This is a genomic window from Halogranum amylolyticum, from assembly GCF_900110465.1.
Classification (GTDB): Archaea; Halobacteriota; Halobacteria; order Halobacteriales; family Haloferacaceae; genus Halogranum; species Halogranum amylolyticum.
The window spans coordinates 115,344-227,249 of the sequence record NZ_FODV01000001.1 but is presented as its reverse complement, the minus strand read 5'-3'; the positions used below and the strand labels follow the sequence as shown (position 1 = coordinate 227,249).

111 protein-coding genes and 1 pseudogene (2 of these 112 running past the window's edge) are annotated in these 111,906 nt (G+C 66.2%); 49 read left to right on the top strand and 63 right to left on the bottom strand.

What is annotated here, in order from left to right:
* The 10 genes from BSG17_RS01035 to BSG17_RS01000 form a co-directional block, all read right to left on the bottom strand.
* Positions 1-1,184 carry the 5' portion of a TrkH family potassium uptake protein gene (locus BSG17_RS01035; RefSeq protein ID WP_089820610.1) on the bottom strand. It extends 313 nt beyond the left edge of the window, so 1,184 of the gene's 1,497 nt are visible here — the first part of the coding sequence; its start codon is at positions 1,182-1,184; its stop codon lies off the left edge, out of view.
* Positions 1,181-1,312: a hypothetical protein gene (locus tag BSG17_RS28170; protein WP_280141146.1), complete on the bottom strand. Its 132-nt coding sequence runs from the start codon at positions 1,310-1,312 to the stop codon at positions 1,181-1,183. The genes BSG17_RS01035 and BSG17_RS28170 overlap by 4 nt, the downstream gene beginning before the upstream one ends.
* A gap of 97 nt (positions 1,313-1,409) precedes the next feature.
* Entirely contained in the window at positions 1,410-2,564 is a 1,155-nt protein-coding gene (locus tag BSG17_RS01030; protein ID WP_089820609.1) for a Gfo/Idh/MocA family protein, read from the bottom strand.
* A gap of 92 nt (positions 2,565-2,656) precedes the next feature.
* Complete coding sequence (locus BSG17_RS01025) at positions 2,657-3,418, bottom strand: glycosyltransferase family 2 protein (protein ID WP_089820608.1); 762 nt, start codon at positions 3,416-3,418, stop codon at positions 2,657-2,659.
* Positions 3,419-3,544: 126 nt separating this feature from the next.
* Complete coding sequence (locus BSG17_RS01020) at positions 3,545-5,044, bottom strand: lipopolysaccharide biosynthesis protein (protein WP_089820607.1); 1,500 nt, start codon at positions 5,042-5,044, stop codon at positions 3,545-3,547.
* A gap of 124 nt (positions 5,045-5,168) precedes the next feature.
* Positions 5,169-6,221: a glycosyltransferase family 4 protein gene (locus tag BSG17_RS01015; RefSeq protein ID WP_089820606.1), complete on the bottom strand. Its 1,053-nt coding sequence runs from the start codon at positions 6,219-6,221 to the stop codon at positions 5,169-5,171.
* A gap of 114 nt (positions 6,222-6,335) precedes the next feature.
* Positions 6,336-8,228, bottom strand: coding sequence for a hypothetical protein (locus tag BSG17_RS01010; RefSeq protein ID WP_089820605.1), 1,893 nt, complete (start codon positions 8,226-8,228; stop codon positions 6,336-6,338).
* The gene (locus tag BSG17_RS25840) at positions 8,225-8,449 is read right to left on the bottom strand and encodes a hypothetical protein (RefSeq protein ID WP_139246537.1); all 225 of its coding nucleotides are present in this window, start codon (positions 8,447-8,449) and stop codon (positions 8,225-8,227) included. Before BSG17_RS25840 ends, BSG17_RS01010 begins: the two co-directional genes overlap by 4 nt.
* Position 8,450: 1 nt before the next feature.
* Positions 8,451-9,554, bottom strand: a complete 1,104-nt coding sequence (locus tag BSG17_RS01005) for a DUF354 domain-containing protein (RefSeq protein WP_089820604.1) — start codon at positions 9,552-9,554, stop codon at positions 8,451-8,453.
* The gene (locus BSG17_RS01000) at positions 9,547-10,557 is read right to left on the bottom strand and encodes a DUF1616 domain-containing protein (protein WP_089820603.1); all 1,011 of its coding nucleotides are present in this window, start codon (positions 10,555-10,557) and stop codon (positions 9,547-9,549) included. Before BSG17_RS01000 ends, BSG17_RS01005 begins: the two co-directional genes overlap by 8 nt.
* A gap of 272 nt (positions 10,558-10,829) precedes the next feature.
* Between BSG17_RS01000 and BSG17_RS00995 the strand changes: the two genes are divergently transcribed.
* Positions 10,830-11,795, top strand: a complete 966-nt coding sequence (locus BSG17_RS00995; RefSeq protein ID WP_089820602.1) for a glycosyltransferase family 2 protein — start codon at positions 10,830-10,832, stop codon at positions 11,793-11,795.
* A 99-nt stretch (positions 11,796-11,894) separates the two neighbouring features.
* On the opposite strand, the gene BSG17_RS00990 is transcribed toward BSG17_RS00995, so the two are convergent.
* On the bottom strand, positions 11,895-13,649 hold the full coding sequence (locus tag BSG17_RS00990; RefSeq protein WP_089820601.1) for an asparagine synthase-related protein: 1,755 nt from the start codon (positions 13,647-13,649) through the stop codon (positions 11,895-11,897).
* A 260-nt stretch (positions 13,650-13,909) separates the two neighbouring features.
* On the opposite strand from BSG17_RS00990, the gene BSG17_RS00985 reads away from it, so the two are divergent.
* Entirely contained in the window at positions 13,910-14,890 is a 981-nt protein-coding gene (locus BSG17_RS00985; protein ID WP_089820600.1) for a hypothetical protein, read from the top strand.
* A 15-nt stretch (positions 14,891-14,905) separates the two neighbouring features.
* Here BSG17_RS00985 and BSG17_RS00980 read toward each other — a convergent pair whose 3' ends face one another.
* The 3 genes from BSG17_RS00980 to BSG17_RS00970 form a co-directional block, all read right to left on the bottom strand.
* Positions 14,906-16,453 carry a right-handed parallel beta-helix repeat-containing protein gene (locus BSG17_RS00980; RefSeq protein WP_139246536.1) on the bottom strand — a complete coding sequence of 516 codons (1,548 nt, stop codon included), beginning with the start codon at positions 16,451-16,453 and terminating at the stop codon, positions 14,906-14,908.
* Positions 16,454-16,568: 115 nt separating this feature from the next.
* A complete protein-coding gene (locus BSG17_RS00975) occupies positions 16,569-17,543 on the bottom strand; it encodes a hypothetical protein (protein ID WP_089820598.1) in 975 nt (324 codons plus the stop codon).
* A gap of 1 nt (position 17,544) precedes the next feature.
* On the bottom strand, positions 17,545-18,789 hold the full coding sequence (locus tag BSG17_RS00970) for a glycoside hydrolase family protein (RefSeq protein ID WP_170864677.1): 1,245 nt from the start codon (positions 18,787-18,789) through the stop codon (positions 17,545-17,547).
* A gap of 451 nt (positions 18,790-19,240) precedes the next feature.
* On the opposite strand from BSG17_RS00970, the gene BSG17_RS00965 reads away from it, so the two are divergent.
* The 3 genes from BSG17_RS00965 (at position 19,241) to BSG17_RS00955 (ending at position 22,282) form a co-directional block, all read left to right on the top strand.
* Positions 19,241-19,981, top strand: a complete 741-nt coding sequence (locus BSG17_RS00965; protein WP_089820597.1) for a hypothetical protein — start codon at positions 19,241-19,243, stop codon at positions 19,979-19,981.
* The gene (locus tag BSG17_RS00960) at positions 19,978-21,270 is read left to right on the top strand and encodes a DCC1-like thiol-disulfide oxidoreductase family protein (protein ID WP_089820596.1); all 1,293 of its coding nucleotides are present in this window, start codon (positions 19,978-19,980) and stop codon (positions 21,268-21,270) included. The genes BSG17_RS00965 and BSG17_RS00960 overlap by 4 nt, the downstream gene beginning before the upstream one ends.
* A gap of 94 nt (positions 21,271-21,364) precedes the next feature.
* Complete coding sequence (locus tag BSG17_RS00955) at positions 21,365-22,282, top strand: hypothetical protein (RefSeq protein WP_089820595.1); 918 nt, start codon at positions 21,365-21,367, stop codon at positions 22,280-22,282.
* 156 nt (positions 22,283-22,438) lie between these two features.
* Here BSG17_RS00955 and BSG17_RS00950 read toward each other — a convergent pair whose 3' ends face one another.
* The 3 genes from BSG17_RS00950 to BSG17_RS00940 form a co-directional block, all read right to left on the bottom strand.
* A complete protein-coding gene (locus BSG17_RS00950) occupies positions 22,439-23,122 on the bottom strand; it encodes a haloacid dehalogenase type II (RefSeq protein ID WP_089821001.1) in 684 nt (227 codons plus the stop codon).
* Positions 23,123-23,200: 78 nt separating this feature from the next.
* The gene (locus BSG17_RS00945) at positions 23,201-24,061 is read right to left on the bottom strand and encodes an extracellular solute-binding protein (protein ID WP_089820594.1); all 861 of its coding nucleotides are present in this window, start codon (positions 24,059-24,061) and stop codon (positions 23,201-23,203) included.
* A gap of 77 nt (positions 24,062-24,138) precedes the next feature.
* Positions 24,139-25,272: a site-2 protease family protein gene (locus tag BSG17_RS00940; RefSeq protein WP_089820593.1), complete on the bottom strand. Its 1,134-nt coding sequence runs from the start codon at positions 25,270-25,272 to the stop codon at positions 24,139-24,141.
* Positions 25,273-25,545: 273 nt separating this feature from the next.
* On the opposite strand from BSG17_RS00940, the gene aglF reads away from it, so the two are divergent.
* Positions 25,546-26,295 (top strand): UTP--glucose-1-phosphate uridylyltransferase AglF, encoded by a 750-nt coding sequence (aglF, locus tag BSG17_RS00935; protein ID WP_089820592.1) that lies wholly within the window; start codon positions 25,546-25,548, stop codon positions 26,293-26,295.
* Between the two features lie 308 nt (positions 26,296-26,603).
* On the opposite strand, the gene BSG17_RS00930 is transcribed toward aglF, so the two are convergent.
* From BSG17_RS00930 to BSG17_RS00920, 3 genes are all read right to left on the bottom strand, one after another.
* Complete coding sequence (locus tag BSG17_RS00930; protein WP_089820591.1) at positions 26,604-27,587, bottom strand: hypothetical protein; 984 nt, start codon at positions 27,585-27,587, stop codon at positions 26,604-26,606.
* Positions 27,588-28,251: 664 nt separating this feature from the next.
* The gene (locus BSG17_RS00925) at positions 28,252-29,289 is read right to left on the bottom strand and encodes a glycosyltransferase family 2 protein (RefSeq protein ID WP_089820590.1); all 1,038 of its coding nucleotides are present in this window, start codon (positions 29,287-29,289) and stop codon (positions 28,252-28,254) included.
* 434 nt (positions 29,290-29,723) lie between these two features.
* On the bottom strand, positions 29,724-29,999 hold the full coding sequence (locus tag BSG17_RS00920; RefSeq protein WP_089821000.1) for a PadR family transcriptional regulator: 276 nt from the start codon (positions 29,997-29,999) through the stop codon (positions 29,724-29,726).
* A gap of 296 nt (positions 30,000-30,295) precedes the next feature.
* Between BSG17_RS00920 and BSG17_RS00915 the strand changes: the two genes are divergently transcribed.
* The 7 genes and pseudogenes from BSG17_RS00915 (at position 30,296) to BSG17_RS00885 (ending at position 37,635) form a co-directional block, all read left to right on the top strand.
* The gene (locus BSG17_RS00915; RefSeq protein WP_089820589.1) at positions 30,296-30,826 is read left to right on the top strand and encodes a DUF7344 domain-containing protein; all 531 of its coding nucleotides are present in this window, start codon (positions 30,296-30,298) and stop codon (positions 30,824-30,826) included.
* A gap of 461 nt (positions 30,827-31,287) precedes the next feature.
* The gene (locus BSG17_RS00910; RefSeq protein ID WP_089820588.1) at positions 31,288-31,839 is read left to right on the top strand and encodes a DUF7344 domain-containing protein; all 552 of its coding nucleotides are present in this window, start codon (positions 31,288-31,290) and stop codon (positions 31,837-31,839) included.
* Positions 31,840-32,053: 214 nt separating this feature from the next.
* Positions 32,054-33,374: pseudogene (locus BSG17_RS00905) on the top strand (RNA-guided endonuclease InsQ/TnpB family protein).
* A 441-nt stretch (positions 33,375-33,815) separates the two neighbouring features.
* The gene (gene glmS, locus BSG17_RS00900; protein ID WP_089820587.1) at positions 33,816-35,633 is read left to right on the top strand and encodes a glutamine--fructose-6-phosphate transaminase (isomerizing); all 1,818 of its coding nucleotides are present in this window, start codon (positions 33,816-33,818) and stop codon (positions 35,631-35,633) included.
* A 191-nt stretch (positions 35,634-35,824) separates the two neighbouring features.
* Positions 35,825-36,295 carry an ArsR/SmtB family transcription factor gene (locus BSG17_RS00895; protein ID WP_244531460.1) on the top strand — a complete coding sequence of 157 codons (471 nt, stop codon included), beginning with the start codon at positions 35,825-35,827 and terminating at the stop codon, positions 36,293-36,295.
* A 50-nt stretch (positions 36,296-36,345) separates the two neighbouring features.
* Entirely contained in the window at positions 36,346-36,573 is a 228-nt protein-coding gene (locus BSG17_RS00890) for a hypothetical protein (protein WP_244531459.1), read from the top strand.
* A 132-nt stretch (positions 36,574-36,705) separates the two neighbouring features.
* Positions 36,706-37,635: a calcium/sodium antiporter gene (locus BSG17_RS00885; protein ID WP_089820585.1), complete on the top strand. Its 930-nt coding sequence runs from the start codon at positions 36,706-36,708 to the stop codon at positions 37,633-37,635.
* Positions 37,636-37,638: 3 nt separating this feature from the next.
* Here BSG17_RS00885 and BSG17_RS00880 read toward each other — a convergent pair whose 3' ends face one another.
* From BSG17_RS00880 to glmU, 5 genes are all read right to left on the bottom strand, one after another.
* Complete coding sequence (locus BSG17_RS00880; protein ID WP_089820584.1) at positions 37,639-38,097, bottom strand: CopD family protein; 459 nt, start codon at positions 38,095-38,097, stop codon at positions 37,639-37,641.
* 68 nt (positions 38,098-38,165) lie between these two features.
* The gene (locus BSG17_RS00875) at positions 38,166-38,849 is read right to left on the bottom strand and encodes a helix-turn-helix domain-containing protein (protein ID WP_089820583.1); all 684 of its coding nucleotides are present in this window, start codon (positions 38,847-38,849) and stop codon (positions 38,166-38,168) included.
* On the bottom strand, positions 38,849-39,067 hold the full coding sequence (locus BSG17_RS00870; RefSeq protein WP_089820582.1) for a hypothetical protein: 219 nt from the start codon (positions 39,065-39,067) through the stop codon (positions 38,849-38,851). Before BSG17_RS00870 ends, BSG17_RS00875 begins: the two co-directional genes overlap by 1 nt.
* 71 nt (positions 39,068-39,138) lie before the next feature.
* A complete protein-coding gene (locus BSG17_RS00865; RefSeq protein WP_089820581.1) occupies positions 39,139-39,585 on the bottom strand; it encodes an EamA family transporter in 447 nt (148 codons plus the stop codon).
* 66 nt (positions 39,586-39,651) lie between these two features.
* The gene (glmU, locus tag BSG17_RS00860; RefSeq protein ID WP_089820580.1) at positions 39,652-40,836 is read right to left on the bottom strand and encodes a bifunctional sugar-1-phosphate nucleotidylyltransferase/acetyltransferase; all 1,185 of its coding nucleotides are present in this window, start codon (positions 40,834-40,836) and stop codon (positions 39,652-39,654) included.
* A gap of 439 nt (positions 40,837-41,275) precedes the next feature.
* Between glmU and BSG17_RS00855 the strand changes: the two genes are divergently transcribed.
* Positions 41,276-41,896 (top strand): DUF7344 domain-containing protein, encoded by a 621-nt coding sequence (locus tag BSG17_RS00855; RefSeq protein ID WP_244531458.1) that lies wholly within the window; start codon positions 41,276-41,278, stop codon positions 41,894-41,896.
* An 18-nt stretch (positions 41,897-41,914) separates the two neighbouring features.
* On the opposite strand, the gene BSG17_RS00850 is transcribed toward BSG17_RS00855, so the two are convergent.
* On the bottom strand, positions 41,915-44,089 hold the full coding sequence (locus tag BSG17_RS00850) for a glycoside hydrolase family 15 protein (RefSeq protein WP_089820579.1): 2,175 nt from the start codon (positions 44,087-44,089) through the stop codon (positions 41,915-41,917).
* 256 nt (positions 44,090-44,345) lie between these two features.
* On the opposite strand from BSG17_RS00850, the gene lonB reads away from it, so the two are divergent.
* The 4 genes from lonB (at position 44,346) to BSG17_RS00830 (ending at position 47,926) form a co-directional block, all read left to right on the top strand.
* Positions 44,346-46,355, top strand: coding sequence for an ATP-dependent protease LonB (lonB, locus tag BSG17_RS00845; protein WP_089820578.1), 2,010 nt, complete (start codon positions 44,346-44,348; stop codon positions 46,353-46,355).
* 69 nt (positions 46,356-46,424) lie between these two features.
* Positions 46,425-46,979 (top strand): zinc ribbon domain-containing protein, encoded by a 555-nt coding sequence (locus BSG17_RS00840; protein WP_089820577.1) that lies wholly within the window; start codon positions 46,425-46,427, stop codon positions 46,977-46,979.
* Positions 46,980-47,153: 174 nt separating this feature from the next.
* Positions 47,154-47,528, top strand: coding sequence for a DUF7563 family protein (locus BSG17_RS00835; RefSeq protein ID WP_449271709.1), 375 nt, complete (start codon positions 47,154-47,156; stop codon positions 47,526-47,528).
* A 143-nt stretch (positions 47,529-47,671) separates the two neighbouring features.
* Complete coding sequence (locus BSG17_RS00830; RefSeq protein WP_089820575.1) at positions 47,672-47,926, top strand: DUF7123 family protein; 255 nt, start codon at positions 47,672-47,674, stop codon at positions 47,924-47,926.
* Between the two features lie 42 nt (positions 47,927-47,968).
* On the opposite strand, the gene BSG17_RS00825 is transcribed toward BSG17_RS00830, so the two are convergent.
* Together BSG17_RS00825 and ftsZ are read right to left on the bottom strand one after the other, a co-directional pair.
* Positions 47,969-48,814 (bottom strand): phosphatase PAP2 family protein, encoded by an 846-nt coding sequence (locus BSG17_RS00825; RefSeq protein WP_170864676.1) that lies wholly within the window; start codon positions 48,812-48,814, stop codon positions 47,969-47,971.
* A 66-nt stretch (positions 48,815-48,880) separates the two neighbouring features.
* Entirely contained in the window at positions 48,881-50,065 is a 1,185-nt protein-coding gene (gene ftsZ, locus BSG17_RS00820) for a cell division protein FtsZ (RefSeq protein WP_244531457.1), read from the bottom strand.
* A gap of 191 nt (positions 50,066-50,256) precedes the next feature.
* On the opposite strand from ftsZ, the gene BSG17_RS00815 reads away from it, so the two are divergent.
* Genes BSG17_RS00815 through BSG17_RS00805 form a run of 3 tightly spaced genes read left to right on the top strand, consistent with a single transcriptional unit; the run spans position 50,257 to position 52,569 of the window.
* Positions 50,257-51,510 (top strand): outer membrane protein assembly factor BamB family protein, encoded by a 1,254-nt coding sequence (locus BSG17_RS00815; RefSeq protein ID WP_089820574.1) that lies wholly within the window; start codon positions 50,257-50,259, stop codon positions 51,508-51,510.
* A complete protein-coding gene (locus BSG17_RS00810; RefSeq protein WP_089820573.1) occupies positions 51,503-52,150 on the top strand; it encodes a hypothetical protein in 648 nt (215 codons plus the stop codon). The genes BSG17_RS00815 and BSG17_RS00810 overlap by 8 nt, the downstream gene beginning before the upstream one ends.
* A 41-nt stretch (positions 52,151-52,191) precedes the next feature.
* A complete protein-coding gene (locus BSG17_RS00805) occupies positions 52,192-52,569 on the top strand; it encodes a toprim domain-containing protein (protein WP_244531456.1) in 378 nt (125 codons plus the stop codon).
* Positions 52,570-52,785: 216 nt separating this feature from the next.
* Here BSG17_RS00805 and BSG17_RS28165 read toward each other — a convergent pair whose 3' ends face one another.
* Both BSG17_RS28165 and BSG17_RS26685 read right to left on the bottom strand, forming a co-directional pair.
* Positions 52,786-52,914 carry a hypothetical protein gene (locus BSG17_RS28165; protein WP_280141144.1) on the bottom strand — a complete coding sequence of 43 codons (129 nt, stop codon included), beginning with the start codon at positions 52,912-52,914 and terminating at the stop codon, positions 52,786-52,788.
* 129 nt (positions 52,915-53,043) lie between these two features.
* Positions 53,044-53,217, bottom strand: coding sequence for a hypothetical protein (locus BSG17_RS26685; protein ID WP_170864675.1), 174 nt, complete (start codon positions 53,215-53,217; stop codon positions 53,044-53,046).
* Positions 53,218-53,320: 103 nt separating this feature from the next.
* Between BSG17_RS26685 and BSG17_RS00800 the strand changes: the two genes are divergently transcribed.
* From BSG17_RS00800 to BSG17_RS00795, 3 genes are all read left to right on the top strand, one after another.
* Positions 53,321-53,650: a hypothetical protein gene (locus BSG17_RS00800; protein WP_139246534.1), complete on the top strand. Its 330-nt coding sequence runs from the start codon at positions 53,321-53,323 to the stop codon at positions 53,648-53,650.
* Between the two features lie 121 nt (positions 53,651-53,771).
* Positions 53,772-53,897, top strand: coding sequence for a hypothetical protein (locus BSG17_RS28160; protein ID WP_280141143.1), 126 nt, complete (start codon positions 53,772-53,774; stop codon positions 53,895-53,897).
* 178 nt (positions 53,898-54,075) lie between these two features.
* Positions 54,076-55,326 (top strand): S8 family peptidase, encoded by a 1,251-nt coding sequence (locus BSG17_RS00795; RefSeq protein WP_089820571.1) that lies wholly within the window; start codon positions 54,076-54,078, stop codon positions 55,324-55,326.
* A 28-nt stretch (positions 55,327-55,354) separates the two neighbouring features.
* On the opposite strand, the gene BSG17_RS00790 is transcribed toward BSG17_RS00795, so the two are convergent.
* Both BSG17_RS00790 and BSG17_RS26680 read right to left on the bottom strand, forming a co-directional pair.
* Positions 55,355-55,528, bottom strand: a complete 174-nt coding sequence (locus BSG17_RS00790) for a XapX domain-containing protein (RefSeq protein WP_089820570.1) — start codon at positions 55,526-55,528, stop codon at positions 55,355-55,357.
* A gap of 105 nt (positions 55,529-55,633) precedes the next feature.
* Complete coding sequence (locus BSG17_RS26680) at positions 55,634-55,795, bottom strand: hypothetical protein (protein WP_170864674.1); 162 nt, start codon at positions 55,793-55,795, stop codon at positions 55,634-55,636.
* A 480-nt stretch (positions 55,796-56,275) separates the two neighbouring features.
* Between BSG17_RS26680 and BSG17_RS00785 the strand changes: the two genes are divergently transcribed.
* Together BSG17_RS00785 and BSG17_RS00780 are read left to right on the top strand one after the other, a co-directional pair.
* Complete coding sequence (locus tag BSG17_RS00785) at positions 56,276-57,619, top strand: aminotransferase class III-fold pyridoxal phosphate-dependent enzyme (RefSeq protein ID WP_089820569.1); 1,344 nt, start codon at positions 56,276-56,278, stop codon at positions 57,617-57,619.
* A 123-nt stretch (positions 57,620-57,742) separates the two neighbouring features.
* The gene (locus BSG17_RS00780) at positions 57,743-58,321 is read left to right on the top strand and encodes an NUDIX domain-containing protein (RefSeq protein ID WP_089820568.1); all 579 of its coding nucleotides are present in this window, start codon (positions 57,743-57,745) and stop codon (positions 58,319-58,321) included.
* Between the two features lie 58 nt (positions 58,322-58,379).
* Here BSG17_RS00780 and BSG17_RS00775 read toward each other — a convergent pair whose 3' ends face one another.
* Genes BSG17_RS00775 through BSG17_RS00765 form a run of 3 tightly spaced genes read right to left on the bottom strand, consistent with a single transcriptional unit; the run spans position 58,380 to position 61,811 of the window.
* A complete protein-coding gene (locus BSG17_RS00775) occupies positions 58,380-59,288 on the bottom strand; it encodes an EamA family transporter (protein ID WP_089820567.1) in 909 nt (302 codons plus the stop codon).
* Positions 59,289-59,292: 4 nt separating this feature from the next.
* On the bottom strand, positions 59,293-60,537 hold the full coding sequence (gene ilvA / locus BSG17_RS00770; protein ID WP_089820566.1) for a threonine ammonia-lyase: 1,245 nt from the start codon (positions 60,535-60,537) through the stop codon (positions 59,293-59,295).
* Positions 60,534-61,811, bottom strand: coding sequence for an amidohydrolase (locus tag BSG17_RS00765; protein ID WP_089820565.1), 1,278 nt, complete (start codon positions 61,809-61,811; stop codon positions 60,534-60,536). Before BSG17_RS00765 ends, ilvA begins: the two co-directional genes overlap by 4 nt.
* Before the next feature lie 136 nt (positions 61,812-61,947).
* Here BSG17_RS00765 and BSG17_RS00760 point away from each other — a divergent pair, with 136 nt between their 5' ends.
* On the top strand, positions 61,948-62,919 hold the full coding sequence (locus BSG17_RS00760) for a D-2-hydroxyacid dehydrogenase (RefSeq protein WP_089820564.1): 972 nt from the start codon (positions 61,948-61,950) through the stop codon (positions 62,917-62,919).
* A 5-nt stretch (positions 62,920-62,924) separates the two neighbouring features.
* Entirely contained in the window at positions 62,925-66,041 is a 3,117-nt protein-coding gene (locus BSG17_RS00755) for an FAD-binding and (Fe-S)-binding domain-containing protein (protein ID WP_089820563.1), read from the top strand.
* 136 nt (positions 66,042-66,177) lie between these two features.
* On the opposite strand, the gene gdhB is transcribed toward BSG17_RS00755, so the two are convergent.
* The 3 genes from gdhB to BSG17_RS00740 all read right to left on the bottom strand — a co-directional run bounded on the left by gdhB (position 66,178) and on the right by BSG17_RS00740 (position 70,414).
* Complete coding sequence (gene gdhB / locus BSG17_RS00750) at positions 66,178-67,476, bottom strand: glutamate dehydrogenase GdhB (protein ID WP_089820562.1); 1,299 nt, start codon at positions 67,474-67,476, stop codon at positions 66,178-66,180.
* Positions 67,477-67,478: 2 nt separating this feature from the next.
* Positions 67,479-68,657, bottom strand: a complete 1,179-nt coding sequence (locus BSG17_RS00745; protein ID WP_089820561.1) for a M24 family metallopeptidase — start codon at positions 68,655-68,657, stop codon at positions 67,479-67,481.
* Positions 68,658-68,755: 98 nt separating this feature from the next.
* Entirely contained in the window at positions 68,756-70,414 is a 1,659-nt protein-coding gene (locus BSG17_RS00740) for an aldehyde ferredoxin oxidoreductase family protein (RefSeq protein ID WP_089820560.1), read from the bottom strand.
* A gap of 160 nt (positions 70,415-70,574) precedes the next feature.
* On the opposite strand from BSG17_RS00740, the gene BSG17_RS00735 reads away from it, so the two are divergent.
* Positions 70,575-71,954, top strand: coding sequence for an aspartate aminotransferase family protein (locus tag BSG17_RS00735; RefSeq protein ID WP_089820559.1), 1,380 nt, complete (start codon positions 70,575-70,577; stop codon positions 71,952-71,954).
* Positions 71,955-71,966: 12 nt separating this feature from the next.
* Positions 71,967-72,350, top strand: a complete 384-nt coding sequence (locus BSG17_RS00730) for a RidA family protein (RefSeq protein WP_089820558.1) — start codon at positions 71,967-71,969, stop codon at positions 72,348-72,350.
* A gap of 106 nt (positions 72,351-72,456) precedes the next feature.
* Here BSG17_RS00730 and BSG17_RS00725 read toward each other — a convergent pair whose 3' ends face one another.
* Positions 72,457-73,110, bottom strand: coding sequence for a DUF8102 family protein (locus BSG17_RS00725; protein ID WP_089820557.1), 654 nt, complete (start codon positions 73,108-73,110; stop codon positions 72,457-72,459).
* Positions 73,111-73,538: 428 nt separating this feature from the next.
* On the opposite strand from BSG17_RS00725, the gene BSG17_RS00720 reads away from it, so the two are divergent.
* The 4 genes from BSG17_RS00720 (at position 73,539) to BSG17_RS00705 (ending at position 78,411) form a co-directional block, all read left to right on the top strand.
* A complete protein-coding gene (locus tag BSG17_RS00720; RefSeq protein WP_089820556.1) occupies positions 73,539-75,176 on the top strand; it encodes a BCCT family transporter in 1,638 nt (545 codons plus the stop codon).
* Positions 75,177-75,743: 567 nt separating this feature from the next.
* Positions 75,744-76,523, top strand: coding sequence for an IclR family transcriptional regulator (locus BSG17_RS00715; RefSeq protein ID WP_089820555.1), 780 nt, complete (start codon positions 75,744-75,746; stop codon positions 76,521-76,523).
* Between the two features lie 193 nt (positions 76,524-76,716).
* Positions 76,717-77,625, top strand: a complete 909-nt coding sequence (locus tag BSG17_RS00710; protein ID WP_089820554.1) for a hypothetical protein — start codon at positions 76,717-76,719, stop codon at positions 77,623-77,625.
* Positions 77,626-77,871: 246 nt separating this feature from the next.
* Positions 77,872-78,411 carry a hypothetical protein gene (locus tag BSG17_RS00705; protein ID WP_089820553.1) on the top strand — a complete coding sequence of 180 codons (540 nt, stop codon included), beginning with the start codon at positions 77,872-77,874 and terminating at the stop codon, positions 78,409-78,411.
* An 18-nt stretch (positions 78,412-78,429) separates the two neighbouring features.
* On the opposite strand, the gene BSG17_RS00700 is transcribed toward BSG17_RS00705, so the two are convergent.
* Together BSG17_RS00700 and BSG17_RS00695 are read right to left on the bottom strand one after the other, a co-directional pair.
* Positions 78,430-78,846 carry a DUF5518 domain-containing protein gene (locus BSG17_RS00700; RefSeq protein WP_089820552.1) on the bottom strand — a complete coding sequence of 139 codons (417 nt, stop codon included), beginning with the start codon at positions 78,844-78,846 and terminating at the stop codon, positions 78,430-78,432.
* 146 nt (positions 78,847-78,992) lie between these two features.
* Positions 78,993-79,220 carry a hypothetical protein gene (locus BSG17_RS00695; RefSeq protein WP_139246533.1) on the bottom strand — a complete coding sequence of 76 codons (228 nt, stop codon included), beginning with the start codon at positions 79,218-79,220 and terminating at the stop codon, positions 78,993-78,995.
* A 438-nt stretch (positions 79,221-79,658) separates the two neighbouring features.
* On the opposite strand from BSG17_RS00695, the gene BSG17_RS00690 reads away from it, so the two are divergent.
* The 3 genes from BSG17_RS00690 (at position 79,659) to BSG17_RS00680 (ending at position 81,542) form a co-directional block, all read left to right on the top strand.
* A complete protein-coding gene (locus tag BSG17_RS00690) occupies positions 79,659-79,847 on the top strand; it encodes a hypothetical protein (RefSeq protein ID WP_089820550.1) in 189 nt (62 codons plus the stop codon).
* A gap of 225 nt (positions 79,848-80,072) precedes the next feature.
* Positions 80,073-80,510: an Hsp20/alpha crystallin family protein gene (locus BSG17_RS00685; protein ID WP_089820549.1), complete on the top strand. Its 438-nt coding sequence runs from the start codon at positions 80,073-80,075 to the stop codon at positions 80,508-80,510.
* A 291-nt stretch (positions 80,511-80,801) separates the two neighbouring features.
* Positions 80,802-81,542: a proteasome assembly chaperone family protein gene (locus BSG17_RS00680; RefSeq protein ID WP_089820548.1), complete on the top strand. Its 741-nt coding sequence runs from the start codon at positions 80,802-80,804 to the stop codon at positions 81,540-81,542.
* Between the two features lie 113 nt (positions 81,543-81,655).
* Here BSG17_RS00680 and BSG17_RS00675 read toward each other — a convergent pair whose 3' ends face one another.
* Positions 81,656-82,384, bottom strand: coding sequence for an ATP-grasp domain-containing protein (locus BSG17_RS00675; protein ID WP_089820547.1), 729 nt, complete (start codon positions 82,382-82,384; stop codon positions 81,656-81,658).
* Positions 82,381-82,695 carry a hypothetical protein gene (locus BSG17_RS00670; RefSeq protein ID WP_089820546.1) on the bottom strand — a complete coding sequence of 105 codons (315 nt, stop codon included), beginning with the start codon at positions 82,693-82,695 and terminating at the stop codon, positions 82,381-82,383. The genes BSG17_RS00675 and BSG17_RS00670 overlap by 4 nt, the downstream gene beginning before the upstream one ends.
* 153 nt (positions 82,696-82,848) lie before the next feature.
* On the opposite strand from BSG17_RS00670, the gene BSG17_RS26675 reads away from it, so the two are divergent.
* Positions 82,849-82,983: a C2H2-type zinc finger protein gene (locus tag BSG17_RS26675; protein ID WP_170864673.1), complete on the top strand. Its 135-nt coding sequence runs from the start codon at positions 82,849-82,851 to the stop codon at positions 82,981-82,983.
* Positions 82,984-83,201: 218 nt separating this feature from the next.
* Here BSG17_RS26675 and BSG17_RS00665 read toward each other — a convergent pair whose 3' ends face one another.
* The gene (locus BSG17_RS00665) at positions 83,202-83,516 is read right to left on the bottom strand and encodes a hypothetical protein (RefSeq protein WP_089820545.1); all 315 of its coding nucleotides are present in this window, start codon (positions 83,514-83,516) and stop codon (positions 83,202-83,204) included.
* A gap of 127 nt (positions 83,517-83,643) precedes the next feature.
* Positions 83,644-84,651 carry a pyridoxal phosphate-dependent aminotransferase gene (locus BSG17_RS00660; RefSeq protein ID WP_089820544.1) on the bottom strand — a complete coding sequence of 336 codons (1,008 nt, stop codon included), beginning with the start codon at positions 84,649-84,651 and terminating at the stop codon, positions 83,644-83,646.
* Positions 84,652-84,745: 94 nt separating this feature from the next.
* Between BSG17_RS00660 and BSG17_RS00655 the strand changes: the two genes are divergently transcribed.
* Complete coding sequence (locus BSG17_RS00655; RefSeq protein WP_089820543.1) at positions 84,746-85,375, top strand: class I SAM-dependent methyltransferase; 630 nt, start codon at positions 84,746-84,748, stop codon at positions 85,373-85,375.
* Positions 85,376-85,539: 164 nt separating this feature from the next.
* Here BSG17_RS00655 and BSG17_RS00650 read toward each other — a convergent pair whose 3' ends face one another.
* The 3 genes from BSG17_RS00650 to BSG17_RS00640 form a co-directional block, all read right to left on the bottom strand.
* Positions 85,540-86,709: a methionine adenosyltransferase gene (locus tag BSG17_RS00650; protein ID WP_089820542.1), complete on the bottom strand. Its 1,170-nt coding sequence runs from the start codon at positions 86,707-86,709 to the stop codon at positions 85,540-85,542.
* Positions 86,706-87,197 carry a DUF6789 family protein gene (locus BSG17_RS00645; protein ID WP_089820541.1) on the bottom strand — a complete coding sequence of 164 codons (492 nt, stop codon included), beginning with the start codon at positions 87,195-87,197 and terminating at the stop codon, positions 86,706-86,708. Before BSG17_RS00645 ends, BSG17_RS00650 begins: the two co-directional genes overlap by 4 nt.
* Positions 87,198-87,263: 66 nt before the next feature.
* Positions 87,264-88,787 carry an SLC13 family permease gene (locus BSG17_RS00640; RefSeq protein WP_089820540.1) on the bottom strand — a complete coding sequence of 508 codons (1,524 nt, stop codon included), beginning with the start codon at positions 88,785-88,787 and terminating at the stop codon, positions 87,264-87,266.
* Between the two features lie 181 nt (positions 88,788-88,968).
* Between BSG17_RS00640 and BSG17_RS00635 the strand changes: the two genes are divergently transcribed.
* Positions 88,969-90,360, top strand: coding sequence for an acyl-CoA thioesterase/bile acid-CoA:amino acid N-acyltransferase family protein (locus BSG17_RS00635; RefSeq protein ID WP_089820539.1), 1,392 nt, complete (start codon positions 88,969-88,971; stop codon positions 90,358-90,360).
* A gap of 8 nt (positions 90,361-90,368) precedes the next feature.
* Here the strand turns inward: BSG17_RS00635 and BSG17_RS00630 are convergent, their stop codons facing one another.
* Positions 90,369-91,712, bottom strand: coding sequence for an FAD-dependent oxidoreductase (locus BSG17_RS00630; RefSeq protein ID WP_089820538.1), 1,344 nt, complete (start codon positions 91,710-91,712; stop codon positions 90,369-90,371).
* A 284-nt stretch (positions 91,713-91,996) separates the two neighbouring features.
* Between BSG17_RS00630 and BSG17_RS28545 the strand changes: the two genes are divergently transcribed.
* The 3 genes from BSG17_RS28545 to BSG17_RS00615 all read left to right on the top strand — a co-directional run bounded on the left by BSG17_RS28545 (position 91,997) and on the right by BSG17_RS00615 (position 93,400).
* Positions 91,997-92,506, top strand: a complete 510-nt coding sequence (locus BSG17_RS28545; RefSeq protein WP_394327939.1) for a hypothetical protein — start codon at positions 91,997-91,999, stop codon at positions 92,504-92,506.
* The gene (locus BSG17_RS00620; RefSeq protein WP_089820537.1) at positions 92,503-92,826 is read left to right on the top strand and encodes a cupin domain-containing protein; all 324 of its coding nucleotides are present in this window, start codon (positions 92,503-92,505) and stop codon (positions 92,824-92,826) included. Before BSG17_RS28545 ends, BSG17_RS00620 begins: the two co-directional genes overlap by 4 nt.
* A 94-nt stretch (positions 92,827-92,920) precedes the next feature.
* A complete protein-coding gene (locus BSG17_RS00615) occupies positions 92,921-93,400 on the top strand; it encodes a pyridoxamine 5'-phosphate oxidase family protein (RefSeq protein WP_089820994.1) in 480 nt (159 codons plus the stop codon).
* A 6-nt stretch (positions 93,401-93,406) separates the two neighbouring features.
* Here BSG17_RS00615 and BSG17_RS00610 read toward each other — a convergent pair whose 3' ends face one another.
* The 4 genes from BSG17_RS00610 to BSG17_RS00595 form a co-directional block, all read right to left on the bottom strand.
* On the bottom strand, positions 93,407-94,135 hold the full coding sequence (locus BSG17_RS00610; protein WP_089820536.1) for a meso-2,3-butanediol dehydrogenase: 729 nt from the start codon (positions 94,133-94,135) through the stop codon (positions 93,407-93,409).
* Positions 94,136-94,195: 60 nt separating this feature from the next.
* The gene (locus BSG17_RS00605; RefSeq protein ID WP_089820993.1) at positions 94,196-95,287 is read right to left on the bottom strand and encodes an SDR family oxidoreductase; all 1,092 of its coding nucleotides are present in this window, start codon (positions 95,285-95,287) and stop codon (positions 94,196-94,198) included.
* Positions 95,284-96,873 carry a succinic semialdehyde dehydrogenase gene (locus tag BSG17_RS00600; RefSeq protein ID WP_089820535.1) on the bottom strand — a complete coding sequence of 530 codons (1,590 nt, stop codon included), beginning with the start codon at positions 96,871-96,873 and terminating at the stop codon, positions 95,284-95,286. Before BSG17_RS00600 ends, BSG17_RS00605 begins: the two co-directional genes overlap by 4 nt.
* A gap of 145 nt (positions 96,874-97,018) precedes the next feature.
* Positions 97,019-97,474, bottom strand: coding sequence for a universal stress protein (locus BSG17_RS00595; RefSeq protein ID WP_089820534.1), 456 nt, complete (start codon positions 97,472-97,474; stop codon positions 97,019-97,021).
* A 97-nt stretch (positions 97,475-97,571) separates the two neighbouring features.
* Between BSG17_RS00595 and BSG17_RS00590 the strand changes: the two genes are divergently transcribed.
* The 3 genes from BSG17_RS00590 to BSG17_RS00580 all read left to right on the top strand — a co-directional run bounded on the left by BSG17_RS00590 (position 97,572) and on the right by BSG17_RS00580 (position 99,600).
* Positions 97,572-97,976, top strand: a complete 405-nt coding sequence (locus BSG17_RS00590) for a DUF7994 family protein (RefSeq protein WP_089820533.1) — start codon at positions 97,572-97,574, stop codon at positions 97,974-97,976.
* A 46-nt stretch (positions 97,977-98,022) separates the two neighbouring features.
* Positions 98,023-98,547 carry a phosphopantetheine adenylyltransferase gene (locus BSG17_RS00585; protein WP_089820532.1) on the top strand — a complete coding sequence of 175 codons (525 nt, stop codon included), beginning with the start codon at positions 98,023-98,025 and terminating at the stop codon, positions 98,545-98,547.
* A gap of 84 nt (positions 98,548-98,631) precedes the next feature.
* Positions 98,632-99,600 carry an ArsA family ATPase gene (locus BSG17_RS00580; protein WP_089820531.1) on the top strand — a complete coding sequence of 323 codons (969 nt, stop codon included), beginning with the start codon at positions 98,632-98,634 and terminating at the stop codon, positions 99,598-99,600.
* Positions 99,601-99,633: 33 nt separating this feature from the next.
* Here BSG17_RS00580 and BSG17_RS00575 read toward each other — a convergent pair whose 3' ends face one another.
* The 5 genes from BSG17_RS00575 to BSG17_RS00555 form a co-directional block, all read right to left on the bottom strand.
* Entirely contained in the window at positions 99,634-100,461 is an 828-nt protein-coding gene (locus tag BSG17_RS00575) for an amino acid ABC transporter ATP-binding protein (protein WP_089820530.1), read from the bottom strand.
* Complete coding sequence (locus BSG17_RS00570; protein WP_089820529.1) at positions 100,458-101,162, bottom strand: ABC transporter permease; 705 nt, start codon at positions 101,160-101,162, stop codon at positions 100,458-100,460. Before BSG17_RS00570 ends, BSG17_RS00575 begins: the two co-directional genes overlap by 4 nt.
* Before the next feature lie 11 nt (positions 101,163-101,173).
* Positions 101,174-102,214 (bottom strand): ABC transporter substrate-binding protein, encoded by a 1,041-nt coding sequence (locus BSG17_RS00565; protein WP_089820528.1) that lies wholly within the window; start codon positions 102,212-102,214, stop codon positions 101,174-101,176.
* Positions 102,215-102,376: 162 nt separating this feature from the next.
* Positions 102,377-103,477 carry a glycerol dehydrogenase gene (locus BSG17_RS00560; RefSeq protein WP_089820527.1) on the bottom strand — a complete coding sequence of 367 codons (1,101 nt, stop codon included), beginning with the start codon at positions 103,475-103,477 and terminating at the stop codon, positions 102,377-102,379.
* Between the two features lie 80 nt (positions 103,478-103,557).
* Entirely contained in the window at positions 103,558-104,595 is a 1,038-nt protein-coding gene (locus BSG17_RS00555) for a sodium:calcium antiporter (RefSeq protein WP_089820526.1), read from the bottom strand.
* A 205-nt stretch (positions 104,596-104,800) separates the two neighbouring features.
* Between BSG17_RS00555 and BSG17_RS00550 the strand changes: the two genes are divergently transcribed.
* A complete protein-coding gene (locus BSG17_RS00550; RefSeq protein ID WP_089820525.1) occupies positions 104,801-104,995 on the top strand; it encodes a DUF8144 family membrane protein in 195 nt (64 codons plus the stop codon).
* A gap of 99 nt (positions 104,996-105,094) precedes the next feature.
* On the opposite strand, the gene BSG17_RS00545 is transcribed toward BSG17_RS00550, so the two are convergent.
* A complete protein-coding gene (locus BSG17_RS00545) occupies positions 105,095-105,490 on the bottom strand; it encodes a type II toxin-antitoxin system VapC family toxin (protein ID WP_089820524.1) in 396 nt (131 codons plus the stop codon).
* On the bottom strand, positions 105,487-105,687 hold the full coding sequence (locus BSG17_RS00540) for a DUF7557 family protein (protein ID WP_089820523.1): 201 nt from the start codon (positions 105,685-105,687) through the stop codon (positions 105,487-105,489). The genes BSG17_RS00545 and BSG17_RS00540 overlap by 4 nt, the downstream gene beginning before the upstream one ends.
* A 446-nt stretch (positions 105,688-106,133) precedes the next feature.
* On the opposite strand from BSG17_RS00540, the gene BSG17_RS00530 reads away from it, so the two are divergent.
* A complete protein-coding gene (locus BSG17_RS00530) occupies positions 106,134-107,618 on the top strand; it encodes a histidine kinase N-terminal 7TM domain-containing protein (protein WP_244531455.1) in 1,485 nt (494 codons plus the stop codon).
* Positions 107,619-107,922: 304 nt separating this feature from the next.
* Here BSG17_RS00530 and BSG17_RS00525 read toward each other — a convergent pair whose 3' ends face one another.
* Entirely contained in the window at positions 107,923-109,140 is a 1,218-nt protein-coding gene (locus BSG17_RS00525) for a polysaccharide deacetylase family protein (RefSeq protein WP_089820521.1), read from the bottom strand.
* Between the two features lie 235 nt (positions 109,141-109,375).
* Between BSG17_RS00525 and BSG17_RS00520 the strand changes: the two genes are divergently transcribed.
* Entirely contained in the window at positions 109,376-110,911 is a 1,536-nt protein-coding gene (locus tag BSG17_RS00520; RefSeq protein WP_089820520.1) for a SagB family peptide dehydrogenase, read from the top strand.
* Positions 110,912-110,914: 3 nt separating this feature from the next.
* Here BSG17_RS00520 and BSG17_RS00515 read toward each other — a convergent pair whose 3' ends face one another.
* A complete protein-coding gene (locus BSG17_RS00515) occupies positions 110,915-111,589 on the bottom strand; it encodes an ABC transporter permease (protein ID WP_089820519.1) in 675 nt (224 codons plus the stop codon).
* A gap of 4 nt (positions 111,590-111,593) precedes the next feature.
* Positions 111,594-111,906 carry the end of an ABC transporter ATP-binding protein gene (locus BSG17_RS00510; RefSeq protein ID WP_089820991.1) on the bottom strand. Its footprint extends 719 nt past the window's final position, so only the last 313 of its 1,032 coding nucleotides appear in the window; its start codon lies off the right edge, out of view — the gene reads right to left on this strand; the stop codon is at positions 111,594-111,596.

Below are 111,906 nucleotides of genomic sequence, written 5' to 3'. Positions count from 1 at the left end.
ACGCTGCCGCTGAGGCGGACCGGACGGATCACGTTCGGGTTCGAGGCGGTGAACAGGTCGCGACGGAACGCCTTGACGACGACCAGCCACCGGAGCGTCTTGATCGAACACGTCGTGCTCCCGGCCATCCCGCCGATGAACATACAGACGAACAGCAGATGCTTCGCGCCCGACGACCAGAGGTTGAAGTCGGTGCTCGCGTACCCCGTCGTGGTCGTGATCGAGACGACCTGGAACAGCGCGTGGCGGATGATCTCTTCGAGGCCCGTGTGCGGGCCGCCGTCGACGATCAACACGCCGCTCACGCCGAGCGTGAAGACGCCGAGGATCGTGACGTAGAACCGGAACTCGTCGCTGTTGCGGAGGCGGTCGACGTTCCCCTGCAGGACGAAGTAGAGCAGCATGAAACTCGTCGCCCCGGTCGCCATGAACGGGACGATCGCCCACTGGACGGCCGGAGAGAAGGCGGCGATGCTGTCGCCCCGGGGCGAGAACCCGCTGGTGGAGACGGTCGTGAACGCGTGGGCGACGGCGTCGTACAGCGTCATGTTCGGCGCGAGGCCGACCAGGTGGAGCCCGTAGAGGACGGCCACCTGCAGCCCGGTCAGCCCGAGGTAGATCTTCCAGAGCAGCGCCGCCGTCTCCGAGATGCGCGGTGTAAGCTTGTTGACGTCTCTGGTCTGCGTCTCCGTCTCCATCAGTTGGGCCCCCCCGACCGAGAGCTGCGAGAGCACCGCCGTCGCCAGGACGAGGATGCCGAGCCCACCCATCCACTGGAGCACCGCCCGCCACATCAGGATCGCCCGGGAGTGGCGATCGAACTCCGTGATGATCGTCGCACCCGTCGTCGTGACGCCGCTCATGCTCTCGAACAGCGCGTTGATCGGTTCGGCGAGCACTCCCTCGCCGGCGAGGACGAACGGGACGGCCCCGACGAGCGCGATGCTCAGCCACGTCAGCGACACCATCAGAAACGCCTCCCGCGTCCGCAGGTCGGGTTCGTCGGTCAGTTGTTCGAGTCCGAAGCCGACGATCGTCGTGCCGAGTATCGGGAGGACGAACGGGAGGAGCGCGGTGCCGTCGTACAGCGCGAGCGCCAGCGGGACGAGCAGCGGCACCCACAGCCACTTGAGGATCGTCCCGACCAGCCGACAGCTCACCCGCCAGTCGACCCGGAGTCTCATGCGTCGCCTACGACGAGAGAGGGGACCGAGCGGCCGACGCGAGCGTCGCGTTCGACGGGCGAACGACGCGCGGTCCGTTCCCACCGCTCGTGTCGCCAGCGGCCGTTCGACGTTCGACGATCCTCCATACGGGAGTCGGGTTCGCCGAGAGAGCTGAAAAAACCTCGTCTCGCCGACCCGAGCGTCGACGTCGGCTCTCGCGCCAATTCCCCTCCACTTGAACAGTCACTCTGCGATGCGAGACGCGGCGAGCATCTCACCCGCCTCGACCATCTCCTCCAACGGGTTCGAGTCGACCTCCAGCGGGAGGTCGACCCGCCCGCGGCGTCGCGCGGACTCCCAGCACGCGAAGATCAGTTCGGTCGCCTGCAGTGCGTTCTCGGCGGCGAGTTCCGGCCGTCGCCCCTCGTCGAGTGCGCTCACGACGTCCGCGACGGCCCGGTCGATGAACGTGGGGGCGTCGGGGGTGAGTCGGTCCACCGGGAGGAACGGAACGCGGCTCTTCACCTGTTTGGCGGCGCGCCCGACGAGCCCCGGCGTAGGCCCGTGAATGCCGTCGCCGTCCGTGTCGACCGTCTTCCACCCGCCGGACGTGCGCATCCGGAGCGCGGGGCCGCCGTCGACGCCGATCTCGAGGGTCCCCTCGCTGCCGACGAGGCGCAGCTCACAGTTCAGCGTGCTGTCGGCCCCGGTCGAAGCGGTGCCGTACGTGCCGTCCTCGTAGCGCCACTGGGCGATGGCTCTGTTCTCGTTGTGGACGCCGAACTGGAGGTTCTCCTCGGAGTAGTCGATCTGTGCCATCACCCACTCCGCCGGCGTCTGGTCGGTGAAGTAGCCACAGAGGTCGAACAGGTGCGACCCGTAGTCGTAGAGGTTCGGCCCGCCGACGTCGACTCGCGCCAACTCGCCGATCTCGCCCGCGTCGAGCAGTCGCTTCGCCGTCCGGAACGGGCCGCCGAACCGCCGCTGGTGGTTGAACGTCAGTTGGACGCCGTGGTCGTCGCAGACGCGCACCATCTCGCGGCACTCCCCCCACGTCTTCGCCATCGGCTTCTCGCAGTGGATCCCTTGAACGACGCCGCTCTCGGCGCAGCCGACGACGATCTCCGCGTGGACTGCCGGGGGAACACAGACGCTCACGACGTCCGGCTCCACCTCCGCGAGCAGTCGTTCGTAGTTCTCGTAGACGCGCTCCGGCGGGATCGCGAACGTCTCGGCGAACGCTCGCGCGTTCTCAACGACGACGTCCGCGCAGGCGACGAGGCGGCAGTTCTCGAGCCGTTCGTACGCCCGCGCGTGTCGGTACGCCATCGCGTAGCCGTTCGAGTCGGGGCTGTCCGGGTCCGCGCCGGTGCCGACGACTGCGACTGTGTAGGTCATCTCGCTCCCTCGTACGGACTCCGGTGAGATGAGTAGTCGTTCGATAACGTCGCATCGGCGGGCGGGAACGAGTGCTTACTCCCCGACACTGCTCAGGAGTGGGTCGACCGCTCGGACGGTCGCTTGCCGAGCATCCCGCGGACGCGACCGGCCGTCCGGGCGAGGTTCCCGCCCGAACGGACGAGAGCGTGTTTCGCCGACCAGCCGAGGTAGTGCATCGGGTGAAGCACGTCGTGGGCGATCCTGAGCCACTGCCAGCGGGTGGTCTTCCCTTGGGTGTCCCAGAAGTACGGCGTCTGCCGTTCGAGTCGGTACTGCTTCTTCCAGTAGTCGAGGATCGAGTCGGTGTAGTAGTGGTGGACGAGCAGTTCCGGGTCGTAGTAGATGTCGTAAGCCTCGATGACCCGCTCAGCGAGTTCCTTCTCCTCGTGGCCCCACGTGATGTTCTCGTCCCAGTAGCCGACCGTCTCGAACACCTCCTTGCGGACGCCCATGTTACAGCCCCAGAAACGGGTGACGTACCGCGGCGACTCGCCGAAACTGTAGTGCGGGGTGAAATGTTTGGCGAAGATGTCGTCGCGTGGGTGGACGACCTTCCCCGCGTAGGCGGCCTCGCGGTCGAGCACCGCCGACGCTCGCTCGAGGTAGTCCGGACACGGCTGGGAGTCGTCGTCGAGGAAGACGAGTTTCTCGGCCGACGCCTGCCGTATCCCCTCGTTTCGGGCAGCTGTCACACGATCGTCGTTTCGGACGATCACCTCGTAGTCGTCGAACGTCCCCTGTTCGAGATACGGGAGACACTCGATCTCGGCTCGCGGCTTCAGCGTCGCGATGATTACGCTCAGGTCGGGCATTGAATAGCTGTACTCACAGGCTGGCGGTCGATTAGTATAGACAACCTAACGGCGCGCCGTCGAATCGGCGGTACGTTCGGCGGAGCATCGGCGCACCACCCCTCGTGGCAACGTCGACGAGGCAGTTCAGCGGAGGACCGCCGAGACGATGCTCTCGAGGTTGCGGCCGATCCCCCACTCGAACTGCCGTTCGAACAGGAACACGAAGAGGAGATACGAGACGACGCCGACGCCGACGGAGACGGCGAGTTCGGCGACCGCCGGTAGGTCGACGCTCCCGTCGACGAACCAGACGACCCCGGCCATGAGGAGACTCGCCACGGTCGGGAGAGCGATCTCGCGGTAGACCTCGATCGTCCGCAGTTCGAGCATCCGGACGGTGACGTAGACGTCGAGCGGCACCATCGGAAACAGCGAGATGATCGTCACCGTCGCGGCCGTCCCGGCGATACCGTACGCCTCGGTCAACGGCCAGATGAGAATCGCCATCAGCACCACACGGATCGCCGAGAGCTTCGTGATGAGGTCGGGACGGTCCAGCGCCTTCCACACCGGGCCGAACGTCTGTCCGAGCGCGCGGAGGAACCCGTACACCGCGAGGATCTGCATCGGGAGCACCATCGACATCCACTCGGAACCGAAGAACGTCATCACGAAGTCCGGTGCGACGACGGCGATGCCGGCGGCGACGGGCGCCGAGACGAACGCGTTCAGCCGGAGCGTCTTGCGGAACGTCTCCCGGAGCATCGAGGCGTCGGTCTGTATCTTCGAGAAGGCGGGGAACATCACCGAGGAGACGACGCTGGTCAACTCGGTCGCCGGCGCGTTCGAGAAGCGGTAGCCGTACTGGTAGAACGCCAGCGCCGCGGGGTTGATGAACCAGCCGACGAACGCGTCGTCGCCCTCGCTGTAGAGGAAGTAGAGGATCGAGGAGCCGGTGATCCACTTGCCGTAGCCGACGAGTTGCCCGGCGGAGTCGCGGTCGAACTCCGGTCTCGGTCGGTAGCTGTGCATCGCGTACGACGCAGCCAGTCGGACGACGTCGGCGGCGACGTAGCCCGCCACGAACGCCCACGCGGTCGGTTCGACCAGCGCGACGGCCACTGCGACGACGAACTGCGCGACCTCGCCGCCGATCCTGAGGACGAACTGCTTGTGGAACTCGAGTTTCTTCTGGAAGTACATCACGCCCGGATTCGTCAGCCCGAACAGCAGCGGCGAGAGACCGATGACGCGGACGAGATCCGTCGCGCGCGGTTCGCCGAACAGCTGGGCGACGAGCGGCGCGCCCAGGAACAGCACGGTGAAGATGAGCGTCCCGCGCAGCATCTCCAGCACCCACATCGTGTTCAGATGCTCGTCGACGTTCTCCTCCTCTCGCTGGACGAGCGCGGCGTTGAGGCCGAAGTTCGTGAACTTCTGGACCGCGCTCACCGAGAGCAGCGCGATGCCGACCAGCCCCAACTCCGACGGGCCGATGAGCCGGGCGAGAATGACGAGCATCGCCAACTGGAGGATCCGACCGAAGGCGTTCTGGCTCATCGCCCAGAACGCCCCCTTGACGACGCGCTCTGCGGTGCCCCCGCTCGGGATGATCCGGTCTAGAAGCGACCGGTCCCCGCTCATCCTCGCACCTCTCCACCGACACCTGCGCTCATACACGAGTGAGTGTGCTCGGAGGGTATCGTTATGAATTCAGTAATGGACGGTACGCCGCGATTGCGGTGTGACGGCGCCGTCTCGTCACCGGTCAGTGAGCGAGTTCGGCGTAGAGCCCCTCCAGCGAGTCGACGGCGGTGCGCCAGGAGTACTCGCGCTCTGCACGTGCGCGACTCGTCCGTGCCATCGACTCGATGCGCGTCGGGTCCGCCAGCAGCGACGAGAGCGCCCCCCGGAGCGCCACCTCGTCGCCGGGAGCGACGAGGACCCCGTTGTCGTCGTCGACGAGACTCGGGATCGCGCCGACGGTCGTCGAGACGAGCGCGTTGCCGCCGGCCATCGCCTCGAGCAGTGCGATCGGCAGGTTCTCCGCGTGCGTCGGCAACACGAACACGGACCCTTCGTTCAGAAGCTCGCGTTTCCGCGTCTCGCTGACGTACCCCTCGTACGTCACCGCGGCTCTGCGGGCGGCCAACTCCTCGGCGAGATGCGACAGCGGTCCGGAGCCGGCGATCGTCACCTGCATCCGCGCTCCCGCCTCGAGCAGGTCGTCGACGGCGGCGACGAACTCAGCGACGCCCTTGCGCTCGATGTGGTTCGAGACGAAGACGACGTGCGGGGGGGAGGCGCCGTACCGGGGGTCGTAGTCGGTCGGGTCGACCGCGTTCGGAAGGACGAACAGTTTGGCGGGGTCGACGCGGTCGGCGACCACGTCCGACCAGTAGTCCGAGAGGACGACCACGGTCGTACAGCGGGCGAAGACGAACGACTGGAACGCCCCGAGGAGCCGCGACTCCGTGTCGACGAACGTGTCGAACGACGAGCCGTGGACGTGGAGGACGACCGGAACGCGCCAGACGGACGCGGCGTAGAGGATGTACGCGCTCGACTGGAAGAAGGAGTACCAGTGGCTGGTGTGGACGTGGACGACGTCCGGCGGTCGTCGGAACGGGAACTGGACGAGTTGCGCGAGCGCGAGGAGGGCCGCCCGGAGGAACTGCAACGGCGTCTCACTGTCGGGGACGGCGACGTCGTAGACACGGGCGCCGTCGCCGAGTCGACGCCGTTGCTCGTGGATATATCGTGCGATACCGCCAGTCTGCTTCCCCGCCGGGCCGATCAATAGGATCTCTGTCGCCCGCATGAGAGAGATGCTCGTCGCTCGGCGGATAGTAATGCAGACGCTTACCCGAGCGAGAGCGAGTGTCCGCCGACCCGGGCGCTCCGCGAGACGGACGAGACGCCCGTTAGCCGAGCGCTAACCCCCTGCGGCCGGGGCGGTCGGTTCGAGCGAGAGTCCCCGCTGGTCGACGTAGTACAGCCGGTAGTCGCCGTTCGTCTGGACGCGGGAGATCCGGGGATCGACCGCCTCGTCGACGCGCCGGAAGTCGGCGGACTGGTATCGTAGGCCGTGGAAGCCGACGACCTCGCGGCCGACGTCGCGATCGGAGACGACGAGATAGTACGCCGGGAACTCGGTGCCGTCGCCGCCGCGGAACCGCGTCACGTTCTCGACGCTGTCCAGCTGCGGGCCGGGCACGCCCCAGAGCAGGCGGTCGGGGCGGTCCGCGTTCAGCGCGTCGGAGAACCGACTCGGCCCGGTTCGGACCTTCGCCAGCGGTGCCTCCGCGGGGAGATCGTCGAACGTCGCGTCGTAGCCGACGAACTGCGTCTCCGGGGTGTGCGACGACGGGACGTAGATGTACGGCGAGGGGAAGTAGGCGACGAGCGACAGACAGACGACGAGCACGCCGACGACGGCGAACAGGGCGCGTCCCCGGTCGCCGACGTAGCTACCGAGAGACGTCGACGCGTAGTACAGTCCGACCGCTCCGAGGATCCCGACGAGCACCATCGCGAACCCGAGGTGACGGAAGAAGTACGTGGAGACGTTGCCGAGGAACTGGACGGCGAAGAACGGGCCGAGCGTCAGCCCGGAGAAACCGATGTAGGTGATCGCCATCCCGCTGTCGCTCTCACGGTTGTTCGCCCGTCCGAACAGTTTCGCGGCGACGAGCGCGGTGGCGACGGCGACGTACCCCACTTTGACGAGGAACAGTTTGGCGAACAGTTCCCAGATGCTGATCCCCAACTGGGCCGTCGAGTTCGCGCGATCCTGTGCGATACTGCCCGCCCCTTCCCCAGTGTCGAGGAATGAAAGAAGCGAGTTCACCGTGTTCTCTGCGAACGAGTAGGTCTTCTCGTACTGGAGCGCCCAGTAGAGGAAGATGAGACCGACGACGAACACCTGTCCGAGGAGCAGTCGCTGTTCGAACCGAGCCGCGTCAACGTCGTGTGTGGCCCGGCGGCGGTAGACGACGCCGACGACGAGCATCGTCCCGAGGAGGATGATGACGTCGATGGCGACCTGCGGGTGGTAGAACACCATCGCGGCCAGCGGTACCGGCGAGAGGAGACTCACCGCCGAGAGCCACGACGGGAGCGCGTCGTCGTCCGCCGCGCGGGTGACGTGTTTGAACGTCAGGTAGAGGACGAACGGGAAGTACAGCGTTCCGAGCGTGTAGCTGTGGAACCCCGGATGCGTGCTGACGTTGTTCATCGGCAGCATCAACATCGCGGTGGCGACCGCGACCGGGAGCGCCCGCGGGTCGCGGAGGACGACCCACACCGACAGCGGGACGAACACGAGCGTCACCACCGAGACGGTGAGCATCGCGTACATCAGTCCGTACCGGACGGGGACGCCCATCAGCTGTGCCAGCGAGATCGCGAGCGCGTGTCCGCCGGGGTAGATGAGGTCGTAGAAGCCGAACTCCGGGCCGAGCATCGCCTGCGCCCATCCCAGATGCGTCAGCGCGTCGCCGGAGCCGTAGAAGTAGTAGCTCCGCAGGAACGGCAGCGCGAGGAACGCGACCGTCGCGAGGCCGGCGAGCCCGAGACCGGCGTAGCGACCGAGTCGTCCACCGACCACACTCGCCGTCAGACCGACGGTGGCGGCGACGACTACGCCGACCCAGAAGAGGAGGGGCGTCGCCGTGTACAGCGACGGCTCGTACCCCGTCGCGGGGGCCGCTCGCGCCGCCAACACGCCGACCGCGAGCGAGAGATAGCCGACGGTGAGTCCGAGACGGACGGCACGACTGGAAGTCGTCGACTCCGCGTCGGACAGCGCCGCACCCACGGCGTTCACCGCCCCACCTCCGACCGGACGCCGCGTCGAACGCTCTCGGCGGCCCGCAGCGTGCGCACGTTCCGAGGGGGGTTCACGGCCGAAGAGACGGTCGAACGGGGTCTCGGTACCGCCGAGACACCGGTCGGTCCGCGCTCGCTACCGCGACGGCGTCCCGTCTCGACGGCCTCTAATCCGGCAGTCGCATCCGAGCAGCCATCCGTCGGCGTCTTTCGAGACATCTCACTCACTCACTTCCGTGATGAGGTCCGCGGTGAGGTCGACGACCTCGCGGTGGACGCGCTTCGCCGTCGAGAGATCCGACCGTGCGTCCCGGTTCGACAGCGACTCGACGTAGTCGACGATGGCCTCGGGGTCCCGCGAGTGGTAGACGTCGCCGGCCTCGATCAGCGCCTGATCGACGGAGATGCGGGTGCTCGGGAAGAACGACACCGCCGGCGTCTGCATCCGCGCGGCCTCGCGAGCCATCGTCCCCGACCCGGTGAGGACACAGCGAGCGTGCCACGCCAGGTCGAGTCCGGACAGCGCCTCCGGCGGGACGTAGAGCCGCGACTCGTCTACTCCCTCGGCGAACGCGCGGTCGCCGCTGTCGCGCGGGAGGTAGACGACGTTGATGCCGCGGGCCGTCGCGTCGGCGAGCAGCTCGGGGACGATGCTCCGTTCGGCGTCGACGTACGTCGCCGACAGCGCCTCGGGGCGGACGACGACGAACGCCTCGCCGTCGAACGGGAGTCGCTCCGGGAACGTCGGGTCCGGCTCGAACGTTGCGACGTACACGTCCTCCTTGTAGCCGTCGTAGCTGTGAACCCGGTCGGGGTCTGCACCGCGGTCGGTGAGCACCTCCGTCCGGAACGCCGCCGGAACGACGTTGTGGGTCGCTTGCGCCTCCAGCCGATGGTACAGCTCCTCGGACCGGAGCCCGTCGACGTACGCGCAGATGTCGTTGTCCGTGTAGTGGATGGAGGGGACGCCGCGGGCCTTCGCCGCGAGGACGCACATCGCATTCCGCGAGGAGAGCGCCACGTCCGCCGTCGGCATCCGGAGCGCGAGCTGTGCGGTCCGCAGCGGGATGCCGAGCTTCCGGAGCGTCGGGTTCTCGTAGTCTCTTCCGACGGTGCGGAAGTCGAACCCCAACTCGCGGGCGAGCGGCACCGTCTCGGTCTTCTCGCGGACCGTCACCGCCGTCCGGACGTCCGGCAGCGAGTCGGTCAACGCCGCGAAGAAGAACGGGTGACACGGGCTCGCGAGATCGACCCACACGTCGACCGGGCGGTCGTCCGCCGCGGCGTTCGTCGACGCTCGAATGGACCCGACCGCGTCACTCATCGCCGCCCCCCTCGCCGTCCGACGGCGTGACGTCGACCCACAGCGTCACCGAACGGTACGCCGAGTCGAGCGTGGGCTGTTCCGGAACCTCACCCCGGTAGACGAGGTAGGCGACGCGGAGGTTCTCCCCCTCGAACGTCGGCGACACCTCGTGGGGTCTCTGCCAGGTCTGGCCGTCTCGCAGCGTCCGCGAGAACTGGGTGAGCTCCGCCTGCTCGCGGACGCGACCGGCGTCGTCCACCCGCTGGAGTTGGACGACGACGGTGTACGCGACCCGCCGCTGCTCGTAGTTCTCCACCTCGAGCACCAACTCGGAGGAGTCGCCCGGCGCGATCCGGTCGGGGTAGTCGCCCGTGACGAGCGAGCCGTCGTCGGCCTCGGTCAGGATCGACACCTGCGTGAACGTCTCGCCGTCGTTCGGGGCGACGATACCGGCGGTCACGATCACCGCGGCGACGACGATAGAGAGCGTGAGCGCGACGTTCAACGCCCGGTCGACGTTCGGAACGTCCCACAGCGCTCGGAGCCGTCGGACGTCGCCGAACGGCAGGACGTACCGGTCGCTCGGCGGGAGGCGAGCACGGCGGACGGCGCCGAACAGCGTCCCGAGGACGGCCGTCGCGGCCGAGATGACGAGGACCGACGTCGTCTCGAACGCCGCCGCCGCGTTCGCGGTGCCGAGTAGCCACGCGAACACGGGGACGAGCGCGACGCTCAGTCCGAACCCGACCGCGAGGCGTTCGAGGAGTGGGAGCCCCGCCCGCCCAGAACTGGCGACCCCGGCCATCGGCGAGCGGACGTCCCGGTCGGGAGAGACGCCTCTCTCGGCCGGGAACAACAGTGTCGTGAGCGCGTACCCCGGCAGGAAGAGGAGGAGCACTCCGCCGAGCACCGCCCGGATCGGCCCGCCGACACCCGCGGCGACGACGGCGACCGGGACGGCGACGGCGACGAGCGTCGCGACGACGTCGCCGACGAGCGCGACGAACGCCCGGTTACGCATCCTCACCTCTCCGGGCAGACGGTCTGATCCGGCGGTCTACGCCGGGGGGACAGTCGAGTATCACTGCCACCCCATGGGGGACGAATCCGCTTTGTTATAGCTTCTGTAACGACAGACAGCGTTGCTTACCATACGGCGTCACGTCGGCTCTTCGACTTCGAGGGTCGACGTCGTCGGCTGCGTGAGCGTCGTTGGAGAGACCACTCGCGACGAGTCGTAGCGCCCCTGGAACGGTCCGTATAACAAAGCCTCCGAGACCCGACCTCTCTGCAATGGAGCGTACCACCACGCCGCTCGTCAGCGTCGTCATCCCGACGTACGGGCGGCCCGAGTTCCTCCCCGACGCCGTCGAGAGCGTCGCCGCACAGACGTATCCGAACGTCGAACTCGTCGTCGTCGACGACCACTCGCCGGAGCCGGTCGAACCCGTCCTCTCGGCGCTGTCGCTCGGGACGCTGGAGTGGCGCTGTCTCAGACACGAGGAGAACGAGGGAGCGAACGCGGCTCGACGGACCGGTATCGAGTCGACCGACGGCGAGATCGTCGCCTTCCTCGACGACGACGACTACTGGGAACCGACGGCCGTCGAGCGGATAGTCGAGGCGTTCCTCGCGGGCGGCCCCGAGGTGGGTGCCGTCGCCGCCGGCGTCCGCATCGTCGACGCCGACGGCGAGCAGATCGGGCGAACGATACCGGAGTACGACGGCGACATCACGGAGCGCATCCTCCGCGGCGAACTGCAGGCGGCGACGTTCTCGCGGTTCGCCGTCCGCCGATCGGCCGTCGAGGCCGCCGGCTACCCCGACGAACGGTTTCCGAGTTGGCAGGACAAAGAGTGGCACATCCGTCTCTCGCAGCACTGTCGGTACGCCTCCGTCGCCGAACCGCTCGTCGTCCGCCGCGTGACCGGCCACGGGCAGATCACCGACGACTTCGAGCGGAAACGCGACGTCTCCTACCCGCTTCTCGTCGAGAAACACGGGTCGTTGGCGGCGACGTACGGGTCCGACTGCGCCCGTCAGTTCGTCGGCCACCTGAACGCCACGCTGGGGTTCTCGGCGCTTCGGAACGGCTACTACCGCGACGCCGTCGTCCACCTGCTCCGTTCGCTCCGCTACGACCCGACGCGACGGTCGACCTACGGCTACCTCGCGTTGGCCCTCACCGGCCCCGTCAGCTACCCGCCCGCCCGCCGCCTCAAACAGTGGCTCTCCGGACGGGGGTCGGTTCCGGGGTGACCGCTCGGTGATTCGTAACTCTCCTTCTCCGATTTCGCATCGCGGTTAACACTATACCTCTCGAGCGCTCCGAAGACGAGCGAGTTCGTCGACCGTCGTTCAGTCGTAGTGCGACTGCAGCCACTGTTCGACCGTCGTGATGCCCGACACCGCGCCGATGTGGTCGACGTCGCCGCTGAAGTGTTCCTCGGAGAGTTGGCGAATCCGGTCGCCGTCGAAGAACTCGCGGTCGGCCGCATCGTCCATGAGTCCCGCCAGTAACGAGGAGAGTCGCTCGTCGCCGATCGACCACTGACTCTGCAGCCGTCGGCCGCCGTAGGCTGTCTTCCCGCGGACGCGCTGGAGCGACGTTCCGACGACGAAGCCGGCGGCGTGAAGCCAGAGCGGTCGCTCGGGGGCGACTCTGGTCCGCTCGTAGGGGATCGTCTCCAACCCGTACCCGAGTCGACGGGTGAGTTCAAGTTTCGCCTCGGCGGTGCCGAACGGGATCTTCCCCTTCGTCGCCGGCACCCAGCCGACCCGCTGGTCGAGCGGCATCTTCGTCACCGCCCGGAGAAACTCGCCGTGGGCGAACGGGACGCGCGTCCCCGCGCGACTCCGGACGAGTTTGTTGCTGGCGAAGTCACCCCGCGGGAAGTAGTTGCGGTAGTAGCAGTCCAGCACGGTCTCGACGTACCCCGACTGCTGGCTCTTTGCGACCTCCTCGCGGTACGTCCGATCGAGGTCGACGTCGCCCGAAAGGATGCGATTCACGAGCTCCTTCGACGTCTGGTGTTTCGCACGGTAGAGCGCGTCCTCCGGGGAGTCGCTCAGTTCGACCGCGGCACGGCTGAGACCGTCGCCCATCATCCCGCCCTGTCCACAGGCCTCCAGCAGGATGTCGGTCGGATCGGAGATGTTGAAGACGGCGGTGAGGTTCAAGAACGTCTGCCAGCCGAGCATCCCGTCGGTCAGCGTCACGGCGTCCGCGAAGTTGTCGACGAACGGACCCGGGGTGAGTTCGACCTCCTCGTGCTCGAGACCGAGGCGGGCGGCCACCTCGCGGGCCAGTTCGACGTTGCCGCCGCCGGCGGGGTTGGCGTCGTATGTGTAGGTCAGGAGGTCGACGTGCTGGCTCAGTTCGCCGGCCATCGCGCGACTGTCGAGGCCGCCGGAGAGCCACAGGCCGACCGAGCCGTCCATCGTCGCCGCGGAGTCGCGGATGCAGGTCCGGTAGGCGTCGACGAGGGTCGGCACGAACGACGACCGCGCCCGCGTGTCGAACTCGAACGTCCAGTAGCGCGTCTTTTCGACCGCACCGTCGGCGTACTCCAGTACCGTCCCCGAATCGAGATACGACACCTCCTCGAGGAGCGTCTTGTCGCCCCAGACGTGACCGATCATCACCAGGTCGCCGACCGCCCGCTCGTTCACCGTCGGGTCGTCGACCGCCGACGCGACCGCGTCGAGGTTCGACCCGAAGACGAACCCGTCGGCGAGCGAGTAGTAACACGAGCGCGTCCCGAGTTTGTCGGTGGCGACGACGACGCGGTCGCCGTCGGTGCAGGCGACGACGAACGGGCCGTCGACGTTCGGGAGGATGTCGACCGGGTTCTCGAAGACGCTACGGAACAGTCCTCCGAGAGAGAAGCCGAGGTCGTCGAGGTTGGAGACGGCGCCGTAGAGCACGCCGGTCACCCCGTCGCCGTCCCAGTGGGCCCAGCCGCGGGGGTCTCTCGTCCCGAGATGTGAGAGACCGAGCGCGATGTCGCCGCGAGAGAGCGTGAGCGTCTCGAGGTCGCCTCTCGTCGGCGTCTTCGCGAGAAGTGCTGTCAACGTCGATTCCGAGAGTGTACCACCGATGAGTCCTGTCATTGCTAGAGCGGTCACGAACACGAGGCTCGTGTGTGCTGGAGAGACGCTTCGTCCGGAGCGGTATTGGTTATACGTCCGCTACGTGGTCGAACACCGGGCGTCGCTCCGCTGTCGGGGGCCGGCCGTGCGACGTCGACGGGGGCCGACCGTGGCCGCCCGCTGGCGGCGTCGACCCCGTGACGCCCCGGTTCGCGGCCGTTACCGTCGCGTTAACCGTGTTATAACAATGCGGTCGTCCGGCCAAGTCGACGCAACGACATATGTACACGCTCTCACAGCTGAAGCGGGCGATCGAGACGCCGAGCCTCCTCTTTCGCGAGATGAACCGGCTGTACCACACCCGCGGGAACAGCCGGTTCAACCCGGCCGGAGTCGACGTCTTCGCCGAGGAGTGGGACAACCTGCTCCTCCTCGACGCGTGTCGCTACGACATGTTCCGCGACCAGCACGCGCTCCCGGGCCGACTCGAGTCGCGCGTCTCACGAGGGTCGCACACGAGCGAGTTCCTGAAGGCGAACGTCGCCGACCGCGATCTGCGCGATACGGTGTACGTGACCGCCAGCCCGATGTACTACCGGAACGAGGACGCGCTGAACGCGCGGTTCCACGAGGTCGTGGAGGTCTGGAAGGAGGGCGGGTGGCACGACACCTACCGGACCGTCATGCCCGAGACGATGGTCCGTTTCGCGCTCGACGCGGCCGAGCGCCACCCCGACAAGCGGCTGCTCGTCCACTTCCTCCAGCCGCACTACCCGTTCGTCGGCGAGACCGGCGTGGCGAATTTCGATCTCGACAACCTCGCCTTCGAGTGGGACGCGGCCTTCGACGACGGGTTCGGGTTCTCCGACGAGCTGCTCCGACGAGCGTTCTGCGAGAACCTCGACGTCGTCCTCCCGCACGTCGAGGAGCTGATGCGTGCACTCCCCGGCAGGACCGTCGTCTCGGCGGATCACGGCCAGATGATCGGCGAGCGCTCCCGGCCGATCCCGAGCGTCGAGTACGGCCACCCGCCGGGGGTGTACACCGAACAGCTGACGAAGGTGCCGTGGCTGGTGTTCGAGAACGGCCCGCGGAAGGAGATCCGACACGGCGCGTCGACCGCTACTTCGTCGGACCCTGTGCCCGGAACCGCAGAGCCGGTCGCGCCGACGACCGCCGACCCGTCTGCGACGCCGCGCGACGACTCGGAGACCGACGACGAGCTGGTGAGAGACCGCCTCGAGAGCCTCGGCTATCTCTGAGGGGAGCGACTCTCGTCAGGGCCGTACCGGCGCGTTCGGCGGCGGCCGCTGGATCGCGTTCGCTCGACAGATCTGCTCGTAGGAGACGTCGTCGACGACGAACTCTCCCTCTTGAGCGATCAACCACTCTCGCCGTCGGATCGTCAGCCACTCGCCCGTCTCGGAGACGTTGACGTTCTGGATCGAACTCCCCGGCGAGCTGACGAGTTTGACGACGTGCGTCGCGTCCGACACCGAGAGACAACAGCCGTCGAGCGTGGAGTTGGGTCGACCGCTGATCTCGATCATCGGGACGAATCCCGTAGTCCGCCCCTCGACGACGATGTTCGTCAGCGTCACTCCCCACGGTCTCGCCGCCGTCTTCCCGAGACGGGGACGTCGCGGGTCGTCGACGCGGATCGCTCTCACGCCGGGGACGTCGATGCTGAAACGGCAGTCTCGCACCGTGAACGCCCCGGCAGAGCCGTCGGCCCAGATCGCCGCGTTGGTCCTGACCGGCGCAGAGTCGTAGACGAACGAACAGCTCTCGATGACGCCGCCGCGCTGCCCTCTGTTGCCCGTCTCCCAGAGAATCGCGTTGGGGTTGATGTGCTCGCCGAGGTTCTCCCGATGTGCGTCGTCGGTGTCGAAGCGGAACGTACAGCCGCGGACGAGCGTCCCCTTGCCGCCGATACGCAACGACGCCTGGTTGTTGTTCTCGAACCGACAGTCGACGACCTCGACGCGTCCCGGGGCACGCGAGCAGTAGATGGCGTTCGTCCCGGTGTTCGCGAAGTGGCAGTTGCGGATGCGGAGCGTCCCGACGTGGTCCTCGCCGAGCCAGATACAGCCCGCGTTGGCAGTCCCGTCGAGACTCCCGTGTGAGACGATGTGCGTCGGGCCCGTCCGCACGTAGCTGTCGACGACGGCGAGACCCCCCTCCGTGAGGATCTGCGGGCTGAGATTGTCCAGCGCCCCGTTCTGGACGATGGGGTTGAAGCCGACGTGTTCGACGTTCTGCACGCGGAGTCTGTCGTCGAGGCGGAGCACGTTGCCGATCGACCCGTCTCCCGGACCGTGGTCGAAGGTGACGTTCTCGAGGAGGAACCCGACGCCGCCGGCTCTGACGTTGACGAACTGCCGACCCTCCCGCGAGGGCGTTCTGAACACCACGTCGCTCCGAGTGCGACCACGGCCCAGTATCCCGAGGTTGTCGACCGACTCGACCGCGTGGTTCTCGTCGAATCGGTAGACGCCCGGCGGGAACTCGAGCAGCGTCCGTCGGCGCGCGAGAAACGACTCGAAGGCGTCGTCGATCGGTCTCTCCCCCGTGGGGTCCATCCCGAGGTCGGCGACGGCGTCGAGGATGCGGTCGAACTCGACGCCGTACCGGACGGCGCGCTCCGACCGGTCGGGGGCCGGTCCCGGTCTCGTCGTGACGGGGCCGGGTTCAGGTCCGGGTCCGGGGCCGCGCGTGGGAGTCTTGGGTCTCTCACGGGCGATCTCCGAACAGCCAGCGAGAGCTCCGGCCGTCGCTACGGCGGCGACGAGTCCGAGATACTGGCGACGGTCCACTTTACTCACAGTCGCAGATTCTCTGCGTGCGAGTTTCGTTATACAGCCTGTAACGGTCGAGCAGCGTGTCGTTGCCGGAGAGAAGGAGTGTCGGCGACGACGAACTACGCCGTTTCAGCTCCCGTTAATCGAGATAGCCGAGATCGCGGAGTCGTTCGGTCGCCTCGTCGTCGGAGTCGTCGTCTCCTCGCGTCGGATTCGCCTCTGCGACCACGGTCCGGCGCCTCTCGCCGTCGACGACGAGCCACGGAACCTTCACGAGACTCTCGGCGTACACCCCCGGCGGGTGGCCGTACATCTTCAGCGGGACGGGACACGGCGAGGGGTACTCGCCGACGAGGTTTCCGTGGTCGGAGGTGACGACGGTCCGTCCGGACAGTTCGTCGACGAGACGCTGGACGTGCGGGAGGACGATCCGGAGGTTCTCGCAGTAGGCGTCCCACACGTCCCGTTCGCTGACTTTCCCGCGCTGGAGCAGATCCCACACGTTGAGGTGGTCGCTCGCCGCGGTGTCGCCGGTCGCCAGCCGACGCGAGAGCTCGATGCCGGCCTGGTCCTCGAACAGCGTCCGTCCGAACTCGCCCACGAACGGGTAGTGCGGCTGGACGAAGTGGCTGACGATGCGCTTGTCCGGGTAGCGTTCGGCGGCGTCCAGCGTCGCGTCGACCATCGCCTCCGGGAGGACGGTGTTGAGGTCGTCGTCCCAGGCGTCCTTCCAGACGGAGACGACGGCGTGGAAGGGGGCGTCGAGGCGGACGTTCACCTGCGGGTTCGCCGTGACGTAGACGACGTCGTCGAACCGCCCCTCTCCGAAGTTCCGCCGGAGGAACTCCTCGGTGTTCGACCCGCGGGAGACGCGAGCGCTCAACTCGCCCTCGACGGTGTTGTGCTCGCGGAACATGTCGTAGCGACACGCGTCGAGGAGGAGCAGGTTGTCCCAGTCTTCGTCGACGACGGCGACACCTTCCTCGCGGCCGAGATACCGGAAGTACGGCTGGACGACGGCCGTCCGGACGGCGTACGGGACGCCGATCTCGCGCCACCACGAACGGTCGTTCCAGTGGCGCTTCAGGTTCGTGAGCAGTGTCGAACGGTCCATCTCAGTCGCCCTCCGTCGTCGCGGCTAGATACTCCGCGACGGCGTACGCCATCCACGCCTGACACCACCGCATCAGGGTGAACCGCTTCGTGTAGAACCGGCGTCGCTGGTAGTAGAACTGTCCCTCGCCGGCGTAGAGGTTCGCGAGCGCCCAGTCGAGAATGCGCCGCGCGAAGTCGATGTCACCGGCTTTCGTGAAGACGAGGACGCCCTGCGCCACGGCGTGGACGTCACGCGGGTACGAGTGCGACTCGTCCCAGTTCGGCGCACCGTTAGGGTCGAACAGCACCTCCCGGTAGAACGAGAGCGCCTTCGACAGCGTCTCCTCGTACCGCTGCTCGCCGGTCACCTCGTGGTAGTGGAGATACGACTCGACGATGAACCCGTTGTGGTGGTTGTCCATCGAGAGATGCGATGCCGACGCCGGGTCGCGGTACGGCCACCCGCCGTGGTCGGTCTGTTTCGTCGCGAGGTAGTCGAGCAGCGCGGCGGCCCGCTCGCGGTACGATTCGTCGCCGAAGTAGTCGTAGAGGTCGAGCAGCATCCGTGCGCCGATAGCCCCGCCGTTCAGCGTGTAGAACTCCCCCGTGTAGTGCGGCTGGTAGACGATTCGCGCGCCGCCGTCCAGTTCCGTGTACTTGAGGTCCTCGAGGAGGAAGTCGACCGCCGTCCGTGCGACCGCGGCGTATCGGTCGTCGTGGGCGGCCAGTCGGAGCAACGCTCTCACGGCGTAGGAGGTGGGGATGACGTTCGGCGTCTCGGCCGGTCGCAGTTCGTCCAACTGCTGCATGGCGTGGCGGTGTCCCCCACAGAACCCGCTGTATCCCGTACTCCGGTTGTCGAGGAGCCAGTCGGCGAGGTACGTCGCCTCCGCGAGGTAGAGTTCGTCGTCGGTGTGTTCGTAGGCGGTCAAGTTCGCCATCGCGAACAGCGCGGTCCCTTTGAAGCTCTGCCGCCGCTCGACGAGGAACAGCGGTCTGACGTTGATCGGCGCGCGTTTGATCCCCTCTTGGACCGCGAGGTTGAGCCACTGGTTCTCCACCGGGAGCGCTCGGAGGAGCCGACTGCTCATCCCGTCGAAGTAGTCGTACCCCGTGTAGTCACGTTGCCGGGCGTACGCGAGCACGTCGGCCAGGAGACCGACCGACAGCTCGTCGGTTCGGTGTGGCGATTCGGACGTCGTACCGTCTCTCGTCCGGACTGCTCGCGAGCGCGTCCGGACGTCGATCGAAGGGAGTCGTATCATGGCCTGTGGTTCCGCACCGCCGAACGACCGCTCGGCAGCACGTCCGTGGTGTCAGAACTGCGGAGAGACCCTTTGTTATGCAGTGTGTGCCGGACCCTCGATCACTGTCCGTCGGTGTCGTCTGCGGCGGCAACTCCGACTGTCGCGTCCGAGGCCGGGGGCAGACGGAGCAGTCGACGTGATTCGCTTCGGCGTGGTGTTCACAGCCACGGCGTTCCGACAGACGGTTGGAACGCCACGGGTATGTCGCGACTAACTGCGCCCGCCGAACCGGAAACGGTGTGATAACTATGTCGTCGACGGTCGACGACCAGTCGTATGACACTCAGCCGAACGTACCGTCTCACGAGTAGTACCGGACCGGACCCCTCGCGCGACCGGTCACTCGACGCCGCTACGGGACCCTCCAGACGCCGCTACGGGACCCTCCAGCGATGGAGGGAGTGACGTGATGGTCTCCGCGTCGCTCTCTTGGCTCGTCACCCAGCTGCGACCCTTCTTCGACCTCATCGTCCCCGCGTTCGTCGTCGGCTTCTTCCTCGTCGCACTGGTCGCCATCGCGCTGAGCGACGACCGGACGGTCCGTAACAGCTATCTCGCCGGCTTCTTCGCGCTGCTCGTCGTCGTCAACCTGTTCGCCCCCGTCACACCTGCGCCGGTCATCAAGTGGCACAAGTTCTCGGAGGTTCGCGGGACCGAGAAGACGGAGTACGTCTTCCGCGTCGTCGACGCCGACGGCGCAGAGCTCACGTACGACGACGAAGCGACGCTCAACACGGGGAGCGTCGCCCCCTCCTACGTCCGGCTGAAGATGCAAAACGAGTTCACGCCCGCCCAGAACGCCGAGACGGCCCAGTGGCTGTTGGACCGGGCGGCCGTCCACCGCGAACGGGTGACGAACCCCTCGCCGACGCGGTTCCTCTACTTCCCGCGGCACGCGATGGCCGACACGTGGACCCGCGAGACGGTCGCGGACTACTCGGAGTTCACCGGACTACGGCTGTACCGAGTCGACATGACGTTCGCCGAGGACGGCACCGAAGTGACCTCCTACACCGAGACGCTCGTCTACGAGTACTACGAGGACCGCGGGACGACCGTCGAGATCGCCAGCGTCGACGACGCTGTGGACCCGGTGGAAACGGCCGCCGTCCGGTCGCCTGCCATCGTCCCCGGAGGTGCGTTCTCGTGAACCGCGACCGCCTGCGCTCGCTCGGGTTGGTGTACGTCAACTACGTCGCGAGTCCGGTCCGCGACTCGCCGGTCAACCTCGCGATGGCACGCGTCGTCGTCGCCTTCTACGCGATTTGGAAGACGATCTGGATCGACTGGGGGGTGTTCCTGCAGGTGCCCTTCGTCGCACTCGAGGAGTACGAGTTTCTGGTCCCGTACGCGTTTCCGCAGTTGCTCGTCGTCGAGAAGTATCTGCTCGTCGTCAGCGTCTGCCTCTTCGCGGTCGGCTACCGCATCAGAGCGACGGCCGCCCTCTCCGCGTTGCTCCTCGGCCACCTCGGCCTGCTCCGGTTCGCGATGAACGGGTTCGGCGGTGGCTCGGCCGTCTTCATCCCGGTGTACTTCCTCGTGTTCTTCGCGCTGTTCGCCCCGCAGGACGAACTCTCCGTCGACGGCGTCCGCCGGACGGGACGGCAGTCCGTCGAGTCGGTCGTCTCCCGACTCAAGGAGTCGCGCCCGCGGCGCTTCCGTGCGGACCCGCTGAAGTACAGCCTCCTCGTGCTCGGGGTTATCTACTTCGGGTCTGCCTTCGACAAGCTGTTCCCGAACCTCCAGAAGTTCCAACCCGAGTGGCTCATGCCGTACAACCTCTCGCGCATCGTCACCATCTTCCACACCACCCGCGACCAGCTGTTCCCCTTCACACACGAGGTCGTGAACTACCCGTTTCTGATCTTCTTCTTCGCGGTGAGCACACTCGCTCTCGAAGGAGGGCTGCTCGTCGCCATCCTCTCGAAGCGCTCGGTGACGCCGTTCTTCGTCGGTCTCACCGGGTTCAAACTCTCCTCGATCGTCCTGCTCGGCATCTTCTTCGGCGACGCAGTCATCTTCTTCATGCTGTTTCTCGCGTGGGACGCGGCGTACCGCTACCTCGCGAGCGACCGGGCAGTCGACGTCGTGTTCGACGAACGCTGTTACTTCTGCGCCCGGAGTCTGTACCCGTTCGAACTTCTCGACGTGAACGACACGATGACGTTCTACTCGCAGTCCGACCTCCCCGCGCGGTACCGGGACCGACCGGACGTCGACTACAGCAGCGCCATGTACGTCTTCGACGCCGACGGAACGCCGTATCGCGGCTACTGGGCGTTCCGCGAACTGCTCCGGCAGCTCGCCGTCTTCGCTCCCGTCGTCTGGCTGATGGGTACCCGGCCGGTCGCCGCCGTCGGCGAACGCGTCTACGAGTACGTCGCCGCCAACCGGAGCAGACACTTCGTCTGTAGCGTCGACCTCGACACCGAACTGTGAGGTCGGGCCGGTCCGAGCGAGACTTGACAACGGCGACGACTGACGGGTCTGTCGGCCCGGTCGTTGATGACCGTCGACCGCGTACTCGCGACTGATGCGCTACTTCGGCTACGACGCCATCATCGACGAGGGCGACTCCATCCAGGCGACGTACGACGGCGGTGCCACCCACATCGGCGTGCTCAACGGTTACGAACCGGACGTCGACTCCTACCCCCTAGTCTTCGACGAGGACCGTCCGTTCGCCATCGAGGGCTGTGGTCCCGGGGTCAGCCAGATCGGCCACGAGGACGTCGAGAAGGGGCCGATCGTCGACGTTACGGGTCACGGTGCGCGAACCTATAAACGGGCACCCACGATACAGAATCTCTCCGTAGTGGGGGGGTCCCCCGGTATCCGCATCCGGTGTGCGCCGTACACCTCCCTCTCGAACGTCTACGTGACCGCCGCGGGCGACGGCGTCGCCGTCGCCGCCGCCGACCACAACTGCTACGGAACGAGTCTGTTCAACGTCCAGGCGTGGAACTGCAGCGGCGACGGCTTCCGCTTGGAGACCGACGCCGGCCCGCACGCGACGCAGTTCTTCGGCTGTCAGGCCATCGCCAACAAGGGAGTCGGCTTCCGACTCGACGGGTACAAGACGTCGATGCTCGGAGGCTCCGCTCAACTGAACCACGGTCACGGTATCGACGTCCGGTCACCGGCTATCTCGATCAAAGACGCCTACATCGAGGGGAACGGTCGGCGCGAGGACTACCCTGTCGAACTCTACGGGCGGGGTGCCCACGGGTTGACCGTCGCCGACTGCTACTTCCACGGCGCGACGCCCCGGAAGGTGTGGCACGACCACGACGACGTCCAGCGGGGGGTCAACCTCCACGAGTCGAAGTCGGCGTCCGTCCGCGACAACGTGTTCCGGAGCTACGGCGACGCCTTCTTCGCCGGGTTCGACACGAAGGCACGACTGGAGGGGAACTTCGCCGTCGACCGGACGCCGCTCCGTTCCGGATAGCGACCGAGCGCGTCGCGAGACGCCGCTCGGGGTGACGTGGACGACTCCGACTCCCGCGGAGCCGTCGGCATCGTCGAGGCGTGAGGTCGAAGTCGATCGCGACGGCGACGTTTCGGAGGAGAGACCGCGGGATCGAGCGAGCGGCGACCGACGCGGCTACACGCCGAGTTCGTCGGCCAGCTCGTAGAACGTCTCGATGGTCAGGTCGGGTTCGCCGTCGAACGGTTCGTACGGCGTCCCCTTCCGGTCGGCCCAGACGCCCTGCATCCCGGCGTGCTGGGCACCCATCACGTCGAACCACCCCGCCGTGACGTGGGCGATCTCGTCGATCGGCGTGCCGGTCCGCGCGGCGGCGTGACGGTACAGTTCGGCGTCGGGTTTGAACGTCTCCACCTCGTCGGCGCTGATCGTGTCCTCGAGCAGGTCGCCGATGTCGGCGTGGTCGACCATCGACTCGAGCATCTCGGGGTTGCCGTTCGAGACGACGTAGCAGTCGTACCCGCCGTCGCGGAGGCGTTCGATGCCGTCGCGGACGTCGTCGAAGACGTCGAGCTCGTGGTAGACCGCCAGGATCTCGTCGCGTTCGTCCTCACCGATGTCGACCCCGTGGACGTCGAGCGCGTACTGGAGCGCGTCGCGGTTCACCTCGTAGAACGGCTCGTAGACGTCGATGTGGTTGCCGACGAACGTGTACTCCAGCGAGCGTGCTCGCCACAGCTTCGAGACGGGCTCGGGGTCGTCGACGCGTTCGGCCAGCGCCTGCTCTGCGGCGTCCACGTCGACGAGCGTGCTGTAAGAGTCGAACGTGACCGTCGTTACGTCTTCGGGAGTGAACGACATCTCTCGCGTGGACATCGAAGCGGCGACGGATTAATCGTGTGGCGGCCGTGACTTCCGATTGTCATCAGTCTCCTTGGGTCACTCGATCGACTGGACGAGAGGGTAGTCGTCGGGGACGGTGAACCCGTGGTCGCGGAGACGGTCGCGGTCGGTGGCCAGCGAGTCGGCCCACGCCGCCCCGGCGTCGGTCAGCGCGGTCACGCCGTAGCGGATCGGCGCGCCGCGGACCGTCCGGTCGGGGAGGTCGAGGCTGACCGTCGCGTACGTGTCGACCCGTGCGGGGTCGGAGAAGTCGATGGCGGGGGGGAGGTCGACGAACGGGAGGTCGTGTTCGACGGCCATGTTCTCGTAGACGAACGCGGCGTCGATCTTCCCCGCCTCGAGCGTCCGCATGAGCGCAGTCTCGGGGAAGACCAGCGAGTCGTCGAGGAGCTCCGCGGCGGCGAGTCCCCGGTCGTCGGCGAGACGCATCGCGAGCACCGTCCGGTAGCCCAGTGGGTCAGCTTTCGGGTCGGTCTGTCCCACCCGGACGCCCTCGCGGGCGAGTCCGGTCGCCCAGTCGTCTGCGATCGCGTCGGCGTACCTCGACTCGGGGTCGTAGGCGAGGACGAGCGCGTTGGTCGCGAAGAGCGTCGTCTCAGCCGTGATCCCCGAAAAGAGGTCGGGGTCGGCCAGCGCGAGCACGTCCGGGTCGCGTGCGCCGTCGACGACGAGGTTCCGCGCGGTCAGACTGCCGTGGGCCTCGACGTCGGCGCCGGCGACGTCGTCGGCGAGGACGAGCAGACTTCCGGCGACGAGCGCCCGTGCGGGCGTCGTCTGCGACTCACGCGGGCCGCCGGTGACGTACTCGACGCCCTGCAGACCGACCGTTCCGAGCGTACCGACGGTGAGTCCGCCGGCGGCGACGCGGCGCAGGAACCGTCGCCGGTTCGACATCATGCTACGCAACTCTCTCAGGTTTCGACATAGCTGTTTCGTAACTAGTACTGGTTAAGCCGAAGTCGGTACCGAGACGGCTACGTCGTCCTCGACAGCCGTCGCTGGATCTCGATCGCCGCGAGGAACGACTCCTGTGAGACGGTGCCGACGATCCGGTCGCCGTCTTCGACCAGCGCGTAGTCGGTCTCTCGTTGGCCGAGTTCGGCGAGCGTGTCGAAGGCGTCCGCGCTCGCGTCGACGCGGAGCGGCGGCGGTCCCATCACGTCGGCGACGGCGACGCTCTCGTACTGATCTCGCGAGAGGTCGCGGAGATCCGAGAGCCGGACGAGTCCGACTACCGACTCGCCGTCGACGACCGGGAACGCCGTCCGACGGCGGTGCAGCATCAGCGCGACGAACGCCGAGACGGGGTCGTCGGCCGAGAGCGTCTCCGTCGAGGAGTCCATCACGTCGGCGACGGTCAACCCCGCCAGCAGGTCGTCGAGGAGACTCACTCTCGCTTCGCTCTTGGCCGCGCCGTAGACGAACAGCGCGACGAGGATGAGGATGGGGTTGAAGCCGACGACGCCGACGACGGCGAACAGGAGCGCGAAGACGACGCCGATGCGGGCGGCGATCCGGGTCGCGACGCCGTAGGGACGCGAGCGGGCGAGGAGCGCACGGAGGACGCGACCGCCGTCCATCGGGAACGCCGGAAGGAGGTTGAACGCCGCGAGCGTCACGTTGACGACCGCGAGCCACCCGAAGACGAAGACGATAACGGGGAACCGACTCGGGACGAGCTGGACGACGGCGGCGCAGCCGAGTCCGACGAGCACGCTCGTCACCGGTCCGGCAACGGCGATCCAGAACTCGCGGTCCCACTCGCGGGGGATGGCGGAGAACCGCGCGAGGCCGCCGAACACCCAGAGCGTGATGGACTCGATCTCGAGGCCGTACCGCCGGGCGACCCACGAGTGGCCGAGTTCGTGCAGGAGGACGCCGACGAACAGGCCGACCGCGGCGGTGACGCCGACGACCCACGGCGTGTTGCCGGCGCGGAGCACGGCGACGTCCAGCGGCGTGGGCGCGAACTGGTTGACGACGCCGACGTAGAGGGCGATCTGCTGGCCGCTGCCGATGAGCCACGCCAGTATCGGGAGGAAGACGAGGAGCGAGATGTTGATCCGGATCGGGATCCCCCAGATCCGAGCGACCGTGTAACTCCGCATACCGACTCTACGGCGGCACCGGCATTGACACGTTCGCCGGTCGACAGTCGAACGAGTGTAAGACGCCGACCGACGAGGGCGAGCGCCGAGAGCACGTTTCCGCTCAAAACCCGTCTCCGTGGTCGGCGCCGTCTCCGTCTTCTCGTCGAGTGCGGCGTCGGTGCGCGAGCCGGGTAGTCGGCGACTACCTGTCGACGACTGCAGAGCGCGGATGGTTCTAAACACGTTACGAGCCGTGTAACAATACCGTTCTCGCCCGTTGTGTGGGCTGTCATGCAAGCAGTCGTCCTCGCCGCCGGGAAGGGAACGCGCCTCCGTCCGCTCACGGAGGACAGACCGAAGGCGCTGGTCGCCGTCGACGGCGAACCGCTCCTCACCCACTGCTTCGAGGAGCTCCGGTCGCTGGGTGCCGAGGAGTTGATCGTCGTCGTCGGCTACCGGGCCGAGCAGATCATCGAACGCTACGGTGACGAGTACCGGGGCATCCCCATCACCTACACGTACCAGCGCGAGCAGTTGGGGCTCGCCCACGCGCTCCTGACCGCCGAAACGCACGTCGAGGGCGACTTCATGCTGATGCTCGGCGACAACGTCTTCCGGTCGAACCTCGACGCCGTCGTCCAGTCGCAGAAGGAGGAGGACGTCGACGCGGCGTTCCTCGTCGAGGAGGTCCCCTACGAGGAGGCTTCCCGGTACGGCGTCTGCGTCACCAACGGCGACGACGAGATCGTCGAGGTGCTGGAGAAACCCGCCGACCCGCCGTCGAACCTCGTGATGACGGGGTTCTACACCTTCTCGCCCGCCATCTTCCACGCGTGTCACCTCGTGCAACAGTCGGACCGCGGCGAGTACGAGCTGCCCGACGCGATCGACCTCCTGCTCCGGAGCGGCCGCTCCATCGTGGCGATCCCGCTGGACGGGTGGCGTATCGACGTCGGCTACCCCGAGAACCGCGACGAGGCCGAACGACGACTCGCCGACGAGCGGACGTCGACGCCGCAGGCGGAGTCCGTCGAGGACTGACGGTCGTAGACCGGGGTGAGCGCGATGGGAACGGACGTGACGGAGACGCTGTAGACGGCCCACGCCGAACCACGACGCTCGATCGAGTCGGTCGTCCCGAGAGCGTGTCGTGTCAATTCGAGACGGCGGTGGACCCGCGAGTGCCTGAGACCCGTCCGGGTCCGTGATGAAGAGTTCTCTCTCGGAGGGTAGTTTCGACGACGTTACCGGTCGAACTCATAGGGGTTATCGTCGAATCTCTCCACGAGAATCGAACCCTGTGGTTCGCCGGGCGTCTCTGATGTTCCGGTTGGCGACGATAACCCCTATCAGTGTCGCCGCTGGACGTGGTCGGCGTCGAACGGACGGTCGTCACGCGGAGCGACGCGCAGCTCGTAGCCGGAGTCGGCCTCTCGAGCGTCGAACACCAACAGCTCCGGGAGAGAGAGCGGACCGTCCGCGGCGAGCTCCTCGGGGACGACCTCCTGTCCGTCGACCAGGACGGTCGCCTCGCCGTCGAGTCGGAACGACGCGATCTCACCGGTGTAGCGGTAGCTGTGTCTCGTGTCGCCGATCGCGTCCTCGACGCTCGTCGACGGCAACCCGGCCGACTGCTGTGTCCCCTCGTCTCCCCGAGCGTCGATGCGGTCGGAGACGGTGAGCCGGTAGTTGGCGACCCCGTCGTCCGGACCGACGATGGTCAGCGTCTTCGGGTTGCCTCCCGTGAACGTCGTCGCCGAGTCGAAGTCCGCGAGGTCGACGCGACGGAGTTCAAGACTCGCCTCCCGATAGACCAGCAGCGTCGACCCGGCGTGACCGTCGGCCGACGCGTCGCGTTCGGCCGAGTCCGCAGCGAGGTCGTCGTCCGAGCGACTGGAGAGGACGCCCGGGCTCTCGCTCTCGGAGGCGTCCTCGGACGACGCGTCGACGACGAAGCGGACGTCGTCGGTCGCGCCGGCGGCCGGTTCGATACCGACTCGCTTCTCCTCGTCGGTCTCGATCTCGTCCGTCACCAGATACTCTCCGGCCGGGAACGCGACGAGGGTCTCGTCCGGGAGCTCGGTCAACGCGTCGTCGATCGCCTCCTCGCCCGTAGGATCCATCCCGAGGTCGTCGACGGCGTTTAATCGATCATTGAAGACGTGGTCGGTCGAGCTCGCTGCGGCGACGGAGGTTGGCATCGTCGCCGCACTGACTGTCCCGACTGCGGTTGCCGTCGCACCGAGTCGGAGGTACTCACGTCTGTTAAGAAACGGTTTCTCGCTCGACGATGCGCCTCGCTGCTGAGACCCATCTGCCGGTTCGCGTGCCATACCTCTGGATTGCGCGAAGCCGCCAATAAATGTTCTCATAATCCTCCCATCAAATTAGGTGAATGAGGACGAAATTTATTGTTGAATCGCAGACTTTCAACATAAGCATAATATATCGAACAACCGTCAACGACGGTGTGCACCTGGTCTACGGGATGTTAATACGTTGCTACCGGTGGACACCGGAGCGGGTCGTCCTATGACACTCAGCTGACTCGAGCGGACGATCGGTCGCAGGTTTCTATCGCGTCTTCCGGTTTACAGCGAGTCGGCGAGAAAGCCCACGGCGTTAGTCGTGGATGAATCGCCGCACGATACCATGACCGGGTTCACCCCCGTGTTGAGTGCTATCCGACGCGGCACGTCCGCGCTCACACCGAGGCAATCGGACAATGTCGGATTCCCCATCCGAAGTTCGACGGTCGCCCCGTCGAAATAGGGTTGATACCAACGTGAAACAACCAACTACCTCCGGATCCGTTCCGTATGGCGCGGGTAGGAGTAACGGTATCGTGGCGGTGCCAGCACCCCGTCGGTATACAAACCGTAACTCTCCCGACTCAGCGGGCCTTTGCTCAAGCCCACGACTTCAGTCGTAGGTGGCCGTCACGCGAGCGCCGATACCGGTCCGTCCGAGCGCTCCCGTACTGCTCCTGCCGTTCGTTCAGCGCTCTCTGCTCGATAGCTCCGGTACGAACTCCTGGAGATGCGCGTTCTGCCGTGCGTCGAAGACGATCGCCAAGAGGAAGAAGACGATCCCGGTCGCCAGCGCACCGGGCACCAGCCAGACGTCGACGGTGACGCCGTCGACACCCAGCGCACCGACTACGAAGACGAGTGCGACGAGCAGGGCGCCGAAGACGCTGACCCCGCCGAGCGCGTAGTAGAGCGCCGTTGGATGGAGTCGGTCGACGACGTACTTCTGTTTGAGGCGCCACAGGAAGTTCCGGAGGAGGAGAATCGACACGGAAGAGATAAAAGACGGGTAGCTGATGCCGCTCCGTTCCTCGCCGTACAGCGCCGGGTGTGAGACGTCCGCGACTCGGAGGCCGTGGACGTTGAGCTTGACGAGGAGGTCGTTCAGGAAGCCGTAGCGTTCGTACAGGTCGTCGAGGTCGATCGTCTCGAGTGCGTGGCGAGAGATGGCAGTGTAGCCGTTCTGTGAGTCCGACACGTGCCAGTAGCCGCTCGAGACGCGAGAGAGGAACGTCAGCGTCCAGTTTCCGAACAGCCGCCACGAACTCATCCCGAGCCGTCGCGGGCTCTCGCGGAGCCGGTTCCCCTTCGCGTAGTCGACCAGTCCACCGACGACCGGATCGAGGATGCGAGGGAGGACGGCCGGGTCCATCTGTCCGTCCCCGTTCATGACGGCGACGACGTCGGCCCCGTCGGCGAGCGCACGTCGATAGCCGGTCGTGATGGAGTAGCCGACGCCGCGGTTCCGCTCGTTGCGGATCGGCGTGACGAACTCCGTCGTCTTCTGCTCCGCCGGTTCGGCCCAACCGTCCGCTCGTAACGACCGCCGCGTCACGTTGGCGGCGCGAGCGTGGTGACAGATAACGTCCCACGTGCCGTCTCGAGAGTGGTCGTCGACGACGTACGCACGGTCGACGAACGTAGGCAGGGTGTCGATGACCTCGCCCACGAACTCAGCTTCGTTGTACGCGGGGACGACGACGGCGACGGTGTGTCCTCTGTACATCTCACACCACTCCCGGAGACGCGTGGCGTGACGGTTGTCGGTCGATGCTCGTGGATCTCGTCGGTAGGTAGGGTGGAATCATCGAGGTCGTAAGTCAGCAGCGACGCCCGTTGTCGGAGGGAGTGCTTCTGTGAGAGACTATATCGGTGTGTGACTCTTTGTTATACGGCGGCTTCCCTGCGGACGGGACCGTATAACCGAGTGACGGGACAGTGTTCAGCGGAAAGAGTCGCCGTCCGTCGACGACCGGTGTGACCGGACGGCCGTCCCGAACTGCCGGACGGCACGTCCGGCAGGGTCGGCAGCGTCGCTGTCGTCGGACGGACTGCGAGGGAAGCGTCGATCGACCGGCGGCCGGTGTCTCGTGACCTACGCGTGAGTGGCTCACCCCGTTCGACGGACGTTCCCGGTGACGAGTGAGACGTCCGCCGACGTCACTCTTCGTCGAGAAACTGACTCTCCCAGGACCGTCGCTCGCGGAGCGCCTGTAACCCCTCTTCGGAGATCTCGTAGAAGTTCGTTCGTCGGTCGTGTTGGCCTTTGTTGACGTACCCGCGGTCGACGAGCGTGTCGAGGTTTGGGTACAGCCGTCCGTGTTTGACCTCACCGATATCTTGTTCAATGCGTTCTTTCACCATCTGCCCCGAGGGTTTGTCCGCTCCCGCGATGACGTACAGCAGGTCACGTTGGAAGCCGGTCAGTTCGAACAGACTCATCTGACAACAGAGTTGCACGGCATCGGATATTGTTAGCCACCCACGAACTCGCCGCCGCAGTCGACTTCGTCTGCAACGACTCTGGAGAACGAACGATTAAACAGAGAGACGAACTGACGAGACTGTACTCGGAAAGTGAAAGACAGGACGGGGACACACCTCGTCAGGCGTCACGAACGGAGAAATAGCTCGATTATAACCAAGTCAACTGCTGCTTTTCTAGTAACAATGACTCCGAGCGAACAAGACGAGGACGAATCGAACTGCGTCCGTCGAGGGTACGGCCGCCGATGACAGCCGACGGGGGGCGGCTCTCGACGGACGCACTCTTCCAGATACTGGGCAACTCCCGTCGGCGGTTCATCATCCGCCACCTGTATCGGACGAACGACCCGGTCGATCTGAAGGAGCTCGCCAGGCTGATCGCGGCCGAGGAGGAGGGGACGACCCCCGAAGCTCTCACGGACGAAGAACGCCAGCGTGTCTACGTCTCGTTGTACCAGACGCATCTCCCGACGCTGACCGAGAGCGGATTGATCGAGTACGACGAGAGCGAACGGACGCTCTCGATCGACAGACGCGCGCTTGAGGCACACTGCGTCGAGGCGACCGCAGACAGGTGGCTCGTCGGATACGCCGTCGTCGCGCTGGTCTGTGCGCTCGGCGGCGTCGTGTTCTCGCTCGGGGGAGTCGTCGGGGCCGGCGGTGCCAGCGGTTTCCTCCTCGTCGTCTCGCTCGCACTCGCGGGCCTCGTCATCGGGCAGTACCTCCGTCGAACCCGAACGTTCACACGGAAGTGCCTCCTGTCGCTCGTCGACTGACCGGCACGCGCCGTCGACGTCGTCGAGGGGGCGAGTAGTGCCGGACTAAGCGACGTTACCGTTCGGTTCACCGGGCGATTTCGGCCAGATACGATAGCCAGAGAGACGCTCTTTCTGCGTGACTCGTCTCTCGAAACGCCAAACGAACGCTCGAACGGAGAAACACGCTCGACCGCGGAACTCCGACAGTATCCTCGACGTACAGTCTCTGCCGACAGTGTTTCTTTCTCATTTGGGAAAATCAAAATATGAGTATTAGAGCACGAATCAATCAACGTATGCAGTTAATAGTCAACGATTTAATTATGTATGACGAACAACGTGAGTAGCTGTTGGGGAACAACAGGGCAGACGCCCGAACGTACAGAACATTTCGGAAAACGGGATGTTTATCGGTCACTCGTCGGCCTCCGACGACGGCGCCCTGATGAGGACACGGCCACCAGCCAAGGGGAAGGGAAATGGAACTCCAAACGATACGCTCACGAACCGTTAGCAGAAGCGCCGACAGACAAGCGACCGAACCGACACTCTCGAAGGACGAACTCTTCGAGATCCTGAAGAACCAACGCCGGCGGGATGCTCTCTCCTTTCTCAAGGAGAACGGCGGGGAAGTGAATCTCAGCGACATGTCCGAGTTCATCGCGGCCAAGGAGAACGGCATCGACGTCAGCGCCCTCTCCTCGAGTCAACGCAAGCGCGTGTACATCGGCCTCTATCAGTGTCATCTCCCGAAGATGGCAAACTTCGGCGTCGTCGACTTCGACAAGGACCGCGGGACGATCGAACTGCTCCCGGCCGCCGAACTCCTCGATCCGTACCTCGACGACGACGTCGTCGCCTCCGACCCGAACGTCGAGCTGCGGATGGGCGCCGCGGCGACCGTCGCCCTGCTAGTCATCGCCGGACTCGTAGGCGCACCCGTCCTGTCTGCGCTCCCCGCCGCGGGGTGGGCGGTCGTCAGCACCGTCGCGCTTCTCCTGTTCGCCGTCACCGAGGCGGTCGGTGTCTGACCGGCCACAGACGACCGGGCGACACGCTTTTGTCGATCTCACGCACGGAGCGTCGCTCACGACGTCGTATCGGCTACCTGACTCAAGGAGAGAGTCCCGCCCTTTAGGGCGGGCATGAATCCGACACTCTACAACACAAACTACGCTCGACACTTACTCTGGGGTATCCTCTCCCCCCAAACTTTCTTGTCATTTTAATTACAACCAGTAGTTGATGAAGCGAGCCAACACGTTTGACGTGATTCCACAGTCCGACGAGGACGAGGAGTTACTTCGACGCATGTTGGACGCTTCTGCTGCTCTCTGGAACGAGATCAACTACGAGCGCCGTGAGAATTATGCCAACCCAGACGTCTCCGTCTGGGACATCAGTGAGTATCGCGGTCGTTACGGCGGTGTTCTCGGCGCTTCGACGGTTCAGCAAATCGAGCGCAAGAATCGTGAAGCGTGGAACTCGTTCTTTGCACTCAAGAAGAAAGGTGAAGCCAACGGCAAGCCAGGATACTGGGGCAACGAACGCGAAGGACGCGACCTCCGCACGTACATCCGAAACACCTCATATTCTGTTCAATGGGGCGAATACTCCCGACTCGAAATTCACGTCGGCCAAGACCTGAAAGACGAATACGGCTTGGGATACTGCGAACGCCTCCGACTCGAAGTCCGTGGCGACCCAAACTGGAAGGAATACGAGAAGCAGGGTCGGTTGGAGTTGTTCTACGACGAGCAAGCACAAACATTCAGGGCCTTTCAGCCAGTCACCATCGATAATTCTCGATTGGCACAACCACTGGATTCGGAAGAATCCGCTCTGGATATTGGTGCGAACAATCTCGTCGCTTGTACAACCACGACCGGCAAGCAGTATCTGTACGAAGGACGAGACCTGTTCGAGCGGTTCCGTGAGACGACACGAGAAATCGCTCTTGGAAGAAGGACGAGACAGTAGTCACCGTATCCGACGTCTGTACGATCGACGTACCAAGCGACGCGATCACGCACAGGACGCGCTCGCTCGTGACCTTATCGAACGCCTGTATGACGATGGCGTTTCCACGGTGTACGTCGGGGCGTTAACGGACGTACTCGAGACACACTGGTCGGTGGAGACGAACGCGAAGACACACAGTTTCTGGGCGTTCCGAGCATTCGTGAACAGGCTGGCGTGTACTGCCGAGGAATACGGCATCTCGGTCGAGGTTCGGTCTGAGGCGTGGACGAGTCAGGAGTGTCCCAACTGTGGGTCGACAGAGGACACAATTCGACATCAGGACACGCTGACGTGCCCGTGTGGATTCGAGGGACACGCAGACCTCACGGCGTCAGAGACGTTCCTGAGACGTCATCAGAACTCTCTGAGTTCTGATTGGCGAACGAGACACTCCGTGTCTCGTCAACGGCAGACGACGGTAACACGGTCGATGGCACGGCCTGTATGCCTCAAGTGGGACAACCACGACTGGTTGGAGTCACCACGCTCTCTCCGTCCCAACGAGGAGCATACAAACCCGCAAGTTGCCTCCGTGGGTCGGTAAGCGATACCCCCAGCGTGAGGAAACCTCGCCGTTGACGGCGAGGAGGATGTCATGTCCCGCACGTTCTCGCCTCGCCCGCGACCGTCGGCGACTCGTCGACAGCGAGCAGTGTCCGATCGAGCGGTAGTCGGCGACGACCGCCGGTAAGTGACCGTTGTTCGTCCGGTCGAACCGACGGACGGCGTCCACGACGACACCGGTCGAGTCCGCCCTCGTGTGTCGTGAGTGAGCGAGTGACTAACCCCAAACCGGGAGTGTTCAGCCACCTTATAACAAAGCGACTCGCTCACCCTCTCCACAGTATGACCGTAGCAATCCGTCCGTCGTCCGCTGTGGGAGGGCGACAATGACCGTGACCGCGGAGACGATCGTGCTCGGGGACGAGGGGGTCCGCGTCGGCGACGGTGTCGTCGTCACCGACGGATCGGAGGTGGTGTACTGATGTGTGGCATCACCGCCTGTCTCCGCGCCGACGGCAGCCTCGACCCGCTCCTCACCGGGCTGAAGCGACTGGAGTACCGCGGCTACGACTCGGCCGGCATCGCGCTCCAGAACGGCCACGGTATCGGGCTCGTCAAATGTGCCGGCGAGGTAGAACTGCTCTGCGAGCAGGTCGACGAGAAGCGTCTGCGGGGGACCGTCGGTATCGGTCACACCCGCTGGAGCACTCACGGACCGCCGACCGACTGCAACGCCCACCCACACACCGACGAGCGCGGCACCGTCGCTGTCGTCCACAACGGTATCATCGACAACTACGCCGCTCTGAAAGACGGGCTCCAGCGCCGGGGACACCACTTCGCCAGCGACACCGACACGGAGGTCGTCCCCCACCTCATCGAGGAGGAACTTGACGGCGGCGCGTCCAATGTGGAGGCGTTCCGGGCGGCGATCGCGACACTCGACGGCACCTACGCCATCGCGGCCATCTTCGACGAGGAGCAGGCGATCTACGCCACCCGGATGGGATCGCCGCTCGTCTTGGGGGAGGGCGACGACGAGTGGTTCCTCGCGAGCGACGTCCCGGCGTTCGTCGAGTACACCGACCGCGTTCGCTACCTCCACGACGGCGACTTCGTGCGAATCACGGCCGGCGGCGTCGAACTCACGGACGCCGACGGCTACGCCGTCGAACGCCCGCTGGAGACGGTCGACTGGGACCCGGAGACGGCCGGAAAGTCCGGCTACGACCACTACATGCACAAAGAGATTCACGAGCAGCCCGAGGCGCTGCGGCGGACCACACAGGGACGGGTGAACGCGCTCGCCGGGAGCGTCGATTTCGAGGAGTTCGAACCGGGTCGATTCGCCGACGTCACCCAGCTCCATCTGGTCGGGATGGGCACCTCCTACCACGCCGCGATGTACGCGGCCTCACTGTTCGCCACGCGGGGCGTGCCGGCCTACGCGTTCATGGCCGGCGAGTACAGTCTCTCGCAACCGCCGGTGACGGAGTCGACGCTCGTCGTCGCCGTCTCACAGAGCGGTGAGACCGCCGACACGCTAGACGCCGTCCGGCGGGCGCGCAGCGCCGGTGCACGGACGCTGGCGGTGACGAACGTCGTCGCCTCGTCGATCACTCGCGAGTGCGACGACAGCCTGCTCATCCGGGCCGGTCCCGAGATCGGCGTCGCCGCCACCAAGACGTTCTCCTCGCAGGTGACCGCGCTGCTGTTGCTCTGCGAACGGATCACGGCGGATATCACGGGGACGGCCAGCGCCGAGAGCCGCGAGCTCCTCGAGTCGGTCGCACGACTGCCCGGCGACGTCCAGGCCGTCCTCGACACGTCGACGGCGGCCGACGTCGCGGAGGCGTACGCCGGCAGCGAGGCGTACTTCTTCATCGGCCGCGGGGTGGCGCATCCGGTCGCACTGGAGGGGGCGCTAAAGTTCAAGGAGATCTCCTACGAGCACGCCGAGGGGTTCGCCGCCTCCGAACTGAAACACGGCCCGCTCGCGCTGGTCACCGAGCGAACGCCGGTGTTCGCCGTCTTCACGGGTCGCGACGACGAGATGACGCTCAACAACGTCAAAGAGGTGCAGGCTCGCGGCGCACCGGTCGTCGCCGTCACCAGCCACACCGACGGCGACGTCGTCGACGTCGCCGACGCGGTGCTGGCGATACCGCCCACTCACCCCGACCTCGCGGGCGTCCCGGCCAACGTCCAACTCCAACTGGTCGCCTACCACGCGGCGAACCGACTCGGCCGTCCCATCGACAAGCCGCGGAACCTCGCGAAGTGCGTCACCGTCGAGTGAGACCCGTCCGGACGGTGGTAAGGAGTCCAACCCGTCCGGTACGCTCCCCGGCCGACCGCCCGCGGTCCCCCGTCGACGACCGTCTCCGGCGCTCGAGACAGTCGACGGCGTCACCTGACTAAACCACCCGTTGAACGGACGGAAGGATGCGATTGATTAAGCCGTTATGCGGACTATTACCTCGTGTGTCAATGACTGACGACCAGGCCGACAGCGCCGACGGATCGAACGGTGTCGATTCGACCGCCGTTCTCGACATCCTCGGCGACGCCGTCGCCCGCGAGATACTCCGTCTCGGCAAGCAACGGGTCGTCACCGTCGAAGAGTTCGCCGCACAGTGCGACGTCTCCGAGGCGACCGTCTACCGTCGACTCCGCCAGCTCCACGATCTCGGACTCGTCGAGAAGTGTACCCAGTTCGAGGCGGGCATCGTGACCAAGGGAGCCTACCGGACGACGATGGACAGCGTCACCGTTCGCGTGAGCGAAGACGGCATCGCGACGGAGTCGGGGTCGGACGACGAGTTCGCCGACGCGATCCGGACGGTCAGGCAGACGATCGATCTCGACGGAGTCCAGTACGACCCGAAGGAGAACAGCGTCCAGGTCTCGTTCACGCTTGACGACGACACGTTCCGGACGTTCCTCGACCAGTACCTGTAAGCGAGACGAACGAAGCACACGTTCATGTGTGATCAGTGGCAACATATACCGTGAAAGACGACGAGATCAAACCGCCGAAGAAGGCAGATCAGTACGAGTACCTCGACAGCACGACGGAGGTCGTGTTCATGGTCGAAGACGGCAAGGTGCTCACCTTCCGTGAGTATCCGAACGTCGAGGCGTTCGAGAGAGCGGCCGAGACCGGCGAGTACGCCGGCGTCAACCAGGGGGTGAAGGAACTTCCCGATATCGAGGCGTTCCGCGACCTCGACATCTGATCGGTTCGCCGAGAGCGGAGACGAAGCGACCTGAATCGCCATACAGAAAAGATGATACACCGGGAGAACCTCCTTCTGCACAGTTATGCGTAGGTACACCTTCGAAGGTAGCGCGCTGTCACGGTACGACTGATGGAGCTCCTGTGGGCTGTCGCGTCGCTGGCCGGGAGTATCCTCGGGCTCTGGCTCGGTGCCGAGTGGCTCGTCACCGGTGCCTCCGCGCTGGCGCGTCGTTTCGGCATCTCCGAACTCGTCGTCGGCCTCACGATCGTCGCGTTCGGGACGGGGCTCCCCGAAGTCGTCGTGACGCTCGACGCCGTCGCCACCGGTCACACGGATCTCGCCGTCGGCAACGTCGTCGGGTCGAACATCGTCAACATCGCCGTCGTCCTCGGCGTCGTTGCGCTCGTCCGCGCGTTCCCCGTCTCGCGGTCGCTCGTCAGACGCGACGGGGTCGTCCTCGTCGGGACGACGGTGATCGCGACGGTCGCCGCCGTCGACGGACGCGTGTCACGACTGGAGGGCGGACTGCTCCTCGCTCTCTGGCTCCTGTATCTCTGGTCACTGTTCCGGAACCACGGCGAGAGTCCGCGCGGCGGCCCCGAGGCGACGACCGAGGGGCAACTCGCCCGCACGGCCGGCAAACTCGTCGTCGGCCTCGTCGTCGTCATCGGCAGCGGCGCGCTGCTCGTCGACGCTGCCACGACGATCGCGCGCTCGTTCGGCATCTCCGAGTGGACGATCGGCGCGACGATCGTCGCCGTCGGCACGTCGACCCCCGAGCTGGTCGTCTCGCTCCTCGCCGCCCTCCGCGGACGGTCGGGGCTCTCGCTCGGCAACGTCATCGGGAGCAACGTCGTCAACCTGTTCGGCGTGCTTGGCCTCGCGGCGCTCGTCGAACCGCTCTCGGTGACGGCCGCCGCCTTCGGCGGGATGCTGTGGCTGCTCGCACTCGTCGCCGTCTTCCTCGTGACGCTGTGGACGGGCCGTCGGCTCTCGCGGGTCGAAGGCGGCGCGCTGTTGGGGTCGGAGGTCGTCCGCTGGCTGCTCGGCTTCGGGTGAGCCTCAGAGCGGGACGCCGCCGAGCAGGAGGCCGGCGTCGACGAGGAGGAGGAGCGCGACCACTGCGGCGGCGGTGAACAGGCGGCGGGCGTCGCGGGCGGGCGTCCGAACCTTCCGCTCGTCGAGACCGTCACGCAGTTTGCTCGCACCGATCTCGACGAGCGCCGCGAGGACGAACCACAGCACGACCATCGCGAGCACGAGGTGGCCTCGCGGACTCCCGAACAGCGACTCGGCCGTGTAGCGCGTCCCGGCGAGATGGCCGCCCGAGAGGAGCAAGAAGAGCGCACTCGCCCGCGAGACGGTCGTCAGTTTGCCGACGATGGTCTCGAGCGGTGCGACGTCGATGTCGCCGCTCGCGGCCGTCGGGAGGACGGCGTAGCTGGTGAACAGCACACTCCCGGTCCACAGTCCGGCGAAGAGGAGATGGGCACTGGCCATCGCGGCGTCGATCACTGCCATAGCGGCTCCTTGGAGGCTCGGCACTTAGTACGGCCGATTTCGACGGATTGCGTGACGGTAGGCGTTCCCTACCACTCGTCGAGCGAGTACTCCTCGCCGTCTGCCGGGAGCGTTCGCCGGACCAGCGTGGCCGTCCCCCGTCTGAGTCGTTCGGAGACGGACTGCGAGGAGACGCCCAACTCGGCGGCGAGATCGCCGAGGTCGACGTCGCGAGGGACGTCGAAGTAGCCGGTCGCGACGGCCAATCGGAGCGCCTCGCACTGTTTCTGCGAGAGTCCGTACGTCCTGTCTGACACCGGAGCGTCTGGGTCGAGGCCGTAGACGCGTCGGAGCGTGAACGACACTTCCCGCTTCCGACATTGTTCGCTGTACCGGCGGAGCGCGTCGTGGTCGGGGAACCGCTGTCGGACGTCGAGCCCCTCGTGTGTGGCGGAGACGGACAGCTGGGACGCACCCACCTCGATCCCGGTGGGATACAGCACGACCTCGGCCCGCGCGGAGATCTGGATCCGGTAGAGCCGTCGGTCGTCCAGGCGTTCGAGCACGCTGAGGGAGGCGACCGACCGGTCGTCGTCGACTGCGGCCTCGAACGTCTCGAAGTCGTCGCCCTCGGCCCACACGAACAGCGTCGGTTCGCGAGGGTTCTCGGCGTGTTCGTGTTCGACGTGGAGCGTCAGTTCCGGAACCGTCGCGAGCGACTCCATCAGGGGGAGTCTCGGGCTCGACAGTCGATACTCTGCGATGAGGCTCATCAGCTGACGTCGTCGCCGTCGGTGTCGGCGCAGCTACCCAGTTTTCCCGTCGCCAACAGCAGGAAGACGAGTCCCTCGACGCGAGCGGCCGTGTAGACCCACGGTTTGACCTCGAACTCGTCGGGCGTCTCGTAGGCGAGTCGGGTCACGACGTCGACGACCTGTTTCGGGAAGAGCAGCTCGACGAGGCCGAGGAGAGCGGCTAGTGTACGGAGCATCTCTCGGGCCTACGTACCGAGGTGACAAAAGTGGGAGGTGACGAACGTGACACCACTTCCGGTGTCCGCGATCACGAGATGGCGAGCAGCGCGATGGCGGCGACGGCGAAGAGGAGGCCGAGCAGTTTCGTCGTGGTGACCGACTCGCCGAGGACGAGCATCCCCACCACCGCCGCGACGACGAAGTAGAGCGCGCTGACCGTCGTGACCACCGACGGGCGCCCTCGCTGGAGACCGATGTAGAGCGAGACGGTCCCTACCGCCGAGCAGACGCCCGCCAGGGTGCCGAACCAGACCCCCCGCGTCGTCATCGAGATCTGCTCTCCGGACACGTGCATGTAGCCGACGACGACGGGGAGGGCAACCAGATACGAGACCGTCGCCACCGTCGCCGGTCGCATCGATTTCGCCGCGAAGTTCGCGAAGATGGTCCATCCTGCCCAGGCAAACATCGTGATGACTGCGAAGACGAGTGGTCCGTTCATCTGTGTCACGACGAACGGGGCGTCGACAGCCACCGTTCGTCTCACTCTCCTCACTCGCGTACAAAGAGCGGTTTGGCCGACACCGGCACCAGTCCCGCGCTACCGGTCGCGGGTGACGACCTCGCCCGGGGCCACCCGGGCGTCCGTCGAGAGGACGACGCCGGCGTTGAGACTGGCGTTGATACCGGTCTTCGTCCCGTCACCCACGACGACGCCGAACTTCCGGCGCCCCGTCGAGACGCGTTGTCCTTTCACCGTCGTTCTCACGTCCGCCCCGTCGTGTCTCAGGTTCGCGACCGTCGTCCCGGCGCCGAAGTTGACGTCGCAGCCGAGGACGCTGTCGCCGACGTACGAGAGGTGACCGACCGTCGCCCCCTCCATGAGCACGCTGTTTTTCACCTCGACGGCGTGACCGACTTTGGCCCCTTCGCCGACGAGCGTCGCACCGCGGACGTAGGCGTTCGGGCCGACCGACGCGCCCGCACGGATCAGCGCCGGTCCCTCGACGACGACACCGGGTTCGACCGTCGCACCGTCCTCGACGACGACGTCGCCTCGGAGCACCGCGCTCTCGGCGACGTCGCCGCGGACGTCGCGTTCCGACTCGCCGAGCTTCCACTCGTTGGCCTCCAGCAGCTCCCACGGCCGGCCGACGTCGAGCCAGCGGTCGAACGGGACCAACTGGACGTCGTACTCCCGGCAGGCGTGTTCGAGCACGTCGGTCAGCTCGAGTTCGCCGCGTTCGCTCTCGCCGACGTCGAGCCACGACTGCGCCTCGGTGGGGAAGACGTACGCGCCCGTGTTGACGAGATCGGAGGGCGGGTCGGCCGGTTTCTCGACGACGCCCGTGACGGTCTGCCCGTCGGTCGTCAACACGCCGTAGTTCGTCGGGTCGTCGACGCGGTACGACCCGACGGCGGCGTCGGTGTCGTAGAGCGCCGTGAGCGAGTGGACGTCGTACAGGGCGTCCCCGTTCAGCACGGCGAACGGGCCGTCTTCGAGGTGGGCGGCGGCGGTGCGGACGGCGTCGGCCGTGCCGCGCTGTTCGGACTGGACGGCGTAGGTGACGTCGACGCCGTCGACGCCGTCTCCGAAGTGAGTGCGAACGTCGTCGGCCCCGTATCCGACGACGAGGACGACGCTGGTCGCGCCGGCCTCGACCGCCGCAGCGACGGTGTGGCCGACCAGCGGTCGGTCGGCCACCGGGAGCATCGGTTTCGGGCGACGCGCCGTCAGCGGCCGCATCCGAGTGCCCTCTCCGGCGGCGAGTACGACTGTCTGCATACACGGAGAGTCGCGAGGTGACCGGATAGAGTTTCCGCCGCGGGAGAGCGGCGGCGAGCGCCGTCGCTCGGCGGCTGAAATACTCAAAAAGAACGACCGACGCGAGGCAGTCCGTGTACCCCTACCCGTGCTACCTGTTGTCCGCCGTCCGATTTCCGTATCAGACAGACAGTCAGGGGAAGTTAAATGTCTTGTGCAACGCGTGGCGTCGTCCCGCACGCCGGAGACGGGGACTAGCGGATCCACCGTTGGTCACTGTTTCACTGCGTTTCGGACTGTTTCGACTTGCGGACTGTCGGAGCGAGCCGACGTTCGTGGCGGGTCCGAAGCGACGTGAATCGCGCGACGTGAACGGGTTTGAACGGAGTGAACGGCGTCGAACGAGACCGAACGGACGACCCGGTTTATCTCTCGTGCAGAGAGTCGGTGAGACACGAACATGAGTGCACAGAACAGTGCGACTGGAATCAGCGAAGAGCCGACGAGCGAACAGGAGCCCGCCGCCACCGATCTGGCCGCAGACGAAGTGTTCCATCTGCTGCAGAACGCGCGCCGACGGGCAGTCCTCCGATACCTGTTCACCCACGACGACGAACCGTTCGAGATGCGCGACATCGCGGAGTTCGTCGCGGCGTGGGAGAACGACACGACGCTCCAGCAGCTCACCTCGGACGAGCGCCAGCGCGCGTACATCTCGCTCTACCAGTGTCACCTCCCGAAACTCGACGACAAGGGGATCGTCGACTACAACCAGAGCCGCGGCGTCGTCACTCCCACCGCCGCCGTCGAGCAGTTCCGACCCTACATCGACATCGAGGGCGAGAGCGAGGGCGACGCCGACGACGAGACCGAGACCGAACCGACGGCCGCCGCGCCGCTCTCGGAGGAGTCGAACCGCTACTACGGGACGGCGACGGTCGTCAGCCTCCTCCTCACGGCCGTCTCGTGGCTCGGCGTGGCTCCCGCCGTCCTCTCGAGCTATCTCAGTTTCCTCATCACCGGGCTGTTCGCGCTGGTGACAGTCGGCGTGCTCCGTCAGCGGCGGTTCACCGCCCGGTAAGACTCCGGTTTCTCGAACTCACCACGCGGCGGCGTCGACGGTCTGCTCCGACGCGGGGAAGGCGAGCACGCTCGCGTAGTAGAACAACAACTGCGTGAAGGTGTGCGGCTGTGAGACTGCCGTCCGGATCCGGCCGTCCTCTCGGATCCACGCCTCACCCAGCACGTGCGTGTCGGGCGTCGCGTGGTTGTGAGCGATCCAGCCGACGCCGCGTCGGACTCGGGCCAGCCGCTCCGGGTCGTCGCGCCACCCGGTCGCGAGGGCGACGAGCGCCTTCGACTCGTACATCCCGAAGCGACGCTGCCCCGCCGTGGGTTCGGCGAACGAAGGTTCGACGACCGACCAGACGTGGTCGAGGTGGCCGCGCATCCGCGGGTGGTCGGCCGCCGCGAACCGTGCGGGCCACGCGAGCGTGGTGTTGCCGCCGGTCCCCGGGAGGATGGGGAGCGCGCGGAGGACGTCCGGGGCGTGGCGGTGCTCCAGCAGTCGGTCGAGTAACGACTTCCCGCTGCTGTACGCCTCGGCCTCGGGATCCCACAGGTGGGCGTCGATGGCCGCCTGGAGTTCGTCCCGCCGTCGGCGGTAGCGCGCCGCGTCCTCGACGGCCCCCAGCGCCCGGGCGGCCTGGAGCGCGGAGTTGAGTGCGAGCCAGACCGTACTCGCGCCGTGAATCGTCCGCGAGGGGACGACGTTGTCGTCCTCGTGGGCGGCGCGGTGGAGACCGGTCGTGGCGTCGCGGTAGCCCGCCAGGAAGTCGGCCGCGCGTCTGATCGCCGGGTAGACCTCCCGGAGGTAGCGCTCGTCGCCCGTCGCGCGGTAGTGGTCCCAGAGCGTCCAGACGGTCAGTCCCGTCTGGTCGATCTCCCAGGGGATGGGGCCGCCGGCGACGCCGTCGGCGTAGTAGTTCATCACCCAGTTCCCCTTCGGGACGAGCGCGTGACCGAGGAGACGGCGTTCGTCGGTCCGCTGGAGCGCCGCGTACCAGCGGTTGCGCTTGTCGGCCCACTCGGAGAGGCCGACGACGTTCAACACGTGGTTGCAGAACGCGCCGTCGCGCGGCCAGTCCTGCGCGTAGGGGCTCTGAGTGGCGATAGAGGCGACGACGGCACCTGAGACGGGGTCGTAGTTGGTGACGAGCGTGACGAGCGCACGTCGGGCGACCGCTCGGACGACGGGGTCGTCGGTGGCGGGCATCGGCGCGTCGGCGAGCAACGAGTCGAACCACGCGGCCTTCTCTGCGGCGACGACCGACGGTTCGAGCGTCCGCGCTCGACCGAGAAGCGTCGAGACCGCCTCGCGGTCGATGGCCACCGCGACGACGACCGTCGCCGTGGCGTCGTCGCCCTCGAACGCGAGTGGCGTCGCCAACGCGGCGGTCGGTTCCCCGCTGTGGGCGTCGTCGCCCGGGAACTCCCCCGCGGACGCGCTCTCGTAGGCGTCTCGCGCGTCGGACGTCTCGTCGTAGCGAGGGTCGAACGCGTCGCGGCCGACCTGGTGGTGGTCGCTCCGCTGGTCGAACCCCAGCGCGACGGCGACCCGTCGGCGGACGTCGGTCGACTCGTCGACGCCGCGTTTGGTCGCGACGACGGCGTCGACGTCGACCCGATAGCGAGCGTGGGTGCGGTCGCTGGGGTGTCGTCTGAGGTCGTGGATCGGACTCTTGGGCTTCTTCGAGACCCCGAGATGGAAGTGAGCGAACGCGAGCAACGAGGCGGATTCGACGGGCGAGTCGGGGTCGCGCCGGACCGTGACCGCCCGGAGGAGAACGTCCTCGTCGACGGCGACGGTGTCGACGACGCGGACGGTGAGTCCGAACGCGTCCGAGCGGTGTTCGGTGACGACGGTGTCCGACCCGTCGCTGTCGTACCACTGCGTCGTCGTCCAGTCGCGGAGCCACGTCGTCTCGGCTCCGGCGTCCGTCTCCACGCGCAGACCGAGGAACATCCCCTCGTTCGGATGCGCCCCGTATCGGGGGTCAGCCCGGCGCGTGGTGTGGTACTTCACGTGGTTGAAGAAGGACGGTCGCGGCCACCGCAGCACGGTGATCGTCCCCTCGTCGTTCAGCGCGACTGAGAGTCGCTGGTTCCCCGACTGGGCGTTGATGTCCGTCGGCCCGAAGAACTCGGGTGCCTCACGCAGTCGCAGCGGCGGCAGGAGCGTTCGAATGCTGCGCGTGAGTCTGCCACCAATCATCGACGACCGTTGGAGAGGTGAGGAGATAACGTCACTGTCGATCGGGAATCACTAGTTCGTCGATACGTCTGCCATTCCACTCGTTCTGCGGCGGTTCGTAGCTGACCGTCCGAGACGGCCGACCCTCCCGGCATCGATCGAAACTGGGCGTGAATCGACCGACCGGCCACGGCCGGTCACCGGGTTTTCTTTCACGTCGGTGTGTCGTCGACCGAGGAAAGTATATCAGCTCACGTAACAATCTAGTACGTATTCTATGACCGCTGACCCGCCCAGTGACGCGACCTCCGAAGAGAGTGAATCACTGAAGAAACAGTACGATACGACGCCGTCCACGGCGGAGAGCGCGTCGACCGCCGCGAGCGCGGTCGAACCCGAGGACGCGACGGATCTCCTCGGAGGTCTCGACGTCGAGACGAGCGAGGAGATCGAGATACCCGAGCGACTCGTCGACCAGGTCATCGGTCAGGAGCACGCCCGCGACGTCGTCACCAAGGCGGCACAGCAGCGTCGGCACGTGATGATGATCGGCTCTCCGGGGACGGGGAAGTCGATGCTGTCGAAGGCGATGGCGGAACTGCTCCCGAAGGAGTCGGTACAGGACGTCCTCGTCTATCACAACCCCGAGGACGGGAACCGACCGAAGATCAGAACTGTCCCCGCAGGGAAGGGAAAGGAGATCATCGAGGCACACAGGGCGGAAGCGCGCAAGTCCGGGCAGTTCCGGTCGTTCCTCGTGTGGGGGCTGATCTTCCTGATCCTCGGCTACTCGGTGCTCGTCTCGGGTCAACTGCTCTTGGGCGTTCTCGCGGCGGGCATCGTCTTCCTGCTGTTCCGCTCGACCGCCCGCCGCAGCAGCGCGCTGGTCCCGAACCTCGTCGTCACGGCCGACCCCGACTCGACGGCCCCGTTCGTCGACGCGACGGGCGCGCACGCGGGGGCGCTGCTCGGCGACGTCCGCCACGACCCGTACCAGTCGGGTGGCCTCGAGACGCCGAGCCATGACCGCGTCGAACCCGGTGCGATCCACAAGGCGAACAAGGGCGTGCTGTTCGTCGACGAGATCAACACGCTCGACATCCGCTCCCAGCAGCATCTCCTGACCGCGATGCAGGAACGGGAGTTTCCGATCACCGGGCAGTCCGAACGCTCCTCGGGGGCGATGGTGAAGACCGACCCGGTGCCGACCGACTTCGTACTCGTCGCCGCCGGCAACCTCGACGCGATGGAGCACATGCACCCCGCGCTCCGCTCGCGCATCAAAGGCAACGGGTACGAGGTGTACATGGACGACACGACCGAAGACACCCCAGAGATGCGACGGAAGTACGCGCGGTTCGTCGCTCAGGAGGTCGCCAAGGACGGCCGACTGCCGTCGTTCTCGCGGGCGGCCATCGCGGAGGTCGTCCTCGAGGCACAGCGCCGGGCGGGGCGCAAGGGACGACTCACCCTCGAGTTCCGGAACCTCGGCGGCCTGGTGCGCGTCGCCGGCGACGTCGCTCGCTCCGAGGACGCGACGGTGACCACCCGCGACCACGTGTTGCAGGCGAAGCGCCGCGCGCGCAGCATCGAACAGCAGATCGCCGACGACTACATCCAGCGCCGCAGGGACTACGACGTCGCGATGATCGAGGGGTCGGTCGTCGGACGGGTCAACGGGCTCGCCGTCATGGGGGAGGACTCCGGTATCGTGCTCCCCGTCATGGCCGAGGTGACGCCCTCGCAGGGTCCGGGTTCGGTCATCGCGACGGGCAAACTCCAAGAGATCGCCAAGGAGGCCGTCCAGAACGTCTCGGCGATCGTCAAGAAGTACTCGGAGAGCTCGCTCCACGAGCGGGACGTCCACATCCAGTTCGTGCAGGCCGGACAGGGCGGCGTCGACGGCGACTCGGCGTCGGTCACCGTCGCGACGGCGGTCATCAGCGCGCTGGAGGGGGTCGGCGTCGACCAGTCGACCGCTATGACCGGCTCGCTGTCGGTGCGCGGCGACGTCCTCCCCGTCGGCGGCATCACCCACAAGATCGAGGCGGCCGCGAAGGCCGGCATGAAGCGAGTGATCATCCCCGCCGCGAACCTGCAAGACGTGATGGTCGAAGACGAGTACCGGGAGCTGGTCGAGATCGTCCCCGTCTCGCACATCAGCGAGGTGCTCGCGTACGCCCTCGACGGGTCGCCGGACGTCGATTCGCCGCTCGGTCGACTGCTCGAGATCGCCGACACGGTGTTCGACGGCGTCGGCCGTGGCGGGAGCCCAAGCCCCCAGTAGGCGGTCCCGCGACGTCGGCGGTTCTCCCCTGTCCGGGTACTTTTAACTCGAGGCGACCAAGCGTGAGCCATGACGACGCCCTCCGGCTCCGAGTCGAGTCGAACCCGTGATCCCGACGAGGCGTTCTGTCGGGACTGCGGTGCGAGAATCAGCGCACAGGCCGAGATCTGCCCGGAGTGTGGCATCCGACAGCTGCCGCCGCCGCGGTCGTCCGTCGACTCCGCGCTCGGCGAACTGCTCGAGGGTGGCAACCCCTTCGTCGCCGCCGCACTCTCGGCACTGATTCCGGGACTCGGCCAGTTGTACAACCGCGAGTTGGAGAAGGGACTCGGGTTCATCGTCGCGAGTCTCTTCGCCGTGCTGTCGGCGGTGATCGTCGTCGGGTTCGTTCTGTACCCGATCATCTGGGTGTACGCCATCTATGACGCGTACACGACCGCGGAGCGGGCGGCCGTCGACCGGGACGGCCCCCGAGCCGCAGCGACGACGCGGACGGACGCCGTCGCGACCGACGACACCGGCACTAGCGGCACCGACGACGCCACCGTCGACGCCTCGACGACCGATCATCTCGGAGACGCAGACCGTCCAACCGACGGAGAGAAACGGGAGCAGTCGAACTGATCGGCTGAACCGAATCGAGCGACGGTACCGAGTCGGACGGTCGGTCGACCGGCCGCCGATTCCTATCAGCATTCTTCACGTACCGGGTTTCGAGAGTATGTGGACCATACCGGTGGCGTACGCCCTCGATACTTATGCTACGCTCTCACGTGTCACTGTTCGGTGGGAAGAGAGATGCCAGCGTGTGCAACCTGTGGAGGATACGTGTCACCCGACTTCGTCCGGGTGTTCGGAGACAACGACCGAACCGTCCGTTCCTGTCTCGCGTGTCGCGGGGCGGGGCCGGAACCGACCGACTCGGTCGACCCCGCGGAGCGGGACGCGGTCGAACTCGTCGCGAACACGTCGGGGTCGTCCGAGCAACTCGCCGCCCAGACGGACGCGACGACGGACGACGAGGACGGGATCTCCGTCACGGTCGACGACTTCGACGACGCCGACGTCGTCGCAGCCGACGTCATCGCACCGGAACCGCCGACGGTGAGCGCGGACGCCGGCCGCTCGCGGTTCGGCTTCTTCCGAGCCGTGTTCTCCAAACAACGACCGTAAAATCGCGTAGCAACGGTCTCGAAAGATTGAGAAACGTTTCTTCGATCACGTTTCGCCCTGGTTCGGGACGAATCAGACGAAAACAGAGTTCATATTGTCTACACTACTTGCAGCCGGCGTGCCTGGGGAAACGTGAAGTCACCATGAGTACGACTGCACCACAGCCCGCCCTCGAATCGCCCTCCAAAGAACTTCGGCTGGCGAACTACCTGCGGGAGAAGACGGCCGAGAAAGGCGGTGAACTCTACTTCAAGGGGAAGTTCATCGCCGACGACGTCGGTCTCTCCTCGAAAGAGATCGGCGCGCTCATGCTGAAACTCGCCGAGTCGGCCCCCGACCTCGAAGTCGAGAAGTGGTCGTACACGAACGCCACCACGTGGCGCGTCGCGTTGACCTGAGTCGGTGCATCGACGCCGACGACACGGTCCGAATCCGCGACCTCATCCGACCCGTCGGAACGGGACGGCGACCGTCCCGCGCCACGTCGTCGCCAGCGGCAACAGGAGGATGCCGGCGACGAGCACTGCGTTGAGCGCGACGACGCCGACGCCGATCCCGCTCGCGACGGTCTGGACCGTCCGCACGACGACGATGAAACCGAGACCGGCGACGATCAGCAGTCCGCGTTCGAGTCGCGACGTCGGGTCGGGGAGTTCGTCGAGTTTGGTACTGCCCAGCCAGCCACCGATCGACCCGCCGAGAGCGACGAGCGTCTCGGTCATCACGCCGGCGACGACCAACGCCGGCACCGACGCCAGTGTGGCGATGGCGAACCCCCGTCTCGGAGAGCCGTCAGTGAGTCGCCACAGTCCGCCGAGAAGCGCCAGCCCGACGGCGAATCCGACGAGGACGTCCCCCAGATAGTGGACGCCGATGACGACTCGAGAGAGCCCGACGAGCAGCGCGAGGACGCCGGCGGCGACGGCCGCCCACCGTGACCGGAACCGGTCGGTCGCGACGACGAGTCCGCCGTAGGCGACGACGGCGGCGACGGCGTGGCCGCTCGGAAACCCCCAGGGGTCGTTGTCGTGGGTGACCAGCTGTTCGGCGGCGGGCGGACGCGGGAGGCCGAACCCGGCTTTGAGCGCCAGGACGACGCCGAGCGCCGTCAGCGTGAAACTGACGACGAGCGCGGTCGCTCGGCGTTCGGCCGTCCAGTAGAGCACCGAGAGGAGAAGCATCAGCGCGGTCGCCCCGCCGAGCGTCGTGATCGCCGCGAACACCGGAACGAACTCCGGCGGCACGGCGTCGGCGACGAGGCGACTGAGTTCCACGAGTCGAACCATGTCGGCCGGTCGGCCGCTCGGGTGATGAACGTGTCCGTTCGTGGATAGAAGCTCGGGCGGGGCTCGTTACCAGTCGACCTCGGTCTGTTCCGGCGTCAGACTCGCCGGCGTGACGCCGGTCGCGATGAGCATGACGCGCATCTCCTCGTCGACGTCCTCGTCGACGGACGCGCCCCAGATGATACGTGCGCCGGGGTCGACGCGTTCGTAGATGTCTTCGACGACGCCCTCCGCCTCCGCGATGCTCATGTCGGGGCCGCCGGTGACGTTCACCAACACGCCCGTCGCACTGCTGATGTCGGCGTCGAGCATCGGCGAGCGCAGCGCCGAGTTGATGGCGTTGTCCGCGCGGTAGTCGCCCTCGCCCTCGCCCATGCCGACGAGCGCCATCCCGCCGCGACCCATGATGGTCTTGACGTCGGCGAAGTCGAGGTTGACGAAGCTCTCGGTGGTGATGAGTTCGGAGATCCCCTTCACCGACCGCATCAACACCTCGTCGGCGACCTTGAACGCCTGTTCGACCGGGAGGTTACCGACCGCGTCCAAGAGCCGGTCGTTCTGGATGACGATGAGCGTGTCGCTCTCCTCGCGGAGTCGGGAGACGCCACCCATCGCGTTCTCCATCCGGACCTTCCCCTCGGAGGCGAACGGCATCGTCACCACGCTGATGGTCAACGCGCCGGCGTCGCGGGCGGTCGCGGCGACGACCGGAGCCGACCCGGTGCCGGTGCCGCCACCCATCCCGGCGGTGACGAACACCATGTCGGCGTCCTCGACAGTGTCGCGGATGTCCTGTTGGCTCTCGTAGGCGGCGTCTGCGCCGTTCTTCGGGATCGACCCGGCACCGCGACCGCGGTCCTGTCTCCCCTCCGCCCCGAGGAGGATCTTCTCGTCGGCGTCCGTCCCGACGAGGTCGTGGACGTCGGTGTTCGCCGCGACGAGTTTCGTCCCCGTGACGCCGACCTCGGCGAGTCGGTTGACGGTGTTACAGCCGGCACCGCCGCAGCCGACGACCGTGATGTTCGTCTCCAGCGTCTCGAGGATCTCGATCAGTTCCTCGTCCGTCATCCCCGGGTCTGTCGACGACGTCGTCGCCCCACCCAGCTCTCCGTTCGACGACGTGGCGTCGAACGTCTCGTCGTTCTCCAGATCCTCCTGGTCGTGGTCGGGCCATCCGCCGACGTCGCCGCCGAGATCGGGCGCGTCCTCGGCGGAAGAGACGTCGGCATCGTCGTTCTCTCGTGAATCCATTGAGTAGTGGGGGCTTTTGCCCCCGGGGGGAAAAAGTAGACGGCTGCGATCGACCGGAGCACAAGAGATTTGATACGTCAACACACAGACCGTTCGTATGCCCGTCCGCTCTCCCTCCACGTTCGGCGACTGTCAGCCGTCTCTCGTGTCGCCGTCTCTTTCGACACGCAGATCCCCGGCAGAGTCGACCGATGCGGGGTGGCGTCGTGTCGCCTGAACGACAGCGACAGCGAGGGAGCCAGCGGACGCGACGAAACGTGCTGCGGGCCGGCCTCGTCGCCCTCGGCGTCGGACTCGCCGGCTGTAGTTCGTCGTGTCCCGATTCGGACCCACCCGACCCGAACGTCACCCTGCGAGTCGGGGGGTCCGAGACGGGGACTGCGGCGACCCCACTCCCCGAGCAGACACACGACTGGTCGCAGTACCGCTTCGACGCGGGTCACACCGGGTTCGGCGACGGCAACACTGTCCCGACAGCCGACCCGCGCGTCGCGTGGCGTCGGGGGCTGACGGCGGCGGGCGCGTCCGACGAGGCCAGTCCGCCGGCGCTGGCCGACGGGACGCTCTACGTCGGCGGCGACAACGGCGGACTCACCGCCTTCGAGGCGACGACCGGAGAGCGACGCTGGACCCACGACCGGGTCGGCACGACGGTCACACCGGCCGTCGCCGGCGGCTCCGTGTACGTCCACGACGCCCACGGCGTGGTCTCGCTGGCGAGCGACGACGGCTCCGTCGAGTGGGAGATGTCGCTCCCGTTGCCGACCGCCGCGCCGACCGTCCACCGCGACGCCGTCGTCGCGTCGGCGAAGCGAGGCGTCGTCGCGTTCGACCGCGAGACCGGCACGCGACGGTGGGAGGCGACCGCGAGCACGACCGAGGGACCGCCGGCCGCGTTCGGGTCGTCGGTGTTCGTCGCCGACGAGACGCTCGCGGCGTACGACCTCGTCGACGGGACGCGCCGGTCGCTGACGGTGGGCGGCCGCCGACCGGGGCCACCGGTCGCCACGGAGTCGACGCTGTACGTCGGGTCGTACGACGGCCTCCGCGCCAGCGCGCACGACGGCGACGAGCGGTGGACCTACGAGCGACAGACGGGCGGGTTCGCGACGCCCGTCGTCACCGACGAGCTCGTCTACGCCGTCGAACAGCCGCCGGAGGGACCGAGTGCCGTCTTCGCGCTCGACACCGACTCGGGCGACCCGACGCCGAGATGGTGTTCATGGCTCGGCGAGGGGGTCGCACGGGCCGCGACGAGCGACGCCGTCCTCGTCGGGACGGACGACGGTCGCACGCTCCAGCAGTTCGCCTCGCGGTTCGGCGAGGTGGGATGGCAGCTGCGAGCGCCGGGGCGGATACGGCCGCCGGCCGTCGGGACGGACGCCGTGTTCGTGACGACGGATCGCGGACAGGTCGTCGCACTCGCGGAGGCCGCAGATGCGTAGCCGACTCTCGTCGGTGACAGTTCGGCCGCGGTGGGTGCTGGCGTGCGGCGTCGTGACGCTCGTCGCCTGCGCCCTGGTGGTCGTCGCGACGGTCGTCGAGACGCTCGTAGCGAGACCCGACTCGTTCGTGTTCCGCCCGCCCGTCACCCACCCCCAGTTCGTCCACTCGGTCGTCCTCCCGATCACGTGGGTGCTCGCGGCGTTCGGGTTCTGGGTCGGTCTCCTCGGCCTGTGGCTCCGCGACCGCCGAGCGTACGGGACGCTTCGCCATCTCCTCGCGTTCGCGTCGGTGCTCGGCGTCGGCCTCGTCGCGGTGGCGTCTCTCGGGTTCGCCGTGACCCACCTGAACGAACTCGTCGGCGACGTCGCCGAACCGACGGGGATGGTGAGCGCGCTCCTCGCAGTCGTCGGCGGTGCGCTCGCGCTCGTCGGACTGTGCCTCTACGGCCTCGTGTTAGCCCGCCGCGGCCCCGCACGGCGGGTCGGAGTCGCGCTCGTCGGCGGACTCCCGCTGACCGCGGTCGCGCTCTCGGCGTCGGCGTTCGCGACCCTCCTCCTCGCCGTCGCCTTCGGGACGCTCGGCTCCGCGCTCGTCGACGACCCCACACCAGCCCCGTCGCCGTCGACGGAGCCGCACTGACCGAGAGATACAGGCTCCGTCGGTCCCTCTAGAGACGTGCTATGACAGTCCAGAGACCGGAGCCGTGGGTCGAAGAGCTCGCGACGGCGGTCCGACGGATGAGTCTCGAGGTCGACGCCGCCATCGTCGAGGGGCGGAACGACGAACGCGGGCTTCGGCGCGCCGGGTTCGAGAACCCCATCTACCGGTGTGCGGAGGCCGACGGGCTCGTCGCGTTCGCCTCGTCGATCTCGGAACCGGAGGTGGTGATCCTGACCGACTTCGACCCCGCAGGCCGACGGCTGAACGCCCGACTCCGCGAACTCCTCCCGGGGCGTCGCGTCCGCGTCGACTGGCGACGGCGGGTCGGGAAGACGCTAACCGCACACGGACGGCGCGACGTCGAGTCGCTGAACAACCTGTTTACACGGACGTGGTAGCCACTCTCGGTCGTTGAGACCCACCGGAACGCTCTCTCCGAAGCACCCGGTGGGTGTGGAGTGTGGCATTCCGGTGGTGTCCATGCAAAACGCATGGACAGTCGTCTGTTGACCGTGGAGCCGGATGAAACTACTGTTCCACGACACCGTGGCCGCGGCCCGGGAGGCGCGAACCGTCGGTCCGCCCCGTCGCCGTCTCGGCGCGGTCTCGGCGCGTCACTCCGCCGGTTCCGGACACCGACCGGCGGCGAGGATCGTCATCTCCGCGTTGACTCGTGTGAGTCCCCGTCGGACGTTGTTGTAGTCCCGATCAGCAGGGGCTTCCCGCGTCGATGTCTGTCGCATGACAACGTCTGGTACGGAGTGTGTTCACTAAGCTATACACAGGGTAGCGTCCGCTAAACGGACGTGAACAGTGCTGAACGGTCGCTGCGAACGGTATAGAACCGTCGGACGAGGTCGCCGCGACCCTCCTCACCGGTTGGCGACGTACCGTGCGACGACGGCGATAGGGATGACGGGGATCGCGAGCGCAGTCACGATCAATACGACGAGAATTACGGCCTTGGTCACCGTTCCCGAGTCGTCCCAGACGGCTCTGGTGATGTCGTCGATACCACGTGCGACGCGTTGGAGTCGACTCGCCATACGACCACTCGGCGGCCCACGCGCCTGTGTGTTGCGGCCGAAGTCGCTCGTGCAGGCATATACAGCCCACAGTCGGATACGCGAGGCGGGCCGACTGTGAACAATGGCGTACGAAATGCACGATCCTGTGTGGACGGGTACTGCATACACTCACGACGGTGTGCAGAGAGTCGGCGACGACGGGAACACGGAACGGTTCTCCGCCGTGGCGGACCACTATCTCCTCTCGGCATCCGGCTTTCCACCGGAGTGGCCGACCGACCTCGAACTGAAGATCGTCGACGAGGAGATGAATCTCAACCGTGAACTACTCCGCTCGGCGCGCACACGACTCGAACAGCTGGACGACCTCGACCCCGAACCCAAAGCCGTCGTCGACGACAGACTCACGACGCTGCTCGCCGAGCACTTCGAGGACGCCGGGTTCGAGTAGCACCGACGCCGACAGTCCGTTCGCATATCTCCCTTACGTTCGCTTCGTCGCCGTCCTTTGGAACCATCTAACCGAATATATCGGGTTCATAGTATTACTCACGTCTCCCGTCGGTGAGCGTATGAGTACGAGAACCACCGGTCAGCCGAACTTCAGTCAGATTCGAGACGGACTCGTTCGTGTCGACGCCGAACTCGACGTCTTCGACGCCGACCGACTCCCCGAACCGGCAGAGCCGAGTCTCTAGTCGTCGCCTCTGTGACGTGCCATACGCTCCGCCGTCGACGGCGGGAGGTCGGGCAGGTCGGTGTTTTTCTTCGCGTTTGGCCGTTCAATTTACCACGTAGTAGTGTCGACTGATAACACTGTGTGGTGAACACACACCATACCGGAGCGTTCGTCCGAACGACTGCGAACAACCCACTATGCAAGACTGGATCATCTTCACCACGGGCCGCCCAGAGTTCCTGTACGGGACGGACTGTACCGTCCTCGAGACGTATCACTTCGGCGACGACGTCGGGTCGGCCGCCCACGTCGAGTGTGAGGACCCGCCCTCGACGATCCGACGCTGGGACCGTCGCATTCGAAGCGTCGAGTCGAACTACGACATCGGCCTCCGGACCGCGCTCGACTTCGTCACCGAGTCGAACGCCGCGGTCGCGACCATCGAAGACGTCCGACAACTGCACGACGTCCCGACGGACGGTGCGACCGGCTCGGGACAGACGGTCGTCGCGATGGACTCCGGCGTCGACACGAGTCACCCGCTCTTCAGCGACAGGTCGATCCGCCAGGTAGACGTGACCGGCAGCGGGTCCGGCGACGCCGTCGGACACGGAACGGCCGTCCTCGGTCAGACCACGCGACTGGCACCCGAGGCGGAACTGATCTCGCTCCGCATCTTCGGCTCGGAGGGGCGGACGAAGACCAACGTCATCATGCGCGCGTACGAGTGGCTCCACGCACACGTCGACGAGTACGACGTGGTGAACATGTCGTGGGGGTCGAGCGAGGCGTCCGACCAGATCGACCGCGTCCACGACAGACTGGTCGAGAAAGGCGTCCGCGACGTCGTCGCCGCCGGCAACACCGGAGACACGAGCGGCAGTCCGGCGACGGCGGAGCGTGCGTTCAGCATCGGTGCCTGCACCGAGGACGGTCAGATGGCCGAGTTCTCCTCTTACAACCCGCAGGGGGACAACCCCGACGTCTCCGCCATCGGGAAGGACAACCGCCTCGCACAGGCCTCCGGGACGACGATGGGGACTCAGCTCTCGGGGCCGTGGGTGAAAGCGTCCGGAACGTCGTTCGCCGCACCCGAGGTCGCAGGGATGGTCGCGAAGTATCGCAGTCGGGAGGGTGCGGTGCCCCCGAAGGAGATCCTGACCGCCTTCGAGCGACACGCCCGCGACATCAGAGGCGAACCACGGGATGGGGCGGGACTCGCCGACTACGCTGCGACCGTCGGCCGGTCGACCGAACCCGACGAGGGCGACGGGGAGTGGCCGACGACGACCGTGCGAGTCGCCGAGGCGGACGCGGGCGACCGACTCACGTTGTCGGACGACTGGTTCGCGTCAGGCGAGTACACGGCGACCCGTCTCAGTCAGTCGGCGACGGAGACGATACTCCACCTGACGCCGAACGGAACGGAAAACGAGAGATCGAAGTAGCGCGACGACCGCGTTCGGAGACGGTCACCTAGAGGAGCGCGGCCGACGCCCACTCGACGAGCCGGTAGCCGAGAAAGACGCCGACGACGCCCATCACACCCGCGAAGTTCGGCGGGGCGGGGATCGGGACGCCGGCAGCGTTGAACACCGCCCCGGTCAACATCCCAGTCAGCGTCGCGAGAAGAACGAGCGTGAGATCCATCGGTATCCACAGTGAGTAAACGGGTGCTGAAAGGCGTTACGAGAGGCGTCGCCGACGCACGACGCGCCGTCGAGCGAGTGACTCGGTCGGTCTCCTGAGCGAGAACTACTCGTCCGACCCGGACGGTCCCATCAACTGCCAGGCGTGGCTCGCCCACTCGGTGTCGACGTCGGGCCACGAGTCGAACAGATAGTAGTGTACGAGCGAGTACACGGCGAGATAGCCGACGACCAGGCAGCCGAGCTTCTTGGCGACGTTCCTGAGCATACGAACGCTACGAGCCCTCGACGCAAGAACGCTATGGTTTGGTTTTCACAATACTATACACGCCCCCTGCCGTTTCCGACCGCGAGAACTGGCGGTTCCCGACCTACCGCGCCAGTCCAATAACTTCTCTCCAAATGTCTCTCACGACTCGAGCGAGAGACGACAGCCTCCTGTTTGGCTTTCCTGTGTTCGAACGGTCTCTGGGGCGACAATCTTCTGGCACACTCACGGTAGCCGGTTAGTACCCTCGACGGCGAATTAGCGGAGAGACGAACTCGAGACGAGCTCTCACCACTGCAGATCGTCTCGTTGGAGGTCCTCCGGAACATACAGTTAGACAGATATGATTGTACCTCCTGCGGCTCGGCGAGGCCGGCGTTACCAGGGGTGTGGCCCACCATCGAGATCGACGTTCGCCTCTCTCGGGAGCCAATCACACTCACCATCAGATTTAATGTATGGCGTTCACACTTGTTGTGTATGGACAGGCACACCGCCGAGCCGACAGCAGAGGCTCTCCCCGGTCCGAACGCGACGGAGTGGGTCGAGTTCCACACGAAACACGCCGCACCGAGCGAGTACTCCCACGAGTTCGTCTGGGACATCACCCGTGAGGCCGACGGACCGTTCGTGACCGACGTCGACGGCAACGTGCTTCTCGACTTCACCTGTCACATCGGTGCCGCGCCGCTCGGCTACAACAACGAGAAGGTGCTCGGCAAACTCCGGGAGTTCGATCTCGTCGAGCCGATGAAGATCGCCGGACAGGACATGTACTTCGGCGCGGGCGAGACCCCCGAGGAGAGCGAGTTCCCGGGATCGAGTCACCTGATGGAGAAGCTCTGTGACGTCTCCAGCCAGTACGGGATGGACACGGTGTTCCTCTCGAACTCCGGGGCCGAGGCGGTCGAGAACAGCATGAAGATCTCCTACGACAACACGCCGCAGGCGAAGTACGGCTTCGCCTTCCAGGACAGTTTCCACGGGCGGACGTTCGGGACGCTCTCGGTGACCCGCTCGAAGGAGGTCTACACCCGGCACTATCCGGAGCTCTCCGGGATGCGGATGGTGCCGTTCTGCGACGACCGCGGCTGCAGCCCCGACAGCTGCGACTGTGGATTCTTCGCCGGGGAGGGCTCACAGCTGCGGACGATGCTTCACCCGAAACACGGCCACATCAACCCCGAAGAGGTCGCGTTCATCGTCCTCGAACCGATCCAGGGCGTCGGCGGCTACCGCTTCCCCAGCACCGAGTTCATGCAGGAGGTCCAGGACGTCAAAGAGCAGTACGACATCCCGCTCGTCGTCGACGAGATCCAGTCGGGCGTCGGTCGGACGGGCGAGATCTGGGCGTCGGACCACTACCCGATCGAACCGGACGTCATCGCCAGTGCGAAGGCGCTCCGCGTCGGCGCGACCATCTCCCGCTCGGAGCTGTTCCCGTCGGAGAAGAATCGTTTGGGATCGACGTTCGGCGGCGGCGACCTGCTCTCGTCGATGCAAGGCGTGTTCACGCTGGAGGCGATCGAGGAGTACGACCTCCTCGACAACGCGACCGCCCGCGGCGAGCAGGCGAAAGAGCTGGTCCGCGACGACGCACCCGACTACGTCGAAGACGTCCGCGGGAAGGGGCTCATGCTCGCCATCGAGTTCGACACGCCCGAGCGCCGAGACGCCGTCGTCGAGGAGGCGCTCAAACGCGGGCTGCTCACGCTCGGCTGTGGCGCGAAGACGATCCGCCTGCTGCCGCCGCTGGACTCCACCGAACGTGAGATCGAACTCGGCGTCGGCATCTTCACCGACGCGATCGCCGCGGCGCAGTAGGCTCTCGTCTTCTCCCGCGAACGATCTCCTCTCTCAGGCGATCCTTCCACCGTCTCCGAACTCGTTCTCTCGAGCCGACCGACCGGACCGGAGAACTATCGTTCTGGCACGGCTACTGTGTGTATGGTCAACTTCCCACCCGAGTACTGTCCGTACTGCGGGACGGCGCTCTCGACGGTTGACCCGCCGACGGTCAGCCACTGCGACTCGTGTGACGACGCCGTCTTCCACAACCCCACACCCGGCGGCAGCGTCGCCGTCGTCGACGGAGGAGGCCTCCTCCTCGTCGAGGACTTCCGCGACCCCGGGGGGTGGAAACTCCCGAGCGGTCGGTTCGAAGTCGGTGAGACGCCGCGAGAGGGCGCGATACGCGAACTCGAAGAAGAGACGGCTCTCTCTGTCGACCCTGCTGCGCTCACCTATTGTTACGACGCGACGGTCGAACCCGTGGAGGGCATGCAGCTGGTCACGATCACCTTCGCGACGACGCGCGCGGCGACTACGGGGACGCTCCGAGCGGGGTCGGACGCGACGGACGCCCGGTTCTGGCGCCCCGCCGAGTTCACCGCGTCGGACCAGTCGTTCACCGAGACGCACGTGAAGCGGTTCGGCTCCGACAGCCTGTCGTGGTTGCACGGCGTCGCCGAGCGTGCGCTCGCAGACGGAGCCGTCTCGGGGTCCGCGTCGGCGTCGGAGGAGTGAGTCGTCGGTCGGGTGGCGCTCGTCTCCGCCTCCGCTCGGACGACCTGCCCGCCTCCACTCAGACAACCTGCACCGCGGCCGCGCCGAGGACGATTGCCATCACCGCCGCGAGTACCCACGGCGACTTCGGGGGCTCCCGGGCCGCCGCGTACGTGCCGACCACGACGACGAGCGGATACGTGCTCACCAGCGGCAGCACGGTCACGACCGTCCCCAGATCGAGCGCGAGGAACATCGCGTACCACCCCGTCCCGACCGTGACGCCGGCGAACAAGAACGCGCCGAGCGCACGCGGACTGGCCCGCCGGACGTACTGCCGTGCGCCCCGAGACCCGAGTGCGACCGGCGCGACCAGAAGCAGGGCGGCGGTCTGCGCGACGGCCGTCGCGACCAGCGTGTCTGCGTAGCCGTCGAGGCCGACCTTCACGAGGACGAACGACGCGGCGAGCAGCACGGCTCCGAGACTGGGGACGAGCAGGTCCCGCGGCGTCGCCCCCCTCAGTTCGCGGCGGACGGCGTCGACGTCGTCGACGTCCGTCGCGGGTCGTACGAGTTGGAGGCCGGCGACGCCCGCGACGACGAGACCGACGCCGAGGGCTTCGACGGCAGTGAACTGTTCGCCGAGCACGGGGACGGCGAGGAGCGCGCCGACGGCCGGGTTGGCGGCGAGGATTCCCGCCGCGACGGAGGGACCGAGACGGTCGATACCTTCGTAGAACAGGAGTCGACTCAAGCCCGGGTCGGCGACGCCGGCGACGACGAACGGAACGAGGACGCCGAGCGCGGGGGCGGCCGGGACTCCTCGTTTCACTCCCACGACGGTCCAGAGCACCGCGGTACTCGTCGCGAGCGTCAGCGTCGTCGCAGCCAGTATCCCGGTGTCGTCCTCTCGGGACAGTCCGTACTGGACCGCGAGCGTCTGCATCCCGAAACAGAGCGACGCGACCAGGGCGAGTTGAACCGACATCGGGTCAGTCCAGCGTCTGTGACGTGACCGTCACGCCGTCGAGCGCGTCGAGCGCGTCGACGACCGACCGGAGATGGTCGGGGCCGCTCCCCTCGATGCCCAATCTGAGAGGCGTTCGGTTCGGGTCGTCTGCCGCCGTTCGACGCGTTCGCTCCAAGACGTCCAGTTCGGCACCCCGCGACTCGACTGCCTCCGTCACACGGCCGACGCCGGTCGGCCAGTCCGCGACGGCGACGTCGACGTCGGCGTAGCGACCGAGTTCCATCAGTCCGGCCCGCGCGAGTTCGCCGTGTTCGGTGAGGTTCACGTTCCCACCGGAGACGACGGCGGCGACGTGTTCGTCGTCGACGTCGACCGCACCTGACAGGAGGGCGGCGACGGGCGCGGCACCGGCCGTCTCGACCACCGTCTTGGCCCGTTCGGCGAGCAGCGTCAGCGCGACGCTCATCTCCGAGTCGCTCACCGAGACGACGTCGTCGACGCGTTCGCGGACGACCGCGAACGTCTTCTCCAGCAGGCGGGTGTCGGCGATCCCCTCGGCGACCGTGTCGATCTCGGGGAGTTCGCGGATCTCGTCGTGTTCCAGCGACGGCTTCGCGTGGTACGCTCCCTCCGGCTGGACGCCGACGACGCGGATCGAGGGGTCGTGCTCCTTGAGCACGGTGGCGATACCGGAGATGAGGCCGCCACCGCCGATGGAGACGAGGACGGTGTCCAGCTCGGGGTACTGATCGAGCAGTTCGCGGGCCACCGTCCCCTGGCCGGCGATGACGCCCTCGTCGTTGAACGGGTGGACGAACTCCAGCTCCTCTTCCTCGGCGAGGTCCAGCGCGTACTCGTAGGAGCGTTCGTAGATGTCGCCCTCGACGATGACCTCCGCGCCGTAGCCGCGGGTGGCCTCGATCTTCGCCGCCGGCGTCACCTCCGGGACGACGATCGTCGTGTCGACGTCAAGGAGGTCGCCCGCGAGCGCGACGCCCTGTGCGTGGTTGCCGGCGCTGGAGGCGACGACGCCGCGTTCCTTCACGTCGTCGGGGAGTTGCGCCATCGTGTTGTACGCGCCGCGGATCTTGAACGACCCCGTCCGCTGCATGTTCTCGAGCTTGAGGCCGACCGAGGCCGCGCCGCTCATCTCGGCGAAGGTGGTCGAGGTGTCCAAGGGAGTCCGGTGGGTGACGTCGGCGATGCGGTCGTGGGCGGCCGCCACGTCGTCGACGGTGACGACCTCCGGTGCGCCCGGGTCGCTCATCGCTCACCACCGACCGACAGCACGGCGTTCGTCAGCACGTCGACGCCGATCGAGAGGCTCCGCTCGTCGACGTCGAACGTCGAGGTGTGGTGGCTCGTCGGATGGTCCGTCCCGACGATGAGGTACGCCGCGTAGCCACCCTCCTCCTGGACACGCTCCATCAGGAACGTGGCGTCCTCGCTCGCGCCGAAGTCAGCCGTCGGCGTCACCGTCTCGACGCCGTCGACGCCGCGGGCGGCGTCGGCGACGACGTCGACGAGTTCCGGGTCGCTGTCGGCGCGCGGCGACTCGCTGACGACGTCGACGTCGGCCGTACAGCCGTGCATCTCCGCGGCGGTGTGGAGCGTGTCGACGAGTCTCTCCTTCGTGTACTCCATCAGTTCCGTCGTCTCGCCGCGCGCCTCGCCGAGCACGTTCACCTCGTCGGCGACGACGTTGCTCGCGGTGCCACCCTCCGCGCGACCGATGTTGACCCGCGTCATCCCGTCGCTGTGACGTGGGATCGCGTAGGTGTTCTGGATGGCCGTCCCGAGCGCCTGCATCGCGTTGTCGCCCTCGTTCGGAGCCTTGCCTGCGTGCGCCGACGTCCCTTCGAACGTCGCGTCGACGTGGCACATCGCCAGCGGCCGTTCGATGCCGGCGACGACCTCACCGGTGGGGTGGTCGAGGCCGACGTGAGCGGCGAAGAAGTAGTCGATGTCGGCGCAGTAGTCGCTCTTCGCCATCGGACAGCCGCCGCCGGAGACCTCCTCCGCCGGCTGGAAGAAGACGGTGAACGTCCCCGCGAAGTCGCTGTCCTTGATCGCCTCGAGCACGGCGACCCCCCACGTCATGTGGGCGTCGTGGCCGCAGGCGTGCATCGACTCGTCGTACTCCGATCGGAACCCCTCGGCCGCCGGGAGGTGGCTCTCGTCGGTCGACTCCTCGATGAACAGCGCGTCGATGTCGACGCGGAGACCGACCGACGGACCCTCGCCCCGTTCGAGGACGGCGACGACGCCGGTGTTCCCCCCGGCCATCGTCTCGAGAAGCTCCTCGTCGGCTCCGCGCTCGCGTGCGCGGTCGACCCAGCGTTCCAAATCCTCTTTCGCGGGTGCGGCCATCCGGTCGGCCGGGTCGTACGCCTCGGGGCCGACCGCGAGGTCGTCGACGCCGATGCGCCGGAGCTCCTCGACGAGGCGGTGAGTGGTGTAGAACTCCCGCCATGCGGGTTCGGGATGTCTGTGGAGGTCGCGCCGTAACGATACCAGTCGGTCTGTGACCGGTGCGGACATATGAGCCACATTCACACTCGACACACTTAACTGTACACAGGATCCGTTGATGTCGAATACACAAAAAGACTAAGTTGAACAGTGACAATCACACACTACGGACACGCGTCTCGCCAGACGCAGGTACGAGCTAACTATGAGTGAGAACGCCGACGTTGTCGTCCTCCGCGAGGGGACGGAAGGACTGTCGATGGAATCGTACGCCGACCAGCTGCGCGAGCGTCTCCCGGACGCGACGGTCGCGCTCGCCCGCACGCCGAGACAGGAGCGTGAACTCGTCGAAGACGCCCGCGTCGTCACGGGCAACTCGATCGACGAGGACCTGCTGGCGCGGGCAAAGAACCTCGAACTGTTCGCCTGCACGTTCGCCGGAACGGACCACGTCCCGATGGACGAACTCGAGTCTCGGGGCATCGCCGTCACGAACGCCGGCGGCATCCACGCGCCGGGCATCGCCGAACAGGCAATCGGCAACATGCTCGTCTTCACCCGCCGCCTCCACGAGGGGTGGCGACGCAAACAGCAGGGGCAGTGGCGCCACTTCCAGTCCCACGAGTTCACCGACTCCACGGTGACGGTGATCGGACTCGGCTCGATCGGCCAGGCGGTCGTCCAGCGCCTGCAGGGGTTCGAGGTCGAAACGATCGGCATCCGTTACACGCCCTCGAAAGGTGGGCCGACCGACGAAGTGCTCGGCTTCGACGAGGACGACGTCCACGAGTCGCTCTCCCGGAGCGACTACGTCGTCGTCGCCTGCCCGCTCAACGACCTCACGCGAGGGCTCGTCGGGAGCGAGGAGCTGGCGACGATGCCGACCGACAGCGTCCTCGTCAACACCGCCCGCGGCGGCATCGTCGACACCGACGCGCTCGTCTCGGCGCTCCGTTCCAACAAGATCCGCGGGGCCGCGCTCGACGTCACCGACCCCGAACCGCTGCCGGCCGACCACCCCCTGTGGGGGCTGGAGAACTGTCTCGTCACCCCCCACACCGGCGGTCACACGCCGAAACACTGGGACCGACTCGCCGACATCGTCGGCGAGAACGTCGAGCGACTCGGCTCCGGCGACGAGCTAGTGAACCAAGTGCTCGCCCCGGAGCAGAACTGACCGCGATGGCGACACAGGACCCCCGTCTCCAGGACGACGCGTCGACCGACCCGGCCGACGACGACCGAGCGCAGTACGACTACACCGGCGGGTCGGTCGAACGGGAGGGGCTCGTCGCCGACCTGCAGGCGCTCGTCGACGGCAACGTTCGGTTCGACGAGTACTCCCGACAGCTGTACGCGACCGACGCCTCCGCCTACGAGGTGACGCCGGTGGGCGTCGTCTTCCCGCAGTCGACCGACGACGTCGCCGCCGTCGTCGACTACTGTGCGGACCGCGAGATCCCTGTCCTCCCCCGTGGAGGCGGAACGAGTCTCGCCGGACAGGCGACCAACGAGGCGGTCGTCCTCGACCTGAGCGTCCACATGAACGAACTCGTCGACGTCGACCCGGACGGTCGCGTCGCCGACGTCCAGGCCGGTGCGGTGCTCGCGGATCTGAACGCGACGCTCGAACCGCACGACCTGAAGTTCGCGCCCGACCCGGCCGCCGGCGACCGGAGTACGGTCGGCGGTGCGATCGGCAACAACTCCACCGGCGCACACTCGCTGAAGTACGGCAAGACCGACGCCTACGTCGAGGCGGTCGAGGTCGTCCTCGCCGACGGTTCGGTCGCGACGTTCGGCGAGGTGACGCTGGAGGAGCTCCGCGAGCGCGCCGACCCCGACGGCGACGTGGAGAGTCGCATCTACGCCGCGCTCGCGCACGTCGTCGACGAGGAGGCCGAGACGATCCGCGAGGTCTACCCTCAGCTGAAGCGCAACGTCTCCGGCTACAACCTCGACCGACTCGTCCGGGAGGCCAAGTCGGGGTCGGTCAACCTCGCGCGCGTCTTCGCGGGCAGCGAGGGGACGCTCGGCGTGGTGACGGCGGCGACCGTCTCGCTCGAACCGATCCCCGAGACGAAGTCGGTCGCGCTACTGACGTACCACGACCTGCTGGACGCGATGGCCGACGTCGACACCATCGTCCGCAACCACGACCCCGCCGCCGTCGAGGCGATCGACGACGTACTCCTCGATCTCGCCCGCGACACCGAGGAGTTCGCGGAGGTGGCGGCGATGCTCCCCGAGGAGACCGAGACGGCGCTGCTCGTCGAGTTCTACGCCGAGGACGCGGAGCACGGTCGACAGCAGGTCGCGGACCTCGTCACCGATCGCGTGCCGTCCGCGACGCCGAGCGTCGAGGGCGACGCCGACGCAGACGACGTAGACCGTCCGGCCGACGACCCCGCACGCGCCTTCGACGTGCTGGAGGCGTACGACGCCGAGGAGCGGGCGACGCTCTGGAAGCTCCGCAAGAGCGGGATGCCGATCCTCCTCTCTCGGACCACAGATGCGAAGCACATCTCGTTCATCGAGGATACGGCCGTCCCGACGGAGAACCTCGCGGACTACGTCGCCGACTTCCAGACGGTGCTCGACGAGAACGACACGTTCGCGTCGTTCTACGCCCACGCCGGCCCCGGCTGTATGCATATGCGGCCGCTCGTCGACACCAAGAGTCCGGCGGGCGTCGCCCAGATGGAGTCCATCTCCGACGCCGTCACCGACCTCGTCGTCGAGTACAACGGCTCCGTCTCGGGTGAACACGGCGACGGCCGCGCGCGGACGCAGTGGAACCGGAAGCTGTACGGCGAGGAGGTCTGGCAACTGTTCCGCGACCTGAAGACCGCCTTCGATCCCGACTGGCTGCTCAACCCGGGGCAGGTCTGCGGCGACGTCGACATGACCGAGAACCTCCGGTTCGGCGGCGACTACGACTTCGACGCCGGTTTCGACCCGGCGCTGAACTGGCGGAACGACAACGGGTTCCAGGGGATGGTCGAACTCTGTCACGGCTGTGGCGGCTGCCGCGGCCAGCAGGAGACCACCGGCGGCGTGATGTGCCCGACCTACCGCGCCGCCGAGGAGGAGAGCGTCGCCACTCGCGGCCGGGCGAACATGCTCCGGCAGGCGATGAGTGGCGACCTCGACGACGAGTCGGTCGACACCGAGTTCATGAGCGAGATCATGGACCTCTGTGTCGGCTGTAAGGGTTGTGCCCGCGACTGTCCAAGCGAGGTCGACATGGCGAAGCTGAAAGCCGAGGTCGAACACGCCCACCACGAGGAACACGGTGCCGGCATCCGCGAGCGACTGTTCGCCAACGTCGACACGCTCAACGAACTCGGGTCGACGTTCGCGCCACTGTCGAACTGGGCCGCGAAGGTGCCCGGCGCACGAACGGTGATGGAGAAGACCGTCGGCATCGCCGAGGAGCGGTCGCTGCCGACGTTCCACCGCGAGAGCTTCGAGGAGTGGTTCGAGGCCCGCGGCGGACCGCAGGTGCCAGCGTCACAGGCGACGCGGAAGGTGCTGCTGTTCCCCGACACCTACACCAACTACAACCACCCCGATGCGGGGAAGGCTGCCGTCCGGGTGCTCGAGGCGGCGGGCGTCCACGTCCGTCTCCCCGAGGGGGTCACCTCGACCGGTCGCCCGGCGCACTCGAAGGGGTTCCTCGAGCTCTCGCGCGAGCGGGCGGCGACGAACGTCGACGCGCTCGCCCCGCGGGTCGCAGACGGCTGGGACGTCGTCCTCATCGAACCCTCCGACGCCGTGATGCTCCAGTCGGACTACCTCGACCTGCTGTCGGGCCGCGACGTCGAACGTATCGCGGCCAACACCTACGGCGTCTGCGAGTACCTCGACCGGTTCGAGTTCGAACTTGCGTTCGACGCTGATTCGACAGCCCCCACATCGCCGACGACCGATGCCGGCTCGGCATCTACCTCGCCGGCGACCGATGCCGGCTCGGCATCACTCACCTACCACGGCCACTGTCACCAGAAGGCGACGAAGAAGGACCACCACGCCGCTGCGGTGCTCGCCGACGCCGGCTACGACGTCGACGTGCTCGACTCCGGCTGCTGTGGGATGGCCGGCTCGTTCGGCTACGAGGCCGAACACTACTCGATGAGCGAGGCCATCGGGAACATCCTCTTCGAACAGGTCGACGACAGCGACGGCGAGGAGGTCGTCGCCCCCGGTGCGTCCTGCCGGACGCAACTCGGCGACCGCGAGGGCGGCGAGACGCCGACCCACCCCATCGAGAAGGTCGCCGCGGCGCTCGGAAACTGAGTCGTATCGGCGGTCTCGCTGCTGTCCTTTCGGCTTTCCACTGCTGTCCTCTCGGCTCTCTGTTTCTGTCCGCATCGCTCCTCGTCGACCGTCGACAATGAAAAAACAGCAGCGGAGTCTGAACCGCCCCGACTCGTCAGGGCCAGAGGCCGCGCGTCGCTTTGGCCGTCGCGACGCGGTTGAGCGCGACGACGTACGCGGCGTCACGCCACGTCACGTCGCGCTCTTCGACCTCCTTCCGCACCGCGTTCCACGCTTTCAGCATCTCGTCTTCCAGCTCCTCGTGGACCCGGTCGAGCGTCCACTGGCGGCGGTTGATGTCCTGTAGCCACTCGAAGTACGACACCGTCACCCCGCCGGCGTTGGCGAGGATGTCCGGGAGGACCGGGATCCCGCGTTCCTCGAAGATGGTGTCTGCCGCGAACGTCGTCGGCCCGTTGGCGCCTTCGACGACTAGGTTCGCCTGCACGTCGTCGGCGTTGTCGGCGGTGAGCACGTTGCCGACGGCCGCTGGGATGAGCACGTCGACGTCGAGTTCGAGCAGTTCCTCGTTGCCGAGTTTCCGCGGCGCGTCGTAGCCCGAGACCATCCCCGGACGCTCGTCGTGGCCCATCACGTCCTTGGTGTCGAGACCGTCGGGGTCGTAGATGGCGCCGTCGACGTCGGAGACGGCGACGACGTCTGCCCCCCACTCGTCGAGCGCGCGGGCAGCGTTGGCACCGACGCTCCCGTACCCCTGGACCGCGACGGTGGTGTTCTCGATCTCCCAGTCGTAGTAGTCGATCGCCTCCCGCGTGACGATGGCGACGCTCCGTCCCGGTGCCTCCTCACGGCCGTACGATCCACCGATGACCGGCGGTTTGCCGGTGACGACGCCGGGGGTGGTCTCGCCCTGTTGCATCGAGTAGGCGTCCATGAACCACGCCATCGTCTGGGCGTCCGTCCCCATGTCGGGTGCCGGGACGTCCTGCTTCGGTCCGACGACGTCGCGGAGTTCCTCGGCGAACCGGCGGGTGAGCCGCTCCTTCTCCCCGGTGCTCAGCTGTTTCGGGTCGACGGCGACGCCGCCCTTCCCGCCGCCGAAGGGGATGTCCATGACGGCGCACTTCCACGTCATCCACATCGAGAGGCCGATACACTCGTCGGCGTTGACCTCGGGGTGGTAGCGGAGGCCACCCTTGTACGGGCCGCGGACGTCGTCGTGCTGGGCGCGGAACCCCGTCAGCACCTCCAGCTCGCCGTCGTCACGCTTGAGCGGGACCGAGACGCGCTGGACCTTCGTGGGGTGTTTGAGTCGCTCGACGACGCCGTCGTCGACGTCGACGTGCGTCGCGGCACGGTTCAGTTGGCGGCGCGCGGTGGTGAGCGCCGATTCGGTCGCCTCTTCGTTCTCTGTCGTGTCGACGTCTTCTGCGGTTGATTTTGGTTTGGACATGGTTACGTAGAGAACAGCTCCTGCGGGAAGTCTGCAAGCACTTCGGCACCGTCGGAGGTGACGCGGAACGTCTCGCTGAGTTCGACGCCGAAGTCGTCGAACCAGAGGCCGGGGATCATGTGGAACGTCATGTTCTCCTCGAGCACCGTCTCGTCGCCCGGGCGGAGGCTGGCGGTGTGTTCACCCCAGTCCGGCGGGTAGCCGAGCCCCATCGAGTAGCCGATGCGTTCCTCCTTCTCGAGGTCGTACTTCTGGATGACGTCGCGCCACGCCCGCTCGACGCGTTCGCAGGTGACGCCCGGTTCGGCGACGTCGAGCGCGGCGTTGACGCCCTCGACGACGATCTCCATCCGATCCTGCATCTCCTGTGGCGGGTCGCCGACGTACGTCGTCCGCGCGAGCGGGGAGTGGTAGCGATGCCGACAGCCGGAGAGTTCGATGATGACCGGGTCCCCCTGTTCGAACGGGCGGTCGGTCCACGTGAGATGCGGCGTCCCGGTGTGGTCGCCAGAGGGCATCAGCGGGACGATCGAGGGGTAGTCGCCGCCGTACTCGTCGGTACCGTCGATGAGCGCGTTGTAGATGGCGCGGGCGGCCTCCGACTCGGGGACGCCCTCCTCGATGGCGTCGAGCCCGGCCGCCATCGCGTTCTCGGAGATGCGGGCGGCCTCGCGCATATAGTCGAGTTCCTGTTCGGACTTCTTGACGCGGACCCAGTTGACGAGCAGGGTCGTGTCCTCGAACTCGGCCTCGGGGAGGTTCTGCTGGAGGCGCAGGTAGGATTTCGCCGTGAAGTAGTAGGCGTCCATCTCGAGGCCGATGCGCGCGTCGTCGACGCCGAGATCTTCCAACACCTCGGCGAAGAAGTCCATCGGGTGGAGGTCGTACGGCGACTGGACGTGGTCGTCGCTGTAGGCGCGGATGCTCTCCTCGCCGAGCCACGTCGTCGCGCGTGCGCCGTTGGCGTCCTGTCCGCGTCCGACCCAGACGGGTTCGTCGCGGTCCTGCGTGACGATGACCGCCTGGTGGACGTAGAACGACCAGCCGTCGTACCCCGCCAGATAGTTCATGTTCGCCGGGTCGGCGATCACGAGCGCGTCAAGTTCCCGTTCGCGCATCCGCTCTTTCGTCTGCTCGATTCGTCTCTCGTACTCGCCTGCGGTGAACACTGACTGTGGCATGCTACCCGTTCTCGAAAGTGGGTTGGTCGAACAACTATTTTAATTTTTTGTGTACGACGATTACGGTTCGTGTGTATTCAATAGGAGGGGCCCCGGGACTACGCCGAGACCCGTTCTTCGGGAACGACGCCGTCGTCCCAGCCACGAATCTCGTAGTACTCCTCCAGTGCGTCCTCGAAGCCCGGTATCTCGTACGGGAGCGTGTCGTCGGCGCGGTCGAACCCGCGCTGGTTGTTGAAGTGGCGTTCGAGCGTGACGATGCGGTCGCCGACGGCCAGCAGATCGTCGAAGTCGACGCCGAACAGCATCTCGTAGCGTTCGGGAGTCATGTAGTCCCGAGAGAACTTGCAGACGACGCCGCTGTCGTTGACAGCCATCTGGTTCTCCTTCTCGACGAGTCGCTGTGGCTTCCCCTCGAACCCGGTTGGGTTGTAGGCGTCGTGCTCGTCGACGAGCGGGTACTCCTGCGAGTAGAAGACGGCGTACATGTGGTCAGCCCCGCGGTTCGCGACGGCGTAGGAGAGACCCTGTCCGTGGAGGACGCGCCCCTCGTGAGCGGCGAAGTCCAGTCCCTTCACCGTCCAGTTCTCGACGCCGAGATCGTCGTGGACGCGGGCGATCCCTTCGGCGAGGTCGTCGCCGATGCCCTCTCGCTTCGCGATCTTCTCGACCGTCTCGTGGATCAGGTCGACGTCGCCGAACTCGTCCTCGGCGGCGAGGTAGGCGGCGACGGTGTTGCCCGCGGAGATGGCGTCGAGTCCGTACCGGTCACACAGTTCGTTCGACTTCATGACGTCGACGATGTCGTCGACGCCGGAGTTCGACCCGAACGCCATCGCCACCTCGAACTCGGGACCCTCGGTCTCGACGCCGCGCTCCTCGTCTCTGGTCGGGAGTTTGCACGCGAACGCGCACGCCGAACAGGTGCCCTTCTTGTACTTCTTCTCCTCGACGGCCGCCCCGTTGATCCCTTCGACGCCCTCGAACTGCTGTTCGGAGAAGTAGTACGAGGGAAGCCCGTCCAGTTCGTTCGCCAGATCCATCACCGCGACCGTCCCCTGTCGCTTCATGATGTGGTCGTCCGTCGCCGCCTCGCGGTGGATCTCCATCTGCGAGGCGGGGATCTCGATCTCGGGTGCGGAGTCGCCCTCGAAGGTGACCGCCTTCACGTTCTTCGACCCCAGGACGGCCCCCAACCCGCCGCGACCGAACGCCCGCTCCTCGGAGGTCATGATGGAGGCGAAGCGGACCAGGTTCTCGCCGGCGGGGCCGACGACGGCCGTCTGGTCCGCACCGATACCGTGTTCGTCGTCGAGATACGACACCGTCTCGGGGACGGTCGCCCCCGCGAGGTCCGGCACCGACTCGAACTCGACGCCCTCGTCGGTGACGTGGAGGACGAGGAGTTCGTCGCTCTCGCCCGTGATCTCCACGGCCGCGTGACCCGTGTCGGCGAAGTTCCGCGACATGAAGCCACCGGCGTTCGAGGAGACGAGTCCGTCGGTGAGCGGCGAGACGGCCGTCGCGTTCATCCGCCCGGTGAAACTCATCGTCGACGCCTGCATCGGTCCGGTCGCGAAGTACAGTCGGTTCTCCGCGCCGAACGGGTCGGCGTCGAACGGGATGCGGTCGTGTGCGAGCTTCGTCGCGACGCCGCGGCCGCCGATGAACGACTCTAGCACCTCGTCGATGGCTTCGGTCTCCGCCGTCCGCGTCCCCACGTCGATGGTGAGGAGCGGCCCCTCTGTGTGCAGCATACCCAAGACAACGTATCCCGCGATACTTAATCCTTCACGATATCTGTGTACGTTGTCCAGCGTTTCCGTTTTCGAGACGGCGACGCGAATCAGTATCTGTGTACGGTCTGGGTGGTTTCTGTGGACAAATTATTTATGACTGTTCCTCATTGGCACACGTATGGCAGCAGGACCATCGATCGAAGAGCTGCACTTCGACGAGGCACCGTCAGTCGACTCCGTGCCCGGTTCGAAGTCGCGTGCGCTCATCGAGAAGCAACAGAACATCGACAGCAGCGCCGTCGCCTACCCCGAAGACATCCCGATCGCCTTCGAGGAGGGGAAAGGCGCGACCGTCCGCGACGTCGACGGCAACACGTTCATCGACATGTTCGCCGGTATCGGCGTGCTCAACGTCGGCCACGCGAACCCCTACGTGCTCGAGGCCGTCCACGAGCAGACCGACAAGTTCGTCCACACCGTCGACTTCCCGACGGAGGCCCGCCTCGACCTCATCGAGAAACTCGACGAGATCGCGCCGGGTGCGCTGCAGGGGAACAACAAGGTCGTCTTCGGCGGCCCGACCGGCAGCGACGCCGTCGAGGCGTCGATCAAACTCGGCAAGTACAACACCGGCGGCGACGGACTTATCGCCTTCCGCGGCGCGTACCACGGCGCGACGAGCGGGGCGATGAGCGTCACCTCGAACAAGAAGTTCAAGGAGGCGTACACGCCACTGCTGCCGGACGTGGTTCACTCGCCGTACCCGTACCCGCTGGGGCAGGACAAGGCGCCGCAGGAGGCGGTCGACCACGCGCTCGAAGAGCTGCAGGCGACGCTCGAAGACCCCTACGGTGGTCTCGCGAACCCCGCAGGCATCATCGTCGAACCCATCCAGGGTGAGGGCGGCGTCATCACGCCCCCGGAGGGGTTCCTGAAGGGCGTGCGTGACCTCGCCACCGACAACGACGTGCCGCTCATCTTCGACGAGATCCAGAGCGGGCTTGGCCGCTCCGGTCAGTGGTGGGCCAGCGAGTGGTACGACGTCACGCCGGACATCATGACCTCCGCGAAGGCGCTCGGCGGCGTCGGCTTCCCGCTGTCGGCGACGATGTACGACGAGTCGCTCGACACGTGGGGCTCCGGCGACCACGCCGGGACGTACCGCGGCCACGTCGTCGGGATGCGTGCCGGGACGCGCGCCATCGAGTACATCCAGGAACACGACCTGCTCGCCCACGCCCGCGAGCTCGGCGAGTACATCCGAACCCGCCTGAAGGAGGCCGGCGACGGCAACCCGCACCTCGCGGAGGTCCGTGGCAAGGGGCTGTTCATCGGTGCGGAGTTCGTCGACGACGACGGCAACCCGGCCGACGACATGGCCGACGCGATCCAGGACTACTGCTTCGAGCACGGCGTGCTCGTCTGGAAGGCGGGTCGCCACGGCAACATCCTCCGCCTGCTGCCGCCGCTCGTGCTCACGCAGGACCTCGCCGAGACGGCGCTCGACGTCATCGTCGACGCCATCGAGACGACCAGCGCCGCGAAACAGACCGTCTGACTACACTACACGATGAGTTCAGAGCCGATCGTCACCGACGACGCACCGCGTAACGACAACCCCTACTCGCAGGGGGTCCGCGCCGGCGACACGCTCTACGTCTCGGGCTACGGCCCGGTCGACCCCGAGACGGGCGAGGACGTCAAGGGCGACGTCCAGGCGGAGACCGAACAGGTCCTCGAGAACATCGCCGCCACCGTCGAGGAGGCGGGCGGGTCGCTCGACGACGTCGTCAAAGTGACCGTCTATCTGACGGACCTGGACGATTACGACCGTGTCAACGAGGCCTACGGCGAGCAGTTCGCCGAGGAGCCACCGGCCCGCGTCTGCGTGGAGGTGTCGCGTCTCCCCGACGACGTCCGCGTCGAGATGGACGCCGTCGCCTACCTCGGCTGACGCTCCGCTGACGAGTTCGTCTTCTCTCTCACCGTGTTCGCTCCGCGTCCGGTCGTCACCACCGGACGCGTCTCTTCGAAGAGAGCCGCGACGAGGCGGCGCCGCGTCAGTCGTTCAGCTCTTCGACCCGGCGGTTCCGCTGTTCGGTCGCCTCGTTCACCTTCTCTAGGAACTCGGTCATCTGCTCTTTCATCTCCGAGCGCATCGCCGTCGGCGAGAAGTCCTCCGACTCGGTCAACAGGCGGACGAACGCGCGCAGCTCCTCGTCGGTGATCTCGTCGAAACTTCCGCCCTCCAGTTTGTCGATGACTTCGTCGACGTCGATCTGGCCGACCGGATCGACGTTGAAGTCGACCGTCACCATGCGGTAATCCGACCCGGCGAGTTCCTGTTCGGCCCGGTTGACTCCCTGTCCGAGCATGTCTTTGAACGGGACGTGGTAGCCCATCGTCCCGAGGTGGAGGAAGCCGAGCATGTCGATGATCCCCTGTGTGTAGTCGTCGCGCGCCTCCGACTCAGGGTTGAACACCGTCTCGCGGTCGCGGTCTTCGAGATGCTCGAAGAGGATGCTGAAGTCGAGGATCGCGTTCCGGAGGCGACGACGGATCCGATTTCGTTTCTGTTTCTTCGAGTGCTCGGTGTAGTCGGTCTTCCGTTCGAGGAGGAACTCGCGGTCGCTCGGCGTCAGGATCCCCCGCCCGCGGTCGGCGGAGAGCGCCAAGCGGTCGTGGGAACCGTTCCCGTCTTCACTGTTTACCATACACAGTTTATGTATACGAACTCCATTAAGGGTTACGAACGTATGCAGATGTTGTTACTTCTCGCCCATGCTTAACACGGGAGCACGGCGGTGCGAGAGCCTCCAATTCGGGGATCGACGCCACGATCCGGGAGCGCGTTTCGATCTGTTCTCGATGAAATCAACAGCATCCGTATACACCGTCTCCAGTAGCCGTAACATTTATCCGGATGATTTGTGATTGGTGTGTTGTGTCATGGCCCAGGAGTTGCTGTGCCATGAGTGGTGGTCGTACGAGACATGAGATTGCAAGATATCGGCGACTGTGGTCGGACGGAGGCGTGTCTGCGCGCGAACTGTCGTGACACGCACGGTAGTCAGGCCACGTCGTCCCGGCGAGACGGACAGCATCGTATCGGAGAGAGCGACGTCGACGAGGGAGGAGACAGATGAGTCAACGGACCGACCAGGGCGCGGTCGAAGAGTTCCTCGACGAGATCGAACCGATCGTGTTCGCCTTCGGTGCGGGTATCACGCTCCTGTTCGTCGCGGTCTTCGCGTTGAACCCTGAGGCGGCCGGCAGCGTCGTCTCGGGTGCGACCGACTTCGTCCTCGGACATTTCAACTGGGCGTTCCTGCTCGTGATGCTGGGGTTCGTCGGCTTCCTCGTCTTCCTCATCTTCGGGCCGTGGGGACGGCTCAGACTCGGCGACGAGGCGCCGGAGTTCAGCTACTTCTCGTACTTCACGATGATCTACTCGGCGGGACTCGCCGCGGGTATCGTCTTCTGGGGACCGTCCGAGGCGCTCCTCCACTACTCGACCGTCCCGCCGCTGTACGACGTCGCCGCCAAGTCGCAGGCGGCGATCCCGATCGCAGTCCAGTACTCGATGTTCCACTGGGCGATCGTCCAGTGGTCCTGTTTCACCGTCATGGGGCTGGGAATCGGCTACTTCGTCCACGAACACGGTGCACCCCTCCGCGTGTCGGCCGTGTTGACGCCGTTCGTGGGTGCAGACAACGTCGACAACCTGGCTGGGAAGACGATCGACATTCTCGCCGTGTTCGCGACGCTCGGCGGCGTCGCGACGTCGCTGGGGTTCATCGGCAGTCAGTTCCTCACCGGCCTCGAGTTCCAGTGGGGTATCCAACTGGGTGACGCCGGGACGATCGCGGTCATCACCGGGATGACGGCGCTTTTCACCGTGTCGCTCGTGCTCGGCGTCGACAAGGGGATCCGCCGACTCTCGAACTTCAACATGGTGCTGTTCGGCGCGCTGATGGTGGCGACCCTCGCGTTCGGACCGACGTTCCGCGTGCTCGAACTCAGCACGCAGGCGACGGGCGGACTCGTCGGCGAGTTCTTCCAGATGGCGCTGTTCGCCGACTACACCAACGGCGGGTCGTGGTCGAACGCGTGGACCGTCTTCTACTGGTTGTGGCCGCTGGCGTGGTCGCCGTTCGCGGGACTGTTCATCGCGCGCATCTCCCGCGGTCGAAGCGTCCGCGAGGTCGCCTTCACCGGAATCGTGGCGACGTCGCTCGCGACGATCCCGTGGTTCGCGATCGTCGGGGGGACGGCGACGATCTTCCAGCACAACGGCACCGCAGACATCCTCGGTCCCGTCAACCAGTACGGCGAGGCCGTCTCGGGGTACGTCCTCTTCGGCGCGATGGACTTCATGGGACTGCCGGTCGGGACGCTGCTGCTGTTCGGATTCCTCGTCCTCGTGACGACGTTCTTCGTGACGTCGGCGGACTCTTCGACGCTCGCCGTCTCGATGATGACGACCGGCGGGAAGGAGGAACCCTCCGCGATCAACCGAGTCTTCTGGGGCATCCTCCAGGGCGCCGTCGCGTCGATCCTCATGGTCATCGGCGGCGTGAGCGCGCTCCAGTCGGCCGCCATCATCACCGGTGGGCCGTTCGCCATCGTCTGTGTCATCGCCATCGTCGGCCTGGTGAAGACGTTCAGCGAGAAGAGCGGAAACCTCCTCTTGACCGACGAGGCGACGGTCTTCAGAAAACCGGACTCGACGAAGCAGTCCAGCTCGACCAAGGTCGCCGCTGGAACGGACGACGACTGACGACGCGGACGGTTCCGGGTCACCGATTTCGATTCGGTGTCCCGTCTCGCATGTCGACTCTCTCTCCTCGCTCTCACTGGAGAGAGACCTCTCGGTCGAGCCGCCATCGAGCATCGGCTGCAGAACCGAGCGTTTCGGAAGGACGAACGCTTATATGTGACTCCCGTTGACAGAGTCGCAACGGACGAGTCGCCTGATTGACCGTGGTGAATTACATAACTAACGTTGTAATGATTGCGGTGGCGACCTACACATTCACCGACGACGTGGGAACTCGACCGTTCATTACTCGCGAACGTTTATATGGGGTGCCGTACGGCGGACGAGCAGGGAGACTGTGTCTCTAGATATATACGATTTTCGTATATAGTTTCTCTTTATTCTAATCCGAATCAAATTATCACAATTTTATCTCTTTTTATTATCCAAAAAACAAGTAAATAGCTCGATGTTCACCGTATTGTAATTCAACTTCGAAAGGCATACACAGATACTGGTAACAGATCTGTGTGACCTCTGCAAAACGACGAGCATAGTCCTAAGTAGGTCTGCAGGAATCAGTAGAGCATGCAACCGCGTCGCACGGAGAACGGGCTCAGGACGACTGAGATATCGCTTCAGTTGATCGAACACCTCGTCGAGACCGACGGAGCGACGTTGGGTGAAGTCGCCGCCGAGACCGATTTCGCGAAGAGCACGATCCACAACCATCTCCAGACGCTCGCACAGTACGGCTACGTCATCCGTGAGAACAACCGCTACCGGATCGGACTGAAGTTCTACCACCTCGGGGACTACGCTCGCAAGCAGAACGCCGTGTACGACATCGCAAAGCGGATGGTCACCGAACTGGCCGACGAGACCGAGTTGGAGACGGACTTCACGGTCGAGGAGAACGGCCGGACCGTCTCGCTGTACGACGTGACGAACTACTCGGATACGCCCTCGTTTCTCGTCGACGGACGACTGTTCCACATGCACAGCACCGCGTCCGGGAAGGCGATCCTCGCGGAGTATCCCGAACCTCGCGTCGACGAGATACTCGACCAGTGGGGACTGCCCGCCGAGACCGACCGGACCATCACCGACCGGGACGAACTCCTCGCCGACCTCGAACGGGTTCGCGAGCGTGGCTACGCGCTCAACGACGAGGAGGCGATAGAGGGGCTCTGGGCGGTGAGCAAGGTCGTCAAAGACCCGATCGGGCGCGTCTGTGGCTCGTTGAACGTCTGTGGACCGACCTACATCCACACCGACGAGCGCGAACGGACGATCGTCACGAGTCTCGAAGAGAAGGTCGCCGAGTTCGAGCGTCGAATCGCCGAGCAGTCGCCGGAGGGGAGCTGAAGTCGCGTCGTTCCCGACATCTTCGGCCACGTCGTCGGTCAAGGGCTTTCGGTCGACCGAGACGTTGCGACGGCGGCGGCGGACGTCGCGGTGGTCCGACTCACCCTCGAACAGCGTACGGGTCGAACTGGTTCGGCTTCTGGAGTGACCCGTGAGCCACACGACGTTACTGTCTGGCACGAGGAGGTGGAGTATGAATCACCATGCAGCTATCGACGTCGGCACGCTCCGACTCAGCGCGTTGTTCCTCCGAGACGCGAAGTTCTTCGCGAGGACGGTCGACTCGGAGCCGCTCGTCGACGTCGCCGCAGACGCGACAGTGGACGTCGGTGATCCGACCACGGCCGGTGTCCACGAGGTCACAGTCGATACACCGCTCGGCGCGTTCGACGCCGCGTATCTCCCCTGGCAGTGGATCGGATCGGACGCGCCGACGCTCATCTATCACCACGGAAGCGGCGAACGACCGTTCGACTTCGGGCGGTTCAGTTCGAACTCGTTTCGTCGGCTGTTCGTCGGGCACGACGAGCAGGTGCCAGCCAACGTGATCGCCGTTCGAGCGCCGTTCCACGCCGGGTCGAACACCGAGTACGCCCGCGCGATGGGTGACCTCGAGAACTTCGTCGGGATGCTCGCAGCGTCGGCGGGACTCGTCGAGGCACTCGCCGCACGGGTCGGCGACCGGTCCGCTCAGCCGGTACTCGCCTCGGGAATCAGTCTCGGCGGATTTGCGACGAACGTCCACCGCGTCTGTTTCGACCACGTCGACGCCTACATCCCCATCTTCGCGGGGGCAGCACTCGCCGACTTGTTCGTCGCGTCGGCCTACCGCGCACTGACAGCCGAGTCGGCTCGTCGACAGTCGGCGAAGCTCCGGGACGCCCTCGACTTCGTCGACTCCTTCACCGCTGTCGACGACACCGACTGTTACCCGCTCTTGGCGCGCCACGACCGAATCGTCGCGCTCGACCGACAGCGGCCGAGCTACGACGGACTGTCGCTCTCCGTGCTGAACAAAGGGCACGTGACGGGGTCGCTCGCGACGGGCGCGCTCCGGGAGCACGTCGTGGACGTGTTGTCCGCCCACGACGACCGGAACTGACCCGAGTCCGAGCACCCCGCTCGTGGGTCACCTCCGCGACCGGACAGCCGTTCTTCGCCCGTGGGAACGATGCCACAGTACCACCTCGTTGGAAAGCCAACCGACAGTCATGACTCGGAGCCCTACAGACACGAAACTCGGCGAAACGGCTGTGGTGCTGGTCCTCGCGTCGGATGCGAGTTGGCTGTTCTTCGGAGCGGTGCTCGCTGGACCTGGTCGGCTCGGTGTTCCGGGTGGGTTACTCGGATGACTCCCGAACGACGCCGCGGCTACCGACCGACCCGACGCCGTCTCCTCGCTGCGTTCGGAGCCACGACCACCCTTTCGGGGTGTCTGTCGGCACCCTCGTCTGGCGGCCCACAATACGAGACGCACGAAATCGACGGCGGTGCCGTGTTCGCACCCGGACTTCAGGACGAGAACGAAGACGCCGTCTTCGCCGCGCTCGTGACGACGAGCGAAGAGTCGGAGGCGTTCGTCCTCGATCAGTTCCCGGCAAAAGCGGACCGAACGTTCGTGCGGGCGACGGACTTCGCGACGCAGTACTTGGGGGTCGTACAGGTCGCGGGACTCAACTCCTCGATGGGCCTTCGCGTCGTCGACGTCGCGGCGAGTCGCGCGAACCTCACCGTCGTCGTCGCTGTCGACGACCCGACCCCACAGAGCGACGACCGCGTCGTCACGACGCTTCTGGTTCGGGTGACTCGAGACGGCGACCCCGTTCCCGACGCGATTCGCGTCGAGTTGTCGTTCGACGGGCGCCACGAGACGTTCTCCGGCGAGTGAAACGTGACGTGTAGTCGGTCAGACGTCGACCTCTCTCGGCGGCGTCGGTCTCTGGGCCTCTTTCACCAGCGCACCGCCGATTGCGCCGCCGAGAGTCGTCGCAGCACAGACGCCGGCGTTCATCACGGCGAAGAGCACTCCGACGTAGAGGCCGCCACCCGCGGCGGGCAGCCAGTTTAGCGGCCCGACTCCGGGCGGTGCCGTGAGTCCCGCGCCGACCACGACGACGATCAGGAGGACGAGTGTGAGTAGCGTCCAGAGGAGTCCACTCACCAGACCGGCGATCGCTCCGCCTTTCACGTCCTCTCGCTGGCGGTATCCGGCGACTCCACCGCCGACCAGCGGAGCGACCGGCCCGATCATGGGTACGAGTCCGACGACGATCATCGCCACCACCCCGAGCGCACCGTTCTTGAGATATTTCGTCGCGATCATGCCCCTAGAGACGTGTGCAGAGTGCTCAACGGCGTTGCTGACTCTCATCGAGTGAGAATCGACTCCGAGCGAACACAGGGGGAGTCGCGCCTCGAGTCAACTCTCGTCTCGACAGTCTCCTCCTCCCGAGCGACGTCGCCGTCCTCTCAGCGCGTCTCCGATTCGCTCGTCGACCAAGCAACGCTCTTCCGCTCCGACTGCCGTTCTGCAGGTCCGACGGCGAGTACGCACTGTCCCGTCAGGACGAGAGCGAGCGCACTCACCAGTCCGAAGACAACGATCATCGGGAGGGCGACGAGCTGCCCGACTCGGAGTTGTAACACCGCCATCGCCAGTACGGCGAGGCCCAACGTCGCGACTTGCACCAGCAGCACGCCGGTGAACACGCAGCCCTAGGACCGCCGTCGCCGGAGCTAGTACGCCGACGAGAGGAACGCGGGGACGAGCACGGCCAGGTCGAGTGACTGGACGACAGGCGTCGGGAGATCGGTCCCCACGCCATCGCGAACAGGCAGATGCCCACGAACGGGAGCACACCGAGTCGACGGGGCCGCCGAAGAGGACGTAGAGGCCGCTCCCGGCGGCGAGGACGACGAAGGGGAGGCCGAGCGCGACGAGCCACCACTTCAGGCCGATCCGCCAGCGGAACAGCTGCGCCAGTCACGACCGGAGGCTACCACCCGTCACCCAGACGACCACTGCGGCGCCGAGCGGCGGACCGAACGCACCGACGCCGACCGAGGGTCCGATTCGGTTCTCAGTCGACGAGAAGCGACGATACAGTGACGGCGCGAGCGGACGTAACTCGAGACATGATCGTTCCACTTCAGATCCCCGGTGGCCCGGAACTCCTCGTCGTCCTGCTCATCCTCCTCCTCGTCGGAGGTGCGCTCGCCGCGGTCGTCTATCTCGTCGTCCGACTGAGCGGACGCCGCGACCGACTCGACGAACTCGAAGCGCGGGTCGACGCTCTCGAAGAGGAGCGACCGACCCAGCGATGACTCGCTCGGGGTACCGAACGGGCGATCGTCCATCCGGTAGTGGTGTGGACGCTCGTGGTCGGCGGATACCTGCTGAGTCGGCCCGCACGACGGACGGGGTGAGAGCAAGTCTGTCCGCCCTTATCGCCGGTGACGTCCCGACTAGCACGACTTTCGTCACTCGCAGAGAATAGACAAACATCTAAGATGTTCTCGCGTGAATCAGCGGTTGGGTGAACACAGAGTATGACAAGTACGAACCCGTTCAGAGACGTCGAGCGAATGTTCGAGCGGATGAGCCGCCAGTTCGACCAGATGCCGTGGGCACACCGAGAGGAGTGGGACGACCTGTCGTCGACCGAGGGGATACAGATCGACCTCGCCGACCACGACGACGAGTTCGTCGTCACGGCCGACCTCCCCGGATTCGGTAAGGACGATATCGACGTCCAGTGCTCCGACAGTCGGGTGACGATCCAGGCGGAACACACCGAGGAGACCGAGGAGCGCGAGGAGAACTACCTGCGTCAGGAACGCTCACAGCGATCGATGCGGCGGACGCTGACGCTACCGGATCCGGTCGACGCAGAGGCGGTCACCGCCACGTACAACAACGGCGTCCTGACGCTCACGCTCCCGAAGACCGAACCGGACGAGACGTCCCGGCAGATCGACATCGAGTGAGCGGGCGGGAGACGCTACGCTCCCACTCCCCGTCGTCGACGACGGCCTTCTGCGTGCTGTCTCGGAACGCCCCGAGTAGCTTCGACGCGGGCGTGTCACCGCCGAACGATCTGTACGCCGTCGAGACGATCCCCGTGATCTCCACCGTGTGTTACCTGTCAGACGCGTCGGAGAACGACGAATCTCGGTCAACCTCTCGAATCGGCAGACGGTCCGTGTCGACGGTAGAGGAGGCGCGTCGGTCTCCCTTCTGGTCACACAGTTATTACTCGGCTGACCGTTTGTATCGCTATGGTCGACGTCACTCCCGAAGCGACCTTTCAGGTCACGCACGACACGGAACCGTCCGAAACGCTCATCGCGGGGTTCTCCTCGTACGGACTGGCCGGGTTGACCGCCGCCAGTTTCGTCGTCGACGAGTTGGAGTTGGTCGAGACCGGCCACGTGACGTCGGACCAACTGCCGGCGTTCGCGCCGTTCGAGAACGGGACGCCGCGCCACCACTCGCGGCTGTTCTCGCGCGAGGACCTCGACATCACGGTGCTCGTGAACGACCTGTTCATCCCGGTGTGGGCGGCCAACGGCTTCGCGGACGAGATTCTCGCGTGGACGGACGAAAACGGCGTCGAAGAGGTGACGGTGCTCTCCGGCGTCCCGTTCGTCCACAGACCCGGCGAGCACGACGTGTACTACGTCGCGACGACCGACTACCAAGAACACCGACTGCAGGACTCCGGTCTCGACCCCGTCGCCCGGGGCTACCTCGACGGGATGAACGCGAGTCTCGTGAACCGCGGCATCGACTCGACGCTCCGGACGGGGCTGCTCGTCACCCCGGTCCACGAGCGCGCGCCCGACGTCGAGGCGTCGATCCGCCTCGTCGACACCGTCGCCGCGCTGTACGACGTCGAGATCGACTCGGAACCGCTGCAGGCGTTCGCGCGCGAGGTCGAAGAGTACTACCGCGACCTGGCCCAGCGGCTCGAAGCGGTCGAGGAACAGCACCAACCCGACGACCGAATGTACATGTAGGCGCCGATGGTCCACCCCTCCGCGAGCGGTTCGTCCTCGCGCTCTTCGTCGCGTTCGTCGTGGTCCCGGCACTCGCGTTCGGCGCCGACCTGACCTCCCCCTGCGTCACCGCCTCACCGTACCGCCGAGACGATCGACGCGACGAGTGCGCCTTCGAGCCCCGTCCGCGCGAAGCTCGGACACGGGTTGACGTCGACCGCGTAGTAGTCCTCGTCGGTCTCGACGAAGTCCACACCCAGCGCGCGCATTTCCAAGCGCTCCATGAGTCGCCGTATCCCGTCGACGTAATCCGGTCGCGGCGTCGACCGCCCGAGGATCTCTTTCGACCCGAACAGCTTCGAGGTCGCCCGCAGGGTGACGGCCCGGTACTCGGCTCCGTCGTCGACGACGTAGTACTTGAAGTCGACAGGGTCGCACGGGAGCAGCCCCTCGTAGATCTCCCCCTCCCCGTTCAGACGGGGGGGATATCCCCAGTGGTAGCGGGACTTCGCGACGTAGTCACCGGCTGCGGGGCGTGCGGGGTAGACCGTCGGGACGCGAAACCCGACGCTTTCGAGCGCACAGAGCGCGCTCAGTCGGGAGACACACGCCATCACGCCGGTGGCGCTGTTCCACGTCGGAACGCCCCGACGCTCGGCCGCCAGAAGCGTCCGGACCGTCGTCGGCGTCGTACTCTTCGTGACGAGAAGCGAGAGGGTGCGAAGCGTCTCGTCGCCGACGCGACGGTCGGGGTCGAGAAACCGCACCTCGAACCCCCGACCTCTGAGTCGGTCGGCGACGACCGAGAAGACGGGATGGTCGACTCGACAGCCGATCCCGATGGGGCCGGACGCGACGGTCATCCTCCGGTTCGGTCCCGGTAGGACCGCTCGAACGCCTCCATCTCGGCCCGGAGTCCGTCGCTCGTCTCGACCGGAGAGGTGTCCGGTTCCCGCAGCGACCGGTACGACTCGGAGAGCTTCGAGAGCGTCTGCGCTCTCCGGGCGGCGACGAGATAGCCGCGGTCGGGCAGGAGTTTCCTGACGAAGAGGTCGAACGTCACGGTCGGGTTGGGACCGTGGCCGTGAGACGCCTGCATCATCCGTAGTTCGTACAGGTCGGTGAAAAGCGAGCGCGTCGCCGGTGTCACGTCTCCGAACGTCGGTGCCCTCATACGTAACGAACCGGGGCCGGACGAATATACTTTGGCGCGTCTCGCCTCCGCGACCGCTCGACGACGCAGACCGGGTGCAGAGCGCTGTCGCTTCGATCGTGTCCGGGTTCGCGCCACCGAGCGACTAATACTGTCGCCGTCGTATTCGCACCCATGAGCGAGCGGGAGACGCCGGACGACGAACGGCCGTACGAGTGTGACCTCTGCGACGACCGGTTCGCAACGCGCGAAGAGCTGAAAGACCACGTCTGGGAGTATCACGAGATGGACGGGGACGTCCCGCCGTAGCCTCGCAGCCGGTCCCCGTCACCGCTCGCGTGCCACAGCTCGCCCCCCGACCGAGCGAGGACGAGCAGTCGAACTGTGCGCCGTTTCGATTCGGGCGAACCGGCGTGTGACAAGCGTTACCGCTCGTTTTTCCGGACTGTCTCTTACACCGATAGCCCTGTAACATAGCTTTCGCGGCGAGAACGAGGCGTCGGTGGCGCGCTACAGGCAGGCGGCTCTCACTCGTACGACATCCGCTGGAGGCCGTAGCGATACGTCCGCCCTTCCGTCCTGAGTTCGAGATAGTGTTCGCCGTCTTCCTGTCCGAGTCGATCGAAGTGGTCGCCGAGCGCGCCCGGGTTCAACGAGTCCGGCGAGTTCTGCACCGCGAAGAACAGCGTCGCAGAGCGGCCCTTGACGTCGTCCGTCTGCTTGGCTCTGACTGCGAGGAGTTCGCCGCTCTGCTGGACGTCGACTTCGCCGGTACACGCCCACGTCTGGTCGAGATACCGGAGTTCCTTGCCACCGAGCTCTGCCCACTGGGTTTCGACCATACAGTACGTTCTTCGTCACTCCTCATCGTCTTTTCGGCGATTGGACAGGAATCCCGACGGTTCGTGGTGGCGATCGGCTCACGTCCGAATGGCCGATCTCGAGGCCGTCTCGACGGCGTCTGTGTACTCACAGGATTTCGCGCAGTACGTCGACGACCTGTTCGTTCTCCGACGGCGTCGCCGTCGTCACCCGCATGTAGCCAGGGCCGAGGCGCTCGTCGCCGAGCGGCTTGACGAAGACGTCTCGCTCCCGCAACTGTGCTGCGACGTCGGTCGCATCGTGCGGGCTGAAGTCCGCGAGAAAAAAGTACGTCTCGGTCGGGAACGTCTTGACGCCCAGCACACGGAGCTCCTCGGCCAGTTCTTCCGCCCACGAACGGAGCGTCTCGATGCGGTCTCGGATCTCCGCCTCGTGGCGGAGCGTCGCGATCGCCGCCGCCTGACTCGGCCTCGCCAACGGGTAGGCGTCGTTGCTCGCGTTCAACTCGTCGGCGAGCGGTTCGGGGACGACCGCGTAGCCCACACGAAACCCGGCCAGACTGTGTGCCTTCGAGAACGTGCGGGTCACGACGAGGTTGTCGTACGTCGGGACCAACGAGGCGACCGATTCGTCGGCGAAGTCGACGAACGCCTCGTCGACCAGAAATCGCGTCTCCGGGTTCGCTTCGAGCACTGCCGGGAGCGCGTCCACCTCGAAGCTGCCCCCGTTCGGGTTGTTCGGGTTGACGAGGACCGCGAGCGTCGTCCCGTCGGGGACCGCTAACTCGGAGAGGTCGAACCGGAACGCCGCCTCGGGCTGGAGTCGCGTCTCGGTGTACCGCGCTGCGATCTCCGTGAACAGCGGGTACGTCGGCGTCACGAGGTGGACCTGCTGCCCGAACCGATCGAACAGCTGTCGGAGGATCAACTCGGAGCCGGCGTTCAGATGGAGATTGTCGGACGGCACGTCGAGACGGTCGCCGAGCAGCCGTCGCAACGGCTCCGAGTAGGGCTCCGTGTAGTGGTTGCTCCGCGGCAGTTCCTCGCGTGCAGCGTCGATCGCCTCGTCGATGGGTGGCAGCGGGTTCTCACAGAGGAGCAGCGTGACGCCCTCGAACCCGCTCCCGCCCTTCTCGACCGTCGACGGTTCGTCCATACGGGAGCAGACGAGCGGTAGTATAACAAACGTTACCGTGGGGCGAGAGATACTGTCCCAAACGTTGGTATCGTCACGACCCGTACCTCCGGCTATGCCGAAAACAGCGCCGTTCGAGGAGCACACCGAACGATACGAGGGGTGGTTCGAGCACCACGAGGACGCCTATCGGTCCGAACTGGACGCCCTCCGCCGGCTCGTGCCGACGACCGGATACGGCGTCGAGATCGGCGTCGGCAGCGCGCGCTTCGCCGCTCCGCTGGGGATGCAGATCGGCGTCGACCCGTCAGGGAAGATGCTCGGATACGCTCGCGAGCGGGGCGTCGAGGTTCTCAGAGGCGTCGCCGAGTGGCTCCCGTTCAGAGACGAGACGTTCGACACCGCGTTGATCGTGACAACGATCTGTTTCGTCGACGACATCCCCCGAACCCTGGCAGACGCCGAGCGCGTCCTCGACCCGGACGGCGCGCTCGTGATCGGGTACATCGACAAGGACAGCCCTGTCGGTCGTCGCTATCAGGAGACGAAAGAGCAGAACCCCTTCTACCGGGATGCGGTGTTCGTCTCGACTGACGAACTCGTCGACGCCCTCGAAGCCGCCGGCTTCACCGACTTCGAGTTCGTCCAGACGATCTATCACTGGCTCGATGAGATCGACGGCCCCGAACCGATCGAGGAGGGGTACGGCGACGGCTCCTTCGTCGGGATCAAAGCGACACGGTAGCACAGGCTGGTGAGTCGGAAGCGATTGTTTCCACCTTTCGCAGTACACGACCGACACCCACCCGAGCGACGCATTCGCCACCCCGTGACCGAACCACCTCGCGACCATTCCAGCCACTACATGTCGCTCGAGTATAAGGACTGGTGGTGTGGGGTGAACGCCTCTCAGAACAGGCGCACGGTCCCGGCCACGAGTTCGTCGGTGAGCGAGTCGAGACGGTCGAGTTCGTCGGTGACGATGCCTCGTACCTCGTCGTCGTCGTCCCGTGCCGTCGTATCGACGTCGATGGCCACGGGTTCGGTCACCGGCATCCCGATCTGCGAGAGCAGTTTCACTTCTGTGTGCTCGGCACCGAGTTCCCGATGGATCCGTTCGGCGGCGTTGGTGGCGACGAGGTTGTAGAGTTTCCCGACGTGAGTGACCGGGTTCTTCCCGGCCGACGCTTCGAGGCTCATCGGCCGGTGGGGAGTGATGAGTCCGTTGACGCGGTTGCCGCGGCCGACGTTTCCGTCGTCGCCCATCTCCGCAGAGAGGCCGGTCTCGGTGAGATACACTGCTCCGGCCTCGACGTCGTCGGCGGCGTTGACGTCGACGTAGACGGTTCGCTCCGTTCGCTCGCTCGCGTACCGTCTCGCACGTTCCTCGAGCCGGTCTCGCACCGCGACGTACTCGTCGACGTCCGAGACGTGTCGAGAGACGATCGCGGCCGCGACGGTGAGGTGGAGTTCGTCGTCCGTGCGCCAGCCCACGAGTTTGACGTCCGCACCGACCGCGGGGTCGACCTCGCGGAGCGCAGGTTCGAGTCCGGCGACGATGCGATCCGTCTCGGAGAGCGGTGCATAGCCGACGCCGATGCTGGTGTCGTTCGCCGACGGGACGCCCCGTGTGTCGAACAGCGACTTCAACCCCGCCGACGTCTCGCCGATACGCGACTCGAACTCGACCGCGTCGTCGGGTAACTCCTCGAAGGTGGTCTCGACGTAGCCTCGAGCGGCCTCGACCGCGAGATCGTCGACAGGGACGTGCTGTCCGTCGACGGCGTTGGTCGCTCGACCACCGAGGAGGACGTAGATCGGCTCGACGACTTCGCCGCCACCGAACGCCGGGGTCGTCGTCCCGGCAGCGAGTTGTACCTTGTCGGTGTTGTGGTGGAGGATCCGACCGAACTCCTCGAGATAGTGTCGCGAGAGGCGGCGCGAGACGGCCTCGGCGATGCCGTCACAGATGGAGTCCGGATGACCGACTCCTTTCCGTTCGACGAACTCCGTCGACCGCGCCGTCGTAGGATTCCGGTCGAGACGATTGACGGTGAACGTGGTGGACGGCGCCGTCATCGCTGGTCCTCCGGTTCGCTCAGGAACGTTCGATGGTCGGCGAGGTAGTCGTACACGCCCCCGAGAACGACTCCGTAGACGAGATAGCCGAGGAGCGTCACGGTCAACGTCGGGAGGTTCTCGTCGAGCGTCTCGCCGCCGATGCCGACGTTCAGTATCGCGACGAGGAGGTACGCCCCCCACAGGACGAGGCCGAACGCGACGCCGTGGGCAACCCCGGACTCACCCGGCAACCCCCACGTGAAGCCGCCGAACAGCAGCGGCCACGCCACGGCGAACAGAGCCGCGAACCAGAGATACGTCAGCAGCGTCGCCGTCGACGTCCCGAGTGCACAGTAAGGCGGACCACCGATGGCACACAGACTCGTGAAGGTCGCGAACACGAAGAGACTGCGCCCGACGAGAACGAGGTCGGCGACCAGCAAGAACGCCAGAAGCACGATCGTCGCGACGATGCCACCGCCGAGGCTACTCCGGACTGGCTCCATAGTGTTATCTCGATTTTGCTGACGAAAAACGTATGTTAGAACGTGAATAGATACTGTTCCGTCCGTCTAGAGGTTCCACGCGATCGGAAACCACAGCGACGCCATCAGCGTCAGAAACAGGATGCCGAGCAGGTTCAGCCAGAAGCCGACGCGGGCCATCTGCGGGATGGAGACGTAGCCGCTGCCGAAGACGATGGCGTTCGGCGGCGTCGCCACCGGGAGCATGAACGCCAGCGAGGCGGCCACCGAGACGGTCACCATCAGTACGATCGGCGAGACGGCGAGCGACGCCCCCAGACTCGCCATCACCGGGATGAACAGCGAGGCGGTCGCACTGTTGGAGGTGACCTCGGTGAGGAACACCACGAGCGTCGCCACCGCCAGCACTACCCAGACGAACTCGACGCCGCGCAACGCGACGAGGTTGCCGGCGATCCACCGGTCCAACCCGCTCAGTTGGAACAGTCGGGCCAGCGAGAACCCCGCGCCGAAGAGGAGCAACACGCCCCACGGGACGCGCGTGGTCGCCTCCCACTCGAGGAGGAACTCGCCTCGCTTCAGGTCGACCGGAACCAGGAAGACGAGAATGCCGCCCACCAGTGCGACGGTCGTGTCGGTGACGCCCGGTGCGACGGGTTCGATGACGAACGGACGGAGCAGCCACCCGGAGACGACGAGGGCGAAGACGGCGACGACCCGCCGCTCGCCGCGGGTCATCGGTCCGAGTGCCTCCAACTGCGATTTGACGACGGCGTGACTCTCGGGTACCGTCCGCACCTCGGGTCGGAGGAGCGTGATCAACACGACCCAGGTGACGCCGAGAAAGACGACGGCGATGGGGAGGGCGAACACCATCCACTGGACGAAGCCGATCCGGACGCCGAGCGTCGACTGCGCGATCCCCGCGAGGATGGCGTTCGGCGGCGTCCCGATGATCGTCGCGACGCCGCCGACCGAGGCCGCGTAGGCGATACCGAGCATCAGAGCGGTGCCGAAGTTCGACCGTGGAAGTTCGGTCTCGCCCGCGGCGAGCGGTTCCGGTGAAAGCTCGAAGTCGGGGGCCGCTGGCTCCGCCGACTCCCCGGACGCTCGAAACGCGTCGACCTGTGCGACGACCGCCATCCCGATCGGGACCATCATCATCGCCGTCGCGGTGTTCGAGACCCACATCGACAGAAACGCCGTCACGAGCATGAACCCGAGGAGCAGCCGACGCGTGTCGTCGCCGACGCGGAGGAGGACGCCGAGCGCGATGCGCCGATGGAGGTTCCACCGTTCGATCGCCAGCGCGACCAGGAACCCACCCAGGAAGAGGAACACGACCGGGTCGGCGTACGGAGCGGCCGTCTCGACGACGGTCGCGACGCCGAGCGTCGGGAACAGCAGGATCGGCAGCAGACTCGTCACCGGAATCGGGACGGCTTCGGTCATCCACCACGCCGCGATCCAGAGCGTCCCCGCGAGCACGGCGTTGGCCGCCGGTGACAGTCCCGCCGGGGAGACGAAGAGTCGAACGACGACGAACAGGAACGGTCCGAGGACCAACCCCCCTCGCTGCAGTCGTGTGTATCCGTCCTCGGTGTCAGTCATTCCGTCTGTGACGACGTGTCGACGAGAGCGACATTATAACTATGCACTCTCGACGCGACGTCGGTCGATCGGACGCGACTGCTATCGTGCAGCGGGCGCTACGGGACCCAGCGGCTCGCAGGGCTCGTCGCCCGCTGCAGAGACAGCACGATTAAGTCAGCACACGAACAGTTCGAAGACGATGGTGGGTGCGAATCACCTGTGGGCAGACGGCAATCCACGGTCGAGACGCCAGCTACTGGCGACGGTGAGCAGTGTCGGACTCCTCTCGGCCGCAGGCTGTAGTACGAGGGAGTCTCCACCGTCGATCACCGCTCCGACGACGGCGCTCGTCGACGAGTCGATTCGCATCGAAGTCGGTGGTGTCGAGCCACAGACGTCGCTGGACGTCCGGGCGAGCGCTCGTTCGCGAGGAGGAACCGAGTGGGTAGCGAGCGCCCGTTTCGAAGCCGATTCCGACGGCACTGTCTCTCTCCCCGACCGAGCCCCGGCTGACGGCACGTACGACGGCGTGGATCCGATGGGGTTGTTCTGGTCGATGCGACCCGACGGCGCAGACCCGGACCGACTGCTCCCACCGGACGCGCTGTTCGTTCCAGCGAAGTCGGCCTACGACGTCACGCTCGTCGTGGAAGTCGACGGCGAACCCGTAGCCGAGCAGACGACGACGCGACGGCTGTTCGACCCCGACGTCGAACGGCGACCCGTCACCGACGACGCCCTCGTCGGTGAGTTCTTGGTCCCGCCGGGTGAGGAACCTGCACCTGCCGTCGTCCATCTCCACGGAGCGGGCGGGCGACCACATCTCGCGACCGGCCGCTTGTTGGCCTCTCGAGGGTTCGCGACGCTGGTGCTGCAGTACTTCGGTGAGCCAGATTCGATTCCGAACACGCTGACAGAGGTTCCGGTCGAGTACGTCGAGACGGCGACGTCGTGGCTCCGGACCCACGACCGTGTCGCTGGCCGGGACGTCGGACTGTTCGGGTTCTCCAGAGGGGGTGAGTTGGCGTTACTTGTCGGCAGTCAGACCGACGACGTCGGGGCAGTCGTCGGGTGGGTCCCGAGCGGTGTCGTCTGGGAGGGACTCGGGGTCGGACGAACCCCGGCGGGAACGTCCGCGTGGTCGCGTGACGGCGACCCGGTACCGTTTCTCGAACTCGCGGACGTCGCCCCGAGAGCACCACCGTCCCCGTCGCTGTCCTACTACGAACCGGCACTGGCCGAGGCGAGCAGTGCCGAACTGGACTCGGCGACGATTCCGGTCGAGAACACCGACGCACCCGTCTATCTGGTCTCCGTGACGGACGACAGACGGTGGCCGTCTGCTGTGCTCTCGGAGCGCGTCGTCGACCGCCTCGACAGAACCGGATATCCGCACGAGTACACCCACGAACGGCACGCTGGGGCAGGTCACTACCTCAGACTCCCCTATCTACCGACGGCAGGGACGACGAGAGACCGGTACAACGTCTACGGCGGTCGTCAAGCAGCGAACGCTCGTGCCAACGCCGCTGCGTGGCACGGCACGCTGTCGTTTCTCAGACGAGCGCTCGGCGGACGGTCGCCCCGATAGCCGAGGTGCTAGAGTTTGCCCGCGAGGACCTTCGCGGCGGTCGCGATCGGGTCCCAGACGGGGCTGAACGGCGGCGCGTACGCGAGATCGAGGTCTGCGACCTCCTCGACAGTCATGCCGGCGTGGAGTGCAGTCGCGACCGTGTCGATACGTTTAGCTCCTTCTCGACCGACGACGCTCGCGCCGAGGACCCGCCCCGTCTCGCTGTCCCCGACGAGGGTGACCGTGAGATCGGTCGCACCTGGATAGTAGTGTGCGCGAGCGGCGTCGGTGATCTCGACGGAGACCGGGTCGAACCCTGCCTCGCGCGCCGCTGACTCGTCGACGATGCCCGTCCGTGCCGCGCCGAGGTCGAACGCCTTGACGATGGCCGTGCCTGCGATCGTTCCGACCTCGGTGGGCGTTCCTGTCACCGTCTGTCCGATAGCTCTGCCGGCACGGTTCGCGGTCAACGCCAGCGGGACGTGCGTCGGTTCGCCGGTGACGACGTCCGTCGACTCCGCACAGTCACCTGCCGCGTAGACGGTGTCGTAGTTCGTTCGGCCGTACTCGTCGGTCGCGATCGCACCGGTCTCCCCAAGTTCGATCCCCGCCTCCTCGGCCAGCGCGACGTTCGGTGCCACACCGACGCCGACGACGACGACGTCCGCCGAGACCGTCTCGGTCTCTAATCGGACGGCTTCGACGCGGTCTTCGCCTGCGAACCCCGAAACCGTGGTGTCGAGGTGGAGGCTGACGCCCTTCTCTCGGAGGTGGTCTTCGACGACGGTCGCGACAGATTCCCCGAACGGCTGGAGGACGTGCGGCAGCATCTCGAACGTGTGGACGTCGAGACCACGGGCGTCGAGCGCTTCGGCCATCTCGATGCCGACGTATCCGCCCCCGACGATGGCTGCCGTCTCCGGTCGCTCGCTCTCGACGTACTCGTGGATAGCGGCCGCCGAGTCCATGCTGTGTATCGTGAACACCCCGTCGAGGTCGATGCCGTCGAAGGGGGGTTCGATCGCGCGAGCGCCGGTCGCGACGAGAAGTGAGTCGTACGATTGCTCGAACCGATCGCCGTTCGCAGCGACGGTCACGGTCCGTGCTTCGGGGTCGATCGCGACGACTTCGTGGTTCGTCCGCAGGTCGATATCTCGTTCCGTCCGGAACTCCTCGGGCGTGACCTGGACGAGGTCGTCCAGCGATTCGATCTCGCCTTTGACGTAGTACGGCATCCCACAGGCCGCGTACGAGACCCACTCACCCTTCTCGAAGACGACGACGTCTAACTCCGGGTCTGCGCGCTTTGCCTTGCTGGCCGCGCTCATTCCTGCTGCGTCACCACCGACGACGACGAACGTGTCTGTCATACCAGACGTACGTCCTGAACGGGAAAGAACGATGTGCTCGCTCACACGTCCGTACAATCGTCGAAACCGGTTTGTACCCGGAGCGTACGTCGCCGGCGGTCGCACCGACGCGTCTGCGCGTCCCCGGGTTCGAGTGTCTTCGTCTCGTTCCTCTAATAGGAGACAACAACACACACGGAGAGATTTTTGCGCCGTTCTGTCCGTGTGCAGTTTTGACTTCCTCCTCGGCATGAACGCGGAGGAGGAAGTCAAAAGGCAGTGCCCGTCGTTGTATCCACTCGTGGATGAGTCAGTCAGACCCAGACGAGACGATCCCTCGTGAACCAGATGCGACACCGTCGGAACCGCCCGGCCCGAACGTCGAGACCACCGACGAACTGACCGTCTCCGACGACGAAGTCGAACTCGAACGGACGATCGGACTCACCGGCGGGGTCGCGGTCGGCGTCGGGACGGTGGTCGGCGCAGGCATCTTCGTCTTCCCCGGGTTCGCTGCCGGACGTGCGGGTCCCGCCGCGGCGCTGTCGTTCGCACTCGGGGCACGCGAAGAACCCGACGACTGGATCGACAGCGAGGTGCTACTGAGCGAGACGCCGCTGCAGGTCATCGTCGACGCGGCGTCGATCGGAACCGATCCCGTCCTCCTCGGCGAGAGTCGTCCGACGGTTCGTGAACTCGTCTTCGGCGAACCGTCCGAGCGTATTGCCGACCGCTCGCTCGCACCGACTGTCGTCGTCCGACGGCTGCCGGCGCTGTCCGACGACGAGACAGAAGACGGAGAGGAGGACGGATGAAGCGGATCGACACGACGGCGGCGAGCGGGTTTTTCGACGTCGTCGGTGGCACCGAACGGTCGCAGGCGGCGACGATGGTGCTCGCACCCGGTCAGTCGACGGGTGGGCCGTCGAACGCACACGCGAGGAGCGACCAGTGGCTCTACGTCGTCTCCGGACGCGGGACGGCGACCGTCGCGGGCGAGTCGGTCGACCTCGAAGCGGGGACGCTGGTCCTCGTCGAACCCGGCGAGACCCACGAGATCTCGAACACCGGGACGGAGCCACTGGAGACGATCAACGTGTACGCGCCGCCGGAGTACGCACGTCGGGACCGCTGACCACGCCGGCGTACGCCGCTCGGCCCTCTCTTCGGTTCTCTCTCGGCGGGAATCGACGAGTGAATTATGTCGAATGGTGACAGACATATACCGTATGACGGTAGACGAAATCACCGAGTACGACGTAGACCGGATGAGCGACGAGGAGATCCGCGGGTTCCTATCGAGTCACAGCGTCGGCGTGCTCGGACTGCCGACGGACGGCGCGCCCAGTCTCCGGCCGATGTCGTTCTGGTTCGACGGCGAGTCGGGACTGTATCTGCTCTACTTCCTCGGCGAGAGTAGCAGGAAGGTGGAGCTCAGCGAACAGGCGGACGTCGCCCGCTTCCTCGTCTACAGCGCCGAGACGACGTTCACCTGGCGGAGCGTCCTGCTCACCGGGACGCTCAATGAGGTTCCCAAGAGCGAGTGGAAGACGGTACAGGAGGACGTCGAGAGCGCGTGGCGTCCGGACGCGCTCAAGCAGGCACTGACCGACGACAACATCAGGATCTACCAGTTCCGGATCGACGAACAGACCGGACTCAGATCCACGGGGATTCCGCCGGGGTTCGAAGAGGACCCGACCGCGTAGCGCCGATCAGAACGCCGTCCACCCCCCGTCGACCGGAATGTTCGCGCCGGTGATGTACGAGGCACCGTCGGAGGCGAGGAACGCCGCGAGGGGTGCGATCTCCTCCGGTTCCGCGGGTCGCCCCATCGGCGTGTGCGACTCGAGGAACTGGTAGAACCGGTCTTCCTCGAGCAGGCCCTCCGTCATCGGTGTACGGACGAACCCAGGACAGATCCCGTTGACGCGGACGCCCTTGTGGGCGAAGTCCACGGAGACCTGCTGCGTGAAGTTCACGACGCCACCCTTGGCGGCCGAGTACGACGTCGCCCCTTTCCCTCCTCGGAGGCCGTAGATCGACTCGACGTTGACGATACAGCCCTCCGACTCCAACAGATGCGGCAACGCGGCTTTCGACCCGTGCATCACGCCGTCGAGGTTCGTCGAGATCACGTTGTGCCACTCCTCGAGGCTCATCTCGTCGAGACTCGTCTCGCTGCCGACCCCCGCGTTGTTCACCATCACGTCCAGGCGACCGTGCTCGTCGACGACGCCCTCGACGAGCGCTTCGACCTGTTCGTACTCGCGGACGTCACACTGCCGGAACTCACAGCCGATCTCTTCGGCCGTCTCGCTTCCCGTCGACTCGGTCCGACCACAGATGACGACCGTCGCGCCCTGCTCGACGTATTCGGCCGCGATCGCTCGTCCGATTCCCGACGACCCGCCCGTGACGATGGCTACCTTTCCGGAGAGCATGTCTCTAGTTCGACAGCCAGCGACATAATTCGACGCCTGTCTCGACCGGTTCGTCGCGCGCTACACCATCGCGTCGTCGCGAATCGTCGGATGTTCGCGGACGAACGCGACGAGGTGGTCGACGTAGGACTCGAACGGCGGGCAAGTGACCTCCGTTCCCGCCAGCGCACGGCGTGTGTTCGGACAGGCGTACCGCGTCGGATGGTCGAAGTAGTCGAGCGTCGCCGGTTCCGCGGGCACACCTCGCGCCCGGAGCAACCGCAGCAACCGCTTCACCGTCGGTTTCGGGAGCGGAACCGAGAGGGTCCGGTGACCGGCCGCCTCGGCGACGGCGTCGACGAACCGTGGAACCGACAGCGGCGAGGGGTCACAGAGTTGGTAGACCTCGCCGACGGTGTCGTCTCGCCGACTCAGATGTGCGATGGCGTCGACGACGAAGTCCCGCGGGACGACGTTCAGTTCCGTCTCGGCCGCACCGGGGACGGTCGCCAGCACAGACAGTGCCGACGACTGGGCGAGGAGTAGCCGGAGCAGATAGTACGGACCGTCGTACTTCTGGGTCGCACCCGTCTCGCTATCGCCGACGACGATGGCCGGACGGTAGATCGTCGCCGGCAGACCCTCCGCCATCCGCCGCTGGACGAGCAGCTCCGCGCGGTACTTCGTCTCCTCGTAGTGATTGTTGAACGTCTGTCCCTCCTGTAAGTGATCCTCGGTGAAGACGCCCTCGTGCCGTCCGCTGACGTAGCAGGTGCTGACGTACTGGAAGCGGTCGACGTCGAGCTCCTCGGCGACGTCGAGGACGTGCTCGGTGCCGCGGACGTTCACCGCCTCCCCGACCTCGCGCGACACCGCGAGGTCGTAGACGGCGGCGAGGTGGTACAGCTCCGTCACAGACGACAGGTCGTCGAGACCGTCGAGACCGAGTCCGGGGTCCGTGATGTCGCCCTCGTAGAGTCGAATCCGCGCTCGGTCGTCTGCCTCGACCAGTTCCGACGCGCGCCGCTCGGCGAGGTCGCGGTACTTCGGTTGGACGAGACACGCCACCGGGCCGGAGCCGCGGTCGAGCAGTCGTTCGACGAGTTGCGAGCCGAGAAACCCCGGGAACCCAGTCAGGAGGATCTGCGGGTCGAGTGGTGCGTCGGTGGTCATCGCCGCCACCGCCGGAGGCGTCGCTGGAGGCCGAAGAGTCCGAACGCCGCACCGAGCGCCCACTTCGTCGCACCGCCGGAAGGGAACGCGACCGGGCCGACGCGGGAGGTAGCGATCGTCTTCGAGTCGAGGAAGCGTCGCAACCCCTCCGGCCCGTGACGGCGACCGAGTCCGGAGTCCCCGTAACCACCCATCGGCGCGTCGATAGCCGCCCACCCGGAGAGGTAGGCGTCGTTGACGCAGACGGTTCCGCACTCGAGCCGTCTCGCGACCGCCCGGCCGCGCTCGCGGTCGGCCGTCCAGACGCTCGCGTTCAGCCCGTAAGGTGAGTCGTTGGCCGCGGCGACGGCCGCGGCCGCGTCGGGAACCGCCGTCACCGACGCGACGGGACCGAACGTCTCCTCGCAGGCCACGGTCGAGTCGGGGTCGACGTCCGTCAACACCGTCGGTTCGAAACAGAACGGCCCTACGTCGGGGCGGTGGCGGCCGCCGGTGACGACCGACGCGCCGGTCTCGACGGCGTCCGTCAGGTGGGCTTCGACCCGGTCGAGTTGGCTGGCGTCGATGAGCGACCCGACGTCGGCCCGGTAGTCGAACTCGGTGCCGAGCGAGAGGCGACGCGTCGCACCGACGAACGCGTCGAGGAACGCGTCGTACAGCGGCTCGACCACGTAGACGCGTTCGGCCGAGAGACACAGCTGTCCCGCGTTCGTGAAGCAGGCGACGACCGCCCCCCGGGCGGCCTCCTCGACGTCCGCGTCGTCGAGTACGACCAGCGGATTGTTGCCGCCGAGTTCGAGCGAGCAGTCGATCAGGTTCCGTCCCGCCCGCTCGGCGACGCTCCGTCCCGTCTCGGTGCTGCCGGTGAACGCGACGGAGTCGACTCGGTCGATCAGGGCCGGGCCTGCGACCGGTCCCGACCCCGTGACGACTTCGAGGACGCCGTCGGGGAGTCCGGCCTCTTCGAGGAGTTCGGCGAGCGCGAGGGCGACGAACGGCGTCTTCTCGTCGGGTTTGAGGACCACCGCGTTCCCGGCGACGAGCGCGGGAATCGCGTCGGTCACGGCCAGGGTGAGCGGGTAGTTCCACGGCGAGACGACGCCGACGACGCCGACCGGGTCGTAGCTCACGCGCGCGCTGGTCACGCCCGGAAACGCACCCCGGCGGCGTTCCTCCCCGAGGAGCGACGGACCGGTGTCGGCGTAGTACGTACACGACATCGGCACGTCGAGCAGTTCTTCGGCGGCGGTGCGGCGGGCCTTCCCCGTCTCCAGCTGAGTCAGGTCGAGCAGTTCGTCGCGACGTTCGAGCACCAGGTCGCCGAACCGGTCGACGACGGCGGCACGGTCGGCGGGGGAGCGGTCGGCCCACGCCGACTGCGCCGCTCGCGCTCGCTCGACGGCGGCGTCGACGTCGCCCTCGTCGCACGCGGGGACCGATGCGAACTCGCTGTCGGTCGCCGGCGCCGAGACGTGGATGCGTTCCGTACCGGACGCGGTGACACGCTCGGCCAACGTTTCGAACCGCTCGGCCGACAGGGCGGTCGATGCGAGCACCGACGTGGTGGTGGTTGGGTCTGACGACATAGACGAACTATCTGTGAGAGAGACAGGTGGCGAGAGTACATAGCTGTCAGCCTCTACCTCGCGCTGACCGCGAGCGTCCCGTTGCTCTCGTATCGCTACGCCGTTCGACGGTATCGGCGGTTCGTTCTCGACTGACAGCACGCGCCTACGCGTCCTGCTCCCGCCTCCCATCGGGCGCGACGGTGAGGACGGGGGCGGACGACTCGCGGACCACCTGCTCGGTCACGCTGCCGAGGAGCGCCCGCGAGAGGCCGGAGCGGCCGTGCGTCCCCATCACGACGAGGTCGACCTCGTTCTCCTCAGCGTAGTCGAGGATCGTCCGGTGGACGACGCCGACCCGAACCGCCGCGACGACGGGAACGTCGGCCGCCTCGCCCGCTCGGACGACAGCGTCGACGGCGCTCTGTGCCCGCTCCCTGAGTGGACGGCGGAGTTCCTCGACATCGACGTCGGGCGGCGTCCGCAACCCGAGGTCGCCCGCGTCGACGACCGAGAGCGCGTGGACGGTCGCGTCGTACGTGTCGGCGACGTCGACGGCGTAATCGACCGCACGGGTCGCAGTCTCGCTTCCGTCAGTCGGCACGAGGATCGTCGAGTACATGGGTGACTGTTCGGTCACGATACAGATTAGGTTGTCGTCGAATCGGAGCCACGCCGCGTGACAGCAGCTATTTTAGGCCCAGTCGGCAACTGATCCCATGAGACAGTCGTGGTTCCGTTATCTGGGGCTGTTGGACCTGCTTCTCGTCGCGGGGTTCGTCGCGCTGTTCGGACCGGCGTCGCTCGCGTCGAGCATCGTCATGCCGGCGATGCTGCTCGCCGGCCTCTCGGCGCTGCTGGCCGGGAGCGTCGCCCACATCGCGCTGGGCCCCGTCACGGTGTCGTGGCGGTACCTCGTCGGAGTGACGTACGCGCTGTTCGCACTGGTCCTCCCGGCGAGTTACCTCCCGAGCGTCCTCGCCGGCACCGCGGCCGCCGCCGAGTGGCTGCTGTTCGTAGTGGGAACAGTCGGCGGCCTCACGCTGCTGTTCTACGGCGTCGACGTCGTCCGCGAGGGCGGCAACTTCGAGATCGAGACCGACGTCGAGCGGACGATCGGCTGAGTCTGTCGCTACAACATATATTTACGTGGGGGACAATCGGGCAACTGTGCCGCAGAACGAACGCATCGCGATCCTCGGCGGGACGTTCACGCCGATCCACAACGGGCATCGTGCACTCCTACACAAGGCGTTTCAGACGGCCAGCCACGACGGCGACGGCGACGGCCACGTCGTCGTCGGCCTCACGTCGACCGAACTCGCGACACAGATGCGCAACGAGTCGCACGCCGAACTGCTCGGGACGTTCGAGCGCCGGCGAAACGACCTCGAGTCGGAACTCGAGCGGACGAGCGCCGCTTACACGGCGTCCTACGAGATCATCGAACTGGCGGACACGCGTGGCCCCGCCGCCACTCGCCCCGACGTCGACGCGCTCATCGCCTCGCCGGAGTCGAAGGCCCAGCGGCGCGCACACGAAGTGAACCAGCAACGCGTCGACAGCGGACTCGGACCACTCGAGATCCACACGCCGCCGTTCGTCGTCGCCGAAGACGGCGTCCGGATCAGCAGCACGCGCATCCGGAACGGCGAGATCGACGTCCACGGCCGGCTGCTTGACGATTCGACCTGATGCCAAATAGTCGGTGACGAGTGCGGTGTGCGTCCGCCACCCTCCACCCTCGCCTTTGTACGTCTGGCACGTAAACAGGGTGTCATGACGCAGGACGCTCGAGACCGACAGACGACCGACATCGTCCTCTACGGCGGGAAAGGCGGCGTCGGCAAGACGACGTGTGCTGCCGCCCACGCACTCGCACTCTCGACTGACGAACCCGACACGAAGACGCTCGTCGTCTCGACGGACCCCGCACACTCGCTCGGCGACTCCTTCGAACGAGAGCTGTCGGGCGACCCCGAGCCCGTGACCGACTCGCTGGACGCCGTCGAGGTCGACCCCGAGAGCGGACAGGACGCCTACAGACGCGTCGTCGAGGCGCTCGCAGCGGAGTTTCGCGAGGCCGGCCTGCGACTGGCCGACGACGACCTCGAACGACTGTTCGAGGCGGGGTTGGTCCCCGGCGGCGACGAGGTGGCCGCCCTGGAGTACATCGCCCGGTACGCCGACGCCGAGTACGACCACGTCGTCTTCGACACCGCGCCGACCGGCCACACGCTGCGACTGCTCGACCTCCCCGAGGTGCTCGGCGAGACGCTCGGGGTCGCCGGCGAGGTACAGCAGCGCGTCCAGCGGACCGCCCGTGCGGCCAAGAGCATGGTGTTCGGTCCGGCGGCCTACTGGGGGTCTCGCGACGAGGACGACGAGGTCGCGTCGCTCCGAGAGCGGGTCGACGCGGTCGGCGAACTGTTGCGTGACCCGACGCGGACAAGCTTTCGGGTCGTCCTCACGCCCGAGCGGATGGCGATCGCCGAAACCGAGCGTCTCGTCTCCCGACTCGGCGACGCTGCGGTTCCGGTCGACTCGCTGGTGGTGAACCGAATCTTCGAGAACGAGGCGGACTGTCCGTGTGACCGCTGTCGACGCGACGCCGAACGACACGCCGAACGGTTACGCGAGATCGACGACCGCTTCGACCTCCCGGTCAGACGGGTTCCGCAACTGCCGGACGAGGCACAGGGACTCGACGCGCTGTCGACGCTCGGTCCGCCGCTGACCGAGTCGTAGTCGACCCGTCGCGATCCGTCGCCGAGTCGCCGGTCACGTCGACGGATACTGTTCGACCGGCGGACGCTCCGAGTCGCCGTCGTCGGCCTCCTCGTCGTACAGCAGTTCGCCGGCGACGAACTGTGCAGTTCGGGGATCGTCGGGGTTCTCGAACAGCCGTTCTGGCGGGCCGACCTCGACGAGTTCGCCGCCGTAGATGAAGCCGACGCGGTCGGAGAGTCGCTCCGCTTGGTGCATGTCGTGGGTGGCGACGACGACGCCGACGCCCCGCCGTCGCGCCTGTCGGATCGCCTCCTCGAGGAGTGCCGTGTTGCGCGGGTCGAGGTTCGAGGTGGGTTCGTCGAGGAAGATCACGTCGGGGTCGACGGCGAGCGCGCGGGCGAACGCGACTCGCTGCGCCTCGCCGCCCGACAGCGACAGCGCGTTCTGGTCGGCCTTGTCGGCGAGGCCGACGGCGTCGAGCGCCGTCCGGACCGGATCGGAGACCGACTCGCGACCGACCAGTCCGCGGAGTTCGCTCCCGAGGCGCGTCCGCCAAGACTGCCGGACGCGTCTCCCGTAGCTGACGTTCCGGTGGACGGGCGCGTTGAACAGACTCGGCTCTTGGAACACCATACTCATGCGACGGCGGACCGCGAGTCGTTCCTCCTCCGAGAGCGACCAGAGGTCGGTCCCCTCCCACGCGACCGTCCCAGACTCGGGCGGGCGGAACGCCGAGAGCAGCCGAAGCAGTGTCGTCTTTCCCGTTCCCGAGGGGCCGACGACGGTGAGCACCTCGCCGGCGTCGACGCCGAGCGACACGTCGCGCAGGACAGTCTCGTCGCCGTAGCCGACGAAGACGTCGGTCGCTTCCAGCATCATGTCGATCGCTGCCCCCTCCCTTTGTTACGGAGCCACGAGCCGAGTGCGTTCACGCCGAGGACGAGCACGAGCAGGACGACGCCGAGGACGAGTCCGACCTCGTACCGTCCCTGTCGGGCCTCGACCGTGATCGCCGTCGTCAGCGTCCGAGTGTACGACTCGCCGCCGCTGAACACGATGTTGCCGCCGACGATGAGGATGGAGCCGACCTCGCTGATGGCGCGGCCGAACCCCGCGAGCACGGCGGTGACGATGCCGTAGCGCGCCTCTTTGATGACGACGAGTCCGACGTCCAGTTTCGTCCCGCCGAGCGCGTAGGCGGCGTCGCGGACGGGTTGGGCCACCCCTTCGACCGCCGAGAGGCTGACGCTCATGATGACCGGCGTCGCGAGGACGAACTGGGAGGCGATCATCGCCTCCGGCGTGAACGCCAGATCGAGCGCGCCGAGCGGGCCGCTGTTGGAGACCATCATCAACACGACCAGGCCGACGACGACGCTCGGGAACCCCATCCCGGTGTTGATGAGTGCCGTCACCGCCCGCTTCCCGGGGAAGTCGGTGAAGCCGACGACGAGGGCGACCGGGAGGCTGAAGAGAGTGCTGAGTCCGACGGCGGCGACACTCACCTCCAGCGAGACGAGGATGATGCTGACGATGTACGTCCAGCCGCCGTCGGGAAGCTGTACTTGCAGTGAGTGCATCTGTCTGTGTCTCAGTAGTCGGCCGGAACCGTCGTCTCGACCCAGTGGAGGTACTGCTTGTCACGCGCCGAGAGCTGCTGTGCCTCGCTCGCGGAGTACCCCTGCGGCACGTACTGTTCGAAGTCGGGTTCCTCGGAGATGGCGTTCGGGAAGAACAGTTGCGACCCGTTCGCGGTGTAGTTTTCGATCATCGACTGCGCCTCGGGGCTGGTGAGGAATCCGATGTACGCCATCGCGGCCTGGTAGTTGACGTCCGAGTACTTCGCCGGGTTCACCGCCATCACGCCGTAGGGGTTCTTCAGGATGACCGGCCCGCCCTTCAGTGGCCCCTGGACGTGGATGACGAGTCCGATCTCGTTTTTCATCGAGAGGTACGTCCCGCGGTCGGCCAGCGTGTACGCGCCCGACTGGTCGGCCTGGACGAGCGTGTCGCCCATCCCCTTGCCGATCTCGCGGTACCAGTTCCCGCTGGGTTCGACGCCGGCCTCCTCCCAGATGATGAGTTCCTTCTTGTTCGTCCCCGAGTCGTCGCCGCGCGAGACGAACGTCGACTGGCTCTCGGCGATGGTCGAGAACGCCTCGGTGGCGCTCTCCATCCCGTTGATGCCCGCCGGGTCGTCCTCGGGACCGACGACGACGAAGTCGTTGAACATCACGTCGCGGCGGTTCACGCCGAAGCCGTCCTGCATGAACTCGTCCTCGGCGTTGCGCGCGTGCACGAGGATGACGTCCGCATCGCCGTCGCGCGCCGTCCGGAGGCTCGCACCGGTCCCCTTGGGGACCGTCTTGACCGTAACGCCGTAGTTCTCTTCGAACACCGGGTTGAGTTTGTCGAGGAGGCCCGTGTCGTACGTGCTGGTCGTCGTCGCGAGCGTCAGTTCGCCGTCGCCGATCTGACCCGACCCCTGTGTGCCGGAGCCGGTGTCGGTGCCTGTCCCCGTACTGTTCCCCGTCTGGTTCTGTGGCTGTTCCCCCTGTGACGTACAGCCAGCCAGTCCGAACACCGCGCCGGCCGTCGCTGCCTGCAGGAACCGCCTCCGTTGTATCGGCATGGGAACATCGAGGAATGAGAGTCAGTTAACTGTTGTCGTTTCAGAGACGATTGTCGGTGTCGAACGAATTCACGGGGAGCAGGGAGACGTCCGTTCCTTCTGTGGGTCCAGTCGGCGAGAAAAATCGTGTAGTCGACGCTGTTCGACAGTTCCGAGACCGCGTCAGCGCCGGCGTTCGACGCGACGGCCGATCTCGCTGGCGGTGACCAGCGCGTCGCGCACCATCTCCGGTGTGACGTCGAACGGTTCGTTGTGGATCGTCTCGTCTTCGGCGCAGGCCGCCTCGGCGACGGTCAGCAGGTCCTCGTCGCTCGGATCGTCGAGGCCGATATCAGCCATCTTCACGGGCAGACCGATGTCCAACGAGAATTCGACGACGTCCTCGACGAACTCGTCGCTGCGGCCCTCGAGCACCAGCTGCGAGAGCGTCCCGACGTTGACCTTCTCGCCGTGGGTCGCCTCGTGAGTCGCTTCGAGCTGTGTGAGTCCGTTGTGGATGGAGTGGGCCGCCGCGAGTCCGCCGCTCTCGAAGCCGAGGCCGGACAGGAGCGTGTTGGCTTCGGTGACGGCTTCGACGCTCTCGGTGACTGCGTCGTTCTCGACGGCGTCGACCGCCGAGATGCCGTGGTCGCGGAGCGTCTCGTAACAGAGTTCGGCGAGTCTGTGGCCCGCGCGGGTGTCCTTGCCGCCGAGGATATTGTCGCCGGCGGAGCGCATGGTCGCGTCGGCCTCGAACCGCGTCGCGAGGGCGTCGGCGATCCCGGACGTGAAGAACCGAGTGGGTGCGGCGGCGACGAGCGCCGTGTCGACGAGAACGACGTCGGGGTGGCGATCGAGGAACCGGTACGACTCGAACTCGCCGTGGTCGGTGTAGACGACCGACAGCGCGCTGCACGGCGCGTCCGTCGAGGCGATGGTCGGCATGGCGACGACGCCGAGTCCGAGGTCCTCGCCGACGGCCTTCGCCGTGTCGAGCGCCTTCCCGCCGCCGGCACCGACGACGAACTCGGCCTGCGCGTCGGCCGCCAGTTCGCCGACGCGGTCGATCTCGCTGCTCGAACACTCGCCGCTGAACACCGCGGTCGTGACCGCGGCGTCTCTCGACTGGAGACTCGCGGTGACGTCCGCTTCGACGAGGTCCATCACGACCTCGTCGGCGAGCAGCAGCGCCGACCCGCCGAGCGACTCGGTGTGCGTGCCGATCTCCGCGGCGACGCCGCGGCCCTGTACGTACGACTCCGGGGAACCGAATATCTGTGCCATACTCGGAACAGTTCGTCGGCGGCCCGAATAGTTCTAGGCCCGACTCTCACGGTTCGAGAACGAAGAGAACGCGTCGCCGGTCACGCCCCTTTGAGCAGGTGAGCGAGACCGAGCGCCTCGGCGACGACCCACGCGACGAACAGGAGGTACGCGACGAGCAGCAGCCACGCCTCCGCCGTCGTCAACGAGAGGTCGGTCCGGAGCAGTGCGAACAGGAGGACCGTCGCCAGTGTGAGGACGCCGAGCATCGGAACCGCCGCAGAGAAGTTCACCGCCGTGCTCCCGGCGATGAGCACGCCGAGCGGGATCGCCACCAGCAGGTCGAACGTGTTCGACCCGAGGACGTTGCCGAGGCTCGTGACGCTGTTTCCGTCCTGCGCCGAACGGACGCTCACCAGCAGGTCGGGGAGGCTCGTCGCCGCGGCGAGGATCGTCACCCCGGCGAGAAATTCGGGGATACCGAACGTCTGCCCGAGCGACTCGACGCTCCCGATGAGCAGTTCGACGCCGACGAGGATGATCGCCAGTCCGCCGAGGAGCATCCCCCAGGAGCGTCCGACCGCACCCCCGCTGGTGTCGGCGACGGTGTCGGAGTCGGCGACGTCCTGCCACTGGATGAACAGATACAACCCGTAGAGGAAAAGCGGAATCGCGGCCAGCGGGCGGGTGACGGTCCCGGCGAGTTGGCTGGTCGTCGACGCCGGATAGTAGATAACCGCCAGCGCGAGTGTCACCACCAGCGCCGAGACGGCGATCATGTAGAACTGCGCCTCCTTGTAGACGACCGTCCGGTTCGTCTGAAGGTCCTCAGAGACGGTGAGCCCCGACAGCGCCGGGATGACGAGGATGTTGAAGATCGCGGAGCCAACGATAGCACCGACACCCATATCGAAGACGCCCGAGAGCGCCGCGACGACGACGCTGGCGAGCTCCGGAAAGCTCGATCCGACGGCGACGACGACCGACCCCTGGACGACCGCCGGGAGGCCGTAGTACGTCGCGAGGCGGTCGGCAGACTCTTCGAGCCACCCGCTGCCGAACCAGATGCAGACCGTGGCGAACAAGACGAGTACCACGTGGACGAGTGTCGTGTCCGGGAGCACCGAATCGAGTACCATTCTCGATGCCGACTTTGTCGGTGGTTCCAAAGAGCGTACCGGCACCGACTAATAGCGCTCAGCGGAAGTCTTCGTACGATTTAACGTCACACGTCTCTTACCTGCTGGAATCTACGTGCTGAACTCAGGGCGCAAGTCTCTCACAGATCTCTCTGTGAGCAACCTCGCAAAAAAGATATCATCCACTGTAGAACACTATCATTCAATGGTCGACGAACCCGCTGAGCAGATAATTGAAGACTGGAAGACTGGGGCATTCTTTTTAGCCCAATGCCTCGTAGCCGCCTTCTTTTCGGGTATACTCCTTAGTTTCGTGCTCGGCCCACTCGGAGGGCTTCTCGGGTTTTTCCTCGGAGGAATAGCGATGTTTCTTCTGATTTCTCGCAAGGTATACGGGTGATAGACACACTCTCTAAGTTCAGCACGCCACTCCTGACAACGAGTGAAATGGTTGGACGTGGTCGTGAAATCTGACACGCCCAAACAGTGCTTCGAGAGACTAATACGGACCGAATTTCTGAACAGGGAGCAGCTCACGGAGGCCCTCTGTCTCGAAGTCAGCGTCGGAGACGACCAATTGCTTCCCCTCAGACCGAGCTGTAGCTGCGATCATGAGGTCGCGTGGCGACATAGGGTTGCCAGATTCGAGAAGGCGGTTCTGCATCCGGGCAGCTTCAAACGCGACCTCTTCGGAGAAATCGAGGGCAGTGACTCGCCCGAAGTTCTCACGCGCCTCGATCAGGTCTGTCTCACCTGCTGAAAAGACCTCACCAGCGAGAACTTCGCAAATACAGATGCTAGAGGTGACTAAGACCGGTTGTTCATCGACGAACTCGACGATTTCCTCGACACCGTCGAGGTAATCGATGACGACTGACGAATCGAGAAAGGTCACTGCTCGTAGCTCTCTCGGGAACGCTTGATTGCTTTGCGCGCCTTTTCGGCCTTGTCAGTTCCTTTCCACGCGCCAGCCTTCATCCCCGATCCCTCGTTCGCCAATCGGTCGAGGAACTCATCCCAACTCTCGTCTTCACGCTTCAGTCGTGCCAGTTTCTCTTTTGTCTCGTCAGAGACGCGGATTGATGTACTCATATGCATACATTGCGTATGCAATCAGAAGTAGTTTGAGGGAATGATCATCGCTGGATTGATTCAGCAGTTCCCAAGTTCAATGCTGCTTAATATACCCTCTATATTTAGCACGTCACTTCTGACAGCGTTCGGTGAGGTTTCTGTAGCCGTGCTGAACTCAGCGCGCAAGTCGGTCACGGAGAAAGTGGTCCTCATTGGACGCATTGAGTTTACCGTATCAGGTGGTGGAGATGCCTTACGTCTCCTTCTCCTGCTTGAGTTCCTTGACCTGTTGTTCGAGTTCAGCGATTCGTTCGTCTTTATCGGTCTCAGGTGAGGTCACGTTCGCCCCAATGACGAGCGGGATGACCACTCCGAAAACGAAGCCGAGTGGGCCGAACAGGAGCAGACACAGAGCTGGTGGTCGACGTGTCTCTTGTTTCAACTGCGCGCCGACCCGCGAGGCGGTGTTACTCTGGACGGACCTCGCGTGGGTCGGTGTACTCGCGATCCCCGTCGCCTGGCTCCTGTTCTCGCTTGAGTACACCGGCCGCGACCAGTACGTCCAGCTGAGATGCGTCGGACTGTTGGCGGTCGTGCCGGTCGTTACGGTCGTCCTCGCACTTACGAGACAGTACCACGACCTCCTGTATGTGACGTCCGTCTCGATCGGGACGACCGGTGTCCCGGTCGTCGTGGAGGGCGGCGTGTGGTACTGGGTCGCCGCCGGCTACACCTATCTGCTCGGCGTCGGGGGGATGATCCCCCTGCTCGGCTTGTTGACGAGCGACACCGCCCCGTTCCGCGGACAGAGCGTCGCGCTCCTCGTCGGACTGGTGGTGCCGTGGGCGACGAACCTGTTGTATCTCGCGGGGGTTCTCTCGATCGCCGGCGTCGACCCGACGCCTATCGCCTTCGGCGTCTCCGGCGTCGCGTATCTCGGCGCGCTCACTCAGTTTCGACTGTTGGGGACGGTCCCGACACCAAACGCACGGGCACGTCGGCTCCTCTTCGATCGGATGCAGGAGGGAGCCGTCGTCGTCGACTCGAACGACAACGTCGTCGACGTGAACGACAGTTCGCTCGACATCCTGGGGGTCGACTCGTGTACCGTCCTGGGAGCCCCCGCAGACGAAGTCATCCCCGAGTACGACCGCCTCCCCGACGACGGGAAGCTCTCGGGTCATCTGACCGTCGACACGCAGTTCGGAACCCGCCCGTACGACGTGGTCGTCACTCGAATCAACAACGTCCGCGGAACTCCGATCGGGCGCGTGATCCGGTTTCACGACATCGGCGAGCATCTCCGCCAGCAGCAACGACTCGAGGCGTTGCACCGCATCCTGCGGCACAACATCCGGACCGAGACCAACGTCATCCACGGCTACGTCGACCAGTTCGCCGACGACGCCGACGCACAGATCGTGAAGAGGCGGGCGCTCCGGATCGACGAGATCGGACGGAAAGGTCGGGAAGCGATCGAACTGTTCGATACCACGCACGGGGGCGACCGCCCACGGTCGCTCTCGTCGCTCTTGGACGACTGTCTCACGGCCGCCCGTGACGAACATCCAGCGGCCACCTTCGCGTACGATCTGCTCAACGAGGACGTCGCCGTCGCCGGCGTCCTCGAGTCGGTGTTCTCGAACCTCCTGGAGAACGCCGTCGTCCACAACCCGAGCGACGACCCGCACGTCCGAGTCAGCGTCCGTCGCGTCTCCGACGCCGGCCGCGTCCGCGTCGACGTCGCCGACGACGGCCCCGGTATCGACGACTACGAACTGTGCGTCCTCAAAGACGGGACCGAGACGCCGTTGAAACACGGGAGCGGACTGGGACTCTGGATCGTCAAGTGGGGTGTCGACGCCGCCGGTGGAACGGTTGGGTTCGCCGCGAACGACCCGACCGGACTCGTCGTCACGGTCGACGTCCCGATCGACGAGCAGCAGTGACCCTCTCCTCACGCCGATCGGTAGGAGTCGCACGTCAACCTCGGAAGTTCGTCGACGTCGCTCCCGACTTCCTCGTTTCTAAAATTTGTGTCTGAACGAAACTTATATACGAGACGAGTACATACGGATTATTGTGCGTTGAGAGACGCACTCTCCCCACCACCAACCAGCAACGTCGAAATCACGACCGACGCTTTTCTCGTCGGTCGTGTTTGGGGGCGTGCCGCCCTGCGTGACCGCTCGCACGCAGGCCCTCGCTCCTTTCGTCTTCACGACCGTCCCATCGGACGGAGCTCCCACGTGACTAGAACAACCCGGACAGCCACTGGAGAACCCCGTCGAGGAAGCTGGAGTTGGAGCGGTCCGCCGGCGTCGGTTTCGACGACAGCGTCCCCGGCGTTGCCGTCGACCCCGAAGATGGTGACGTCGTCGGCTCCGACGACGTTGTCTGACTCGTCTGCGACGTCGGCGACTGGGTGGCGGTCGACGACCGAGTCGGAGTCGGCGACTGGGTCGGAGTGGCAGTTGGCGTCTGTGTGGTCTCTCCCTCTGCGGTGTCGGATTCGTCGAGGAGCCCCTGGCCGGCGAACGCCTCCCGGAGAGTGACGATCTCGATGCCCCGCTGTTTCGCCTGTCGGATAGCGAACCGGATGCGCTCCTGCGTCAGATCGTCCGCGTAGTTGTGCCCGGCGAACATCCCCAGCATCCCGTCGCGCTGGACCGTATCGAGGAAGTCGGTGATCTCCGTCTCCGACATACGCTCCTCGCGGAAGTACTCCCGTCCGATGCGATACGGGTCGGCGTCTTCTCCCGGGTTCAGACCGTCGTAGTCGTAGTTCGCGACGCCGGCGTAGTGTTCTTCCACGAACTCCATCACGGCCGGCCCGCGGCGACCGTACGGGAAGACGAAGCTGTCGACGTCGAACCCCATCGACTCGAGTCGCTCTTTCGACTCCTTCGTTGCTCTCTCCAGAACGTCGTCGGTCAGTCGCTCGTAGGCGCCGTCGTCGACGGCGTACGACCCCTCGACCGGCTCCTCCAGGAGGAGGTAATCACCCCTTTCGTCGCTCTCGCCGCCGACCACGGTGGCGACCTCCTCGTCGTCGTCGTCGGTGATCAGGACAGTGTCGCCCGGGAATCCACCGTGGAGACTCCGCTCGACGTAGACCCGCTCGTCGCCCGACTCGACGTCCTCGGTGATAGTGATCGGCCCCACAGCTCGGTGTTCGAGCGTGTGCGACATGACCTCCCATCCCGCGTCCTGCATCTCCAACAGCTGGTCGCGGCTGAGTCCCTCGTCGTCGGCTTCGACGACGCTCGCGATGGCGCCGACGCAGGCCGGCGCGTCCTCCTCGCGGTGGACGGGGAACGCCTTCGAGTAGTCCGACGCGGGACTGTCGTCATAGACGAACACCAACTGTCCGTTCGATTCCTGGGCGCTCGCGACCGGGATCGCGCTGAGTCCGATACCGGCGGCGGCGGCCTGTACGTACTGCCGTCTCGTGGGAGTTACTGAGTTCATTCTGTGGGGACACCTTCGGTTTGTCTCTGAGAGAGAGTCGCGAGGTGTTTATTATGTGTCAGATAACTCAAGTAAGCACGTCCTACTCCCTCACGGATCGGCATCACGCAGAACCGACTCCGGAGCGAACTCCTCCCGGCGAGCTGCCGTCCTGTCGTTGGGACGGTCCTCGTCTCGCTCGGGCCACGTCCAGTGTCCCCCAAGGCGTTTGTCGCTCGTCCACGTTGGTCACGTGATGGTCGACGCTCGCGAGTACCACGAACGGACGAAACACTCCCCGGCGAGCATCCGCAACGACTCGTTCTCGCTGGACTTCGAGAACCAGCCGCGACCGTACAAAGTGTACGAAGACCTGCCGCGAGTCACGCCGACGGAGTCGCCGAGACCGCCGAGGGCGGCGGCGCTGTCGGCGATCGCGACCGCGACGAGCGAACCGGAGTCCGCCGCCGAGGAAGAGACCGCCGAGATCGACGCACGGACGCTCCACGCGCTCTGTCACTACGCGACCGGGGTCACGAAGGAGATCGAACGCCAGGGACGACGGATGCGGTTCCGTGCCGCCTCCTGTACGGGGAAGCTGTACCACGTCGACCTCTACGCCGTCACCGGTGACCTCGACGGTCTCGACGCGGGTGTCTACCACTTCGACCCCGACACCGAGGCGTTCGACGTGCTCCGCGAGGGGGACTACCGAGGGGTGCTCGCCGAGGCGACGGACAGCCGAGACGTAGCGACCGCGCCGGTGACGTTCGTCGCCACCTCCGAGTGGTGGCGCAACGCCTGGAAGTACCGCGAACGGACGTACCGACACGCCTTCTGGGACTCCGGGACGATCCTCGCGAATCTCCTGGCCGTCGCACACGGCGGCGGGCATCGGGCGGCGGTCGTCACCGGGTTCGCGGACGACCCGGTCGCCGACCTGCTCGGCGTCGACCCCGAGACCGAGGCCCCGCTCGAACTCGTTCCCGTCGGGAGCGGCGACCCGGTTCCCGACCCGCGAACGGTCGACCCGATCGACCCGACGGAGCGGCCGCTGTCCGAGACGGTCGTCGACTACCCGCTGGTTCCCGACGCTTGGCGACAGAGCAGGCTGACGGACGCCTCGGAGGGGGAGGCGTGGCGCGACCGGGTCGCCGAGACCGCCGAGAGCGGCGTCGTTACACACGGGATGGGAGACGGCGAGACCGTGTCGCTCGACCCCGTCGACGCCGAGACGGCGTCGGGGCGACCCGTCGGTGCGACCGTCGAACGCCGGGGGTCGCTCCGCGAGTACAGTCACGACGCCATCAGCGCACGACTGTTCGCGACGGTGATGGACCGTACGCTTCGCGGCGTCCCGATCGACTGCGTCACTGGAGGCACCGGACGTCTCCTCGATTACTACTGTCTCGTCCACGCCGTCGAGGGGATACCGAGCGGAGCCTACCAGTACCACCCCGAGGAGAACGCCCTGGAACGACTGGGCGAGACGAGCCGTCAGACGGCGGGCCACCTCGCGCTCGACCAGTCGGTCGTCGGCGACGCCGCGGTGAACGTCTATCTGATGGCCGACGTCGACGGCCTCGTCGAGCGAGTCGGCAACCGTGGCTATCGACTCGCCCAGTTGCTGGGCGGTGTCGGACTGGGACGGCTGTATCTCGCGACCTACGCCCACCGGAGACTCGGCGGCCGCGGGTTCACCTTCTACGACGATCTCGTCACCGAACATCTCTCGCCGCGCGCGGAGAACCAGACGCCGACGACGCTGTTCGCGTTCGGGAAACCGACCTGACCGTCACCCGCTCACGGGCGACTGGCCGGCCGCGCTCTCGCCGCTGAGTCGCCCCTCGACGAGTGCGAACAGGGAGTCGAGGCCGATCGCCAGAAGTGCCCCCGGGATCGCCCCCGCGAGCAGCTGTGGCGTGTCGAACAGCGAGATGCCGGTGATGACCCAGACGCCGAGTCCGCCGCCGCCGATGAAGAACGCCAGGTAGGCCGTCCCGACGTTGAGGACGGCGCTCGTCCGGATGCCGGCGAAGATGACGGGGAGGGCGAGCGGCAGTTTGATCCTCCGCAGGATCTGGTTCTCCGTCATCCCCATCCCGCGGGCCGCCTCGACGGTGCTCTCGTCGACGTTCTCGAGGCCGGCGACGGTGTTGGTCAGGATCGGGAGGAGCGCGTAGGTGAACAGACCGACCAACGCCGGCAGGAACCCCAGTCCGAGCAGGGGGAAGACGAGTGCGATGATAGCGAGCGTCGGGATCGTCTGCGAGACGTTGCCGACGCTCATGACGACGGACTTGGCCCGTTCGTTCCGCGTCGCGAGGATGCCCAGCGGGACGGCGACGACGATCGCCAGCCCCACCGACACCAACACGAGCGTCAGATGCTCCTCGAGGAGTCCGAGGAACTCGTCGGAGTGCGTCACGAGGTAGCTGTACGCCGCCGCGAACGTGTCGAGCAGCCCCATCTGCTCAGGCACCCCCGTCCGACTGGTGGGCGCGGATGTCCGCCTCCGTGATCGCGCCCACGACGTCGTCGTCTCTGACGACGGGCAGCGACGTCGCGTCGGCTTCGATCATCCGCGAGAGAGCGATGTCGACCGTGTCTGTGGGCGTGACGTAGTGGTCGCCGGTGCCGTCGGCGAGCGGAGCGGTCGTCGCGGTCGACGTCTCGGCGACACTCGGCGACTGGTCCGTCGGTTCGCCGTCGGCGACGTGCTCTGCTTCGACGTCCTGCTGCATGACGTCGCGGACGGGCGTGATCTGCAACTCCTTGAGCGTCCGG

Excerpts from the sequence above, each read along its gene's own strand:
- BSG17_RS00565 (WP_089820528.1), bottom strand. The coding sequence starts at position 102,214 with ATGCCGATACAACGGAGGCGGTTCCTGCAGGCAGCGACGGCCGGCGCG.
- BSG17_RS00965 (WP_089820597.1), top strand. The coding sequence starts at position 19,241 with ATGGTCTCCGCGTCGCTCTCTTGGCTCGTCACCCAGCTGCGACCCTTC.
- BSG17_RS00970 (WP_170864677.1), bottom strand. The coding sequence starts at position 18,789 with ATGATACGACTCCCTTCGATCGACGTCCGGACGCGCTCGCGAGCAGTC.
- BSG17_RS00660 (WP_089820544.1), bottom strand. The coding sequence starts at position 84,651 with ATGGACGAACCGTCGACGGTCGAGAAGGGCGGGAGCGGGTTCGAGGGC.
- BSG17_RS01025 (WP_089820608.1), bottom strand. The coding sequence starts at position 3,418 with ATGCCCGACCTGAGCGTAATCATCGCGACGCTGAAGCCGCGAGCCGAG.
- BSG17_RS00995 (WP_089820602.1), top strand. The coding sequence starts at position 10,830 with ATGGAGCGTACCACCACGCCGCTCGTCAGCGTCGTCATCCCGACGTAC.
- BSG17_RS00955 (WP_089820595.1), top strand. The coding sequence starts at position 21,365 with ATGCGCTACTTCGGCTACGACGCCATCATCGACGAGGGCGACTCCATC.
- BSG17_RS00765 (WP_089820565.1), bottom strand. The coding sequence starts at position 61,811 with ATGTCCGCACCGGTCACAGACCGACTGGTATCGTTACGGCGCGACCTC.
- BSG17_RS00895 (WP_244531460.1), top strand. The coding sequence starts at position 35,825 with ATGACTGACGACCAGGCCGACAGCGCCGACGGATCGAACGGTGTCGAT.
- BSG17_RS00910 (WP_089820588.1), top strand. The coding sequence starts at position 31,288 with ATGGAACTCCAAACGATACGCTCACGAACCGTTAGCAGAAGCGCCGAC.
- BSG17_RS00795 (WP_089820571.1), top strand. The coding sequence starts at position 54,076 with ATGCAAGACTGGATCATCTTCACCACGGGCCGCCCAGAGTTCCTGTAC.
- BSG17_RS00745 (WP_089820561.1), bottom strand. The coding sequence starts at position 68,657 with ATGCCACAGTCAGTGTTCACCGCAGGCGAGTACGAGAGACGAATCGAG.
- BSG17_RS00805 (WP_244531456.1), top strand. The coding sequence starts at position 52,192 with ATGACAGTCCAGAGACCGGAGCCGTGGGTCGAAGAGCTCGCGACGGCG.
- BSG17_RS00615 (WP_089820994.1), top strand. The coding sequence starts at position 92,921 with ATGACGGTAGACGAAATCACCGAGTACGACGTAGACCGGATGAGCGAC.
- BSG17_RS00760 (WP_089820564.1), top strand. The coding sequence starts at position 61,948 with ATGAGTGAGAACGCCGACGTTGTCGTCCTCCGCGAGGGGACGGAAGGA.
- BSG17_RS00715 (WP_089820555.1), top strand. The coding sequence starts at position 75,744 with ATGCAACCGCGTCGCACGGAGAACGGGCTCAGGACGACTGAGATATCG.
- BSG17_RS00675 (WP_089820547.1), bottom strand. The coding sequence starts at position 82,384 with ATGACCGTCGCGTCCGGCCCCATCGGGATCGGCTGTCGAGTCGACCAT.
- BSG17_RS00670 (WP_089820546.1), bottom strand. The coding sequence starts at position 82,695 with ATGAGGGCACCGACGTTCGGAGACGTGACACCGGCGACGCGCTCGCTT.
- BSG17_RS00915 (WP_089820589.1), top strand. The coding sequence starts at position 30,296 with ATGACAGCCGACGGGGGGCGGCTCTCGACGGACGCACTCTTCCAGATA.
- aglF (WP_089820592.1), top strand. The coding sequence starts at position 25,546 with ATGCAAGCAGTCGTCCTCGCCGCCGGGAAGGGAACGCGCCTCCGTCCG.
- BSG17_RS00555 (WP_089820526.1), bottom strand. The coding sequence starts at position 104,595 with ATGGTACTCGATTCGGTGCTCCCGGACACGACACTCGTCCACGTGGTA.
- BSG17_RS00685 (WP_089820549.1), top strand. The coding sequence starts at position 80,073 with ATGACAAGTACGAACCCGTTCAGAGACGTCGAGCGAATGTTCGAGCGG.
- BSG17_RS00700 (WP_089820552.1), bottom strand. The coding sequence starts at position 78,846 with ATGATCGCGACGAAATATCTCAAGAACGGTGCGCTCGGGGTGGTGGCG.
- BSG17_RS00640 (WP_089820540.1), bottom strand. The coding sequence starts at position 88,787 with ATGACTGACACCGAGGACGGATACACACGACTGCAGCGAGGGGGGTTG.
- BSG17_RS00800 (WP_139246534.1), top strand. The coding sequence starts at position 53,321 with ATGGCGTACGAAATGCACGATCCTGTGTGGACGGGTACTGCATACACT.
- BSG17_RS00710 (WP_089820554.1), top strand. The coding sequence starts at position 76,717 with ATGAATCACCATGCAGCTATCGACGTCGGCACGCTCCGACTCAGCGCG.
- BSG17_RS00755 (WP_089820563.1), top strand. The coding sequence starts at position 62,925 with ATGGCGACACAGGACCCCCGTCTCCAGGACGACGCGTCGACCGACCCG.
- BSG17_RS00515 (WP_089820519.1), bottom strand. The coding sequence starts at position 111,589 with ATGGGGCTGCTCGACACGTTCGCGGCGGCGTACAGCTACCTCGTGACG.
- BSG17_RS00925 (WP_089820590.1), bottom strand. The coding sequence starts at position 29,289 with ATGTACAGAGGACACACCGTCGCCGTCGTCGTCCCCGCGTACAACGAA.
- BSG17_RS00775 (WP_089820567.1), bottom strand. The coding sequence starts at position 59,288 with ATGTCGGTTCAACTCGCCCTGGTCGCGTCGCTCTGTTTCGGGATGCAG.
- BSG17_RS00945 (WP_089820594.1), bottom strand. The coding sequence starts at position 24,061 with ATGATGTCGAACCGGCGACGGTTCCTGCGCCGCGTCGCCGCCGGCGGA.
- BSG17_RS00730 (WP_089820558.1), top strand. The coding sequence starts at position 71,967 with ATGAGTTCAGAGCCGATCGTCACCGACGACGCACCGCGTAACGACAAC.
- BSG17_RS00570 (WP_089820529.1), bottom strand. The coding sequence starts at position 101,162 with ATGCACTCACTGCAAGTACAGCTTCCCGACGGCGGCTGGACGTACATC.
- BSG17_RS00595 (WP_089820534.1), bottom strand. The coding sequence starts at position 97,474 with ATGTACTCGACGATCCTCGTGCCGACTGACGGAAGCGAGACTGCGACC.
- BSG17_RS01030 (WP_089820609.1), bottom strand. The coding sequence starts at position 2,564 with ATGACCTACACAGTCGCAGTCGTCGGCACCGGCGCGGACCCGGACAGC.
- BSG17_RS01005 (WP_089820604.1), bottom strand. The coding sequence starts at position 9,554 with ATGAGTGACGCGGTCGGGTCCATTCGAGCGTCGACGAACGCCGCGGCG.
- BSG17_RS00605 (WP_089820993.1), bottom strand. The coding sequence starts at position 95,287 with ATGACCACCGACGCACCACTCGACCCGCAGATCCTCCTGACTGGGTTC.
- BSG17_RS00825 (WP_170864676.1), bottom strand. The coding sequence starts at position 48,814 with ATGGTTCGACTCGTGGAACTCAGTCGCCTCGTCGCCGACGCCGTGCCG.
- BSG17_RS00655 (WP_089820543.1), top strand. The coding sequence starts at position 84,746 with ATGCCGAAAACAGCGCCGTTCGAGGAGCACACCGAACGATACGAGGGG.
- ilvA (WP_089820566.1), bottom strand. The coding sequence starts at position 60,537 with ATGAGCGACCCGGGCGCACCGGAGGTCGTCACCGTCGACGACGTGGCG.
- BSG17_RS00650 (WP_089820542.1), bottom strand. The coding sequence starts at position 86,709 with ATGACGGCGCCGTCCACCACGTTCACCGTCAATCGTCTCGACCGGAAT.
- glmS (WP_089820587.1), top strand. The coding sequence starts at position 33,816 with ATGTGTGGCATCACCGCCTGTCTCCGCGCCGACGGCAGCCTCGACCCG.
- BSG17_RS00785 (WP_089820569.1), top strand. The coding sequence starts at position 56,276 with ATGGACAGGCACACCGCCGAGCCGACAGCAGAGGCTCTCCCCGGTCCG.
- ftsZ (WP_244531457.1), bottom strand. The coding sequence starts at position 50,065 with ATGGATTCACGAGAGAACGACGATGCCGACGTCTCTTCCGCCGAGGAC.
- BSG17_RS00870 (WP_089820582.1), bottom strand. The coding sequence starts at position 39,067 with ATGCTCCGTACACTAGCCGCTCTCCTCGGCCTCGTCGAGCTGCTCTTC.
- gdhB (WP_089820562.1), bottom strand. The coding sequence starts at position 67,476 with ATGTCCAAACCAAAATCAACCGCAGAAGACGTCGACACGACAGAGAAC.
- BSG17_RS00885 (WP_089820585.1), top strand. The coding sequence starts at position 36,706 with ATGGAGCTCCTGTGGGCTGTCGCGTCGCTGGCCGGGAGTATCCTCGGG.
- BSG17_RS00690 (WP_089820550.1), top strand. The coding sequence starts at position 79,659 with ATGATCGTTCCACTTCAGATCCCCGGTGGCCCGGAACTCCTCGTCGTC.
- BSG17_RS00580 (WP_089820531.1), top strand. The coding sequence starts at position 98,632 with ATGACGCAGGACGCTCGAGACCGACAGACGACCGACATCGTCCTCTAC.
- BSG17_RS00830 (WP_089820575.1), top strand. The coding sequence starts at position 47,672 with ATGAGTACGACTGCACCACAGCCCGCCCTCGAATCGCCCTCCAAAGAA.
- BSG17_RS25840 (WP_139246537.1), bottom strand. The coding sequence starts at position 8,449 with ATGTCTCGAAAGACGCCGACGGATGGCTGCTCGGATGCGACTGCCGGA.
- BSG17_RS00725 (WP_089820557.1), bottom strand. The coding sequence starts at position 73,110 with ATGGTAAACAGTGAAGACGGGAACGGTTCCCACGACCGCTTGGCGCTC.
- BSG17_RS00840 (WP_089820577.1), top strand. The coding sequence starts at position 46,425 with ATGACGACGCCCTCCGGCTCCGAGTCGAGTCGAACCCGTGATCCCGAC.
- BSG17_RS00720 (WP_089820556.1), top strand. The coding sequence starts at position 73,539 with ATGAGTCAACGGACCGACCAGGGCGCGGTCGAAGAGTTCCTCGACGAG.
- BSG17_RS28165 (WP_280141144.1), bottom strand. The coding sequence starts at position 52,914 with ATGCGACAGACATCGACGCGGGAAGCCCCTGCTGATCGGGACTACAAC.
- BSG17_RS00975 (WP_089820598.1), bottom strand. The coding sequence starts at position 17,543 with ATGGACCGTTCGACACTGCTCACGAACCTGAAGCGCCACTGGAACGAC.
- BSG17_RS00665 (WP_089820545.1), bottom strand. The coding sequence starts at position 83,516 with ATGGTCGAAACCCAGTGGGCAGAGCTCGGTGGCAAGGAACTCCGGTAT.
- BSG17_RS00880 (WP_089820584.1), bottom strand. The coding sequence starts at position 38,097 with ATGGCAGTGATCGACGCCGCGATGGCCAGTGCCCATCTCCTCTTCGCC.
- BSG17_RS26680 (WP_170864674.1), bottom strand. The coding sequence starts at position 55,795 with ATGCTCAGGAACGTCGCCAAGAAGCTCGGCTGCCTGGTCGTCGGCTAT.
- BSG17_RS00930 (WP_089820591.1), bottom strand. The coding sequence starts at position 27,587 with ATGGCACGCGAACCGGCAGATGGGTCTCAGCAGCGAGGCGCATCGTCG.
- BSG17_RS00705 (WP_089820553.1), top strand. The coding sequence starts at position 77,872 with ATGACTCCCGAACGACGCCGCGGCTACCGACCGACCCGACGCCGTCTC.
- BSG17_RS00855 (WP_244531458.1), top strand. The coding sequence starts at position 41,276 with ATGAGTGCACAGAACAGTGCGACTGGAATCAGCGAAGAGCCGACGAGC.
- BSG17_RS00780 (WP_089820568.1), top strand. The coding sequence starts at position 57,743 with ATGGTCAACTTCCCACCCGAGTACTGTCCGTACTGCGGGACGGCGCTC.
- BSG17_RS00835 (WP_449271709.1), top strand. The coding sequence starts at position 47,154 with ATGCCAGCGTGTGCAACCTGTGGAGGATACGTGTCACCCGACTTCGTC.
- BSG17_RS01015 (WP_089820606.1), bottom strand. The coding sequence starts at position 6,221 with ATGCGGGCGACAGAGATCCTATTGATCGGCCCGGCGGGGAAGCAGACT.
- BSG17_RS00680 (WP_089820548.1), top strand. The coding sequence starts at position 80,802 with ATGGTCGACGTCACTCCCGAAGCGACCTTTCAGGTCACGCACGACACG.
- BSG17_RS00850 (WP_089820579.1), bottom strand. The coding sequence starts at position 44,089 with ATGATTGGTGGCAGACTCACGCGCAGCATTCGAACGCTCCTGCCGCCG.
- BSG17_RS00590 (WP_089820533.1), top strand. The coding sequence starts at position 97,572 with ATGAGACAGTCGTGGTTCCGTTATCTGGGGCTGTTGGACCTGCTTCTC.
- BSG17_RS00950 (WP_089821001.1), bottom strand. The coding sequence starts at position 23,122 with ATGTCGTTCACTCCCGAAGACGTAACGACGGTCACGTTCGACTCTTAC.
- BSG17_RS26685 (WP_170864675.1), bottom strand. The coding sequence starts at position 53,217 with ATGGCGAGTCGACTCCAACGCGTCGCACGTGGTATCGACGACATCACC.
- BSG17_RS00790 (WP_089820570.1), bottom strand. The coding sequence starts at position 55,528 with ATGGATCTCACGCTCGTTCTTCTCGCGACGCTGACTGGGATGTTGACC.
- BSG17_RS00620 (WP_089820537.1), top strand. The coding sequence starts at position 92,503 with ATGAAGCGGATCGACACGACGGCGGCGAGCGGGTTTTTCGACGTCGTC.
- BSG17_RS28160 (WP_280141143.1), top strand. The coding sequence starts at position 53,772 with ATGAGTACGAGAACCACCGGTCAGCCGAACTTCAGTCAGATTCGAGAC.
- BSG17_RS00875 (WP_089820583.1), bottom strand. The coding sequence starts at position 38,849 with ATGAGCCTCATCGCAGAGTATCGACTGTCGAGCCCGAGACTCCCCCTG.
- BSG17_RS00735 (WP_089820559.1), top strand. The coding sequence starts at position 70,575 with ATGGCAGCAGGACCATCGATCGAAGAGCTGCACTTCGACGAGGCACCG.
- BSG17_RS00630 (WP_089820538.1), bottom strand. The coding sequence starts at position 91,712 with ATGACAGACACGTTCGTCGTCGTCGGTGGTGACGCAGCAGGAATGAGC.
- BSG17_RS00985 (WP_089820600.1), top strand. The coding sequence starts at position 13,910 with ATGTACACGCTCTCACAGCTGAAGCGGGCGATCGAGACGCCGAGCCTC.
- BSG17_RS00575 (WP_089820530.1), bottom strand. The coding sequence starts at position 100,461 with ATGATGCTGGAAGCGACCGACGTCTTCGTCGGCTACGGCGACGAGACT.
- BSG17_RS00540 (WP_089820523.1), bottom strand. The coding sequence starts at position 105,687 with ATGAGTACATCAATCCGCGTCTCTGACGAGACAAAAGAGAAACTGGCA.
- BSG17_RS00815 (WP_089820574.1), top strand. The coding sequence starts at position 50,257 with ATGCGGGGTGGCGTCGTGTCGCCTGAACGACAGCGACAGCGAGGGAGC.
- BSG17_RS00550 (WP_089820525.1), top strand. The coding sequence starts at position 104,801 with ATGGTCGACGAACCCGCTGAGCAGATAATTGAAGACTGGAAGACTGGG.
- BSG17_RS00560 (WP_089820527.1), bottom strand. The coding sequence starts at position 103,477 with ATGGCACAGATATTCGGTTCCCCGGAGTCGTACGTACAGGGCCGCGGC.
- BSG17_RS00645 (WP_089820541.1), bottom strand. The coding sequence starts at position 87,197 with ATGGAGCCAGTCCGGAGTAGCCTCGGCGGTGGCATCGTCGCGACGATC.
- BSG17_RS00600 (WP_089820535.1), bottom strand. The coding sequence starts at position 96,873 with ATGTCGTCAGACCCAACCACCACCACGTCGGTGCTCGCATCGACCGCC.
- BSG17_RS28170 (WP_280141146.1), bottom strand. The coding sequence starts at position 1,312 with ATGGAGGATCGTCGAACGTCGAACGGCCGCTGGCGACACGAGCGGTGG.
- BSG17_RS01020 (WP_089820607.1), bottom strand. The coding sequence starts at position 5,044 with ATGAGCGGGGACCGGTCGCTTCTAGACCGGATCATCCCGAGCGGGGGC.
- BSG17_RS00810 (WP_089820573.1), top strand. The coding sequence starts at position 51,503 with ATGCGTAGCCGACTCTCGTCGGTGACAGTTCGGCCGCGGTGGGTGCTG.
- BSG17_RS28545 (WP_394327939.1), top strand. The coding sequence starts at position 91,997 with ATGAGTCAGTCAGACCCAGACGAGACGATCCCTCGTGAACCAGATGCG.
- lonB (WP_089820578.1), top strand. The coding sequence starts at position 44,346 with ATGACCGCTGACCCGCCCAGTGACGCGACCTCCGAAGAGAGTGAATCA.
- BSG17_RS01000 (WP_089820603.1), bottom strand. The coding sequence starts at position 10,557 with ATGCGTAACCGGGCGTTCGTCGCGCTCGTCGGCGACGTCGTCGCGACG.
- BSG17_RS00635 (WP_089820539.1), top strand. The coding sequence starts at position 88,969 with ATGGTGGGTGCGAATCACCTGTGGGCAGACGGCAATCCACGGTCGAGA.
- BSG17_RS00520 (WP_089820520.1), top strand. The coding sequence starts at position 109,376 with ATGGTCGACGCTCGCGAGTACCACGAACGGACGAAACACTCCCCGGCG.
- BSG17_RS00740 (WP_089820560.1), bottom strand. The coding sequence starts at position 70,414 with ATGCTGCACACAGAGGGGCCGCTCCTCACCATCGACGTGGGGACGCGG.
- BSG17_RS00990 (WP_089820601.1), bottom strand. The coding sequence starts at position 13,649 with ATGACAGGACTCATCGGTGGTACACTCTCGGAATCGACGTTGACAGCA.
- glmU (WP_089820580.1), bottom strand. The coding sequence starts at position 40,836 with ATGCAGACAGTCGTACTCGCCGCCGGAGAGGGCACTCGGATGCGGCCG.
- BSG17_RS26675 (WP_170864673.1), top strand. The coding sequence starts at position 82,849 with ATGAGCGAGCGGGAGACGCCGGACGACGAACGGCCGTACGAGTGTGAC.
- BSG17_RS00525 (WP_089820521.1), bottom strand. The coding sequence starts at position 109,140 with ATGAACTCAGTAACTCCCACGAGACGGCAGTACGTACAGGCCGCCGCC.
- BSG17_RS00610 (WP_089820536.1), bottom strand. The coding sequence starts at position 94,135 with ATGCTCTCCGGAAAGGTAGCCATCGTCACGGGCGGGTCGTCGGGAATC.
- BSG17_RS00940 (WP_089820593.1), bottom strand. The coding sequence starts at position 25,272 with ATGCGGAGTTACACGGTCGCTCGGATCTGGGGGATCCCGATCCGGATC.